Raw genomic sequence first — 115,343 nt, 5'->3', positions numbered from 1 at the left:
GTCGTCGGCGTCTCGGTGGTGCAGGCGTGGACGCCCGTCCTCGACCTGCCGACGGCCTTCGGCTCCGCGCTGCTCGGCGGGCTCATCGGGCTCGTCGCCGGCGCGTACCCGGCGGTCAAGGCCGCCACGGTCGAGCCGATCACCGCGCTGCGCGGCGGGGTCTGAGCACGGGGCGAGCCTCAGCCGGGTGGTCTCAGCCGGCGCCGCCCGTCACCGCCCGGCGGATGTCCTCGACCGGCGCCTTGGGCCGCCGCTGCGCGTCGAGCAGGCCGTTGGTCTCCTGCTCGGTGTCCGTCAGCTGCGTGTAGCAGGAGCCCGCGAGGAAGGAGCTGGCGCGGACGGCGTCGTAGAGCGCGGCGATGCGGGCCGTCCAGTCCCCGGCGTCCTCGGCGGCGGTGTACCCCCAGGAGCCCTCGCGCTCGCCGCCCGGCTGGAAGGAGATCCCGCCGAACTCGGTGAGCATCACCGGTTGCCCGGCGTCGACCGCGCCCCCGACGAGCATCGGCCGGCCCGCCGGCCCGAGCCCCGCCAGCAGCCGGTCCCGGGCGGCGGCGTCGGCGTACCGGGGGGCGAGGACGGCGCCGTCGCCCTCGTAGTCGTGGACGGTGGCGATGTCGGTGCCCGGCTGCTCCCACCCGTCGTTGCCGACGACGGGCCGGCTCGGGTCGAGCGCCCGGGTGAGGTCGACGAGGCCGCGGACGTACGCCTGCTGCGCGGGGTCGACCCGCACCTGCTGGACGCCCCAGGACTCGTTGAAGGGGACCCAGGTGACGACGCACGGGTGCGAGGCGTCGCGGTCGACGACCTCGACCCACTCCGCGACGAGGAGCCGGACGGCGCGGGCGGAGAACGCGTAGGCCCCGGGCGCCTCCCCCCAGACGAGCAGCCCGAGCCGGTCGGCCCAGAAGAGGAAGCGCGGGTCCTCGACCTTCTGGTGCACCCGGCAGGCGGTGAACCCCAGCTCGCGGATGAGCTCGACCTCCCGTCGCAGTGCCTGCGGGGACGGCGCCGCGAGGTGCGACTCGGGCCAGTACCCCTGGTTGAGCACGCTGCGGACGTCGTACGGGTGCCCGTTGAGCAGGAACGCGCCGTGCGCGACCTCGGCGGTGCGCAGGCCGACGTAGCTCGAGACGGCGTCGACCGGCCGCGAGGCGTCGCCGTCGCCCGCGACCTCGAGCGCCACGACGGCGTCGAGCAGGCGCGGCGTCTCCGGGGACCAGGTCAGCTCGTGCTCCGCCTGCCCGTTGTGCTGCCCCGCGACGGGCACGCGCAGGTCCACCTCGCGGGCGCCGGGCCGCACGGCCTGCGTCGTCTCGGCGAGGACCTCGTCGTCGTGCCGCAGCACCACGCGCACCCGGGAGCCCGCCGGGGCGCGACCGCGCAGCCGCACCGTGAGGTCGAGCGCGGAGCGCCCGAGCGCGCCGGGCGCCGGCAGCCACCGCAGGTGCTCGACGCTCGTGGCCGGGACGGCCTCGAGCCAGACCGTCTGCCAGATGCCGGTCGTGCGGTGGTACCAGATGCCGTGGGGCTCCTCGTGCCAGTCCTGCTTGCCGCGCGGCTGCGCCGCGTCGTGCGGGTCGTCCTCCGCGCGGACGACGACGAGGGGCTCCCCGTCGCCCGCGGCGCGCACCGCGCTCGTCACGTCGACGGTGAAGGGCGTGTGCCCGCCGACGTGCTCGCCGACGAGGGCGCCGTCCACCCACACGCGCGCGCTGTGGTCGACGGCGCCGAGGTGCAGCAGCACCCTCTCCGAGGGGTCGCCGGCGCCCGCGCGGGCGAGGTCCTCGGCGGAGAGCCGGCGGGCGTACCAGACCACCGGGTGGAAGCCGTGGGCCTCGACGCCGGAGGCCGACGACTCGGGCGGGAACGGGACCCGGATCTCGCCGGCGTCCGGCAGCCCGGCGGGCCAGCCCTCGGCGAGGCCGACGTCGGCGTCGTCGTGGCGGAAGGCCCACGGGCCGTCGAGGCTGGCCCACGCGGCGCGCAGCATCTGCGGGCGGGGGTGCGTGCCGTCCTGAGCGCTGGCCCGCGGCGGGGCCGCGGGGCCGCGGACCTCGCCGGGCGACGTGGGGGCGGTCTGCTCGAGGAGGCTCATGCCGGGGGACGTTATAGCGCTACAAACGCCCGTGGGAAGAGCCGCGGCTAGCCTCTCGACCGTGCCGAGGGTCACGCTGCGGGACGTCGCGGAGCACGCGGGCGTGTCCGTCATGACCGTCTCGAACGTCGTGAACGGCCACCAGCACGTCAGCCCGGCGATGCGCCAGCGCGTCCGCGCCGCCCTGGCCGAGCTCGGGTACCGGCCCGACGCGCGCGGTCGCAGCCTCGCCACCGGGCGGTCGGGCATGGTCGCCCTCGCGTTCCCCGACCTGCGGCGCCCCTACTTCGCCGAGCTCGCGCACGTCCTCGCCCGCGCCTGCGCCGGGCGCGGCCTGCGGCTGCTCCTCGAGGAGACCGGCGGCACCGAGGAGGGCGAGCGGGCCGTGCTGCGCGACCGCGACGCCGGCCTCGTCGACGGGGCGCTCATCCACCCCTCCGCGCTGACCGCGGCCGAGCTCGACGAGGTGCGCGGGGGCACGCCGGTGGTCGTCCTCGGGGAGGACCCGGCGCCGCGCGCCGACCAGGTGGCCGTCGACAACGTCGCCGCGGCCCGCGACGCGGTCGCGCACCTCGTGGCGCTGGGACGCCGCCGGGTCGCCTTCCTCGGCGTGGAGGCCGGCGGGGCGTCACCGACGTCGCGGCTGCGCCTCGAGGGCTACCGCGACGGCCTGGCCCGCGCCGGGCTGGCCGCCGACCCGGCGCTCGTCGTCGCGCGCGCCTCGGGGGACGCCCGCGCCGCGGAGGCCGCGCTCGGCGCCGCCCTCGACGACGGGATGCGCCTCGACGCCCTCCTGTGCCGCGACGACCTGGCCGCCGTCGGCGCCCTGCGCGCGCTGCACCGGCGGGGCCTGGACGTGCCGGGCGACGTGGCCGTCGTCGGCTGGGACGCCGTCGAGCTCGGCGAGAGCCTCGTCACCACGCTCACCTCCGTGGCTCCCGACACGACGGCGCTCGCGGAGCGGGCGCTCGACCTGCTGCTGGAGCGCGTCGCCGGGCTCGACGCCCCGGGGCGGCACGTCGTCGTCGGCCACCGGCTGCGGGTCGGCGAGAGCGCGCCGCTGCCGTCCTGAGCCCGGACGACGTCCGGCGCGCGCGAGGGGCCGGACGTGCGCTGGACCGGGCGCGGGGGTTGGGTGGAGACCATGCGCATCTTCTTCACCGGCGGCAGCGGCAAGGCCGGTCACCACGTGGCGCCCTACCTCGCGTCGCAGGGCCACCAGGTCACCAACGCCGACCTCACCCCGCTCGGCCACCCCGACGTCACCGACCTGCGCGTCGACCTCACCGACGCCGGGCAGGTGTACTCGGCGATGGCCGGCATGCCGACGATGGCCGACCTCGAGGCGCCCGAGCTCGTCCAGGGCGGCAGCGGGTCGGCCTACGACGCCGTCGTCCACTTCGCCGCCGTGCCCGCCATCGGCATCGCGCCCGACTCCGCCACCTTCGAGACCAACATCCTGGCGCACTACCACGTGCTCGAGGCCGCGACCCGGCTCGGGATCCGCAAGGTCGTCTTCGCCTCCTCGGAGACGACGTACGGCGTCTGCTTCGCCCAGGGCGAGCGCACGCCGCTGTACGTGCCGGTCGACGAGGAGCACCCCGTCGTCCCGGAGGACTCCTACGCGATGTCGAAGGTCGCGGGCGAGGTCGTCTCCCGCTCCTTCCACGCCCGCACCGGGGCCGACGTCTACGGCTTCCGCATCAACAACGTCATCGAGCCGCACGAGTACGAGGAGAAGTTCCCCGCCTTCCTCGAGGACCCGGCGCTGCGGCGGCGGAACCTCTTCGCCTACATCGACACCCGCGACCTCGGGCAGGCGACGCTGAAGGCGCTGGAGACCGACGGGCTCGGCTTCGAGGTCTTCAACATCGCCAACGCCGACATGTCGGTGGCGGCGACGACGCAGGAGGTCGTCGAGCGCTTCTACGACGGCGTCGAGGTCCGTCGGGAGATGGGCCGGGACGAGACCTTCTACTCGATCGAGAAGGCCCGCCGGCTGCTCGGGTACGAGCCGCAGCACTCGTGGCGGGACGTGCTGGCGGACCCGCGCGCGGACGCCTGACCGGTCGCTCAGCGCCGCAGCAGCGCCCGGACGTCGGCGACGACCTCGTCGGGCGCCGTCTCCGCCAGGAAGTGCCCGGCGTCCGTGAGACGGCGCTCGAGGTCGTCGGCCCAGGGGCGCCACACCGCCGCGGCGTCGTAGCCGAGAGCCGCGCCCCAGTCCTGCTGGACGACGCTGACCGGCATGGCCAGGCGCCGACCGGCGTCCCGGTCGGCCTGCTCGTGCTCGACGTCGACGCCCGCGGTGGCGCGGAAGTCCGCGACGATCGAGGGCACCGCCGCCGCGCTGGCGGCGAGGTACGCGGCGCGGACGTCGTCCGGCACCGCCGCGGGGTCGGTGGTCCACGCGTCGAGGAAGTGGCCGAAGAAGGCGTCCGGGTTCGCGCCGATGAGGGCCTCGGGCAGCCCGGGCGGCTGGGCCATGAGGTAGAGGTGGAAGGCCGCGGCCGCCGAGCGGCCCTGCAGCACGGCCCACGTGTCGAGCGTCGGGACGGCGTCGAGCAGCCCGAGGTGCGTGACGGCGTCCGGGTGGTCCAGCCCGGCCCGCAGCGCCACGAGGAGCCCCCGGTCGTGGCCGACGAGCGCGAACCGCTCGTGCCCGAGCGCTCGGGCGAGGGCGACGACGTCGGCCGCCATCGTCCGCTTGCTGTAGGTGTCGGGGCTCGTCGCCGCGGGCTTGCTGCTGGCGCCGTAGCCGCGCAGGTCGGGGCAGACGACGGTGTGGTCGGCGGCGAGGCGAGTGGTGACGTGCCGCCACATGAGGTGGGTCTGCGGGAAGCCGTGGAGCAGCACCACGGGGGTGCCCGAGTCGCCGACCGCGGCGTGCAGGGTGACGCCGTCCGCGACGGGGACGTCGACGACGTCGAAGCCCGGGATGCTGGGGTCCGTGGGAGCCGGGACCGTGCTGCGCGCGAGCGGGTCGGTCGTCGTGTCCGTCATGCCTCGAGCCTCCGGCCGGCGGATGAGCGGCGGATGAGCGCGCTCCTGCGCCTCGGCGTCCTGGGCCCCACCACCGCCTGGGACGCGGGCGGCCGTGAGCTGCGGCTGCCCGGGCCGCGCCACCGCGAGCTGCTCGTGCGCCTGGCCGTCGCCCGCGGCGCCGTCGTCCCGGTCGCTGTCCTCGTCGAGGACCTCTGGGAGGCAGCGGCTCCGGACGACGAGCGCGGGCGCACGGCGGCCGTGCGCACCTTCGTCGCGGCCCTGCGCCGCGCCCTCGAGCCGGATCGCACCCCCCGGGCCCCGGCCCGCGTCCTGCGCACCCAGGGCCCCGGGTACGCCCTGCACCTGCCCGGTCGCGCGCTGGACGCCACCGCCTTCGAGGAGGACGTCGCCGCGGCGCGCGGCCTGCCGCCGGCCGGGGCGCAGGAGCGGCTGGCCGCGGCCCTGGCGACGTGGCGCGGCCCGGCGCTCGCCGACGTCGCCGGGCGGCCCTGGGCCGCGGGTGAGGCCGCGCGGCTCGAGGAGGTCCGCCGGGGCGCCGTCGAGCAGCTCGCCGCGGCCCGCGTGGACGCCGGCGCCCCCGGGACGGCGGTGCCCGACCTCGAGGCCCACGTCCGCGCGCACCCGCACCGCGAGGAGGGCTGGCGCCTGCTGGCGCTGGCGCTCTACCGCGACGGCCGGCAGGGCGACGCGCTCGCCGCCCTCCGGCGGGCCCGGTCCGTGCTCGCGGACGACCTCGGCGTGGACCCCTCCCCCGCCCTCGCGCGCCTCGAGCGCGACGTCCTGCACCACGCCGCCGGCGGCCCGACGCCGGCGGACGGCGCCGCGGCGTGGGACCGGACGGCGACGGCGTACGGGCTGGCCGTCGGCCGGGCGTCCCGGGCGCACCTGCGCGCGACGGGCGAGCTCCTGCGCGTGCTGGCGACGACGGGCGGGCCCGGGCTGGTCGCGGCGCGCCGGGAGCGCTCCGCCCTGGTGGACGCCGCCGAGGCCACCGGGAACGCCCTACTCCTCGCGCGGCTCGTGGGCGAGCACGACGTCCCGGCCCTGTGGACGCGCCCCGACGACGCGGGCCAGGCGCAGCGCCTCGTCGTCCTCGCCGAGCGGACGCTGGCCGACCTCGGCCCGGGCGCGCCGCCGGCGCTGCGAGGGCGGCTGCTGGCGACGGTCGCGGTCGAGACGCGCGGCGCCGGCGGCGTCGTCGCGGCCCGCGGCGCGGAGGCCGCCCGCGAGGCCGAGGCCCTGGCGCGGGGCCTCGGCGACCCGGGCCTGCTCGTGCACGCCCTCACCGGCGCTCACCTGCACACCTTCGACCGGGCCGGTCTCGCGCGCCGCCGCGCGGAGGTCGGGGCCGAGCTGGTCCGTGTCTCCGCGCGGCACGACCTCGTCGCCCACGAGGTGCTCGGCCACCTCGTCCTCCTGCAGGCGCGCTGCGCGCTGGGGGATGTCGCGGGCGCCGACGCCGCCGCGGCGTCCGCCGACGACCTCGGTGCTCGATCCGAGGCGCCCCTCGTCGGCGTCTTCACCCGCTGGTACCGCGCCGTCCGCGCGTCGCTCGTCGGCGGGCCGGCCGACGTCGTCGAGGCGCTCGCGTGCGAGGCCTCCTCCGCGACACCGGGCGACGCGATGCCCGGCGTCGTCGCGGGCCTCCTGCCGATGGCCGTCCTCGCCGCGCGGGTGCGCGGCGGCGACCACGACCTCGCCCCGGGCGGCTGGGCCGACCTCGACCCCGGGCCCTACGGCCCCTGGCTGCGGCCGTGGGCGCTGCTCGCGACCGGGCGGCGGCGCGACGCGGCGCGGGCGCTCGCCCGCACGCCAGACCCGCTGCCGGGCCACCTGCTCGAGGCGCAGTGGGGGCTGGCCGGTGAGGCGGCGCTCGTCCTCGGCGACGCCCGCACGGCCGCACGGGCCTGCGAGGCCCTGGCCCCCGCCGCCGGCGAGGTCGCCGGGGCGGGCAGCGGGATGCTCGCCGTCGGCCCGGTCGACGACCTCCTGCGGCGGCTCGACGCCGCGCGGTGACGCCGGGCGCGGACTTCGAGGGCCAGCGCGCGGCTCCTGGACGACGGGCGCGGACATCGAGGGCCGACGCGCCGCTCTCCGATCACGAGGGCGGACTTCGGGGGCCAGCACACGGCGTGGCGCCCCGCGAAGTCCGCACCGCTCCGAGGCCGACGGCGCGCCGCCCCTCGAAGTCCGCACTCGCGATCCGCGCGCCAGGAGTCTGCACACGACCGGCTCCGCCGGCGCGTCAGGCCTGCTGCTCGGCGGTGCACCACCACGTCGTGCGCCCGCCGACCTGGCCCGTCGCCATGTCGGCGCCGCACCGCGGGCAGTGCTGCCCCTTCTTCCGGGCGCCGATGACCTCGCCCGTGTGGACGCCGCCGTGACGGATCGCCGCGCGGGTCGCGGCGCGCAGCGCCCGGTGCAGGTCGGTGAGCTCCTCGTCCGACAGATCGCCGGCCGGGCGGTGCGGGTCCTGCCGCGCCTGCCACAGCGTCTCGTCGGCGAGGAGGTTGCCGACGCCGGCGAGCGCCGACTGGTCGAGCAGGCGCGCCTTGAGCGGCGCCGTCCCCCGCCCGACGCGCTCCTGGAACTCGGCGACACCGATCTCGCCGGCGTCGGGCCCGAGGTCGTCGAGCGACGGGTCCAGCCGCACCCGGCCGAGCCGCCGCTTGTCGAAGAGCCGCAGCGAGCCGCCGTCCTCGAAGACGAGCGTGAAGCGGTACCACTCGGGCTTGGCCACGGCCTCGTCGGTGCCGTCGACGCCGCGGACGGGGTCGCCGCCGTGGACGGTGCCGCCGTCGCCGGTCCGGACGATGATCCGCCCGCTCATGCCCAGGTGGAGGCCGAGCCGCGGGCCGTCCTCGCCGCGGCCGTCGTCGCCGGACGTGTCGCACCACATCGTCTTGCCCCGCCGGTGCGCCGCCGTCAGGCGCCGCCCGACGAGGGCGTCGCGGACCTCCCCCGGCACGTGGGGCCGGCAGACCCAGTCGTCGGCGTCGTCGACGTCGACGATCGTCCGACCGAGGGCCGCCTCCGCGATGGTGGAGCGGGCCAGCTCGACCTCGGGCAGCTCGGGCACCGGCTCAGGCTAGGTCGGCGGCCTCGCGCCGGCGCGGCGGTCCTACCGCCCGCGCCGGAGCCGCCCGTTGGTGACGACCGCCCACGTCAGCCCGCTCGCGAAGACCACCGCACAGGCGAGGACCGCCCACGAGGCGGCCGACCGCACGCCCTCGCCCACCGGCAGCACCATCAGCACGAGCAGCGCGAGGCCCGCGTGGAGGGCCGCCCGTCGCACGACGGCGACCGGGTGGCGGCGCGGCAGCACCGGGTCCCAGCTGCCGGGGCCGCGGTCCTCGTGGTCGGCGGGCACCGCTCGAGGGTAGGAGCCGACCGGACGCTCCCGGCCGTCCCGCCCCGGGGCGGCGGGTCGGCCCGCCCGAACGCCCTCCAGGAGCTCCCGTCCCGCGCCACACTCCGCGCGGGGCCGGTGGAGGCACCGGCGCGACGGAGGGTGGTGGCCCGTGGGACCGAGTGAGACGGCGACGACGCCGGTGCTGACGTTCGACGAGGGGGCGACGGGCCGGGGGCGCCGGAGGCCGCGGGGCGTCGTGCTCGGCATCGCCGGGCTGCTCGTCGCCGTCGGCGCGGCGGGCGGCGTCGTCCTGGCGCAGGACGCGGTCGTCTCGCGCGACGGGGCGAGCATGGTCGTCGTCCGCGACGCGCCGCCCGACGACCCGGGCGACTTCGACGACGCGGCCCTCGTCGACGGGGCTGTCACCGAGATGACGAACACCTACGGCACGGAGTACCACGTCGCTCCCTCGGACGGCCGGTGGCTGGACCTCGTCGTCTCGGTGACGAACGAGGGCCTGCTCCCGGTGCGCCTCACCGACGTCGTCCCGGCGCTCGCCGCGGACGAGCCCGTGCGCGTCCTCGAGGACGTCCGGGTCTCCGTGCCCGTCGACGCCACCGAGACGGCCTGGCGCGCCGTCGGCGAGGGCGTCGTCCTCGAGCCCGGGCGGTCGCTGCCGATCCGCATGACGGGCCGCCTGTCGACGGCGTGCGGGAGCCCGGCCCCGCCCGTCGAGGCCGGCGGCTGGACCGGGACGGACCGCCTCGTCCACCTGCGCTACGACCTGCTCGGCCTCCCCCGCCGCGCCGACCCCGCCACCTGGTTCACCGTGGCCCTCGACGGACCCCTGGGCTGCCCGGCGCCGTGACCGCTGGCCCGGCTGCCGCTCACCAGGGCACGACGCCCGCGTCCTCGAAGAAGCCGCCGGTCGGGCCGCCGTCCGGGAGCGTGGCGAGCCGGACCGGTGTCCGCGCGCCCTCCTGCGGCGTCCCCGTCCCGCGGAAGCCGTTGAGGTCGGTGGCCACGAAGCCCGGGCAGGCGGCGTTCATGAGGATCCCCGTGCCCTCGAGCTCGTGCACGTACTGGAGCATCACGGCGTTGAGGAAGGTCTTCGACGGCGCGTACGCCACCGCGACCGGCCCCTGGGCCGCCGCGTCCGCGGGGGCCGCCTGCCGGGTCAGCGACCCGACGCCGCTGGAGACGTGGACGACGCGCGGCGACGGCGCCCGGCGCAGCAGCGGCAGCACCGCGTTCGTGACGCGGATGACGCCGTAGACGTTCGTCTCCACCACCGTCCGGACGACGTCGAGGTCGACGGCCGAGGGCTGCTGCGGCAGGGACCCGGTGATGCCGGCGTTGTTGACCAGGACGTCGAGCCGACCCTCCTGCCGCTCGAGGAGCTCCGCCGCCGCTCGGACGCTCGCGTCGTCCGTGACGTCGAGCGGCACGCCGAAGGCGTCCACCCCGCTCGCGCGCAGCCGCGCGACGGCGTCCTCGCGCCGCGCGTCGTCCCGCGCCCCGACGCCCACGCGGAGCCCGAGGGCGCCGAGGCCGGCCGCGATCTCGTAGCCGATGCCCTTGTTCGCCCCGGTGACCAGGGCCGTCGTCGTCTCGCTCATGCCCGTGAGCGTGCGCGCGGGGCGGGACGGCCGTCCAAGACCGCCCGGGGCCCAGCGATACCGCACGGGTATGGGCGCGCGTAACGTGCCGACCGTGGAGTCGCGGGAGCTGCGGTACTTCGTCGCCGTCGCCGAGGAGCTCCACTTCTCGCGCGCCGCCGAGCGCCTGGGCATGGCGCAGCCGCCGCTGTCGCGGGCGGTCGCCCAGCTCGAGCGCCGGCTCGGGACGCCGCTGCTCGAGCGCAGCAGCCGTTCGGTGGCGCTCACGGAGGCCGGCGCGGTGCTGCTGCGCGAGGGCCGGGCGGCCCTCGACGCCCTCGAGGCGGCCGAGCACCGCACGCGGCGCGCGGCCCCTGCTCCGACCGGGACGCCGGGCATCGCCATCGCGACCAAAGCCGGTGCGTCCGACGAGCTCCTGGCGAAACTGCTCGACGCGCACGCCGCCGAGCCCGGCGCCGTCCCCGTCGAGGTCGTCCTGTGCGGGCCGGGCCAGCAGGCGCGGCTGCTGCGGACCGGCCGGGTCGACGTCGCGCTGCTGCACCCGCCCATCGACGACGTCGAGGGCTTCGACGTCGAGGCGCTGCGCACGGAGGGGCAGGTGGCGCTGCTGCCCGCCGGCCACCCGCTGAGCACCCGCACGAGCCTGCACCTCGCCGACCTGGAGGACCTGCCCGGCCTGCCCCCGCCGCGCTACCCGCGCGTGGACGGCACCTACCCCGAGGGCCCGGGGCCGGAGGTCCACGACCACGCCCAGCTCGTCCAGCTGGTCTCCCTGGGGCGGACGGCGGTCGTCGTGCCCGAGGTCGCCCGCGCGCACCTGCGCGGGGGCGTCACCGCCGTGCCGGTCGTCGACGCGCCCGAGGTGACGACCGTCATCGCCTGGCCGCCGCACAGCCGGTCCCTCGCCGTCGCCCGGCTCGTGGAGACGGCGACGCGGCTCTGAGGGTCAGACCGCTCACGGCGACGGTGAGGTCGCCGAGACCGACGAAGGGCGTCGTCCGGCGGTGGTGAGGACGCGCTTCGTCGGTCTCGGCGCCGGGCAGGCCCGTGACGGCCGAGGAGGGCGGCCTCAGCCGACCAGCACGACGACCTTGCCCGCGACCCGCCCCGCCGCGCCCTCGGCGTGGAGGGCGGGCAGCTCGTCGAGGCGAATGCGCCGGTCGACCTGGACGCGCAGCTCGCCGGCGTCGACCAGCCGCACGAGCTCGGCCAGGCGGTCGCGGTCGGGCAGGACGAAGACGGTGGCGGCCGTGACGCCGCGCGCCTCGTCGCCCGGGGTGGCCATGAAGGCGGTCGTGCTGACGACCTTCCCGCCGTCGCGGACGAGCGCCACGAGCGCGGCGAAGCGCTCGGGCTCGACCGGGGCGAGGTTGAGCAGGACGTCGACGGGCTCGGCCACCGCGTCGAGCAGGTCGGTCGTCGTGCGGTCGACCACCTCGTCGGCCCCGGCGGCGAGCACGGCGTCCCGGCTGCGCGGGCTGACGGTCGCGACGACGTGCACGCCGGCGCGCTTCGCCAGCGCCACGGCGTAGGTGCCGACGACGCCGCCCGCGCCGTTGACGAGCACCCGCTGCCCGGCCGTCAGCTCGCCGTCGTCGAAGAGCGCCTGCCACGCCGTCAGGGCCACCGACGGCAGGGCCGCGGCGTCGGCGAGCCCGACGGTCGTCGGCGCGGCGACGAGCGCGTCGACGGGGGCGAGGACGAACTCGGCGGCCCCGCCGTCGCGCTCCATGGGCAGGAAGCCGACGACGGCGTCGCCGACCTGCCAGCCGCTGTCGCCGCCGTCGTCGGACGGACCGACGGCGTCGACCGTGCCGGAGACGTCGTAGCCCGGCACGTGCGGCAGCTCGACGGGGATGGGCAGGAAGCCGCCGCGCATGCCGCCGTCCGCGGCGTTGTACGCCGAGGCCGCCACCCGCACGCGGATCTGGCCGGTACCGGGCTCCGGCGTCTCGACCTCCTCGGCCCGCAGGACATCGGGGCCGCCCGTCTCGTGGAAGCGCATCGCCTTCATCTCATCGCCCGCTCTCGCGTCGTGGTGGGGTGCCGACCCGATCGTCGGCGTGCGCCCACCGTGGCCCTCCTCGCGACGACGTACCTGGGCCAGGTCGGCCCACCCTCACGACACCGACGAGGTCCTGGTCCGCCCCCTCACGGCGCGTCGTCGACACAGGGCCGACCGAGGCGCCCCTCCCCCGCACGTCGTCGTCACTTCGCCGCCGGGAGCTCGTCCCCGGGGGCACTTCGACGACGAAGTGACTCAGGAGGGCCGACCCGCACAGCTCGTCGACGACGACGTGCCGCGGAAGGGCCGCGAGCCTGAGGCCCTCCCGCCCGAGCAGCGCGCGGGGGCACACTCCCGCCGTGACGGGACGCGAGTTCGGCACCGCGGTGCGCCAGCTGCGGGAGGCCGCCGACCCGACCGCCGCCGGGGTGACCGCCGGCCTCGGCGGCCGGCGGGTCCGCGGGCTGCGGCGCGAGGAGCTCGGCGAGCTGGCCGGCATGTCGGCCGACTACGTGCGCCGGCTCGAGCAGGGCCGCAGCCACCCCTCCGCCGCCGTCGTCGACGCCCTGGCCCGGGCGCTGGGAGCCAGCCGGGCGGACTACGAGCGCCTGTGCGTCCTCGCCGGGTACGCCGCCGCGGACGGGCAGGTGCCGGCCGACCTCGGCGTCGGGGCGACCCGCCTGCTGGAGCGCTTCTCGGACACCCCGATGTTCGTCGCCGACGCCGCGATGAACCTGCTCGCCGTCACGAGCCCCTTCCTGGCGCTCGAGCACTGGGAGCCCACCGGCGACCGCTGGGAGTGGAACATCGCCTGGCGGCAGTTCTGCAGTCCCTTCGCCACCTTCCAGCAGTCGGCCGCCGACGCGACCGACCACGAGGCGATCCTCGCCGCGCGCCTCAAGGACGCGGCGCTGCGCTACCCGCGTGACGCCGGGCTCGCCGCGCTCGTCGACGACATCCGCTCCCGCAGCGCGCTCTTCGACGGGCTCTGGCGCGACTCGCGACCGGTGACGGCGTACGGCAGCAGCGCGACCTTCCTGCGCTCCGACGGCGAGCCCGTGACGCTCGTCGGCGACCTCCTCGCGATCCCGGGCGACGACCTCGGTGCGCTGATGCTCACCGCCGCGCCCGGGTCGCGCGACGAGGCGCGGCTGGCCGAGGTGGTCGTCGCGGCCGGGGAGCCGTCGGTCGTGCGGGTCGACGGCCCTCCCGCGGGCTGAGCGCGGCCCTGACGACGGTGCGCACCCGCGGCTCTCAGCGCCGGGCGCGCCGCCGCGGCCCCGCGTGCTCGCGCACCGGCGCCACCTCGGCGACGCGGACGTGCTCGTAGACGACGGACGTGCGCACGTCGACGATCTCGGGCCGCTCGGTGAGGCGGTCGATGACGAAGGCGTACAGGTGGTCGTTGTCGGGCACCGCGACGTGGACGAGGAAGTCCTCGGTGCCGCTGGTGACGAAGACGCCCACGACCTCCGGCAGGGCGGCCACCCAGCTGCGGAAGCCCTCGATGCGCACCCGCGACGGCGGCCGGACGCGGACGGCGATGAGCGCCTGGACCGGGCGCCCGATGCGCGCCAGGTCGACGTCGAGGCTCGCGCCGCGGATGACCCCGCGCTCGCGCAGCGACCGGGTCCGCTCGAGCGCCGTGGTCGGCGAGACGCCCACGGCCGCGGCGACGTCGCGGTTCGTGCGCCGTGCGTCTGACTGCAGGACCCGCAGGATCGCCGCATCGACGTCGTCCATGCCCACCATGGCGGCAGGTTAGGCGGACGACGTACGGATCGGCCGCTCGATGAAGTGACACCGGCTTAGCGTCCTGACCATGAGCAGCATGAACGACGCCGCTGCGGCGTCCGAGGCGTCCGTCGTCCCGACCGTCGGCTTCGCGCCCGACGAGGTCCGCACCGGGGAGCCGACCCGCTCCGCCCGGCTGAAGTGGGTGGTCGTCGTGGCGGAGGGCCTCGAACCCGGGCGCGCCGTCAACGCGGCGGTGTGCGTCGCGAGCGCCACCGCCACGGCCGTCACGGGACTGCTGGGGCCGGACGCCGTCGACGCGTCGGGCTCGCCCCACCCCGGCCTGCCGTGGGCGGGGTGCAGCGTGCTCGTGGCCCCCCGCGAGCACCTCGCCGCCGTCCGCGCGAAGGCGGCGCTGTCCGAGGGCGTCCACGTGAGCGACATGCCCGCGTCGGCGCAGTCGACGCGGGTGTACGACGAGTACCTGGCGGCGGTGGGCGCCGCGGAGGGCGAGGAGCTCGACTACCTGGCCGTCAGCGTCGTCGGGCCGCGCAACCGCGTCGACAAGATCGTCGGGCGGCTGCCGCTGATGGCGTAGGCCGCGCCGGCGCCACGGGCGTCCGCCTCGCCCGGACCGTGCGCGATGCTCCTCCCGTGGTCGACGTGCGCCGGGTCCGCGTGCTCGGACCCCTTGCGGTGGACGACCGGGAGGTCCCCGGCGCGCGCCTGCGGGACCTGGTCGTGCCCCTGCTGCTGGCCCGCGGCCGCGCGCTGCCCGCGGCGGTGCTGCGCGACGCCGTCTGGGGCCTCTACCCGCCGGCCGACGCCCACGGGGCCCTCCAGGCGCTCGTCTCCCGGGCGCGGCGCACGACCGGCCTGCCGCTGGAGGCCGTCGAGCGCGGCTACCGGGTGCCCGCCGCCGCGGTCGACGTCGACGCCCTGCGCGTCGAGGACGACCTCCGAGCGGCGCGCGAGGCGCTGCGGACGGGGGACGTCGCACGAGCGGCCGCAGCGGCCCGGCGCGGGTGGGCCCCGCTGGCGGACGCCGTCGCGCTCGAGGCGCTGCCGGCCGACGCCGCCGCTCGGCTGCGCGGGGTGCGGCGCGACCTGCTGCTCGTGCGGGCCGACGCCCTGGTGGGCACCGGGTCCGGCCCCGTGCCGGCCGGCGGAGCGGCGGAGGAGAGGCCCGAGCTCCTCGCCGACCTGGAGGCGGGTGTGGCCGGGGCCCCGCTGGACGAGCCGCTGGCGGCGGCGCTGCTGCGCGCGCTCGTGGCCGTCGACCGGCCCGGTGAGGCGCTGGCCCGGTACGAGGAGGTGCGCCGCGCGGTCGACGCGTACGGCGCGGCGCCGTCCGGCGCGCTGCGCGCCGCGCACGCCGCCGCCCTCGCCGCGACGGCGGACCCGCCGAGCGGGCGGCCCGCGCCCGGCGCCGCCGAGGCTCCGGGCGCGGCGTCCGCCCGGCCGTCGGAGACGGCGCGGGCGCTCCCCGGTGCGGCCGGCCCACGCGTCGCGGAGGCGCTGCTCGGGCGCGATGCCGACCTCGCAGCCCTCGACGAGCAGGTCCGCCTCCACGCGCTGGTGACGCTCGTGGGTCCCGGCGGTGTGGGCAAGACCACGCTCGTCGGCTCCCTGCTCGCGCGGCGGCGGGCCGCGGGCGAGCCGGTCCGCGAGGTGCCGCTGGCGGGGCTGCGCTCCGGCGCCGACGTCCTGCCCGCCGTCCTGCGCGCGCTGGGCGGGGCGCGCACCGACCTCGCCGGCCCCGACGGGACGTCGCGCGCGAGCGCCGAGGAGCAGCTCCACCGAGCGGCGACCCGCGCCACCGGGCTGCTCGTCCTCGACAACTGCGAGCACCTGCTCGACGCCGTCGCCGACGTCGCGCTGCGGGTCTGCGCGGCCGCCCCCGCCTCCCTGCACGTCCTCGCGACGAGTCGCGCGCCGCTCGACGTCCTCGGCGAGCACGTCCGGCTCCTGCCGCCGCTGGACCCGGACGCCGCCGCCGAGCTGCTGACGCGGAGGGCCGCTGCCGTCCGCCCCGGCCTCGACCTGCCCGCCGACGAGGTCCTCCGGCTCGGCCGGCGCCTCGACCACCTCCCGCTCGCCCTCGAGCTGGCGGCGGCGCGCCTGCGCACCACCGGGCTGGCGGACCTCCTCAGCGCCCTCGACCAGCGGGCCGACCTCTCCCCCGGTCCGCGCGGGCTGCCGGAGCGCCACCGCTCGCTGCAGGCCCTGGTCGGCTGGAGCTGGGACCTGCTGCGCGACGACGAGCGGACGCTGCTCGCGCGCATGGCGGTCTTCCCCGCCGGCGCCTCCGCGGCGACGGTCGTGGCGGTGTGCGCCGACCCGTGGCCGTCGGCGGAGCGGCCGGCCGGCGCGGTGGGCGGGCTGCCCGCGGCGGCCGTGCCGGCGGCCCTCGCCGGGCTGGTCGATGCGTCCCTCGTGGTCTGGGAGCCGGCGGCCGACGAGGGGCGCGGGCGGTACCGGCTGCTGGAGACGGTGCGCGAGCACGCCGACGCCCGCTGCTCGCCGGACGAGCGCCGGACGGCGCAGCGACGGCTGGCGGTGTGGGCCGCCGAGCTGGCCGGAGCGCTGGCGGAGGACCTGCGCGGACGCGGGCAGCTCGAGGCGCTGCGCCGAGCCGACTCCGAGCACGACGCCCTCGTGGCAGCGCTGCGCCGGGCGACCGACGACGGCGACGGGGTGCTCGCCGCCCCGACGGGCCTCCTGCTCGTCGAGGCCGCCACGCTGCGGGGCGCCCACGCGGAGGTCCTCGAGCGGCTCGCGGCGCTGGCCGCCTGCCCGAGCGTCCTCGACGCCGGGGCGCGCGGCGAGCGGGTGCGAGCCAGCCTCGACGGGGCCGGGCTGGCCCGGGCCTGGCGGCAGGCGGCCGAGGTCTGCGCCGTCGGAGTGCCGAGCGCCGTCGGCGGCGGGGGGCCCGGAGCCGCGTCCCGGTCGCTCGCCGTGCTCGCGAGCCGCCTGCGGCGGGCGGCTCGGCGGCCGGACCTCCTCGGCGCCGGGCCGGCCGCGGCCACCGACCTCCTCGTCGACCTCCTCACCGACCCGGGCGGTGACCCGCGCGCCGCTCTCGACCGGCTGGCCGCCGTCGACGACCCCCGGTGGCGGGGCTGGGGCCTGTTCACCCGCGCGTGGTGGCTGGAGAACGGCGGGCTGGAGGATCTCGGGCTCGCCGACGCGCGCGCGGCGCACGCCGTCGCAGACGGCTCCGGGGACGTCGGCGCGCGGGCCGTCGCCGCCGCCTTCGTCGCCGAGCGGCTCGAGAGCAGCGGTGACGTCGCCGCGGGCCTCGTGTGGTGGGACCGGGCCGAGCGGGACTACGCGGCCGTCGGCGCGGCGGGCGACGCCGGGCAGGCGCGGCTGTCGCGGCTGCGGGTGCTGGCCGAGCTCGGGGACCCGGACGCCGACCGGGTGCTGCGCGAGCACGTCGACCGGCTCGCCCAGGACCACCCCGACGACGGGTTCGTCGCGCTGGTCGTCCTCGCCGACCGCGTGGCCCGGGCCCGGGCGCGGGGCGACCTCGAGGACGCCCGCGCGCTGGTGGCGTCCGCGGTGGCGGACCTGTCCGCGGACGGGCGCCAGCCCATCCCCCAGCTGGTGGCCTCGCTCGAGGCCGCCGCCGCGCTGCTCGCCCTGGACGCCGAGGACGTCGACGCGGCGAGCGGCCACCTCGGTCGGGCGGTGGCGGCCGCGCTCGCCTCGGGCGACGTCCCGGCCCAGGCGGCCGTCGGCGAGGCCGTCGCCCGCTGGGAGGCGCTGCGCGGGGACGACGCGGCGGCGGGCCAGCTCCTCGCCCTCGCCACCCGCTTCGGCTCACGCCTGCAGGTCCTCCTCGGGTGGCGGGCCCGGGGCGAGGCGGCGCCCGGGCCGGGCGAGACGGCCGCCCGGGCCGTCGAGGAGCTCGACGGCCCGGCGGCGGTCGCCCGGCTGCGCGAGCTGCTCGGCCGGGTCGGGACTTCCCCGGCGGCGGGCGCCTGACCCGCCCGGTCCTCAGGCCTTGCGGCGGTAGGCGGTCAGCGCGAGCGGCACGAAGACGACGAGCAGCACCGCCATCGACAGCAGCGTCCACCACAGGTGGGCCCCGACGGGGGTGCCGCCGAAGAGCGCCCGCATCGTGTCGACGAGCTGGGTCAGGGGGTTGACCTTGACGAAGCCCTGCAGCCAGCCCGGCAGCGTGGCGGGGTCGGTGAAGACGCTGGAGCCGAAGCTCAGCGGGAACATCACGGGCAGCGTGATGCCCTGCACCGCACCGCTGGTGCGCACGAGCATGCCGATCGTCACCGAGACCCATGACAGGCAGAGGGCGAAGGCGATGGCCAGCAGGCACCCGGCGACGGCCGCCGGGGCCGACCCCCCGAAGCGGAAGCCGATGGCCGAGCCGAAGGCGACGGTGACCACGGCCACGACGGCGTAGCGCACGACGTCGGCCAGCACGGCCCCGACGAGCGGCGCCGCCCGGGGGATGGGCAGCGAGCGGAAGCGGTCGAAGACGCCCTTCTCGATGTCGGTGTTGAGGTTGGCCCCGATGGCGGCCGACCCGAAGGCGATGGTCTGCGCGAGGATGCCGGGCAGGAGGAACTGCAGGTAGGCGTGCCGGTCGCCCCCCGCGATGGCGCCGCCGAAGACGTAGACGAAGACCGTCATGAAGAGCACGGGCTGCAGCGTCACGTCGAGGAGCGCCTCGGGCGTCCGGCGGGTCTTGACGAGGCCCCGGTGGGCCAGGGCGAGGCTGTGGCGCACGAGCGCGAAGGGGCGCGGGGCGGACGCGGTGGTGCCGGCGTCGAGGGCGAGGGCGCTCACTGGGAGACCTCCAGGAGGGGCTGGGAGCGGTCGGCGGACGGCTCGGCCTTCTCGCCCGCCCCCTGCGTGCGCGCCGAGGTGAGGGTGAAGAAGACCTCGTCGAGCGAGGGCAGGTGCAGGGACAGCTCGGTGACGGCGAGGCCGCGCCCCGCGAGCTCGGAGACGGTGCGCGCCAGGGCGTCGTCGGCGGAGACGGGCACGGACAGCACGCCCCGCTGCGGTGACGCGACCTCGCCCCCGCTCGCGGCGACGCCCCGCAGGACGGCGTCGACGTCCGCCAGGTCGGCCTGGTCGGCGGTCCTGACCGTGAGGCGCTGCCCGCCGACGACGCGCTTGAGCCCGGTGGGGGTGTCGTGGGCGATGACGCGCCCGTGGTCGACGACGCTGACCTCGTCGGCGAGGGCGTCCGCCTCCTCCAGGTACTGGGTCGTCAGCAGCACGGTGGCGCCGTCGGTGACGAGCCGACGGACGACGTCCCACATCTCCTCCCGCTTGGCCGGGTCGAGGCCCGTCGTCGGCTCGTCGAGGAAGATCACCGACGGGCGCCCGACGAGGCTGGCCGCCAGGTCGAGGCGCCGGCGCATGCCGCCGGAGTAGGTCTTCGCGGGCCGGGACGCGGCGTCGGAGAGGTCGAACCACTCGAGCAGCTCGGCGGCGCGCCTCCGCGCCTCGCGCCGGGACAGGTCGAGCAGCGCGCCGATGAGGACGAGGTTCTGCGTGCCGGTGAGGTCCTCGTCGACCGAGGCGTACTGACCGGTGAGGCCGATGGTCCGGCGGACGGCGGCCGCGTCGGCGACGACGTCGAGGCCCCCGACGCGCGCGGTGCCGGCGTCGGGGCGCAGGAGGGTGGAGAGGATGCGGACGGCGGTCGTCTTGCCGGCCCCGTTGGGGCCGAGGACGCCGAGGACGGTGCCCGGCTCCGCGACGAGGTCGACGCCGTCCAGGGCGGTGGTGGCGCCGTAGCGCTTGGCGAGGCCCGTGGCCTCGATGGCTGGTGTCGTCATGCCGCCGAGGCTCGGCGCCCGCGCGGACAGGACGCTGACGCCGGCCGCGCCGCGCTGACACGGCGCTGACACGGAGGCAGAGGCAGGGGGTGGCGAGCAGCCGGTGCGCGCGGCAGCCGGACGGCGTCCCCCCGCGCGCGATCTATCGTCGTCACCATGGTCGACAGCCCCGCCCCCGCCGCACCCCCCGCCGCTGTGACCACCCCGCCGGGCACCTACCGGACGGCCGACGGCTCGGCCGTCCCCTTCCCCGAGGCCCTCGACGCGTGGACGAGCGCGGCCCTCGCCGTCCTCACCGCCCGCGCCCGCACCTACGGCGCCACCGTCACCTACGGCGACCTCGCCCGCGCCCTCTTCGCGCGCTCCGGCGTCGCCACGAGGTCGTTGCTGCAGAACTGGATCGGCGACGTCCTCGCCCGCGTCGCCGACGCCTGCGCCGACCCGTCGAACGACCACCCGCCGCTGGACGCCCTGGTCATCCGGGGGACGGACGGCGCCGTCGGCGGCGGGTACGCCGACGCGGTCGAGCGGAACACCGGCACCCGACCCCGCGACGTCGAGCAGCACGCCGCCGAGGCGCGCCTCGCCTGCTACCGCGCGCTCTCCCGCGACCTCCCCGAGGACGGCGGCCACCCCGTCCTCACGGCCCGCACCACGGCGCAGCCCCGACGGCGCACCGCGGCGGCGAAGCCCGCCAAGCCGGCTCCCGCGCCGGAGCCGCTGCCCGCCGTGTGCCCCAGCTGCTTCACGCAGCTGCCGCGCAGCGGGCAGTGCGACACCTGCGACTGACCTGGACAGCGCCGGTCCCCCGACAGGACCGCGCGCCCGCCGAGGCGGCCGTGCCCACCCGCTACCGTCACGCGCCGTGAGCGCCTCCGTGCCGACCTCCGACGGCTCGACGGCGGGCGCTCGACGCCCCTGGGTCGCCGTCGTGACGGGAGCGCCCGGAGCCGGCAAGTCCTCGACCGCGGCGGAGGTCGCCCGGCTCGCGGGGGCCGCTCTCCTGGACCAGGACTCGATGACGAACCCCCTCGTCGACGTCGTGGCTCGGCTCCTCGACGCCGTCGACTACGACGACCCGCGCCTCGCAGCGCTCGTGCGCGCACCGCGGTACGCCGTCCTGGTGCGCGTCGCCGCCGACTGCCTGGCCGCCGGTCGGCCCGTCGTCCTCGTCGCCCCCTTCACCACCGAGCGCAGGGACGCCGAGGCCTGGGAGCGCTTCGCCGCCGAGGTCGCGGCCGTCGGCGGCGAGGCACGGCTGGTCTGGCTGCGCGTCGAGGCCGACGTCCTCGCCGAGCGGCTCATGGCTCGCGGGGCCGAGCGGGACCTGGTGCGGCTCCGCGACGTCGCCGGCTACGTCGCCGGGCTCGACCTCGGGGCACCGGTCGCTCCGCACCTCGAGGTGGACGCGGCCCTCGCCCCCGGCGAGCAGGCGGCCCGGGTCGTCACCGCGCTGGACGCCGCTCGCCCCGCCTGACCGGCCCGCTCGACCGACCCCTGGTCGATCTGCCCCACCCGCCCCACCTCGGACCCCGGCGAGACCGGAAAGTGATGTCACTCCGCCATTGACACCGGTGTCATCGGCAGGGCAGGGTTCCCCGCGTCAGCCGATGACACCGGTGTCATCGCGAGAGGAGGTGAGAGCCGTGAGCGCGCCCACGACCAGTGGTCCGACCCTGCGGGACGTCGCGGCCCACGCCGCGGTGAGCCTGAAGACGGCCTCCCGCGTCCTCAACGAGGACCCCAAGGTGGCGACGGCGACGCGCGAGCTCGTCATGCGGGCGATGCGCGAGCTCGACTACTCCCCCGACCCCGCCGCCCGGTCGCTCAAGGCCGGCCGGGACCGGGTGGTGGGCGTCGTCGTCGACAGCGTCGGCGACGTCTTCTTCGCCCAGCTCGTCGCCGAGGTCGAGTCCGTCCTCGACGCGGCGGGCTACCGGGTGCTCATCGCCTCGAGCAACCGCGACGCGCAGCGCGAGCGCGACACGGTCCGGGACTTCGTGCAGCGCCGCTGCGCGGGGCTCATCGTGGCGCCGCTCGCGCGCACGTCGCTCTCCGACGTGCGCACCCGCGACGTCCCCGTCGTCTTCGTCGACCGCGTCGGCGACCTCCCCGGCTCGCGCTCGGTCGTGGTGGACGACGCGGCCCTGGCGCACGAGGCGACGGCGCACCTGCTGGCGCACGGGCACCGCCGTGTGGCGCTCCTGTCCGACCGGCCGGTCATGGACACGACCCGCCAGCGCCACGAGGGCTTCCGCGCGGCGATGGCGCAGGCGGGCCTGGAGGTCGACGAGCGCCTCGTGCGCTCCGACGTCCCCGGGCCCGAGGACGTCATGCGGGTGCTCGTCGAGCTGCTCGCGCTCGACGAGCCGCCAACGGCGCTCATCTCCACCAACACCCGCCTGACGCTCGGCGTCGTCCCCGCGCTGCACCAGCACGGGCGCACGGACGTCGCTCTCGTGGCCTTCGGCGACTTCCCGCTCGCGGAGAGCCTCACGCCGGCCGTCACGGTGGTGGAGCACTCGCCGGAGGTCGTGGGCGCCGCCGCCGCACGGGCCCTCCTCGAGCAGATGCAGGGGCCACCGGGCGAGGGGGCGCCGCCGGAGGTCGCCACCGACCGGACGCCGCCGGCAGTGCTCCACGTGCCCGCCCGTCTCGTGCCGCGCGGCTCGGGAGAGCTCTCCCCCTAGGCACGGGAGCACGACGGCGGTCCTCCGCCGCCGAGCACCGCCGCTGGCCCTCGCCCGCTGGAGGGGCGACCAGCGCCGCCCGTCCGACCCGCTCCACCCCGGCGCACCGGCCACGGCCGTCCGCGCCCGGGCCCCGACCACCGCAGACCGACACGAGCAGTCCCGCCACGAGCAGGAGGAAGCATGAGCACCGCGACGACGGGGTGCGCCGGCGCCGGGCACCGTCCCGGACCGGTGGCCGCCCACGAGGGCGCCCGCGCCCGACGCACGGAGGTGCCGCGATGAGCGACACCCCCGTCTACGAGGCGCGTGGCATCACCCGCGCCTACGGCTCGGTCCAGGCGCTGCAGGGGGCCGACTTCGACGTCCGCCCCGGCGAGGTCGTCTCGCTCGTCGGCGACAACGGCGCCGGCAAGTCGACGCTCGTGCGGATCCTCTCCGGGGCCGAGCAGCCCGACGGCGGCGAGATCCTCTTCGAGGGCCGCCCCATCACGCTGACCACGCCGACCGACGCCCGCGTGCGCGGCATCGAGACGGTCTTCCAGGACCTGGCGCTCGCCAACCACCTCGACCCCATCCAGAACATGTACCTGGGTCGCGAGCTCATGCGGCCGGGGCTGCTCGGGAAGCTCGGCTTCATGCAGCGGACCCCGATGCGGGACGCGGGCAAGAAGGCCTTCGAGGACCTCGGCGCGACCGTGCGGGACTTCAACGGCCCGGTCGGCGGCATGTCGGGAGGCCAGCGGCAGGCCATCGCGGTGGCGCGCGCCGCGGCGTGGGCGAGCCGGGTCATCTTCCTCGACGAGCCCACGGCCGCCCTCGGCGTCGTCCAGACCAAGGGCGTCCTCGACCTCATCAAGCGCGTGCGCGACACCGGCCTCGCCGTCGTCCTCATCAGCCACTCGATGCCCCACGTGCTCCAGGTGTCCGACCGGGTGCACGTCCTGCGCCAGGGCCGGAGGGTCACCGTCCTCGAGGCGGCGCGCACGGACGTGGAGGAGCTGGTGGGCGCCATGACGGGCGCCCTCGACGAGAGGAGCGCGGCATGAGCATCCAGGTGGAGGACCGCGTGGCGCCCGCGCCCGAGTCCGTCGGCGGCAAGCCGCCGGTCCAGCAGCGGCTGCGCGCCGCGGTGCGCGCGCAGGCGCTCCAGATCGTCCTCGTGTGGCTGGGGATCGTCGCGCTCTTCGGCGTCCTGGCGCCGGGGGCCTTCCTCGACCCGGCCAACTTCCGCAACATCGCCATCAGCGTCTCGATCCTCGCCGTCCTCGGCGTCGGGACGACGTTCATCATCGTCACCGGCGGCATCGACCTGTCCATGGGCTCGGTCCTCGTCTTCAGCGGCGTCGTCGCGTCCATGGCGATGGAGCGCACCGGGGACGGGCAGGGCTGGGGCGTCGCCGCCGTGGGGGCCGTGGTCGCCCTCGGCTCGGGACTCGGCTGGGGGCTGCTCAACGGCGTCATCGTCGCCAAGCTCAAGGTCCCACCGATGATCACGACGCTGGGCACCTTCGGCGCGGCCCTCGGCCTCGCGCAGGTGCTCACCGGGGGCATCGACCTGCGCGCCGCCCCCGACGTCCTCGTGGACACGCTCGGCTTCGGCGCCCTCGCCGGCATCCCCAGCCTGGTGGTCGTGGCCGCGGTCGTCGTGGTCGGCGGCATCGTCCTGCTCCACCACACCCGCTTCGGCCTGCACACCTCGGCCGTCGGGTCCAACCCCGAGGCGTGCCGGCGCGTGGGCATCCGCGTGGACCGCCAGCTCATCAAGGTCTACGCGATGGCCGGCCTGCTCGCCGGCCTCGCGGGCCTGCTCAACCTCACCTTCTTCCGCTCGACGACCATCGCCGGTCACGCCCTCACGAACCTCGACGTCATCGCCGGCGTCGTCATCGGGGGCACCAGCCTCTTCGGTGGCGTCGGCACCGTCTTCGGGACCCTCGTCGGCCTCCTCATCCCGGCGACCCTGCGCAACGGCTTCGTGATCATCGGGGTCGAGCCGTACTGGCAGCAGGTGGTCGTCGGCGCCTTCCTCGTGATCGCGGTCTACGCCGACCAGGTCCGACGCACCGCCGCCGCCCGCGGCGGCACCCGCCCCTCCCTCCCCGCCCGCCTGCTCCGCTCCCGGAAGGACGTCCGATGAAGAACACCTCCCGCCGCACGACCCGCGCCCTGCTCGCCGCCGGCTCCGCCGCGCTGCTCGTCACGGCCGCCGCCGCCTGCACCACCGGCGAGAGCGCCCCCGTCGCCGCCGACGCGACCTCCGGCCAGGACGGGGGCGGCGACATCAGCCTCTCGTTCATCCAGGGCGTCATCGGCGACAACTTCTACATCTCCATGGAGTGCGGCGTCCGCGCCGCCGCGGCCGACCTCGGCGGCGTCGACGTCGACGTCCAGGGCGGCCAGCGCTGGGACCCGGCGCTGCAGCAGCCGATCGTCCAGTCGGTCGAGGCCACCTCCCCCGACGCCCTCCTCATCGCCCCGAACGACGTGAGCGCCCTGCAGCGCCCGCTCGAGCAGGTCGCCGAGAACAGCGACGTCGTCCTCGTCGACACGACGGTCGAGGACCCCTCCTTCGCCGTCTCCCAGATCTCCTCCGACAACGTCGGCGGCGGCGCCGCGGCCTTCGAGGCCATCCAGGGCCTCGTCCCGGACGGCGGCAAGGTGCTCGTCATCGACAACCAGCCCGGCATCTCGACCTCCGACGCCCGCGTCCAGGGCTTCGAGGAGGCCATCGCGGAGGACCCGTCCTTCGAGTACGTCGGCGTCCAGTACGCCCAGAACCAGCCGGCCCGGGCCGCGCAGATCCTCACGTCGACGCTGCAGCGCTACCCCGACCTCGTGGCCGTCTTCGCCACGAACATCTACAGCGCCGAGGGTGCCGCCACCGGCATCGAGCAGGCGGGCGTGGCCGGCCAGGTGCAGGTCGTCGGCTTCGACGCCGGCCCCGCGCAGGTCGAGGCCCTGGAGGACGGGACCGTCCAGGCGATCATCGCCCAGCAGCCGTACCAGATCGGCTACCAGGGCGTGGAGCAGGCGGTCGCCGCCATCAAGGGCGAGCCGACCGAGGAGGTCATCCAGACCGGCTTCACGATCATCACGCCGGAGACGCTCGACACCCCCGAGGGCCAGGACGCCCTCTACGCCTCCGAGTGCTGACCCCCGCTCCGGGGCGCGGCCGCCGCGCCCCGGAGCGGCTGGACGCCGACGCAGCCGGGCTCCGGGGCAGCTGGCCCCCGAACAGCTGGCCCCCGAACAGCCGGCCCCGAACAGCTCGGCCCCGCCGGAGCGACCGGCTCGGCCCCCACCACCCGCACCCGCCGTCGCCCGCGCGACGGGTCTCCCACCCTCGGAAGGACACCCCCGTGACCAGGCTCGTGGCAGGGCTCGACCTCGGCAGCACCGGCCTCAAGGTGCTCGTGGTCGACGCCGACACCACCGCGCCGTCCGGCCCGGGCCGCGAGCTGCTCGTGCGGCAGCGGCCGACGCCGTGGCGCGCCGGCCCCGGCGGCACCACCGACCTGAGCGCCGAGGACCTCCTCGCGGCGCTGGCGGACCTCCTCGCCGAGGTCGCCGACCTGCTCCCCGACCTGCCGGGCGTCGAGCCGGGCTCCCGCGTGGAGGCGCTGGCCGTCTCGGGCATGGGCGAGACGGGCTTCCTCCTCGACGCCGAGGACCGCGTCGTCGCGCCGGGGTGCGCCTGGTTCGACCCGCGCGGCGCAGAGCAGGTCGCGGCGCTGCCCGAGGACCTGCGCCGCGGGTTCGCCGGCCGCACCGGGCTGCCCTGGGGCGTGCAGGTCTCGGTCGCGAAGGTGCTGCACCTGCGGGACGGTGGCCTCGACCTCACCGGGCTGCAGTGGCTCTCGGTGCCCGAGCTCGTCGTCGCCGCGGCGGGCGGCCGACGCGCGGCCGAGCTGTCGCTCGCCTCGCGCACGGGGCTGCTCGACCAGGACACCGGCCTGGCGTGGCCGGAGATGCTCGCGCACGTCGGCGTCGACGAGACCTTCCTGCCGCCGCTCGTCCCGGCGGGGACGCCGCTCGGGACGGCTGACGCGGACTGGCTGCCGGCGTCCTTCGCCGGCGCCTCCCTCACGGTCGCCGGGCACGACCACCTCGTGTCGGCCGTCTCCGGCGGCGCCATCCCCGGCGACCGGTACCACGTCTCCACGGGCACCGCCGAGGTGCTCCTCCGCGTCGTCGACGAGCCGCCGTCGGCGGCGGCGCGCGAGAGGCTCGGCCAGGCCCTCGTGAACTGCGTCCGCCACGTCGTCCCGGGCCAGCACGTCCTCGTGGCCGGGGTGAAGACGGGCCTGCTCATGCGGCGCGTCCTCCAGATGGCCGGCATCTCCGACCGCGCTGGTCGCGACCGCCTCGACGAGGCCGTCCTCGCGCTCGGCGGGCGGTCCGCGCTGCCCGAGGGCGGCGTCGAGGTCCACGGGGCCCGCAACGACGACGGGGTCCTGCGCCTCGTCGTCCGTACCGACGGCCTCTCCCCCGCCGAGCTCTTCGCCGCGGTGCTCGAGCACGGCAACGACGAGGTCGCGCTGCTCGTCGAGGCGATGGACCGCGAGGTGCCGCCGGCCGCGTCGAGCCTGCTCACCGGCGGCTGGGCGGGCATGCGCTCGGTGGCCGAGGCCCGCGCGCGCGTCCTGCCCGACGTCACCGTCTCGGCCCGCGCCGAGGACACCGCCCACGGCGCGGCGCTCTTCGCCGCCCGCCTGCTGCCGGACGCCCGCCTGGCGCCGGCCACCGCCGGCTGACCCCGCGTCCGGCTCCCGACCCCCACCCCACAGGAGATGTGATGAACCCGCTCACCACCCTCGAGCGCCGCGCGATGGCGTCGATCACCACGGCCTCGGGCGCCATGCTCATCGTGGCCGCCGACCAGCGGAACGGCATGAAGGCCGTCATGGGCAGCCCCGACGGGCCCGGCGCCATCAGCAAGGCCGAGCTGGCCGACGCGAAGGGCGACCTCGTCCGCCACCTCGCCAACCACGCCCCCGCCGTCCTCCTCGACCCGGAGGTCGCGCTGCCGGCCCTCGTCGACGAGGACGTGCTCGCGCGGGGCACCGCCCTCGTCGTCGGCATGGACGCCTCGGGCTTCGAGACCGTCGACGGCCTGCGCCACACGCAGTTCGTGCCCGGCGTCACGCCGCGCACCGTGCGCGACCTCGGTGGCGACGTCGCCAAGATGCTCTGGTATGTGCGCCCCGACCGACAGGGCGCGGACTCGCGCGTGGCCGAGGAGATGCGGGACCTCGTGAAGGCCTGCGAGGCCGAGGGGCTGCTCCTCATCGTCGAGCTCCTCACCTACCGCCTCGAGGACGAGACCCCCGAGGAGTACGCCGAGGCCTTCCCGCGCCTCGTCGCCGACGGCGCGGCGCTCGCCGTCGCCTGCGGCGCCAAGGTGCTCAAGCTGGCCTACCCCGGTTCCGCGGAGGCCTGCGACGCCGTGACGGCCGCCGCGGACGGCGTCCCGTGGGCCGTCCTGTCGGCGGGCGTCGACCACGCCACCTTCGTCGAGCAGGTGCGCACGGCCGTCGCGCACGGCGCCTCCGGCGCCATGGCCGGCCGCGCCCTGTGGAAGGACAGCCTCGCGATGACGAGCGCCGAGCGCGAGCAGCTCCTCACCGGCCGCGCCCTCCCCCGCCTGCGCGAGCTCGCCACGGCGGTCGACGGCGCCCCCGCCTGACGCCTGCCGTCCCGCCGGGCGCACGCCCGGCCCCCTGCCCCGCACCGGTCGTCGTGCCTCCCGCCGCGACCGGTGCGGGCACCACCACCCCGGCCGCCCAGGGCGGCAGCACGAGCACCGGCACCCGGACAAGGAGAGACGACGTGGACGGCTTCGACGGCAGGACGGTGCTCGTGACGGGAGCGGCCGGCGGCATCGGCGGGACCATCGTGCGCCGGCTCGTCGCCGCCGGCGCCGACGTGGTGGCGAGCGCCCGGAAGGCCGCGGACCTCGAGGCGCTCGTCGCGGAGACGGGCTGCCGCACAGCGCCCTGCGACCTCACCTCGGAGGAGGAGGTGCAGGCGGCCCTCGAGGGCCTCGACCTCGACGGGGTCGTCTCCTGCGCCGGCTTCGGTGGCGAGATCGCCACCCCCATGGAGACGGACATGGCCGTCTTCGACGCCGTCATGGCCGCCAACGCCCGCAGCGTCATGCTCGTCACGAAGCACGCCTCGCGCGGGATGGTGGCGCGCGGGCGGGGCGGCGCGATCGTCAACGTCTCGAGCCAGGCCGCCCTCGTGGCGCTCGACAACCACGTCTCCTACGCCGCCTCGAAGGCGGCGGTCGACAGCATCACGCGGGTCAGCGCCCTCGAGCTCGGCAGGCACGGCATCCGCGTGAACGGCGTGCACCCGACCGTCGTCATGACGGAGATGTCGGCGTTCTACTGGGGCCGACCGGAGGTCGGCGGCCCCTTCCTCGAGCAGATGCCGCTGGGCCGCTGGGCCACGGAGGACGACGTCGCGGGCCCCGTCCTCTTCCTCCTCAGCGACGCCGCGGCGATGGTCACGGGCATCGCCCTGCCCGTCGACGGCGGCTACACCTGCCGCTGAGGCGCTCCCGCCCTCAGGCCCCGCCGCAGCGCGGTCGCGAAGGACGGCGTCGTCGGCACCTCGGGCACCAGCGCCGCCTGGTAGGCGTGATACGCGTCGGGCTTGCCGGCCCAGGTCTGCGACGTCGGCACGTTGTCCGGGTCCAGCTCGTGGTGCCACGAGCCCCGCTCGTGGTCGACGAGGCAGCGGTCGGCGTACGCCCACCACGCGGCCGCCTCGGCGGGGTAGCGCTCGTCGCCGGTCGCGCGCCCCAGCACGGTCGCCGCCGCCACGGCCTCCGTGAGCACCCAGTGCAGGCGGTTCCGGACGACGGGTCGCCCCGACCAGTCCGTCGTGTAGACGAAGCCGTCCGCGCCGTCGACCGCCCAGCCGTCGGCGACGGCGCGGTCGTGCAGGGCCACGGCGGCGTCCACGAGCCCGGCCGGGGCGCGCTCGCCGAGCGTGGCGTCGACCGCCACGAGCAGCCGCGCCCACTCCAGCCCGTGGCCGACCGTCGCGCCGTACGGGCGGAACTTGTCGGCCGGGCGGTCGCGGTTGTGCTCGAGGAGGGGCGACCAGTCGGCGTCGAAGTGCTCGGGGATGCGCCAGCCGTTGGCGCTCGCCCACCCGACGACGCGGGCCGCCATCCGCCCGGCGCGCAGGGCCCAGCGCTCGTCCCCGGTGACGTCCGCGGCGGCCAGGTACGCCTCCACGGTGTGCATCACGGCGTTGACCCCGCGGTAGGGGTCGGCGCGCGTCCACGCCCGGTCCCACCGCTCGACGACGAGGCCGGCCGCCTCGTCCCAGAAGCGGCGGTCCTGGACCTCGAGCGCCTCGGCGAGCAGCTCCTCGGCCCCCTCGACCCCGGCCGCGACGGCGGAGGACGCGGCGAGGACGACGAAGGAGTGCGCGTAGGCCTGCTTGGAGTCGTCGACGGGCCCGCCCGGGGCGACGACGGCGAACCAGCCGCCGTGCTCGGCGTCCCGCAGCGGGCCGAGCAGCGACCGCACCCCGTGGGCCACGAGGTCGAGCATCTCCGCACGGCCGGGGCCGCCGGGCGCGGGCGGCTCGTCGGCGAGGGCCCCGAGGGCGAAGACGTGCGTCATGCGGCAGGTGACGTACAGCTCGACCGGGGACGCGGGGTCGACGCCCCCGACGTCGTCGAGGTTCCCGAAGCCCAGGTCGTGCCGCGAGCCCGCCGCGAAGCGCAGCAGCTCCGCTCGCTGGTCGGCGAGGTGGTCGGCGCTGCCCGGGGAGATCACCGGTCCAACGTAGGCCCGAGCGCTCTCGCTCTCGGGAGGCCGGTGGGGTGGGACGGCGCCCGCAGGTCCGCGCGACGAGCGTGGTGGCCTCTCGACGCCGTGACGTCACCGGGTGGCAGCGCCTCGTCGTGCTCTACGGCGTCCACGTGCTGCCACCTCCCCTTGCCCGCTGCCGGAAGCCGCCTCCTCAGAGGGCGCGGCGCGCGTACCACCGCACCGAGAGCGCGGCGGAGGCGGTGAGGAGCAGCACCGCGACGACGGCGGAGGCGGCGGCCACGGCGCCGCCGTGGCCGTCCACGAGGCTCGCCACGTTGTCCGAGGCCCCAACGAGCGAGAAGACGCCGTAGACGACGAGGGCGATGGCGAGGACGGGGACGACCGGCATCGACCGCGCGTGGGTGGAGCCGCGGCGGAACACGACGGCCGGCCCGGCGAGGCGCCCGTCCTCCGCCGTCGCTACGGCGACCTGCCCCCCGCTCGGCGGCAGGTGCATCGCCGACCTGAGCCGTCTGGCGTGGTCGACGCCCCGGAGGCCGGCACGTGGACGGCGCAGCTGTACGGCGCGGACGTGGACCCGGAGGGCGGGCCGGTGGCGCTGTCGGTGTACGCGGCCCCGCCGGTCAACGCCCGACCGGTCGCCGCCGTGGACGTCCGTGTCGTGGGCGACCAGCTCGTCCTGGACGCCTCGAGGTCCAGCGACCCGGACGGCACGGTGGTCAGCGTCGACTGGTACGTCTCCACCGCCGAGGAGGACACCGTCCTCCAGGGCCGGCGGGTGTCCGTGCCGCGCACCGGGGCGCCCGCGCGGTCCATCACGCTGGTGGTCACCGACGACCGCGGCCTCACGGCCTTCACCTCGGTCAGGGTCCTGCCGATCGACGTCATGCCGGGCAGCGACGTCAACCCGGTGAACCGGACGTCGAAGGGGGTCACGGAAATGGCTCTGCTCTCGTCCGCGACCTTCGACGCCACCACCGTCGACCCGAGGTCGGTCGTGGTGGGCCCGGGGTCCGCCGAGCCCGTCGAGACGAAGGTCACGCGGGAGCACGTCAACCGCGACGGGGTCGTCGACCAGATCCTCCACGTGCCGACGCAGCAGCTCGGGCTCACGGCCTCGTCGACCCAGCTCTGCGCGACCGGTGCCCTGCCGGGTGGGCAGTCCTCCACCTCCTGCGACACGGTGCGGGTCAAGTGACGGCTGCGCACCGCCCCTCCGAGGTCCACCCGACGGGAGCAGCCTGATGGGCGCGGCGGCCAGGATCGCGCTCGTCGCGGGCCTGGCCGCGGCGGGGCTGCTCGCGGTGGTGGGCTGCGGTCTCGCGCTGCTGTTCGAGGTGCAGGGCTTCGGCGTCCCGCGGGACACCCCGCCTCGGGCGGGGCACGTCCTCGGGTACGGGACCGGCGCTCTCGCCGGGGTTGTCGTGCCCGCCGCGGTCGCCTGGCTCCTCCTGCCGCGCGGTCGACGGTGGGTGGCGGGCGTGGCCGCGGCGCTGGCGGCTCTCGTCGTCGTCGCCGTGCTCGGTGCGACGGCCTGAGCCGCCGACGAGCGCCGCACATGGACTGCCGCGCTGACCGCACCCGCGTCCACCTGCGGAAGCTCGGTGCCCACGGGAAGCGCAGGTGCGCCGAAGCGGCTGACGGCGTCCCCGGGCAGGGGCGCCGCCGTCAGTGGCAGCCGGTGCGCGGGCGCCCGCCGGGCTTGCCGTCGATCATCGACCTCGTCCGGGCGCGACGACCGACACGTCGTACGGCCGGTCCTGCACCCCGGTGCCGTAGGGGCGCAACTCGGCGAGGAGCTCGGTGTCCTCGACGAGCGGCGTCACACGCGAGCGCCAGCCGCGCAGGCGCTGCCGCGGGCCGGCGGCGCCGAAGAGGACGACGCCGAGGGCGCGCGCCGTCGGGTCGTGGCGGACGGGAGCGACCAGACCGGGGGCGCCCGCCGCGCGCACGGCTCGTGCCCAGCGCTGCGGCAATGCGTAGTCGTCGCCCGCCACGAGGTCGAGGGTCGCGCCGAGGGCCCGCGCGCCCGAGGCGTGGAGGTCCGCCGCGAGCAGCAGCGGTCCCCCGGTGCGCTCGGCGGTGACGATCCGGCGCTGCTCGACGTCGACCCGGTCGACGAGGCCCGTGCCGCGGAAGACCTCCAGCCACGCCCCCGCCCGGCGGTCGCTGAGGTAGCACGAGCCCGCGGGCGCGGTCAGGTCGAAGCGGCCCGGCCCGACGGCGCCCGCCGTGGCGCTGGAGAAGAAGAACGGCTCGCGCGGGCGCCCCACGTCGTCGCGCGCCCGGACGACGCGGTGGACGGCGTCACCGGTGCGCACCTCGTGCCGCGGGACGTCCTCGAGCGACGCCGGCGGGGCGGTCGCCGGCATCAGGCGGCCAGCGCCCGCGCCCATTCGCGGGCCGCGGCGACCACCACGTCCTCGGCCCCCTCGCGCAGCAGCTGCACCGGCGTCGTGCCCCCCAGGTCCGGCTGCGGGGAGACGAGCCAGGACGCCAGGGTCCACCGCGACACCAGGGGCTCGGGGACCTCCCGCAGCACGGCGTCCAGCCCGGGCAGCGGCGAGCCGCCGGAGAACTGGAAGGTCGGGTAGACGACCCGCCCCGACCCCGTGGTGAGCGCCAGCAGGCCCCGGCGCTTGCTCACCGCCTGCTTGGAGACGAGCCGACCGGAGCGCGACAGCAGTCGTCGCACCCCGTCGACGTCGTAGAACCCCCCGAGGTGGTCGGTCCACCGCTCGGCCGCGTCGAGCACGTGGTCGACCGCGGCCCGTGCGGCCGAGGCGGCGTCCACCCGGGCGAGCGCGGCGCCGTCGGGGTCGCGGAGCACGAGCTCGCGGAGCACCTGCTCGACGAAGGACCGCTGGGCGCCCGTGGTGCGCGCCGGCGTCGAGGACGGGAGGACGTCCGGCACTGTGGCTGCGTCCGTCATGAGCACCCCTGTCGTCGTCAACGCCGTCAATCCAGTCTCGGTGCGACGGTCAACGCCGTCAACCCTGCACGCCGGCTCGTCGGCCCGGGCCGCACCCGCTCGACGACGGAGATCACCCGGTCGAGAGCGAGCACCCCACAGGCTCGGGAGTCGCGAGGCGGAGGTGCCGAGGAGCAGCCTCTAGTCGGGCTCCGCGCGGCGCGAGGCCCTCTCCGACGGCGGTACTTCCGCACGCCCGGCCAGTAGCGTCACGGGATGAGCGCACAGCTGTGGGTCGTGCGGGCCGGTCGGGCGGCCGCCTACGTCGACGAGTGGCGCCAGGACAGCGTCGTCGCCGTCAACTTCGCCACCTTCGAGGACGGCGACCTCACTGCCGTCGGAGACGCCGGGCTGCTCGACAAGGTCACCAGCCAGGCCGAGCGGACGTACGCGAGCCAGCTCATCGCCTTCGCCTTCAAGATGGACGTCGGTGACCTCGTCGTGGTCCCGCAGCTTCCGCTGCGGCGGTCGTACCTGGTCGGCGAAGTCATCGGCGGGTACACCCACGTGGCCTCCTTCCCGCCCTCCGGCCCGCACCGGCGGCCCGTCCGGTGGCTCGGGGAGTTCGACCGGGACGCCCTGAGCCCCGAGGGCGTCAACACGCTGGGCGCCATCCAGACCGTCTTCCGGCCGACCAAGGTCGAGGCCGAGCTGCGGAACCTGCTCACCGACCTCGCGCCGTGGGACGGCACCGCGACGACGTCGCTCGAGGGCGACGGCTCCGGCGCGGCCACGAAACTCGCTGCGCCCACGACGACACCGGTGACGACGTCGCGGGCGACGCCGCCGCCGGCCGCACCCGCCAGGGTCGCGCCGACGCCCGCGGACGTCCCGCTCCAGGTCGACGTCCGCCTCAGCGGCCGCGGGCGGGCGACCATCACCTGCGACCATCCGGCGCTCGTGATGCAGCAGGTCCCGCGGCACGTCGACCCGGAGGACGACTGGCGCGCCGTCCCGGGCGTGTACGTCCTGACCGGCACCGAGCTGCACCAGACGACGACGCGGACCGGGCCCGAGCGGACCCTGACGATGACGTCGATCGTCCGCCCGTGGGCCTACGTCGGCCTGAGCGAGAAGTTCTTCGACCGCATGAGCAGCCATCGGCAGTCCAAGGAGGAGTGGCGCCGAGCGCTGCTGGTCCGATCCGGCGCGACCCCGTTCAGCAGCGACGACATCAAGTACCTGGAGGCGCGCGTCCACGCCGTCCTCACGGAGACGCAGGAGGTGACCCTCGCGCAGGCCGTCCCCAACGGCAACGCCTCCGCCCAGCCCCGCAACCCCGCCTTCCTCGACCAGTGCGCCGACGCCGTCGTCGCGGTCCTCCGGCTCACGGGCACGCTCATCTGAAGCGACGGCGCCCCGAGCCCGAGAAGAGAGAAGGGACGCACGAGAGCCCCGGACCCGTGGTCCGGGGCTCTCGTGCGTCCCTGCAGGTCACGCGGGGAGCGGGGAGCTCACCGACGACGCCGGCCCGCCACCTGCGGACTCGCGAGGTCGACCAGCGAGCCCAGCTCGACAGACACTCGTGCTCCTACTGCAGCTGGACGGTGACACCACCGGAGAAGGCGGAGTCGTGGAGCTCGATGGCGGTCGGCGTCATGTCGGACGGGACGTCGAAGACCACCTGGCCGTCCAAGGTGTTGCCCGGGTTGATCTCCGAGAGCAGGGAGTCGGCGTCACCGAGGTAGATGCCCGCCTCGGTGTCGGCGGAGAACTGCTGCCCGGCCTCGTTGAGGAGGTAGGTGTTGTCGCCGAAGAAGGTGCCCGCCGAGTCGCCGATGTTCGTGATGCTCATGGCGACGATGCAGAACTGCCCCTGGGCCTCGGTCGAGAGGAACTCGTCACCGATGCTCGTCTCACCGCACTCGACGCCGTTGACGACGAACTCGAAGTCACCATCGCGCGCCGGCGCGCCGAGGCCGACACCGACCTCCGGCTCGGGCTCGGGCGCCTGCTCGACCGGCTCGGGCTCAGGCTCCGGTGCAGGAGCAGCAGCACTCGGAGTCTCCTCGGGAGCCGCCTGCTCTGCGGCCTCGGCTGCCTGGTCGAGCTCCTCGACGGCCGCTCGGACGTCCGGATCCTCGGACGCGCTGTTGACAGCGGCGCCGAAGAGCGCGTTGCTGAGGATGAAGCCGAGGATCGCGAGCACGGACAGGACGACGCCCGCGATGGCCTGGCCGCGACCGCCGAAGCGGGCGGAGTCCTTCGCGACCCTCCGGATGGCGATGATGCCGAGGACGAGCCCCACGAGCGCCAGCAGCAGGCTGAAGACGTTGAGGAGCGGTATGAGACACCCGAGGATGGCGACGATGCCGAGGACGAGGGCGGCGATAGCCATCCCCTTGGCCGGCGGCTGGTGGTGAGCCGCCGCGGGCGGCTGGTACTGGGTCGGGCTGGACATGCAGGTTCCCCCGTGGGTCGTGTGAAGATTGAAGCGTCAGCACGCTAACGAGCCCGCGGCCTCGTCGAGGACGAACCGGACCAGAAGGGATGACGACCACCCGTCCGGGTGTCTCGGACCATCGCCCTTCTCCAGGGCCGGTGGCGGAACCGTTCGAGTGACCAGCACGACCTCGGGGCCGTCACGGACCCTTCACGCCAGCGTCGCGTTGTGCTCCCCCAGCACCGCCATGACGTGCGCGAGCGAGGCGACCGTCTCCAGCGACAGCGTGCTCCCCGGCACCACCTGCAGAGCGCCACGAGCACGAGGCGTGGCGGCGTTCGGGCCGTCGTGGAAGAGCACATGCGCGAGCAGGTCCTCGTCGTGCCGGCAGCGGTAGCGGAACCCGGCGACGTCGGGCAGCCAGAGGCGCAGGGCCCTCGCCCACGCCCCGGTCGTCAGGTACTCCCCCGCGCTGCTCTTCGTCAGCTCCAACGGCGCGCCGACCTGGGTCAGCGCGGCGCGAAGGCGTCACGGACGGAGTCGTGGATGGCGCGCGGCCCGCCGACGAGGCCGGTGAGCCGGGCGTCGACGCCCCGCTCAGCCGGCACGCCGCACCGCCTCGTCGAGGACGCGCCGCACCCACTCCGAACGCGAGGCGCCGGCTCTCTCGGCGGCGGCTCGCACCGCCTCGTCCAGCTCACGCGGCACGCGCACCCGCAGCAGCGGCGACTCTCCCGCGGCCGACAGCGACGGACGGCCACGTCCGCGCACCTGCGCGAGGGCGTCCTCCACCGCCGCATCGACGTACGCGTCGTCGACCACACGCCCGTGGTCGTCGCGCAGCTCCTCGACGTCCGGGACGTCGACGGATGCGCTGCTGTCCCCGAGCTCACTCATGGCGCCTCCTGCGCAGCGAGGTGGGCATCACGTCAATCACCACCACGGCTTCACGGAGGTCGAGGGCCACGATCTCCAGCTCGACGCCTCGGTCGTCCGGACCGATCCAGACGAAGCGGGCGTCCGCCTCGTCCGACGCGGGCACCCGTTGCGGCTCGACTGAGGCGATGACCCGGAGGGCGTGGGCCTTGCCGATGCGGTGACGCCGTGCGGAGCGGAACCATCTCAGCCCCCGCTCCACCGCCATACTGTGGCACAGAAGCAGGAGGGTGTCAGCGATGCCCGCGCCCCCACCCGGCAGCGTCCGTCCGCACCCGTCGTCGCCTGTCTCGGCGGGGCGTGACGGCAGGAGTCGATGTCGCTCACGCCGGCGCTACCGTCGCCCATGCGCTCGATCAGCTGGCGCGACCTGCGGAGGTCCGGCAGCCAGGTGCTGCGTGATCTGGCTGCGGGCGAGGAGCTCATGGTCACGAGCAACGGCGAGCCGATCGGTGTTTTGCGCATGCATCCACCCCCCACGGAGCGCCAGCGCTTCGTCAGTCCGGAGCAGTACGCCGCCGGCATGGGCGACTCACCGGCCCTGACGGTGGACCAGCAGCAGGCATGGCTCGAAGACTCCCGGACGGACGACGAGAGCCGCGACCTCTGGGCGTCGGCGTGACGGATCTGCTCGTTGCCAGCGCACTCGTCAGCGACGACGCCGCCACCGCCCTGGCACACGACCTGCGCCTGCTGGCCCGCAACCCCGCTGGCGTCGTCGAGTCGGAGCACCTGACCGAGGTCGTCACTCCCTGAGAGGTCCGCGGCGCTCACCGGGAGCACGCGTAGGCGGCGGGGCGACGACGGCGGCGGACTTCGAGGGCCAGGCGACGGCGCGTCGCCCCACGAAGTCCGCGCTCGCGCGGGCGGCATCGGCGTGTCGCCCCACGAAGTCCGCACTCGAGCACCTGCGCCAGCCTCTGCCAACGTTGACAGGCCAGCCGTGCAGTCGACACCCTCAGCCCGTTCCCCCGGGGACGACGACGAGGTCACGACCCAGGAGGAGCACTGCCATGACGGGCACCGACGCCGTCACGAGGTCCGACGCCGAGATCTGCACCACCGCCGGCATGGACCCCGCCACCCACCACGGCGCCGTCGCCCCGCCGATCTACCAGACGAGCCTCTTCGCGCAGCCGTCGATGGCGGTCTTCGCCGAGCACCAGGCCTCCGAGCACGAGGACTTCGTCTACAGCCGCGGCGCCAACCCCACGGTCGCCGTCCTCGCCCGCGCCCTGGCCGAGCTCGAGCGCGGCGAGGCCGCCCAGTGCTTCGGCTCCGGCATGGGCGCCATCAGCGCGGTGTGGACGACGCTCCTGCGCGCCGGCGACCACGTCCTCCTCCTCAACGACGTCTACGGCCCCACGCTGCAGCTGGCCCAGCACCTCGAGCGCCTCGGCGTCGAGCACACCCTCGTCCGCTCGCCGGGCGAGGACTGGGAGCAGCACCTGCGCCCGAGCACGCGGCTCATCCACCTCGAGAGCCCGGGCACGTACCGGATGAAGGTCCTCGACCTGCGGGCCGTCGCCGACGTCGCCCGCGCCCGCGGCATCACCACGGTCATCGACGGCACGTGGGCGACGCCGCTGTTCCAGAAGCCGCTCGAGCACGGCATCGACGTCGTCGTGCACTCCCTCACCAAGTACGTCGGCGGTCACAGCGACGTCCTCGGCGGCGCCGTCGTCGGCTCGGCCGCGTTCGTCCGCGACCTCTTCTACGCCGGCTTCCAGCTGCAGGGCGCGGTGATGTCGGCTCTCGAGGCCTCGCTCGTCCTCCGCGGCCTGCGGACCCTGCCGGTGCGGATGGCGGAGCACCAGCGCAACGCCATCCGCGTCGTCGAGTTCCTGCAGACCCGCCCCGAGGTCGCGGCCGTCCACCACCCCCACGCCGACCTGCCCGCAGACCACCAGCTGCGCCGCGAGCAGCTGACCGGCGTCACCGGCCTGCTCAGCCTCGACCTCACCGAGGACACCCCGCAGGCCGTCGCGCGGTTCGTCGACGCCCTGCGCCTGTTCCGCATCGGCCCCAGCTGGGGCGGCTACGAGAGCCTCGTCACCTCACCCAGCAAGCCCGGCGGCGAGGCCGCCATGACCGCCCAGGGCTTCTCGGCCGGCATGGTCCGCGTGTCGGTCGGCCTCGAGGGCGCCGACGCCCAGATCGCCGATCTCGCCCAGGCCCTCGACTCCCTCGCCCGCTGACCCGACCTCCATCCCCGATCGGCAGGAGCCCCGATGACGCAGGCCCTCGACACCACTCACGACGACCGCGGCGACGAGCCGCCCGGCCCCGAGGAGGCGCGCAGCGACGCCCGCCGCCCCAGCGCCAAGGTCGCCGCCGTCCCCGCGCTGATCGCGCTGGCGATCTTCGTCGGCGGCATCGGCGTACTCGGCTACCCGGCCGAGCTCATGCTCGTCCTCGCCGGCGTCCTGTTCGCCGGCTTCGCCGTCGCCCGCGGCGCCCGCTTCGAGCAGGTCGTCACCGGCATGGGCGAGAAGATCAAGCAGGCCCTGCCCGCCATCCTCATCCTCTTCATGATCGGCGTGATCATCGGCTCGTGGATGGCGGCCGGGACCATCCCGCTGCTCGTCTCCTACGGCCTGCGGGTCATCGACCCGTCGTTCCTCTACGTCCTGGCCTTCGCGACGACGGCCGTCGTCTCCACCTTCACGGGGACCTCGTGGGGCTCGGCCGGGACCATCGGCGTCGCGCTCATGGGCGTGGCCGCCGCGATGGACGTGTCCCTCGCGGTCACCGCTGGCGCCGTCGTCTCCGGCGCGTACTTCGGCGACAAGATGTCGCCGCTGTCGGACACCACCAACATGAGCGCTATCGCCGCCGGGGCCAACCTCTACGAGCACATCCGGCACATGCTCTACACCACGATCCCCGCCTCGGTCCTCGCCGTGGTCGTCTACCTGCTCGTCGGCCGCTCTCTCGGCGGCTCGGACGCCCAGCTCGGCGACGTGGAGGCGATCCTCACCGAGCTCGACACCTCCTTCGTCCTCACCCCGTGGTTGCTGCTGCCGCCGCTCGTGGTGCTCGCCGGGTCGATCCTGCGCAAGCCGCCGCTCGTCGTGCTCTTCGCGTCCTCGACGGTCGCCGTCGTCCTCGCGCTCATCGTGCAGGGCTCATCGCTGGGCACCGTGCTCGCCGCGACGACGTCCGGCTTCACCACCGACATGCTCCCCACCGGCGGCGAGGCCAGCGACGCGCTGACGACGCTCGTCGAGCGCGGCGGCCTCTACTCGATGTACACGGCGACGTTCTTCGTCTTCGCGGCCTTCTTCTTCGCCTCCGGCCTCGAAGCCTCCAAGGTGCTGCGAAGCCTGCTCGAGCCCGTCGTCAGCCGCCTGCGCTCCACCGGCGGCGTCGTCGTGACGACGCTCGTCTCCGGCTTTGCCATCGTCAGCGCGACGTCGAACGCGCTCATCACCTACTTCCTCGTGCGCGATCTGTTCGGCGGCGCCTTCGCCCGCCGACGCCTGCACCCGGTCAACCTCTCCCGCAGCATGGAGGACTCCGCGACCCTCACCGAGGTCCTCATGCCCTGGACCGTCTCCGGCGTCTTCATCGCCACCACCCTCGGCGTCGGCAACTTCGAGTTCCTGCCCTGGGCCGTCACCAACTGGGCCGGCTTCCTCTTCTCCGCATTCATCGCCGTCCTCGCGCCGGTCACGGGCGGCTTCGGCATCCGACGGCTCGGCGACGCCGACGCGCACGCCCACCGACAGACGACGGAGGACGCGCGCGCCTGAGCGACCGCACAGCAGAGCCGCCGCGCGAAGGGGGACCTGTCGGGCTAGAGCTCGGCGCCGCGCCGCGTGAGGTCGACGCACGTAGGTCGACGTCGGCAAGTCGCCCCTACCGACCACGCGGCCGTCACCACGACGCGTCTCCGCGGGCGCTGATACGGACTGTGCTCTGCTCGTGCAGCACTCCTAATCGTCGAGGTCGCTCCGCGCGAGCCCTTCCGCCGGGGTCGACTGGCTGCTGCCCGTCCGGACCGAGCCTCGGCGATGACCACCACGGTCGCGCGGCTGCGCCTGCGGGCCGCCGCCCGCCGAGGCGAGTTGTTTCAGCGGCGCGGCCGGCTGTTGCTGCTGAGGACGACGGCCCCGGCTAGCGGCGGAGGGACATCGGCGTCCACACAGGCGACGACTCCCTCGCCAGTTCCAGTGATGTGCTGGCGAGGGAGTCGACCCGAAGGTGTGGCGTGAGCCCTTGCTCAGCGCCTCACGCAGACGGTCACCTTGCTGGCGTCATAGTCACCAGAGGAGAAGATGCGGCCCTCGCGCTGACGCCGCTTGTTGAGGCCGCAGCTGAACTTCCCGCTCACCGTCGAGAAGTTGAGCATCCGATCGGGGATCGTCGGATAGGCGCGGGGGCCAGAGCGCAGAGCGGTGACGAACTCCGTCGGCCGCCCCCTGTATCGCAGCAATGCCCCCGGACCCATGTTGTAGACCATGCTCGCAATGGCGTCGTACTCGTGCTGGTTGACGGGGACACCGCTGAGGACCTGCCCGGTCTGGTCGCGGTAGCGGCCCATCAGCTCGGAGCGGAGCAGCCCTAGGGCCACCGCCCTGCTGATAGCGGGCTTGCCCAGCTCGCGGCGGGTGCAGGGGCCGCGGTGCACAAGGTGCCCGTAGCCGACAGTGCAATTGGGGGGACTCGAGGGGTCGTTGTAGTGCCTGCCCGCGTGCCCGAAACCCTCCTCGCCGGCGACGAAGGCGACGCCCTTGTCACTGATGGTCCAGGTACGTCCGTCACGGCGGGCGCTGGGCTTCGAGCCGCCACCGGCGGCCTTGCGCGCTCCCTCCTTGTCGCACCGCGGCAGCGCAGCCGCCATTCCATCCCTGGCGAGCTTCAGGTCCAGGTAGCGGGCGGGGACCCAGTTCCTGTCCGCGGTCCGGGCCCAGGTGTGGAGGCCGGGTCCCGTCGGGCCACCGAGCGCGGTGCACACGACGGGGACAGCCTGGGACTTGCGGTAGCGGTCCACGACGTCGACGTCACCCATGCTCTTCGACCTTCTCGAGTTGAGGTCGTCGAGAGCGCGAGCCTTGAGGGGGATGGTGCATGTGGGGACGGAGGGTGCGACGCCGCGCTGACCGCCCGCGTGAGCGAGGTACTGGCCAGCCACCCAGAGATGATCAGTCGTGAGCGCCCAAGTCGGGTCCCGGTAGCCCGTCGTCCCGACGCTCTTGCACACGACGGCGACCGGCGTGGTCGCGGCGTACCGATCCCTGTAGGCGTGGTCATCTGGGTTCCGGGTAAGCCTGCCGTCCAGCGCCGTGACGGCGGTGTGGACTGTCGGCCCAGCCGCGGTCACGGCAGCTGGAACGGCGGCGACCTCGACAGCGGAAGCGGCGGGGGTGGCGAAAGTGGCGGTGAGCGCGAAGGTTAGGCCGGCGAGCACGCCGACACGCAACGCGCGGTTGGTCGTCATCATGATTGTTCTTTCCTCTCGGTGTCGACCCTGACGACGCCCCTAAGCGAGCTTGCTCGATCAGGCAGCGAGGGCATGGGTCTAGTGGTGTAGGCGGGTGCCCGCGGATGCACCCGGACCTCCGCGGAGCGGCTCCTACAAGCTGGCGTGCTCCGACAAGGAGCAGATCGGTCTTCTTGAAGGCGCCGCGCAGGTACCTTCTCGAGGGCGCCTTCCGGCGCACTGAAACCCGACTGAAGTCCCATCTATCTCGTTGCCGCGGGTGGGTGGCAGGCGCCTGGTCTCCATCGCCCGTGGGGCTCCAAGGGCCTCTGCAAGACTGGAGTGACTCATGACGGCCCGAGGAGGGCGCACGAGCTATGAGCCACGGGCAGCAGGCCCCCACCGAGCACAGCGCGAGACTGCGCGTGCGGCTCCTCGGGGCTGTCCATGTCGAGGGGGACGACGGGCTCCAGCCTCTTCAAGGTGCTCGAAAGCTGGCCCTTGTGGCCCTCTTGTCGCTACGGGCGCCGCAGGTTCTCAGCAGCTCGGAGATCATCCACGCGCTCTGGGGTGGACGGCCGCCGGAGTCGGCCCACAACACCTTGCAGGTTCACGTGTCCGGAGTGCGCAAGCTCCTCGGGCGCCACGTCATCCAGACCTCAGGCGCTGGCTACCGGCTCGGGGCCGGCGTCGAGGTCGACGTGCATGACTTCGAGGCGCTCGCAGCTCGCGGCAGGACGATGCTCACCCGCGGTGACGCCGGTGCCGCGTCCTCTGCCCTACGAGAAGCCTTGTCCTTCTGGGCTGGGCCAGCGCTCCACGGCCTCGGGTCCGCCGCCTTCGCCGACGCGGAGAGCGACCGCCTCGAGACGGCGAGGCTGCTGGCGCTGCAGCACCGCATCGAAGCCGACCTCCAGCTCGGTCGAGACCGCGACGTACTCCCAGAGCTGCAGGGGCTCGTGGCGACTCACCCTCTCCTCGAGGATCTGCGCGCGCTGTTGATGGACGCCCTCTACCAGTGTGGGCGTCAGGCCGAGGCGCTGCGGGTCTTCGACGCGGGGCGCAGGCTGCTCCGGGAGGAATTGGGTGTAGATCCTTCGCCGAGGCTCAAGCGGGCGCAGCACCGCGTCCTAGCGCAGCCGGAGGCAGAGGGGGCGGTACAGCGAGAGGCGGGCACACGCCCTCGACTCTGGCGCCCCACCCCAGCGCCGATGCCACCCAACCGGACGATCGGTCGCGATGAGGACGTCGCTGCCGTCGCACATCTCCTCGAGGGCCCCCGAGCCCGTCTCGTGTCGCTCGTCGGCCCAGGCGGGGTCGGCAAGACGCGTCTCGCCCTCGAAGTCGCGCAAGTGGTGCAGCACCGCTTCAGGGACGGTGTCGCCTTCATCCCGGCGGCGCAGGCGGAGAGGAGTCAGGACGTCGCCACGGTCGCCTGCCAGGCACTAGGCGTGAGCGCCGGGGAGGACGCGCGATCGTCATTGGCCACCGCCCTCGCCGGACGAGACGTACTCCTCGTCTGGGACAACTTCGAGCACGTGCTCGACGCGGCGGACCTGCTGTCACAGCTTCTCGCGGAGACGCTGGGTGCACGATTCCTGGTCACGAGCCGACAGGCCCTCCATCTCCAGGCGGAGACGAGGTTCCCTGTCCTTCCCCTTCCCACGGAAGTCGCGTCAGGACGTGCAGGCGCGGTCGAACTGTTCATCGAGAGAGCGCGCGCAACCGACCCGCGGCTCAGACTGACCGCCGAGGAGATCTCTAGCGTCTCCGTGATCTGCGCCCGGTGCGATGGCTTGCCGTTGGCAGTCGAACTCGCCGCCGCCCACGCGGGCAGCATGACGGCCGCTGAGCTCGCGGACGAGCTAGCGCTGTCGGACGGACTCCTGTCGGGTGCGGGTCGCGACTACCCGGACAGGCAGCGCAGCCTCCGCGCCAACATCGCCTGGAGCGTCGACCTCCTCCCGGCCGCGGAGGTCGACTTCCTCGCCAGGATGACGGTGTTTCGGGGCGGCTTCACCCTTGCCCGGGCGGCGTCCGTGACCGGCATGGACACCGCGACAGCGCTCGCCCACATCGAGAAGCTGAACGTCTGCAGCCTCGTCCAGCAGCAACGGTCGCCCGGCGCGCCTCCGCGCTTCTTGCTCCTGGAGAGCGTCCGCGAGTACGCAGCAAGGCTTCTCGACGCCGCGACCACGGATGAGGTCAGCATGCGGCACGCTCTCGCTTTGCGCGCCTTCCTGGATCCCCCGCAGCATCCCGCCCGATTGCCCCGGCTGATGCATGACTACCCGCACTGGCTGCTCGAGCGTTCCAATGTCCGCCGAGCTGTCAGATGGGCTCGGTCGGCGGGCGAGGCGTCTCTGCACGCTGATCTCGTCGTCGGCGCCTTCGGACTCTGGTTTTCCAACGGCCCTCGCGGCGAGGTGGAGGAGTGGTTGGAGCACGTCCTCACTACTCCTGGTGTCCCCGACGGCCGCCGCTGCGACGCCTACTACGACATGGCCAGGTTGCGGTCGCGGCGTAGCGGCACGGCGTCTGCCCAGGAGATGCTGCGCGCCGGCCTCGAGATCGCTGAGGCAACGAGAGACCGTCGCCGCCTCATGTCGTGCCTGTGCTTCTCCGCCGTCCTCCGTGGCTGGCAGAAGCACCACTCGCAGGCCTGTGTCGACCTGGAACGTGCCCGGACCATCGCGCACGAGCTTGGTGACGTCGATTGCTTGGTCGAGCTGTACGAAGCAGAGGGTGCAGTCCTCTACCTCGCGGGCGATCTGGACCGCGCGGCCGTCGCGTACGGGGCAGCAGTCGAGCTGGCGAGCCCCCTCGGGCTGGCCCGACAAGCCTCCTTTCTCAACCAGTACAGCGAGTCGGTCATGCACACATCACCTCTCCGTGCACTCGAGGCGGCTGAAGAGGGTTACGCGCTGGCCCTGGCTGTCGGCGAGCGAGATGACCTCGCCTCCTTGTTGTCGAGCCGCGGCTTCGCCCGTCTGCTCCTCGGTGAGCACTCCCTCGCCGTCGCCGACTTGAGCGCCTCGGTCGGCGACGACTTGGCGCAAGGCGGCCTGATGGACGGCCTCGACACCCTTCCTCGACTCGCAGCCGCCTTGGTCCCCGGTGACCCGGTTCGCGCGACCGCAATGCTCGGCGCCTACGAGGTGGCGGTGGAGGGGGCGACGGAGGGTGAATCCGCGGCCCTCGTCCGCCGTGAGTGGCTGGGCGGACTCGCGGACCGACTCGGCGAGAGGTACGAGCCCAGCCTCGAGAGTGGGCGTCGACTAGTCCACCGCCTGGGGCCGGTCGAAGCCCTCCGTGAGCTCTGCACGCCGCCGGGGCCCGCTGGCGACGGGCCGTGACGTCTGCCGGCGCCCTCGCCAGTCGATACACACCGCGAAGACGCGCTGCGGCGACTCGTCGGCGGTCATGGTTCCCGCGCTGACAGTCCCTTTGGAAAGTCCGTCTGATCGGGACTCCAGTGACGCACGCTTTCCTGCGGGGATAGCGGTCGATCTTGACGGTGATGAAGATTCAGCGGGCGCGGCGAAGCCGCTCCGCTCGAGGGTCACCTGGACGGGTGGGGCAGTCGCTGAGAAAGGCCTTCGTCGTCCTGGAAGTAGCCGGCGGCGGCGACGGCGGTCTCGGCGCTAGCGACGTCCTTGCGGGCTACTCAGGCCGTCGGCGGCACCTCACCGACCGACATCAGACTGCCGGCCCGACGACGAGCCCGAGCACCACGCTCGCGGCTCCTCCCGCCACCGCAGCCCTCGTGGCCCACGCTCGCTTCGTGGAGGGCTTAGCGGCCACCTCCCCACCGCGGAACACCAGCGCGGCCCACCGCAGGTAGTACACGAGGCTGGCCACGGTGTTGACCACCAGCACCACCGCCAGCCACCCCGCCCCGCCGTCCCACGCCGCGGTCGCGACGAGCAGCTTGCCCACGAACACCGACGTCGGCGGCGTCCCCAGCAGCCCGAGCAAACTGACCAGCAGAGCCCCCGCCAGCCACGGGTGCGCACGCGCCAGCCCGCGGTAGTCCTCCAACGACTCCCGCCCTGGCAGCGCCGCCACCACCGCGAACGCCGTCAGGTTCGTCACCGCGTACGCCGCCAGGTAGAACAGCAGCGCCGGCTCGGCGAGCTCCGTGCGCCCCACCACGGCCACCGGCAGCAGCAGGTACCCGACCTGGCTGACCGTCGACCACCCCAGCAGCCGCCGCACCGCCGTCTGCCCCAGCGCAGCCAGGTTGCCCAGCGTCATGCTCGCCACCGCGAGCACCGCGACGACGAGCTGGACGTCCACCGCCGCCGGCATCGCCTCCACCAGTCGGAAGACCGCGACCAGCGCGCCGACCTTCGGCACCGTCGTCAGGAACGCCGCCGCCGTCACCGACGCGCCCTGCGCGGCGTCCGGCACCCAGAAGTGCCCCGGCACGCCCCCGGCCTTGAACATCAGCCCGACCAGCACGGCCACCGCGCCCGCCGCGACCGCCCCGGCCGGCGCCCCCGCCAGTGCGTCGGTCAGCTCCGCGTACCCGGCCTCGCCCCCGCCGACGCCGAGCAGCACCGTCACCCCCGCCATCAGCACGATGCCGAGCAGAGCCCCCAGCAGGTACGTCTTCATCGCGCCCTCGACCGCCGGGCCCGTCCGCGCCTGCCCCACCAGCGCGTACAGCGGGATGCTCCCCAGCAGGAACGCCACCACGAGCACCAGCAGGTCCGCCGCCCCGCCGAGCACCACCGCGCCCGTCGCCGACAGCAGCAGCAGCGCGTACATCTCGCTCTCCTGCCGGTGCCCCGCCACCTCCTCGACGCCCAGCCCGATCACCAGCAGCGTCGACGCCGCCACCACCAGGCGCACCACGCCCGTCGCCGTGTCGACGTCGTACGTCCCCGAGAACACGGGCCCCGCCGGCGACGCCAGCCCGACACCCGCCGCCACCGCCGAGGCGAGCAGCGCCGCGACGGCCACCAGCCGCACCCGCCACTGCTGCTCGCGCGGGGTGAACGACCCACCGACGAGCGCCACCAGCGCCCCGACGAGCAGCAGCACCTCGGGCAGGACGGCGACGACGTCCGCGCCCATGCTCATCGAGCCGCTCATGTCCACAGCCGGTCAGCGCCCCACCAGCGCGACGACCATCTGCGCCGCCGGCTCGACGACCTCGAGCAGCGGCCGCGGCAGCACCCCGATGAGCGTCGCGAGCACGAGCAGCGGCGCGACCGCCAGGAGCTCGGACGCCCGCACGTCGCCGACCGACGCCGTCAGCTCGCCCGGCTCCCCCGTCAGCAGCCGCTGCACCGCCCGCAGGAAGAGCGCCGCCGTCAGCAGGATCCCGACGAGCGCGACCGCCGTCCACGGCACCGCCGCGATGGACCCGGCGAAGACCTGCACCTCCGCGACGAACCCCGACAAGCCCGGCAGCCCCAGCGAGGCGAACGCCGCGACGGCGAACATCGCCGAGTACCGCGGCGCCCGGCCGGCGAGCCCGCCGAAGCGGCTCATCTCGTAGGTGCCGGCGCGGCGGTGCAGCATCCCGGCGAGGAGGAACAGCGCGCCGGTGATGAGGCCGTGGCTGACCATCTGCGTGACCGCACCCGTCACGGCGAGCGCCCGCGCCTGCTCGGCGCTGCCCCCGACGACGCCCGCGGCGCCGACCGCCACGACGACGTAGCCCATGTGGTTCACCGACGTGTAGGCGACCATCCGCTTGAGGTCGGTCTGCGCCAAGGCGACGAGCGCGCCCCACACCACCGACACGACGCCGACGGTGATGACCACCCACGCGAAGGACCGCCATGCGTCGGGGAGCATCGGCATCGCGATCCGCACGAAGCCGTACGTGCCCATCTTCAACAGCACCCCGGCGAGCACCGCCGACCCGACGGCGGGCGCGTCGGTGTGCGCGGGCGGCAGCCAGGTGTGGAAGGGGACGGTCGGCGTCTTCACCGCCAGCCCCACGAGCACCGCCGCGAGCACGAGCCCGCTGGTGATGCCCGTGCCCACGAGCGGCGGGTCGGCCGCGAGCTCGACCATGTCGAAGGTGCCCGACGCGACGTACAGGCCGATGAAGCCCAGCAGCAGCGCCAGCGAGCCGAGGAACGTGTAGAGGAAGAACTGCAGGGCCGACTTCTGCGCGTTGCCATGGCCCCAGCCCGCGATGGCGAAGTACATGCCGACGATCGACAGGTCGAAGAAGAGGAAGAAGACGATGAGGTCGGCCGCGGCGAACAGGCCGAGGCACGTCGTCTGCAGGAAGCAGAACAGCGCCGCCTGGCTGCGCGGGCGCGTGCTCTCCCGCAGCGCGTAGACGGCGCACGCCGCGAACACCACGGCCGTCAGCGCCATGAGCGGCAGCGAGAGCCCGTCGAGGCCCACGTGGTAGCTCGCCCCCAGGCCGGGGATCCACTCCACCTGCTCGTCGAAGGCCAGAGCGCCCGCCCCTGATGCACTGAGCGCGGGGGTCTCGTACCGCGCCCACAGGACGCCGACGAGCAGCACCTCGACAAGCGTGACGCCGACCCACGCCCACGGGGCGACGGCGTCGGGCAGCCCGCGCGCCACGGCGAGGACCACCGCGGCCACGAGGGGCAGGAAGATCATCAGGCTGAGCACGCTCACCTCAGGGAGACGTAGAGGACGAGACCGACCGCCGCGGCGCCGAGCACCACGACGAGCTGGGCGTAGTAGTCGTGCAGCTGCCCCGTCTGCGCGCGGCGCGCGAAGCCGCCGAGGCGCTTGGTGCCGGCGGCGACGCCGTGGACGGCGCGGTCGACGCCGTCGTCAGCCCGCGTGACGACGGCCGCGACGCTCGTGGTGCTGCGGGCGGTGGCGCGGACGCCGTCACCGAGGCGGTCGTCGGCGGAGCCCGCCGCACCGGCGGTCCCGACGACCCCGCGCGCCAGGCCGACGGCGCCGCGGCCGAGGGCGTCGTCCGCGCGGGCGGCCTGCTCGGCGAGGGCGAGCACCCAGCGGACGACGGCGTTCGTCGCCGCCCCCAGCCCCAGCCACGCGCGTACCCACGCCGGCTCGGGCAGCCGCTCGGCGCGGACGAGGAGGACGACGGCCGCGAGCGCCGCGACCGCGACCACCCCCGAGACGACGAGCTCGAGCCCCCCGGCGCCCGCCGCGGCCGGGTCCTGCCCGAGCACTCCCGCCAGGAGCCGCACCTCGGGGGGCAGGCCGAGCACCGCCAGCCCCAGCGCCGCGAGCGCGAGGACGACGAGCGGCGCCTGCGCGAGCCGCGGCACCTCGCGGGTGCCCTCCTCCTCGCCGTCCCAGTGCTCGACGACGTCCTCGACCTCCTCGCCGCCCCGCGCCCGGCGGAAGACCACGACGAGGACCTTGCCCGCGTACGCCGCCGACAGCGCCGCCCCGAGCAGCCCGACGGCGTAGAGCGCCGGCGAGGTCTCGAGGGCGACGGCCAGGACGGCGTCCTTCGTCGTCCACAGCGCGAACGGCGGAACGCCCGCCAGCGCGAGCGCGCCCATCGCGGCGGCGCCGCCGACCACCGGCCAGATGCCCGCGGCGCCGCGCAGCCCGGCGAGCTGCTTGGTGCCGAGCGCCGTCAGCCACGCGCCGGCGACGAGGAAGAGCAGGGCTTTGACCGCCGCGTGCGCGACGAGCTGCGCCGTCCCGCCCGTCACCGCCCCGACCCCGGCGGCGAGGACGACGAAGCCGAGCTGCGCGGACGTCGACGCGGCGAGCAGCTGCTTGAGGTCGCGCTGCGCGAGCGCGACGACGCCGAGCGCCACCGCCGTCACCGCGCCGACCCAGGCGGCCGCCGTCGCCGCCCACCCGGTCGCGGCGAGCAGCGGCTCGACGCGCAGCAGCAGGTACCCGCCCATCGCGACCATCGCCGCGGAGTGCAGCAGCGCGCTCACCGGGCTCGGGCCCTCCATCGCGCGCGAGAGCCACCACGAGAACGGCAGCTGCGCGGCCTTGCCGAGCGCGGCGACGAGGACCCCGGCGGCGACGACGTCGCGCCAGCCGGGCGGGAGGGCGGCGAGGTCGGCGAGCGCCAGGCCCATGCCGGTCGATGAGCCGCCGCCGAGGAGGCCGCCGCCGACGGCGCCCGCGAGCGCGACGTAAAGCCCGAGGTCGCCCGCGCGGGTGGTGACGAACGCCGTCGTGCCCGCGGAGACGCGCCGGTCCTCGCGCCACCAGAAGCCGACGAGGGCGTACGACGCCGCGCCCATGACCTCCCACGCGAGCAGCAGGGCGGGCAGCGTCGTCGCCGTCGCCGTCAGGGACACGGCCGCGGTGAAGAGGAGCATCAGGCCGGCGAAGCGCGCCCGGCCGTCCCGGACGTCGGCCCAGGCGAAGACGAGCACGAGCAGCACGACCGCCGCGACGGCGGGGACGACGACGGCCGACAAGCCGTCGACGCCCAGGCCCAGCGGCGCGCCGGCGAGGAAGGGCGCCTGCGCGCTCGGGCGCCCGGCGGCCACGAGCGCCGCCAGCCCGAGCGCGGCCGCCCCGGTGGCGACGGCGACGGGGAAGGCCGCGCGGTCGGCGACGGCGCGGCCGCGAGGGCCGGTCGTCGTCCCGGCGAGCGCCAGCACGACGCCGACGACCGCGGGCCCGAGGACCAGCAGCACGAGGGCTAGCTGCGGCGTCACTGCTTCAGCTCCGCGGCCATGTCGGTCATGTCCGCGCCCGACGTGCGGTGCAGCAGCAGCGCGACGGCGAAACCCATGGCCATCTCGACCGTCATCGCCGCGAGCACGACGACGAGCAGCACCTGCAGGCTCGGCTCGGGCGCGGTGAACCACCAGAAGCCCGCCGCGGCGAGGACGACGCCGTTGAGCATGAGCTCCAGGCCCATCATCACCATGACGACGACCTGCTGGGACAGCGCGCCGTACAGCCCCACGGAGAACAGGGCCGCGGCGAGGATGAGGACCACCTCGAGGGTCACCGGCGGGCCCCCTTGAGGTCGTCGCCGAGCCGCTCGTAGCGGCCCTGCGCCTGGGCGAGGACGACGCCGGCGACGATCGTCGCGAGCATCACCGGGCTCACGACCATCATGACGAGCATGTGGTCGCCCATGAGGGCGTCGCCGAGGGAGTACGTCGTCTCCCCCGGGGTCCTGGGGGGCGCCGACGACCGCTGCGGCCAGTCGACGAGCAGGATCCCCACGGTCAGGACGGCGAAGGACGCCCCCGCCGCGACCAGCGCCCGCCGGTTGCTGTGGACCATCGACATCGGCATGAGCGCCGGGTTCATCCCCATGAGCATGACCATGAAGACGCCCATGACCGCCATCTCCATGAGCATCATGAGGACGACGACCACCCCGATGTAGTCCAGGTGCAGCGCCACCACGGCCGCGCCGACGGCGACGAAGGACGCAGCGAGCAGGTACGTCGCGCGCGCCATCGAGTCCACCCGGAAGACCAGGGCTCCGGTGACGACGGCGACGACGCCGAGCGCCGTCACCGCCACGCCGCGCAGCACGCCGAGGTCGGGCAGCGGCGTCTCGAGGACGGACCGCAGCAGGCTCACGACCGCACCACCACCACGACACTGACGACGAGCAGCTGCAGCAGCGCCGCGGGCAGCAGCACCGTCCAGCCGAGGGTGAGGAAGCGCTCGGGGCGCACGTCGGGCAGGCGGCGCCGGACGACGACGAGCGCCGCGGTGAGCAGCGCCGTCTTCACGAGCACCCACAGCCACCCGGGCAGGAGCGGCCCGGACCCGCCGCCGAGGAAGAGCGGGACGGCGAACGCCGCCCCGGCGACGAGCAGGCCCGCGCGCCCGGCGAGCACGAGGAGCCGGTCGACGCCGGACAGCTCGGCGAGCACGCCACCGCTGATGGCCGGCCCGCCCGCCGGGGAGAGCGGCCCGCGCACCGAGAAGGCGAGGACGCCGACGCAGTAGACGAGGAAGGCGACGGGCATCCAGACGACGTAGGGCAGGTCGTGTTGGCCGCCGGCCACGTCGCCGACCCGCAGGCTCCCCGCGGCGACGGCCGGCGCGGTGAGGGCGAACATCAGCGGCAGCTCGTACGCCGTCGCCTGAGCGAGGAAGCGGTACCCGCCGGTCAGCGACCACGCCGCGTTGGGCCCCCACCCGGCGAGCCAGACGAGCACCCACACGAGCACGTCGACGGCGTTGAACCAGACGACGCCGACGCTCGCGTCCGCGAGCACCCACTCGCCCAGCGGCACGACGGCGACCATGAGCAGCGGCGCGACGGCGAACCCGCCCACCGCGACGTGCCGCAGCAGCGTGTCGGCCGCGACCGTGGTCCGGCGGCGCTGGCGCAGGAGGCGCGCGGTCTCGACGAGGGGGTGCTGCGCACCCATCGACGCCGGGCGGCCGGCGGCCCGTGCGGCGAGCGCGCCGTCGAGCGCGGTGACGCCGAGCGCCGCCGCCCCGAGCAGCACCGCGGCGAGGAGCACCCACGGCGCGGCGACCTGCACGACGTCACCCATGGGCGTGCCCGTGGTGCGCGTGCTCGTCGGTGCCCTTGTCCTCATCGCTGCCGTCGTCGTCGCTGTCGTCGTCCTCGTCGTCGCGGGGGGCGAGGGCGGCGAGGTCGTCGGCGTCGAGGGCGTCGGTCCGCAGGTCGAGCGCCGCGACGAGCAGCCGGGCGCTCACGACGTCGACGCCGACCAGCCGCTCGGGCAGTGCCTCGAGCGCCGCGCGGGTGCGCCGTCGGGGGTCGTCGTCGGGCGCGTCGGGGTCGAGGAGGCCGAGCAGGAGCGTCCGGACGTCGTCGCGAGTCCGACGCTGCGCGTCGAGTCCGAGGTCGCGCCGGTCTCCTGGCGCTGAGGCCTGCGCGGCGTCGGACTCGGCACCGGACGTCGGACTCGACGTCGCGACGTCCGCCTCCCGCAGCGCCCAGGCCAGCACCCGCGAGCGCTCCATCCGCCCCCGCAGACGCGCCGCTCCACCTCGGACTTCGTGCGCTTCTTCCGTCCCCGGAGCCCCTGAGGACGTCAAAAGGCTACGAAGTCCGCTGGGAGAGGGGGCGGAGCGCGGCGAAAGGCTACGAAGTCCGGCAGGGAGGGCGGCGTCGCGGAGGCGGACGGCGCGGGCGGCGAGGTCGTCGGCGCCGGCGAGCCGCAGCACCTGCGCGGCGGCGTGGAGACGACGGGCGACGTCGTCCGCCATGTCTCGGTGCGCAGGGGCACCCGGCAACACCTCCACCCGCGCGCGGACGACGACGTCACCCGACAGCACCGTCCGCAGCACGAGCCCGGCGGGCCAGTCCGGCAGCACCGGGCCGAGGGGCACGCGGAGGACGTCCATCTCCAGGCCGTCGCGGAGGTCGTCCTCCCCGCCAGCGAGGTCAAGGCCCGCGGGGTGCATGTCGTCACCCGGCTCGACGCCGTCGGCGACGAGGTCGCGCGAGGCCGCGTCGGCGCGCTGGGCGTCGTCGTCGAGCAGCGACGCCGCCAGCCCGTCGAGCACCCCCGCCACCTCGGACGGCGCGGCCACCGACGCCCGCGCCCGCGGCCCCGGCAGCTGCGCCCACGTCCGCTCGAGCACCTCGCCCCAGCCCTCGCCCGGCGTCCCGCAGACGACGAGCGCGTCGGCGTCCGCGGGCGACGACGCCGCGCGCCACCCGCGCTCCGCCATCGCCCGCTCGACGGCGACCCGCGCCGCCCAGCCCCCGGGCACCTCGACGAGCAGCACGGCCGTCCCGCGCACGGCCCACCGGGCGAGGACGTCTCTCACTGCCACGAGAAGGCCCCCTCGCGCCGCGCCCACAGCACGCCGAGCAGCAGCACGCCGAGGAAGACGAACATCTCCACGACGGCCGAGATCCCGACGTCTGCGACGACGAGCACCCACGGGTACATGAAGAGCATCTCGACGTCGAAGGCGAGGAAGACGACCGTCACCGGGTACCAGCGCGCGTGGTACCGCGAGAGCGCGTGCTCCGGCGGGTGCCAGCCCGACAGCCACGGCCACGCCGTCAGCCCGCGCGGCGCGACGGCGGTGAGCCGGTGCACGGCGAAGGCGCCCGTGACGCCGACGGCGCCGAGCACGAGGACGGCGAGCAGCCCCGCCCACCCCGACGTCGCCGCGTCAGCCACGCCGCGCCCCTCCCTCGAGGCCGACGGCGGGGCGGTCACCCGCCGACGGGGAGGACGAAGCACCCCGCTCACCGGTGGCCGAGCCGCTGACCTGCGACGACGCACAGCGACGTGAGTTTCGTCCTCCCCGGCGGCGGAGCTCGGCGGCAGAGCGGCCCGTCGTGAGGGCGCCGAGACCCGGGAACACGACGGTGATGGGCAGCGTCAGGGCGCCCGCACGCCCGGTCGTCACCTGCTCAGCCCGCACGCGCCACCTCCTGGGACCATCACCAGCGCCGGCCGGACGCTACACCCGGACGATCGCACGGGTATCAGTGAGCGCCCACCGCACAGAGCACCGGAGGAGATGTGGCCGACCACGCCCACCCTGTCGACGCCGACCGCGTCGCGCGTGCCAAGACGCGAGTGCCCTCGCGCGAGGACGCCGTCGCCATGGCGGAGGTGCTCACCGTGCTCGCCGACCCCACGCGCGCCCGGGTGCTGCACGCGCTCGACGCCGTCGAGGAGCTCTGCGTCGGCGACCTGGCGCTGGCCCTCGACGCGAGCGAGGACGCCGTCGGGTACGCGCTGCGCGTGCTGCGCGGCGCCGGCCTCGTGACGAACCGGAAGGTCGGCCGCGTCGTCTTCTACCGGCTCGTCGCCGGCTTCCCCGCGCCGCTGCGCGAGCACTGCCTGAGGGCGCTCGTCGACCTCACCCGCGGGGAGTCCGCACCGTGAGCAGGGTCGACGTCGCGCCCGTCGACGTCCGGGACCCCGCCGTGCTCGCGCTCGTCGACGCCCTCACCACCGAGCTCGCCACCGGCGGCTACACCGAGGACGAGACCTTCGGGTACACGCCCGAGCAGCTCGCGACGTCCGCCGTGCACCTCCTCGGTGCCCGGGTCGACGGCGACCTCGCCGGCATCGCGGGCGTCGAGCTCGACGACGCGGGCGACGGCGAGCTGAAGCGCTTCTACGTCGTCCCCGCGCACCGCGACTCCGGTGTCGCCGACGCGCTGCTCGAGGCGCTCGTCGCCCACGCGCGCGAGCGCGGCGCCACGGCCCTGCGCCTCGAGACCGGCGACGCGCAGGTCGCTGCGCTGCGCTTCTACGCCCGCCACGGCTTCCGGCCCATCCCCCGGTTCGGGCCGTACGTCGACTCCGCGACGTCGGTGTGCCTGGAGCGGCGCCTCGACGGGCCGGCGCAGCCCGACGTCGCCCCGGGCTGACACGACCGGCCGACGACGCCACCCCCGCGGGGCGACGCCGTCGGACGAGCCGTCTCAGCCCTGTCGGATCAGCACCGTCTCATCAGCCCTGGGCCAGCAGGCCCTCCATGGTCGAGATCTCGGCCTCCTGCGCGGTGATGATCCGCTGGGCGAGCTCCCGGACCTGCGGGTCCTGCGCGTCGGCGAGGGCGGTCTCCGACATGGCCACGGCGCCCTCGTGGTGCTCGACCATCATCGACAGCCACATCCGGTCGAACTCGGCGCCGGACGCGGCTTCGAGGGAGGCCATGTCCTCGGGGCTCATCATCCCTTCCATGCCGGACGCGCCGCCGTGGTCCGTGCCCTCGTGGTCCATGCCCTCGTGGTCCATGCCGTCCATGGACATGCCCTCACCCGACATCGCTTCCGGCACCGGCTCGCCGTAGGACTGGAGCAGGGCGCTCATCTCGTCGATCTCGGGCTGCTGCTCCCCCTTGATCTGCTCGGCCAGGGCGATGACCTCGGCGTTCTCGGTCCGCCCGTCGACGAGCTGGGCCATCTCCGTCGCCTGGCGGTGGTGCGGCACCATCCCGGTGAGGAAGGCGACGTCCGCCGCGGACGCCGTGGCCGAGGAGCCCGCCGAGGCGCTGGGCGCCGTCGAGGCCACCGGCGCGGGGCCGCCCGCCTCGACGTCGTCGCCGCAGCCGGCGAGCACGAGGCCGGCGGCGAGCGCGAGGGCGCCCGCGGCGCGGCGGGCGGTGGAGCGGGTGCAGGTGGTGCGCGTGCTGGTGCTGCTCTGGGTCGTCACAGCTGCGGTCCTCCGGTACGGGTGCGGAGCCGCGGCCCCGGGCGGGGTGCGGCGAGCGAGGTCGTCACCGACGGCGGTGCCACCGGTGACGACCTGTCACACCCGCCAGAGGCAGAGCTGGGCGCGGGAGGGATGCGCCCAGGAGGGCGCGGTGAGGTGCGGGACGACGGGGACGCGCGGCGCGACCCACCTCGCCCGACCAGCAGGGTGCCCGCGACACCGACCGCGGCGGACGACGACCGCGGCCAGCGCGGCGCCCGCGGTGACGACGGCGAGGCACAGGTGCAGCAGCACGTCCGCCGCTCCGCTCGCCGGGCTCGGCTCCGACGGGCGGACGTCGTCACCCGCGGCGTCGGCGCCGACCACCGCTGCGACGGCGTGGCCGTCGTGGCCCGCGATCGTCCCGGCCACCGCGACGTGGGCGCCGCGGTCGACGGACGCCGCCCCCTGGTGGCCGTGCCCGGAGGTGAGCCCGTGCATGCCCACGACGCCGAGGACGGCGATGAGCACGAGCAGCAGCCGCAGCAGGGCGGCGCCCGGTGCGCCGTCCGCACGACCGACGGGCCGCGGACGGCTCGTCGCTCGATCGCTCACGGGAGACCTCCGGGGTGGTGGACCTCCACGGTACGGCTACCCCCCGGGGGTAGGCCCGGAGGTAGGGGTGGGAGGGCTTCGTCCGCTGGTCCGCCCGGGCGTCACCCCGCCCAGGGGGCGACGACGTCGAGCACCCAGGTGACGCCGAAGCGGTCGGTGACCATGCCGTAGAGCGGCGAGAAGTCGGCCGGGGCCAGCTCGTCGCGCACGTGCCCGTCCTCGGCCAGCCCGTGGAAGTAGCGGGTGATCTCCTCGGCGTCGTCCCCCCGCACGGAGACGAAGAGCCGGTCGACCCCCGCGTCGAACGGCCGCGCGGGCTGGACGTCGTAGGCCATGACGGCGAAGCCGGCGGGCGTGACGACCTGCCCCCACTTCACCTGCTCGGGCACCGCGCCCTCGTCCTCGTCCCGCTGGCGCGGCAGGTCGGCGTAGGTCACGACGACGGGCTCGCCGCCGAAGACGGCGGCGTAGTGCTCGAGGGCCTCGCGCGCCTGGCCGCGGAAGTTGAGGTGGGTCGTGGTGGTGACGCTCATGGGTCTCTCCTCCGTCTCGACCGGAGCCGTCCGCCCCGGTGACGAGGAGCACCCTGCCGAGCGTTGCGGTCAGCTCCTGGCCTCGACGTCGGCCATCCTCGCCGTCATGAGCGGCACCCCCGGACGGCTCCTCACGCTGCTGTCCCTGCTGCAGGCGCGCCGCGACTGGCCCGGCAGCCAGCTCGCCGAGCGCCTCGAGGTGAGCCCGCGCACCGTCCGCCGCGACGTCGACCGGCTGCGCGATCTCGGCTACCCGGTGCGGTCCACCACCGGCCCGGACGGCGGGTACCGACTCGGCGCCGGCGCGGACCTGCCGCCGCTGCTCTTCGACGACGAGCAGGCGGTGGCCCTCGCGGTGGCCCTGCAGCTGGCCTCCGCGAGCGGCGTCGGCGCGGGCGACGCCGCGGAGCGGGCCCTCGCGACCGTGCGACAGGTGCTGCCCGCGCGGCTGCGGGCACGCGTGGACGCCGTCGAGGTCGCCCCGCTGCCGACGAGCGCCGCGCCGGTCGACGCCGGCGTGCTGCTCGCCGTCACGGCCGCCGTCCGCGCCCGCGAGGTGCTCCGCTTCGACTACGCCTCCCCCACGGCCTCCGAGGACGACGACCGCCCGCCCCGCCAGGTCGAGCCGCACGCCGTCGTGTCCCGCGGCGGGCGCTGGTACCTCCTGGGCTGGGACCCCGCCGCGCCGGCCCGGGACGGCGCGGGGAGCGGCGACTGGCGCACCCACCGCCTCGACCGCATGACGCCGCGCACCCCGACCGGGCCGCGCTTCACCCCGCGCGAGGTCCCCGGCGGCGACCCCGCCGCCTTCGTCGCCGCGCTCTTCCGCGGCTCGCGCGACCCCGGCGGGTCCGGCGCGTGGCCGTGCGAGGGCCGCGTCGTCGTGCACGCCCCCGCGACCGAGGTCGCCCCGTACCTGGCCGACGGCGCGGTCGAGGCGCTCGACGACGACCGCTGCCGCGTCACCGCGGGCGCCTGGTCGTGGACGGGCCTCGCCGCGTCGCTGCTGCGCCTCGGCGCCGACGTCGAGGTCGAGCGGCCGCCCGAGCTGGCCCGCGCCTTCGCCGAACTGGCCGAGCGGTGCGCCGCAGCGGGCCGACAGCTGCCGACGGGGAGGACGAACCGGCGACCTCGGAAGCAGCCGGACCCCTGACCTGCGACGACGCTCTGGCGTCGCCCCTTCGTCCTCCCCGGCGGCAGGTGCTCAGCGGTCGAGCGCCGTGCACACGCAGGCGCGGTTGCCCTCCGGGTCCTCGAGCACGACGAACGACGGCGCCGCGGACTCGTCGACGACCCGCGCGCCCGCCGCGACCGCCGCGTCGACGCGCGCCTGGGCGACGTCGTGCGGCACCCACACGTCGAGGTGGAAGCGCTGGCGCGGGACCTCGTGCGCGTCGGTGCCCTGGAACCACAGCAGCGGGGTGCGCCCGCTCCGGTCGACCACGTCGTTCCCATCCAGCGCGCCGGCGTCGCCCGTGAGCAGCGCGGCCCACACCGGGCCGACCGCGGCGAGATCCGCGGTGTCGAGGGCGACCTCCACCTGCGCGAGCGCGTGCGGTTCGGCGGCGAAGCCCTCGTCCGCGGCGATGTCGCTGATGCGCCGGGCCAGCCGGAGGTCGCGGCGGGTGACGCGGCCGACGTCATGGCTCACCGACCGCACGTCGACGTGGGTCATCCGCAGGTCGACGTCAGGGTGGTGGTCGAGCTCCTCGGCCGCCGCGACGACGGCCGCGACGAGCGCCAGACCCGCCGGCATGCCGCCCGTCCGGAACCGGGCGTGCAGCCCGTTCGCGAGCAGGCGCCAGTCGCCGAGCCCGGCGTCGGCGACGTCGTGCACGGTGATCCGCTGCCCCGCGTCACTGGCCACCCGCGCGAGCATGGCCCGCAGGGACGGCGTCCGCACGGCCGCCGCCGAGGAGGAGGACGCGTGGACGACCGACGGGTGCTGTGGGTGACCGGAGGCGGCTCGGGCATGGGCGCCGCGGCAGCGCGCTCGGCGGCCGCGGCGGGCTGGCGCGTCGTCGTCAGCGGTCGCCGGCCCGATGTCCTCGAGGAGACCGCCGCCGCGATCGGCCCCGCCGCGTCGGCGCTCCCCGTCGACGTCCGCGACGTCGGCGCCGTGGCCGCCGCGCGAGCCGAGGTGCTCGAGCGGCACGGCCGCCTCGACGGGCTCGTCCTCGCCGCGGGCGCCAACACGCCGCGCCGCCGCTGGGCCGACCAGGACGTCGCCACCTTCCACGACGTCGTCGCGACGAACCTCGGCGCCGTCGCCACCGTCCTCGACGCCGCGCTGCCCGACCTGCGCCGCAGCGCCGGCGTCGTCGTCGTGGTCTCGTCGGTGGCCGGCTGGGCGCACCGCGACGGCGCGGGCGTGGCCTACTCGGCGAGCAAGACGGCGCTCGGCGCGCTCGTGCGCACCCTCAACGCCGAGGAGGCGCGCCACGGCGTCCGCGCGTGCCACCTGTGCCCCGGCGACGTCGCCACCGACTTCCTCGACCTGCGCCCCGAGGTCCCCGACGCCGCGGCGCGGGCGCGGATGCTCACGCCGGACGACGTCGCCGCGACCATCCAGCACGTGCTCGACGCCCCGGCGCACGTGCGGGTGGACGAGCTCGTCATCACGCCGGTGGTCTAGGCCGCCAGCCCCGCGCCCACGGTCGCGAGCACGCGGGCGAGCGCGACCTCCCGCTCGGCCGGGCCGAGACCGGCGAGCGGTCCGATGAGCAGGACGGCCAGCCCGTGCACCCCCGCCCACGCCGTCGTGTCCGCACCGTCGCGCCCGCGGGGCCCGAGTCCGCGGGCGGCGTCCAGCTCGGCGAGCCGCTCCTGGAGCATCGACCACGGGTCGGGGCCCCCGACGCAGCCGGGCGGCCCGTCGACCTTGGCCGCCTCGGGCGGGGCGCCGAAGGCGACGCCGAACAGCCCCGGCTCCGCGACCGCCCACTCGACGTACCCCCGGCCCACGGCGGCGAGCCGGGCCCGGGCGAGGGCCAGCGCTTCGTCGTCCGGCGGCACCGCCGCGAGCCGCTCGGCCATCGCGGCGCCCATGGCCCCGCGGGCGTGCTCGGCGACCGTCGCGAGCAGGTCGGCGCGACCGGCGAAGTGCCGGTAGGCGGCGTTGGGGCTGACACCGACCTCGCGCGCCACCTCCCGCAGGGCCAGCCCGTCCGGCCCGCCCGCGCGGACGGCCGTCGTCGCGGCGCCGACGAGCGCGTTGCGCAGGTCGCCGTGGTGGTACGTCGCGCGCTCCAGGACCTGCTCCCTCCGTCGGCGCGCCCGCAGGTGTGGACGCCGTCCACATCCTGCCCTATGTTGACGCCGTCCACACTGGCGCCGGGCCCCCGGCCGCTCGAGGAGATCGCCATGGCCAGCACGCAGATCCACGCAGGACGACGCACCGCCGACCTGGGCGGGCAGGACGTCGTCGTCTTCGTCATCGGCATGCGCTTCAACCGGCTGCGCGACGTGCGCGCCTGGCTGCCGGTCTTCGGCGCCATGCCGCGGATGCTGCGCGAGCTGGCGCAGCAGCCCGAGCGCGGGCTCCTGCACGCACGGACGTACTGGTCCGGGCGCACCCTCATGGTCCTGCAGTACTGGCGCTCGTGGGAGCTGCTGCAGCAGTACGCGTCCGCCTCCGACGCCGAGCACCTGCCCGCCTGGCGCGCCTTCAACCAGCGGGCGCGGCGCGGCGGCGCGGCGGTCGGCATCTTCCACGAGACCTACCTCGTGGGACCCGGCCGCGCAGAGTCCGTGTACGTGCAGATGCCCGATCACGGCCTCGCGGCGGCGACCCGCTCGGTGCCCGTGCCGCCGCGCGGCGAGCGGGCCGCCGACCGGATGCGGGGCTGACCGGGCACGGGGTCGGTCGACGGCCGAGGACTCGCCAGCACCTCCCCCACCGGGGAGTCCGAGCGCCGTCCCCGTCGGCCCGACCAGCCCTGTCCGGTATCGCCGCAGTGGTGCTTGTGGTCCCTTTCGCCCGGGCCTAGCGTCACGGCGTCGAGCCGACGGACACGCTGCCGGCGCTCAGGACGAGAGGCCGCTCCCCATGCCCTTCCCCCGCTGGACCGCCCCCTGGACCGCTCGCCGCAGCGGCTCGCTCGTCGCCGGCGTCGCGACCGTGGCGGCCGCCGTCGTCGCGGCCTCGACCGTCGCGGCCGCGCCACCTCCCGGCACCGCCGCGCCCGAACGCCCGCGCGGCGCGGACTGCTACGCCGAGGGCGGCCCCCTGACCGTCGAGGAGCAGCGCCTCGGGCTGCCGCTGCCCGGCGAGGACACCGAGGCGGCCTCGCGGCGCTTCATCGAGGCCGCGGGCTTCGACCGCCTCGTCGACCGGTTCCAGCGGCGGCTGTGCCTCACGCGCCGCCTCGACATCGCGACCGGGATCGTCGACCAGTACGGCGCCGACCTGTGGCGGACGGCCGTCGACCGCGCCCAGGGGCGCACGCAGATCGGCACCATCGACCGCTACGACGACCGGCCCCTCTACTGGGCGCGCACCACGATGGCGCGGGCTCTGCGCGAGTGGCAGCCCCCCTTCGAGCTGAGCAGCCTGCAGCGGCAGGCGCTGATCCGCGGGCTGTCCTACTCCTCGCGCGGCATCGACTCCGTGTCCTTCCCCGAGGGCGACGACGTGACCCGCGTCCTCGTCAGCGGCTTCGACACCTACAGCCTCGACGCGAGCCTGCGGAACTCCAACCCGTCCGGCGCCTCGGCGCTGCAGCTCGACGGGCGGACCGTCGAGACCGAGGACGGCCCCGTCGTCGTCCAGGCCGTCGTGCTGCCGGTGAACTGGAGCGACTTCGACCAGGGCATCGTCGAGGACGCCTTCGGCCCCTGGCTCGTCGGCGGGACGCCGGACGGCGGCCCCGAGGACCCGGCGGGCCCGCCGCCGGACCAGCGCGCCGACATGATCATGACCATCAGCCAGACCGGGCGCGGCCGGATGGACGTGGAGCAGTGGGCCGGCGGCTTCCGCGGCGGCTTCCCCGACAACAACCGCGCCATCCAGTACGGGCCCATCTCGGCCGCCGCCCTGTGGCCGCAGCCGCAGCCGTCGCCGCAGTGGATCGAGACGACCCTGCCGTACCAGGCGATGGTCGACGCCGGCACGGGCCCGTGGCCGGTGGTGCTCCACGACGGCATCACCGAGTGGCCGGCGGGCACCTTCCCCGACCCGGGCTCGCTGCGGTCCGCCGCCGACCCCTCGCCCGGCTCGCGCGCGGCGAGCGCGCCCGGCGGCAACTACCTGTCCAACGAGAGCATGTACCGCACGAACCGGCTGCGGCTCGGGGCCGGCCTGGACGAGCTGCCGGGCGGGCACCTGCACATCTCCTCGCTGGTCTACCCGGACGACCCGGGCGTGCTGACGAGCCCCGCCTTCGAGGCCGACCGACAGGCCGTCGTCGACCAGACGGTGGCCCTCGTCGAGGCCGCCGGCACGGCCGTCGCCGGCAGCGGCTCGTGACCGAGCGCCCCGCCCCCGGCGGCCCGGCGACGGCCCCCGAGGGCGGGCGCCCGTCGTCGTCGATGCGGGCGAGCACCCGCTCGACGCTGCTCGGCGCCATGTTCCTCATGGCGACGTCGTCCATCGGCCCGGGCTTCATCACCCAGACGACGACCTTCACCGCGCAGCTCGGCGCGGCGTTCGCCTTCGCGATCGTCGTGTCGATCGTCGTCGACATCGCGCTGCAGCTGAACGTCTGGCGCGTCATCGGCGTCTCGGGGCGCCGGGCGCAGGAGCTGGGCAACCTCACCCTGCCGGGCCTGGGCTGGGTCATGGCCGGGTTCGTGCTCGTCGGCGGCCTTGTCTTCAACGTGGGCAACGTCAGCGGCGCCGGGCTCGGCACGGACGCGATGCTCGGCCTCGACCCGCGGGTCGGCGGGGCGATCTCCGCCGTCATCGCCATCGCCATCTTCCTGTCGAAGCGCGCGGGCGTGGCGATGGACCGCATCGTCGTCGTGCTCGGGCTCGTGATGATCGTGCTGACGGTCGGCATCGCGGTGACGTCCTCCCCGCCGGTGGGCGAGGCCCTGCGCAACGTCGTCCTGCCCGAGGAGGTGCGCTTCCTCGCCATCACCACGCTCATCGGCGGCACCATCGGCGGGTACATCACCTTCGCCGGCGCGCACCGCCTCCTGGACTCCGGGGTGTCCGGCCCGGAGCGGGTCGGCGACATCACCCGGAGCTCGGTGACGGGCATCGTCATCACCGGCGTCATGCGGGTCGTGCTCTTCCTCGCCGTGCTCGGCGTCGTCGCGGGCGGCGCCACGCTCGCGGCCGACAACCCGCCGGCGTCCGCCTTCGAGCAGGCCGCGGGCGAGGTGGGGCTGCGCGTCTTCGGCGTCGTCTTCTGGGCCGCCGCCATCACCTCGGTGATCGGTGCCTCGTACACGTCGGTGAGCTTCATCACCTCGCGCACGCGGACCTCGGAGCGAGCCCGCACCCTGCTCGTCGTCGCCTTCATCGTCGTCACGACGACGGCCTTCGTCGTCGTCGGCGCCGCGCCCGCGACCCTGCTCGTCTTCGCCGGCGCCTTCAACGGCCTCCTGCTGCCGCTCGCCATCGGCGTGATGCTGTGGGTGGCGTGGCGCCGCCCCGACCTGCTGCAGGGCTACCGCTACCCGCGGGGGCTGCTCGTCGTCGGCGGGCTCGCCTGGCTGCTGACGATCTTCCTGGCGGTGCGCTCCTTCGACGGCGTCGTCGGGCTCTTCACGGGCTGACCCGCGCGCACCCGGCCCCCGGACGGAAAGGTGCTCCCATGACGACGCTCGACCTCAACTCCGACCTCGGCGAGGGCTTCGGCCGCTGGACCCTCGGCGACGACGACGCCCTGCTCGAGGTCGTCACCAGCGCCAACGTCGCCTGCGGCTTCCACGCGAGCGACGCCTCGATCATGCGGCGCGTCTGCGACGCCGCCGTGCCGCGGGGCGTCGCGATCGGCGCGCAGGTCGGCTACCGGGACCTGCCGGGCTTCGGGCGCCGCTTCATCGACGTCGAGCCGCAGGCCCTGACCGACGACGTGATCTACCAGGTGGGGGCGCTCGACGCCTTCGCCCGCGTCGCCGGCAGCCGGGTGCGCTACGTCAAGCCGCACGGCGCGCTCTACAACGCGATCGTCCACCACGAGGAGCAGGCGGCGGCCGTCGTCGAGGCCGTCGTCGCCTACGACGCCTCCCTGCCCGTGCTCGGGCTCCCCGGCTCCGCGTGGCTGCGGCTCGCGGAAGAGGCCGGGCTCACGGTCGTCGAGGAGGCCTTCGCCGACCGCGCCTACACGCCCGAGGGCACGCTCGTGAGCCGGCGCCTGCCCGGGGCGGTCCTCCACGACGCCGACGCCGTAGCCCGGCGGTGCGTCGACATGGCGACGACGGGGCGGATCACCGACGTCGACGGCGGCCCGCTCGCCGTCAGCCCGGCGTCGATCTGCGTGCACGGCGACACCCCCGGCGCCGTCGACCTCGCCCGCCGCGTGCGCGGCGCCCTCGAGGAGGCCGGCGTCGAGCTCGCGCCCTTCGCCGCCGAGCCCGGAGGGCCCCGGACGTGAGCCCGGCCGTGAGCCCCGCTGTGGACCGAGCCGTCGCCCCAGCCGTGCGCCCGGCGCCGAGGGCCTCGTGAGGGTCCTGCCCTGCGGGACCGCGGGGCTGCTCGTGGAGCTCGACGCGCTCGACGACGTCCTCGCGCTCTACGCCGCGCTCGAGGACGACCGGCCCGCCGGGGTGCTCGACCTCGTGCCTGCCGCCCGCACGCTGCTGCTGCACCTCGACCCCGAGACCAGTGACGCCGCCGCGGTCGAGGCGGCGGTGCGGGCCGCGCGGCCGCGGCGAGGCGTCCGGGGCGCCCGAGCGGGCGGCGACCTCGTCGAGGTGCCCGTCGTCTACGACGGCGAGGACCTCGAGGAGATCGGCGAGCTCACCGGCTGGGGCGCCGACGGCGTCGTCGAGCGGCACACCGCGCAGGAGTGGACGGTCGCCTTCTGCGGGTTCGCGCCGGGGTTCGGGTACCTCGTCGCGGACGGCGACGGGGGGCGGGACGAGTGGCGGGTGCCGCGCCGGTCGTCGCCGCGCATCCGGGTGCCCGCCGGGTCGGTGGCGCTGGCCGGGGAGTTCACGGGCGTATACCCGCGGGAGTCGCCCGGCGGGTGGCAGCTCCTGGGGCGCACCGACCTCCCCGTCTTCGACCTCGACCGTGACCCGCCCGCTCTGCTCGTGCCCGGTGCGCGCGTCCGCTTCTCGGCTGTCCGGGCGGGCTCGTGACGACGGCGCTGACCGTCCTCGCTCCCGGGCCGCTGACGACGGTGCAGGACGCCGGACGCCCCGGGCTCGCCGCCCTCGGCGTCGGGCGCTCGGGCGCGTGCGACCGCGCGTCGTACGCCCTGGCCAACCGGCTCGTCGGCAACGACGTCGGCGCCGCCGCGCTCGAGGTGACGCTCGGCGGGCTGGTGCTGCGGGCCGAGCGCGACGTCGTCGTCGCCCTCGCCGGCGCGCTGTGCCCGGGGACGCCGCACGACGCGGTCGTGGCGCTGCGCGCCGGGGAGGAGCTGCGGCTCGGCGCGCCGGAGGCGGGGCTGCGCACGTACGTCGCCGTCCGCGGCGGCGTGGACGTGCCCGCGGTGCTGGGCTCGCGGTCGACCGACGTGCTCTCCGGCCTCGGACCGGCACCGCTGCGGGCCGGGGACGCGCTGGCCGCGGGGCCGGCGCCGTCGCGCTTCCCCGACGTCGACGTCGCGCCGGTGCCGGAGCCCGCGGCCGGCGACGTCGTCGTGGGCGTGCGCCCCGGGCCGCGCCGCGACTGGTTCTCGGGCGCCGCGTGGGCGGCGCTCACCACCGGCGCGTACGCGGTGACGACCGAGAGCAACCGGGTCGGCGTCCGGCTCGAGGGCGCCGTGCTCGAGCGCGCCCGCGACGGCGAGCTGCCGAGCGAGGGGATGGTGCGCGGCGCTCTGCAGGTGCCGCCGTCCGGGGAGCCCGTGCTCTTCCTCGCCGACCACCCGGTGACCGGCGGCTACCCCGTCATCGGGTGCGTCGTCGACGCCGACGTCGACCGCTGCGCCCAGCTGCGTCCCGGCCAGCGGCTGCTCCTGCGTCCCGCGCGCTGAGCTCTCACGTCGCCCCGCCCGCCGGCGTCGGCGCGGTGGGACCGGCTGCGCCGCAGGTCGGCTCGAGGTCCAGGGCCTCTCACTCGGCACGCGCGGAGCGAGCGGCCTAGCGTGGCGGTCGCACCCGGCCCGTGGCCCCGGGCACCCGTCATCGAGACGCGCCCCGCGCTGCGGACCTCCGACTCCGGAGAGGACCACCCGTGGAGCACCGCACCCTCGGACGCACCGGCGTCCAGGTCAGCCCCCTGTGCCTCGGCGCCATGATGTTCGGCGCCTGGGGCAACCCCGACCACGACGACTCGATCGCGATCATCCACCGCGCGCTGGACGCGGGGATCAACTTCGTGGACACCGCCGACATCTACGCGAACGGCGAGTCCGAGGAGATCGTCGGCAAGGCCCTCCAGGGCCGCCGCGACGACGTCGTCCTCGCGACCAAGCTGCACAACCCGATGGGCGACGACGTCAACGCCCGCGGCAACTCGCGCCGCTGGATCCGCCGCGCCGTCGAGGACAGCCTGCGCCGTCTGCAGACCGACCACATCGACCTGTACCAGGTGCACCGGCCCGAGCCGCAGACCGAGCTCGACGAGACGCTCGGCGCGCTCACCGACCTCGTCCGCGAGGGGAAGATCCTCTACGCCGGCTCGTCGACCTTCCCCGCGCACCAGGTCGTCGAGGCGCAGTGGGTGGCCGAGCGCCGCGGCCGCGAGCGCTTCGTCACCGAGCAGCCGCCGTACTCGATCCTCGCCCGCGGCGTCGAGGCCGACGTCCTGCCCGTCGCCGAGCAGTTCGGCATGGGCGTCCTGCCGTGGAGCCCGCTGGCCGGCGGCTGGCTGACCGGCAAGTACCGCAAGGGCCAGGACGCGCCCGAGAGCAGCCGCGCCGCGCGGATGCCGGCGCGCTACGACCTGTCCTCCCCCGAGAACCAGGCGAAGCTCGACGCCGCCGACGCCCTCGCGCAGCTGGCCGACGAGGCCGGGATGTCGCTCATCCACCTCGCGCTGGGCTTCACCCTCGCCCACCCGGCGGTGACGTCGCCGATCATCGGCCCGCGGACCATGGAGCAGCTCGAGAGCCAGCTCGGCGCCGCCGACGTGCGCCTCTCGGACGACGTCCTCGACCGCATCGACGAGATCGTCCTGCCCGGGCGCACGATCGCCGCGGCCGACGCCGGGTACGTGCCGCCGGCGATCGCGGACGCCGCGCGGCGTCGTCGTCCGCACCGCGGCTGACCCGTCCGGAAACCCCCGCACGTCGTCGTCACTTCGCCCCTCGAGGGCAGTCCCAAGGGCACTTCGTCGACAGTTCGCCCTTCGGAAGCGCTGTCCTGGGCACTTCGTCGACACATCGCCCCTCGAGGGCACCCTCCGGGGGCACTTCGTCGACACATCGCCCGGGAGAACCGCTGGGCAGGGGGCGCCGCCGAGCGCGGCGCCCCTCAGCCCGCGGCCGCCCGACGGGCGCGGACGGCGGCGCGGTGGGCGAGCGGGTCGGTGACGCGCGGCGCCAGCGGCCCGAGCACGGCCATGACGAGCACGTAGGCGGCGACGGTCGGCGCGAAGAGCGGGTCGACGGCGCTGCCGACGAGCCCGGCGATGACGATGGAGAACTCCCCGCGCGGGACGAGCGCCGCGCCGGCGCGGATCCGACCACCGGGGCCGATGCCGGCGCGGCGGGCCGCGAGCCATCCCGTCGCCATCTTCGTGGCGACCCCCGCGACGACGAGCACCGCGACGGGCGCGAGCGCCTGGGGCAGCACGCGCGGGTCCGTCGTCAGCCCGAAGAAGACGAAGAAGACGGCGGCGAAGAGGTCGCGCAGCGGCTCGAGCAGCGGGCGCGCCGACGTCGCCACCTCCCCGGAGATGGCGATGCCGAGCAGGAAGGCGCCGACGGCGGCCGAGACGTGCACGCCCTCGGCCGCCCCCGCGACGAGCAGCGCGAGCCCGAGGACGAGCAACAGGAGGGTCTCGCTGCTGTCGGAGGCGAGGAGGCGGCTCAGCAGGTGGCCGTGCCGGCGGGCCACCACGAGCACGACCACGAGCACCGACGCCGCCACCGCGACCGACACGAGCATCGGCCCGGCGCCCGAGGCCGCGAGCAGCGCGGTGAGCAGCGGCAGGTAGACGGCCATCGCGAGGTCCTCGAGGACGAGGACGCCGAGGACGACGGGCGTCTCGCGGTTGCCCAGGCGGCCGAGGTCGGTGAGGACCTTGGCGACGATCCCCGACGAGCTGACGGCGGTGACCCCCGCCATCGCGAGGGCGCCGAGCGGTCCCCACCCGAGCACGAGCGCGACGACGGCCCCGGGTGCGCCGTTGAGGACGACGTCGACGACGCCGACCGGCGCCTGCCGGCGCAGCTGGCCGAAGAGCTCGTCGGCGGTGTACTCGAGGCCGAGCATGAGGAGCAGCAGCACGACGCCGATCTCCGAGCCGACCTCGAAGAAGCCGTCGGGGGCGGCGAGCGGGAGCAGCCCGCCCGTGCCGAAGGCCAGCCCGGCGAGGAGGTACAGCGGGACGGGCGAGAGGCCCGCGCGGCTCGCGAGGCGCCCGACGAGCCCGAGCCCGAACAGGACGGCGCCCAGCTCGAGCAGGAGCTGGGCGGTGCCCACGGGCCCTCAGCCCCCGAGGCGGCGCCGCACCGCCGCCACGCCGTCGTCGGTGCCGACGACGACGACCTTGTCGCCCGCGGCGAAGCGGAAGTCGGGCGTCGGGGACGGCGTCACCTCGCCGTCGCGCACGACGGCGACGACGGACGCGCCCGTGCGGGTGCGGATCTCGGTGTCGCCGAGGGTGCCGCTCGCGAAGGGCGAGCCCTCGGGCAGGACGACGCCCGCCGTCGTCAGCCCCTGCACCTGCTCGCGCAGCCGCGCGAGGCGCTCGACGACGCGGGGCGCCCCGAGCAGGTCGGCGAGCGCCGCGCCCTCCTCGGACGTGAGGCGGACCGACGTGCGCACGAGGTCGGGGTCGTCGTCGTCGAAGACCACGAGCTCCCGGTCCCCGTTGACCTGCGAGACCACCCCGACCCGCCGGCCCGAGCGGGTGCTGAGGTCGTGCCGCAGCCCCACCCCGGGCAGCCGGGTCTCCTCGACCTCCACGCCGACCTCCTCGTCGTCGCGCCCGCGCGGCCGCGACCCGACCAGGCTAGGACGTCGCCGCGGCGGGGCGGGAGGAGCGCGACGGTGACGCGTCCTCCACACCCCGGGCGCCCCCGAAGACGGAGGTGACGCCTCCTTCACGCTCCGGGCGCCTTCGGGGGTGGAGGTGACGCCGCCTCCACCGAGCGGCGGGCCTCAGCCGACGACGGCGGTCCGCTGGCCGCGGCGACCGGGCAGGCAGGCGACGATCGCGAGCGCGACGGCGACGCCGTCCTCGACGAGCGCGGCCTGCCAGTCCTCCGAGAAGGGCGAGCCCTTGCGACCGGCCCACATCCGCCACGCGAGGCCCGCGTGGGAGCCGGCGAAGGCGCCGAGGGCGCCGGCCGCCGCGGGCGCCGTCGGGGTGCTGCCGTCGCGGGCGGCCAGCGCCGCGCCCGCGAGCCCGCCGGCCGCCACGCGACCGCCGAGGGGTCCCGGCTCCGTGCGCGACGGCGTCGAGGGCTGCTTGTCCATGACGACCTCGGTCACCAGGGCCCCGAGCGCACCCAGGCGCGCGAGCACCCCGGGGCCCTCGGGACGGGCGTCGGTGAGGACGGGGCCGGCGACGCCGAGCGACGTCCGCCCGCCCGTCGCGACGCCGAGGAGGAAGGAGCGGAAGGTCAGGCCCGTGGACGCCGGGGAGCGCACCGCGTCGCCGGGCTGGGGCGAGAGGGCCTGCACCGTCGCGTGCGTCGCGAGGCCGTAGGCGAGGTGCGGGACGGCGTCCGCCACCCAGTCGGAGGTCTCCCAGTCGCGCGGGTCGCTGACGCCGAGGGCCGCCATGGTGCCGTCGGTGGCCGCCATCGCCAGGGCGCCGGTCGCCGCGCCGCCGAGCACGCCCGGCACGGCGTAGCCCTTCTTGTGCGCGTAGCTCGTGACGACGCCGACGAGGAGACCGGTGGCCGTGCCGGAGAGCGCGCCGAGCGCCGTCCGACGGTTCTCCCGCTCGTCGCCCGAGCCGCTCACCTCGGTGCCGAGGCGCTCGGCGAGCGCGTCGACGGTGCGCTCGGGGGTGTCGCTGGCCGAGCGGCCGCGCAGCGCCATGTCGGCGTAGGTGACGGCGTTGAGGACGGTCGTGCCGACGGCTCCGGCGGTCAGGCCCCGGGTGAGTGCGCTCATGGGCTCACGCTGGTGCGCCGCGGAGGGCCCGGCAACCCGGGGAGCGCCCCCCACGGTCGTCGACGAGCGGCGCCCCCTCCCGGTGACGGGCCCCCGCGTCGGGGGGACGGACAGCTCATCGTGGGAGGACCCGGACCGCATGTCGCCGCCGATCCCACGTGTTGCCCGAAAAGGCTGCGGCGCGGCGGCGGGGCGGAGTAGACCCCGCGCTGCGGGGACGCAGGAGCCCCCGCGCCACCCCGCACCGAGAGCCGGGGCGGGGGCCTCCCAGGAGGTCTGCCATGGACGAACCCGTGTCGGCGGGACCCGTCACCACGTCGACCAGCAGCACCCGGAGATCCACTGCCCGCCCCGGGGGCCGCCGCGCCCTCGCGGGCGGCGCCGTCATCGCCGCCGCCGCGGCGCTGGCGCTCATCGGCGCACCGGCTGCGAGCGCCCACAGCTCCCCGCGCTCGACCGTCCTCGCCGACGGGCTCGTCGGGCCGCTCACCCTGGCCGTCACGCCCCGCGGAGACGTCGTCGTCGGCCAGGCCTTCGCCGGCGTGGTCACGCGGATCGACCGCCACGGACGACGCACCGACCTCGTCTCCTACCCGGGTGAGGAGGTCGAGGGCGTCTCGGCCTCCGGGTCCGGCGTCGTCTACACGCACTCGCGCGGCGTCCCGAGCCCCGACGCCGTCGGCCTGCTCGAGCGCGTCGACCGGCGGGGGCGCGTGCACGTCCTCGCCGACCTGGCCGCCCACGAGCGGTCGGTCAACCCGGACGGCGACGTCGTCTACGGGCTGCGGGACGCGTCCGCGGAGTGCCTGGCCCAGCTCCCGGCCGAGTTCCCGGGCCGCTACACCGGTGAGGTGGACCCGCACCCGTACGCGACGGCGTCGTGGCGCGGACGCACGGTCGTCGCCGACGCCGGCGCGAACGCGCTGCTGTCGGTCGACCGCCGCGGTCGGGTCGGCGTCCTGGCCGTCCTCCCGGCGCAGCCCTCGCCTCTCCCGGCGGAGGTCGCCGCGGCGAGCGGCCTGCCGGACTGCGTCGTCGGCCAGGACTACTGGTTCGAGCCCGTCCCGACCGACGTGGAGACCGGGCCCGACGGCGCCCTCTACGCCAGCCTCCTGCCGGGCGGGCCGGAGGACCCGAGCTTCGGGGCGCGCGGCTCCGTCGTGCGCGTCGACCCGAGGACGGGCGCGATGACGACCGTCCTCGACGGACTGCTGGGGGCCACCGACGTGGCCGTGGGCGACGACGGCACGCTCTACGCCGCCGAGCTCTTCGGCGGTCGCGTCGTGGCCCTCGCCCCGGGCGCGGACGAGCCGACCACCGTGCTCGAGGCGGAGCAGCCCGCCGCGGTCGAGGTGTCGCACGGCGACCTCTACGTGACGACGCAGGCGCTCGGGCCGGCGGGGCAGGTGGTGCGCGTCGACCTCTGAGGCTCGTCGTCGCGACGGCCCCTGCGGGCGCTCCTCGAGTGTGCCCGCAGGGGCCGTCGTGCGTCACCGAGAGGGCCGAGGGCGTCGACGCAGAGCGTCTCCGGCGTCACGACGAGTGACTGTCGGGGCGGTGCCCAGGGGTGGCGACCGGGGAGCCCGTCGACGTCGCGCCGGGCGAATGACAGCCGTGTGCTTCGACAGGTGCTGCGCCTCAGCCTCTCTCGTCGACCCGCGCGATGACGCCGATCCGCGCACTCGGGTTGTCATCGTCCCGTGATGTCACCTAGCGTCGCGCGCGTCCTGGCACCGGAGGCGGCGACGCCGTCCCGGCGCCCCGGTGCGCACCCGCGCCCGGCGGACGCGCCGCCCTGCTGCGGCGCACCGAACCAGCGCGGCCGCTCGCGCCCTCTCCGCCCGGCGGTCGTCCCCCACACGCAGCGCGGGGCGGAGACGGCTGTGCCGACGGCGTGCGCGCGAGAGGTCTCGATCATCCGCAGCTCGCGACAGACCACGACGACGAACACCCGCCGCGTCGGCCGCCCCGTGGGGCTCGGAGCGGTGGCCGCCCTGGTCGCCGCGCCCCTCGTCGGCCTGACGACGGCGTCCTCCGCCTCGGCCGCGACCGACGCCGTCTGGGACCGCCTGGCCCAGTGCGAGAGCAGCGGCCGGTGGGACATCAACACCGGCAACGGCTACTACGGCGGCGTGCAGTTCTACCAGCCGACCTGGGTCGGCTTCGGCGGCCAGCAGTACGCCCCGCGGGCCGACCTGGCCACGCGCGAGGAGCAGCTCGCCATCGCCGAGAAGGTCCTCGACGTGCAGGGCTGGGGCGCCTGGCCCGCGTGCACCGCCAAGCTCGGCTACGGCGAGGCCGAGAAGGCCGGCTCGCCGACGCCCCCCGGCGGCTCGACGGCCCCCACGCCCCCGCCGCCGTCCGACCCGGCGCCGTCGGGCTCGACGTACACCGTCCGCAGCGGTGACACGCTCGGCGCCATCGCCGCCCGCTTCGGCACCTCGTGGCGGGCGCTGTACGACGCCAACCGCGACCGCGTCTCCAACCCCAACGCCATCTACGTGGGCCAGGTGCTCCGCGTGCCCGGCGGCGGTGGTGGCGGTGGCGGCGAGACGCCGGCGCCGTCCGGCGGTTCGTACACGGTGCGCAGCGGCGACACGCTGTCGCGCATCGCGGCGGCCAACGGCACCACGTGGCAGGCGATCTACGCCGCGAACCGCTCGACCGTCTCCGACCCGAACGCCATCTACGTCGGGCAGGTGCTGCAGCTCCCCTGAGCCGCAGCCCGCAGGGACACCGCCGGGGGCGGGACGGACGCACGTCCGTCCCGCCCCCGCGTGCGTCCGGACGGGGCCCGCGACACCGTCGGCCGCGCCGCTGCAGGTCGACGTGTGGCCATGTCGCCCCCGGCGCGGCTCCCCCAGGGGCGANCCCCCCCCCCCCCCCCCCCCCCCCCCCCCCCGCGTGCGTCCGGACGGGGCCCGCGACACCGTCGGCCGCGCCGCTGCAGGTCGACGTGTGGCCATGTCGCCCCCGGCGCGGCTCCCCCAGGGGCGACGTGTGGCCATGTCGCCCTCGGCCCGGTGGCGGAGACGCCTCGCGCGACGCTCCCTCCTTCCAGGACCCGCCCTCAGCGGTGGCGTGTCGGGCCGGCGGTGAGGCGCACGCGCTTGCTGAAGGCCCGCGCCTGCTCGCGGCGCAGCCGCTCGTCGTGGCGGACGGCGAGCGCGGCCGCCTCCCGCTGCAGCTTCTGGTGGCTGCGCCAGCGCCGCTCGGGCAGCTCGCCGCTCTCGAGCGCCGCGGTGACGGCACAGCCCGGCTCCACCGAGTGCGAGCAGTCGGCGAAGCGGCACCGGGCCGCGAGCGCCGCGACGTCCTCGAAGGCGCGGTCGACGCCGTCCGCCGTCTCCCACAGGCCGAGGCCCCGGACGCCCGGGGTGTCGAGCAGGACGCCGCCGCCGGGCAGCGGCACGAGCTCGCGCGCCGTCGTCGTGTGGCGCCCGCGGCCGTCCCCGCCGCGGACGGCGCCGACCGCCTGCACCTCCTCGCCCACGAGCGCGTTGACGAGCGAGGACTTCCCCGCGCCGGACGGCCCGAGCAGCGCCAGCGTCCCCGCGCCGACGGCGGCGCGCAGCTTCTCCAGACCCGCACCCGTCGCCGTCGACGTCAGCAGCACCTCGGCCCCCGCCGCGGACCGCTCGAGCAGCTCGCGCTCGGCGCCGGTGTCGGCGACGACGTCCGCCTTCGTCGCGACGACGAGCGGCCGCGCGCCCGACTCCCACGCCACGGCCAGCGTCCGCTCGAGCCGGCCGGCCGAGACGGGGACGTCGAGGGGCACGACGACGGCGACGACGTCCACCCACGTCGCCAGCTCCTGCTGCTGCGACAGGTCGTCCTGGGCCACGCGCCGTACGAGCGCCGTCGCCGGCGCGAGCCGCGCGACGACGGCGGGCCCCTCGTCGGCGTCGCGCGCCCACACCACCCAGTCGCCGGTGACGAGCGCGCCCTCGACCCCGGCCCGGCGCCCCGCGAGGGTCCGCGTCGCGGCGGCGACGGCCCCGTCCGCCGTCGCGAGGTGCGCACGGCCCCGGTCGACCCGGACGACGCGGGCGGCCCTCCGGTCGGCGCCGCCCGCGGCTCGTGCGGGGACGCCGTCCGCCGCCGCCCGCAGCAGCGCCGCCACCTGCGGGCCCAGGCCGAGGGCGGCGAGCGCGGGGGCGGTGAGGTCACCGTCGCGCAGGGCGGCGGGCTGCTCGGGCGAGGTGCTCATGGCGGGCGATGGTGCGCGGCGCCCGCGCTCGCCGTCACCCGCATTTCCACCGCACGTCGCTGCGGCCTTCCCACGACGGGCCTGCCCCCTGTGGGCGATGTGTGGCCATGTCGCCGTTGGCGACGCCCCACCAGGGGCGACATGGCCACACATCGCCCGACCTCCACGCCCGCAGGGCGACATGGCCACACATCGCCCCACCCGCGCGGTCTGGAGGGCGACATGGCCACACATCGCCCCACCGGCGCGGTCGCCAGGGACGACATGGCCACACGTCGCCCCTCCCCTGGAGGGGCGAGGCGCGGGGCTCAGGCGCCCTTGGCCGCGGTGAAGCCCTGGTCGAGGTCGGCGAGGATGTCGTCGAGGTGCTCGAGTCCCACCGACAGCCGCACGAGGCCCGGCGTCACGCCCGCCCTCTCCTGGTCGGCCGGGGACAGCTGGCTGTGCGTCGTCGACGCCGGGTGGATGACGAGGCTGCGCACGTCGCCGATGTTCGCCACGTGGCTGTGCAGCACGAGCCCCTCGACGAACCGCTTGCCCGCCTCGATCCCACCGGCGATCTCGAAGGACAGCACGCCGCCGGCTCCGCGCGGCGCGTACTTCTGCTGCCGTGCGTGCCACGGGCTGGACGGCAGGCCCGCGTACTGGACGCGCTCGACCTCGTCGCGCGCCTCGAGCCACTCGGCGACCGCCTGGGCGTTGGCGACGTGGCGCTCCACCCGCAGGCTGAGCGTCTCGATGCCCTGCCCGAGGAGGAAGGCGTTGAACGGCGAGATGGCCGGGCCGAGGTCGCGGAGCAGCTGCACGCGCGCCTTGAGGACGTAGGCGAGGTTGGCGCCGAGCGCGCCGCCGACGCCGAGGTCCCGCGCGTAGACGAGCCCGTGGTAGCTCTCGTCGGGTGAGTTGAAGCCCGGGAACCGGTCGGGGTGCTGGGCGTAGTCGAAGGTGCCGCCGTCGACGACCACGCCGCCGATGGCCGTCCCGTGCCCGCCGAGGTACTTCGTCGCCGAGTGCACGACGACGTCCGCGCCCCACTCCAGCGGCCGCAGCAGGTACGGCGTCGCCACCGTCGCGTCGACGACGAGCGGCACGCCCACCTCGTGCGCGACGCCGGCCACGCCCTCGACGTCGAGGACGTCGCCGCGCGGGTTGGGGATGGCCTCGCCGTAGAAGACCTTGGTGTTCGGCCGCACCGCGGCGCGCCAGGAGTCGAGGTCGTCGGGGTCCTCGACGAAGGTCGTCGTCACGCCGAGCTTGGGCAGCGTGTACCTGAGGAGGTTCACCGTGCCGCCGTAGAGGCTGGGGCTCGCGACGACGTGGTCGCCCGCCTCCGCGACGTTGAGGATCGCGAGGGTCTCCGCCGACTGGCCCGACGCCACGAGCAGCGCGCCGACGCCGCCCTCGAGGTCGGCGATGCGGCGCTCGACGGCGTCCGTCGTCGGGTTGGTGATGCGCGTGTAGATGTTGCCGAGCTCGGACAGCGCGAAGAGGTTCGCCGCCTGCTCGGTGTCGCGGAAGGCGAACGACGTCGTCTGGTGGATCGGCAGCGCCCGTGAACCGGTGCTCGGGTCGGGCGCCGAGCCCGCGTGAATCTGGCGGGTCTCGAAGGACCAGCCGCCCGGGGCGGGCTCGGCGACGCCGTGCGTCACCGGCTCCGCCGCGTCGGCGCCGTCGACGGGCGTCGACGGCGTGGGGCGGTCGGCAGGAGGGGTCTGCGAGGAGGACATGCTGCTCCCAGGGCCGGGGGCTCGCTCGAGCCCGCGCTTGCCGGCGCCCGGACGGGCGGCGGCCCGGTCATCACCCGGGGCACCCCGCCGCAGGAGGAGGGTTGCCGGCCAGCGAGCCGGGGCTTCGCGCTGGCGCTCATGACCTGCGACGAGGGTAGGACGCGCCCGCCGCGCCGCGGGACGTGCGTCTCGCTCCTCGGACGACCCCCGTGCCGATCGGGTGGCGGCACCCCGCCCGTGCGCGGAGCCCGACATCTGCGTGCGCCTGGGCGTGCGCTTTGACGCCGCCTTGACGGCCCCCCGCGACGCTGCGCCCGGCGCCGCAGGTGCGCCCGCGCCCGCCGCCGGCCACCCGCCGACGACGGCCGCCCGCGACGCAGGGGGTGCACGTGGCTCGGCAGGAGACGCTGGTCCGGCGGGAGACGCCGGTCGGACGCGACGCGCTGCTCTGGGCGGGGCGCCTGGTGGTGCTCGCGCTGGCGTGCGCGGCGCTGCCGCGCATGCTCGGCGAGGGCACGGCCACGGCCGCCCCCGCGGTGCCGCTCGTCGTCGCCGCCGCGCTCGCCGCGGCGGCGCTCGTGCGCCCCACCGGCGCCCGCGTCCTCGACGCGACCGCGCGCGGCCTCGCCGCCGCAGCCGGCTCCTCGGCCGTCGCCGTCGCCCTCCGGCTCGCGACCGCCGCCTCCGCGGCGGAGGTCACCCCCGGCCTCGCCGGGCTGCCGGTGCAGGCCGCCCTCCTCCTGCTGCTCACCCCGCTCGTCCTGGCCGCCGGCCCCTCCCCGCGCTCTGGCCGGCAGCGGGGCGGCCGCCCGGCAGCCGCAGACCCCGCCGGCACCCCCCTCGCCGGCCCTCGACGTCGCGCGGCCCGCCGGGCGGTCGCCGTCACCGCCGCCGTCGTCGCCGCGAGCGGCCTGCTCGTCGCCCCGGCGTGGTCGGCCGCGCGGACGGCGCCCGACGTCGCCACCTGCGGCCCGGGCGAGCAGCAGCGCACGTACGAGGTCGCCGCGGCGACCGTCGACATCCCCTTCAACCGCTGGGGCACCACGCTGCGCAGCGGCCGCGTCTTCGTCCTCGAGCAGGACCGGGCCGCCGTGGAGAACTGGTGGCGCCCGCTCGCGGACGACCCGGCCGACGACCCGGCCGCCAACCGGCGCCTGCGCCCGCGGCCCCTCGTCCTGCGCGCCAACGAGGGCGAGTGCGTCGAGGTCGTCCTCACCAACCGGATGCAGCGCGAGGCCTCCCACGGGCTGCCCGCGGACCCGCGCGTCGGCATCTCGGCGACGGGCGTCGTCGTGGACGCCCGCCGCGACGGCGGCGCCCGCGTGGGCTGGGGCGAGGACCCGACCGTCGGCGTCGGCGAGACGAGCACCTCCTACTGGCGCGTGCCGGCGCAGGAGGGCCTCTACCTCTTCTCCGACCTGGCCCTCCCCGCGGGCGGGGAGGCCGACGGCGGGTCGGCGTCCGTCGGCCTCTACGGCGCGCTCGCCGTCGAGCCCGCCGGCTCGACGTGGACCGACCCCGTCTCGGGCGCGCTGCTGTCGGGCACCCCCGGCGACCCCCGGTCCACGTACGCCGCCGTCCGGCAGCAGAGCGGCGAGCTCTACGTCGACGCCGACATCCACCCGCCGAACGGCCCGTCCTTCCGCGAGAGCGTCCAGATCGCCCAGGACGAGATCGGCGGCATCGGCATGGGCTTCAACTACGGGGTGGAGGCGCTGCACGACCGGGAGGTCAACCGCTGCCCCGACTGCGTGGGGGAGGAGACGTGGCTGTCGTCGTGGCCCTACGGCGACCCGGCGCTCGTCAAGCTCGCCAGCGGGCCCGGCCCCTGGCTGCCGGAGGGGGGCGCGGGCGCGGCGCGCCAGGAGCGCGAGGACTGCGGCCTGCCCGTCTCCTGCTACACCTCCAACGTCACGCACGCCTACACCGGCGACCCGACGAAGCTGCGCTTCGGGCTGGCGGGCGTCAAGGAGACGCACGTCTTCCACCTGCACGCCCACCAGTGGCTGGCCGACCCGCGCAGCGACGCGCGGACGGGCGACGTCGCGGGCGAGCGCCCGGAGTCGGCGACCATCGACTCGCAGAGCTTCGGGCCCGGCGAGGCCTACACCGCCGACCTGCTGGGCGGCGCCGGATCCGTCAACGGCACGTTCGGCGACTCGATCTTCCACTGCCACCTCTACCCCCACTTCGCCGAGGGCTTCTGGGCGCTGCTGCGGGTGCACGACGTGCTCCTCGACGGCGCCACGCGCACGCCCGACGGCGTCGGCGTCCGGCCCCTCGTGCCCCTGCCCGACCGCGCGGCGCTGCCGGCGCCGACGGCGGAGAACCCCGGCTACCCGGGCATGGTCCCGGGCACCTACGGCTGGCGGGCCCCGCAGCCGCCCGGCTCGGTGACCGAGGGCGGCGCCGACGGCACCCCCGAGCGCCCGGCGCCCCGGCTGGTGGCCGGCGCGCCCATCGACCCGGCGAAGACCGCGCTCGAGCAGGCCGTCTCGCGGCGGGCCAACGGCGGCGCCCCCGCCGAGCGCGGCGCGCCCTACGCCGACCCCTGCCCCGACGGCGCCCGCGTCGTCGAGTACGACGTCACGGTCCTGCAGCGCGACCTCGTCTACAACAGCGCCGGCGACCACGACCCGCAGGGCCGCCTCATGGTCCTCACCGACCAGGTGGCCGACGTCCTCGCCGGACGCCGCAAGCCCGAGCCGCTCTTCCTGCGCGTCAACGCGGGCGACTGCATCGACGTCTCGCTGACGATGATGGTGCCGAGCTGGACGGGCGGCGACGCCTTCACCGAGCTCGCCCAGACCAACATGGCGGGCGCGCACATCCACCTCGTGAAGTTCGACGTCACCGCCTCCGACGGCGGCTCGAACGGCTGGAACTACCAGCAGGCCGCCTTCAGCGCCGACCAGGCCGAGCTCGTGCGGCGCCAGGCCGCCGGCGACGTCACGTGCCGGCCGTCGGCCGACTTCTACGGCGGGGAGAGCACCGGCTGCCGCCTGGAGGACCCCGACCCGGCGACGTGGTCGCCGCCCGCGGACTCGGCGGGGATGTGGGGGCAGACCATCCACGAGCGCTGGTACGCCGACTACGAGCTGCGCACCGTCTTCACGCACGACCACCACTTCCCGGCGATCGTCCAGCAGCACGGGCACTTCGGCGCCCTCGTCGTCGAGCCGCCGGGCGCCGACGTGCGCGACCGCAGCGGCCGGTGGCTGCAGCCGGTCGACGACCCGGCGCACGGCCCGGTGTGCGGCGACCGGTGCCGCGGCGGCGCGGTCGGGGCGTCCGTCGACGTCGTCGGCGCGGGCTCGGCCGACGACTTCCGCGAGCACGCCCTCGCCGTGCAGGACTTCGTGCCGCTCGTGAAGAAGGGTGGTGACCCGAGGGACCCGCGCGACGTCGTCAACCCGCCGCCCGCGCCGGAGCACTTCCCGCAGCACGACCCGGGCACCGTCGGCGTCAACTACCGCAACGAGCCGCTGGCCCGGCGCACGACGAGGAGCGGGAAGCGGGTCGACCCCGCCCACCGCTTCAGCTCCTGGGTCTACGGCGACCCCAGCACGCCGCTGCTCGAGGGCTACGCGAAGGACGCCGTCCGGATGCGCCTGGTGCAGGGGTCGCAGGAGGAGCAGCACGTCTTCTCCGTGCACGGCCTGCGCTGGCGCGAGGAGCCCGACGACCCGGGGTCGCCGCTCGTGGCCTCGCAGACGATCGGCATCTCCGAGGCCTTCACCGCCGAGATGCCGGGCCTGGACTGCGCCGGCACGGACGTGCCCTGTCGGGGCGACTACCTCTACGGCGGCTCCTCGATCGACGACCTGTGGAACGGCATGTGGGGGATCCTCCGCGTCCACGGCCGCCAGACCGCCGGGCTCCTCCCCCTGCCCGACAACCGGCCCGCCGCGGCGAACGGCACGACGGCGCCGGTGCCCGCCTCCCGCCAGGCGCCCCCGCTCGCGAAGCGCACCGGCACGGCCTGCCCGAAGGGCGCGCCCGTGCGCAGCTACGCCGTCACGGCCATCGCCCGCGACCTCGTCTACGACCGGTGGGGCGACCACGACCCCGAGGGCCTGATGTACGTCCTCGACGAGGACCGGGCCGACGTCGAGGCCGGCCGGAAGGCCGCCGAGCCCCTCGTGCTGCGCGCGAACGCCGGTGACTGCGTGCGCGTGCGCCTGACGAACGCGCTGCCCGCCTCCTACGCGCAGCTGCGCAACGGCGTCGACGGCGACCCGGGCATGCCGCTCGAGCCCCGCACCGGCACGCCCATGGGCACCCGCGTGTCCCTGCACCCCCAGCTGGTGCGCGCCGACGTGCGCCTGTCGGACGGCGCCGCCGTCGGGTTCAACGCCGACTCCACGGCCGGCATCGGCCAGACCGCCTCCTACGAGTGGTACGCCGACACCGAGCTCGGGCCCGTGAACCTCCTCGACCACGGCGACGTGCGCGGCCACCGCCAGCACGGGCTCGCGGGCGCGCTCGTCGTCGAGCCGGCCGGGGCGACCTACCACGACCCGATGACCGGCCGGCAGGTCCGCAGCGGGACGACCGTCGACGTCCGGGTGCCGGGGCAGGAGGACTTCCGCGAGCAGGTGCTCGTCCACGCCGACGGCCTCGACCTGCGGCAGCCCGACGGCAGCCAGGTGCCCGACCGGGTCGACGTCGAGGTGGGCGCCGACGGCGTCGCCGACGGGGGCGAGCGCGACAGCGGCGACGTCCAGGCCGGCAGCGACGAGGACGCCGGCGAGAAGGGCGTCAACTACCGCAGCGAGCCGCTGCACCGCCGCCTGGGCGCCGCGGCCGGCGAGGAGGCCGACGCGACGAGCCGGGAGTGGGCGCAGGTCTTCTCCTCCGCCGAGCTGGGCGACCCGCTGACCCCGGTGGTCCGCGGGCACGCGGGCGACGCCGTCCGGGTGCGCGTCCTCGGCGGCAACCGCCCGCGGCAGACCGGCTTCACGCTCGAGGGCGCCACCTGGTGGAAGGAGCCGTTCGACGCCGAGACGGAGCTCGTCGGCGTCGTCGGGGGCGTGGCCACGGGGCGCACGGTGGACGCGCACGTGCGCCTGACCACGCCCGGCGACCGGCTCTGGCGCTCCCCCGGGACGTACGGAGCGGCGGCCGGCGTCTGGGGGCTCTCGCGCACCTACCCGCGCCCGGTCGACGCCGCGGACCGGGTGCCCGCGCCCCTCGCCGCGCCGGACTCGCCGTACGCGGCCGGCGCCTCCTCGCCGCTGCAGGTGCTCGAGCGGACGTCCCTGTCCGTCACCGCCTACGACGACGCCGACGGCGACGACGTCCGCGACCCGGGCGAGGGCCCGCTGGCGGGCGCGCGGGTGCGGCTGCTCACCACCGCGGGCTCCCCGCTGCTCACCGCCACCACGGGAGCCGACGGCACGGCGGCGCTGTCGCCGCGGCGGGGCGCCTACGACGTCGAGGTGACCGCCCCGGACGGCGCGACGGCCTCGACCGCGGCGCCGCGCACGCGCGTCGACCTGCGCGCCGACGCCGCCGTCGTCGACCTCGCCCTCGGCCTGGCCGACCGCGGCGGGGCCCGCGCGGTCGTCTTCGCCGACCGCGACGGCGACGGCGTCCGCGACGCCGACGAGCCCGGGGCGCCCGGCTGGGAGGTCACGGGCACGAGCGGCACCGCCCGGGTGAGCGCCACCACGGGCGCCGACGGCACCGCCGCGCTCCCGGGCCTGCCCACCGCCGGGACGTCCGTCGTCGTCGCCCCCCGCGCCGGGTGGCGGACGACGACGCCGCAGCCGGCGCCGCTGGCCTCCGGGACGGCCCTGATCGGCGTCGCCCGCACCCCCGGCCTGCTCGTGCGGCCGGTGGAGGACCTCGACGGGGACGGCGCCGAGGGGCCGGGCGACGTCGTGGCGAGCGGCGTGCTCGTCGAGGCCGTCACCCCCGGCGGGCTGCCGGTGCGGGCCCGCGCCGACGACGGCGGCGCCGTCGTCGACCTCGGCGCCACCGCGCCGGCGGGCAGCACCGTGCGCGCCCTCTCCCCCGGCTCCGGCCTGGCCCGGCCCTGCGCCGGCGCCGTCGTCACGACGGCCGACGGGGCCGCGGTCCCGCTGGCCTGCGCCGACGGCGAGGTCGTCCTGCCCGCCGGCGCCGTGGAGGTGGCGCTCGTGGGCGCCAGCGGCGAGGGGGTCCTCTCGGCCCGCCTCGTCGACGACCTCGACCGCGACGGCGCCGCGGACGCGGGCGAGCCCCCGCTCGTCGGGTGGGACGTCGACGTCCTCGCCGAGGACGGCGCGGCCGTCGCCGTCGCCACGAGCGACGAGACGGGCGTCGCCTCGACGGCCCTGCCGCCCGGGCGCTACCGCGCCGTCCCGCGCCTGCCGCAGGTGGACGGCGCGACGGCGTGGGTGCGGACGGGCGCCGACCCGGCGGCCGAGCTCGTCGCCGTCCGCGCCGGGGAGGAGACGCCGGCGACCCGCGGGGCGACCGAGCCCGCGACCGTCGCCGTCAGCGCCTTCTCCGACCTCGACGGCGACGGCGTCCGCGACGTCGGCGACGACCCCCTGGCCGACCGGACCGCCACGCTCCTCGACGGCTCCGGCGTCGTCCTCGCGACGGGCGTCACCGACGCCGGCGGCCGCGCGGTCTTCCCGGCGCGCGCCGGGGCGTCCTACCGCGTGCGCGTCGCCGTCCCGACGGGCTGGGCCGCCACCGCGCCCCGCAGCGGCGGCACCGTGCTGACGACGGCGCCCGTCACCGCCCCCGCGGACGGGCGGGCCGTCGTCGTCGAGGTGGGCCAGCGCGCCCTCGCCGACCGCACGCCCCCGCCCCCGCCGACGGCGACCCCCGGGTCGCCGGACGCCGTGACCCCCTTCGCCGTCGCGACGGACGTCGTCCTCGCCGGGGAGACCGGCGCGGTGCTCCGGTACACCCTCGACGGCAGCGCGCCGTCGGCCACCCGCGGCATGGTGGCGACGGGCCCGGTGCGCGTGGGCCGCGACCGCCTCCTGCGGGCCGTCGCCGTCGACGCCGCGGGCAACGCCTCGGTCGACCTCGCGGCCCGCTACGACCTGCCGTGGACGGGGGCCGTCGTCCCGGCGACGACGGCCGCCTGGTCCGCGACCACCGCCGCGGGCGTGCGCGGCGGCGTCGCCGAGACGGCCGCGCCGGGCGGCGGGGTGCTGTCCGCCGCCTCGGCGCCGGTGGCGCGGCGGGCGACCGTCGACGTGACGGCGACGACGCGGCTGCCCGCGCCCGCCGCGGCGCCGGCGTCGGTCGACGTCACGCTCGTCGCCCGCTCCTCGGCGCGCAGCACGCGGCTGCTCGTGCGCTGGTACGACGTCCGCGCCGCGGCGTGGAAGACGGTGCGCACGACGACGGCCGGGCCGGACTGGGGCACGACGACGGTCGAGCTGCCCGTCCCGGCGCGAGCCGTCGCGGCGGACGGCACCGTGCGCGTGCGGCTCGTCGCCGACGCCGGGACGCCGTTCGACCTGGCGGTCGACCACCTCGCCGTCACCGCGCAGGCCACCCGGTGAGCGGCCTGCGCAGCTCCCGCCCGTCGAGGCCGCACCCACCGAGACCTCGCGCCGCGTCGGAGCCGCGCTCGGCGTGGCGGCCCGGCGAGGCGCGGCGTGCCGGGCCGCCGGTGCAGGAGGGGGCGCCGGCCCCGGTCCCGCGTCCGGTGCGGCTGCTCGCCCGCGCCATGGCGCTCGTCCTGGCCGTCGCCGTCCTCGCGGGTGCCGCGTGGTCGCTGGTCGCGGGCCCGCCGCGCCGCGCCGCCTCCCTCGCCGCCGACGAGCTGCCGGTCGGCGACGGCGTCGCGCGCGTCGACGCCGTCATCGCCGCCGCCGCGCCCATGGGCGCGATGCCCGGCATGGGCACCGACCCCGACCCGGTGCCCGAGGGGCTGCGGCGCGTGTCCGTCGAGCTGACCGTCCGCGCGCCCGAGGGCGAGGCGCTGCCGCTGGGCGCGGACGGCTTCGCCCTCGCCGCGGACGGCGTCGAGCCCGTGGCGGCCCACCGCGCGGTGCTGCCGTCGGACGACCTGCCCCCCGGAGCCCAGGTGTCCGGGGTGCTCGTCTTCGAGGTGCCCGAGGGCGCCGCCGCCGGCGACCTGGCCTACGACGGCGGCGCGCCCCTGCCGCTCGAGCTGCCCGCCGAGGACGGCCGGACGGCGCCGCACGGGGGCGGGACCGGGGCCGGCGGCGGGCACCCGACGTCGACCGCGGCGTCGCCCGCCCCGGCTGCCGGACCCGGCGGCGGGTGACCACGAGCGCTGTTGACGGCGCCTTGACGGGCACCGCCGACCGTGGCGTCGACGGCGCCGGGGGTGCGCCGCGCCAGGAGGCGGTCGACCGTGCTGGACACCACCGCGCGCACCGCGGGCGCACCGCGCCGGACTGCCCGCCGCCCCGACGAGCGGGGCACCGCCGTCGCGCCCGACGTCGTCGAGGGACGCGTCGCGGGCAGGCGCACCGCGCTCGTCGTCGGCGGGGTGCTCGCCGCCCTCGCGGTCGCCGCGGGCGTCGCCGTCGCCGCGGCGCTCGGGGGCAGCGCCGCCCCGCGGGCCCTCGCCGACCCCGGCGCCGCGGTGCGGTGGGGCGCCCCGCTCGCGCGGGCGGCGAGCGACGTCGCCGCGCTGGGCGCGGTGGGCTCGCTCGTCCTCGCGGTGCTGCTGCTGCCGTCGCGGACGGGCGTCCCGGGCGGCGCGACGCCCGAGGACCGGCGCCGCGTCGTCGTCGGGGCCTCCCGGTGGGCGCTCGCGTGGTGCGCCGCGTCCCTGGCCTCGGCGGCGCTCCTCCTCGCCGACGTCGCCGGCCTGCCGCTGCACGAGGCGCTGGCCCCCGACGTCCTGCCGCTCGCCCTGGACCTCCAGCAGTGCCGGGCGCTGCTGGCCTCGGCGTGGCTCGCCGCGCTCGTCGCCGTCGCCGCGCGCCGGGGCGCCAGCACCGCGGCGCAGGCGCTGGCGCTCGTCCTGGCCGTCGCGGCGCTGGTGCCTCCCGTCGTCGCCGGCCACGCCGGGCACGGCGAGGGGCGCGCGCTCGCGCTGACGGCGCTGCTCCTCCACGTCGGAGCCGCCGCCGCGTGGGTCGGCGGCCTCGCGGCCCTCCTGCTGCACCTGCGACGGCGGACCGGAGCGCTGGCCGCCGCCCTGCCGCGCTACAGCGCCCTGGCGCTCGTCTGCTGCGCCGCCGTCACCGCCTCCGGGGTGCTCGCCGCGACGACCCGGCTGCCGTCCTGGGGCGACCTGCAGGGCTCGGGCTACGGCCTCGTCGTCATGGCCAAGGCCCTGGCGCTGGCGCTCCTCGTGGGCCTCGGGGCCGCCCACCGGCGCCGGAGCCTGCCCGCCCTGGCGGCGGGACGACCCCGGGCGCTCCTGCGCCTGGCCGCCGTCGAGCTGATTGTGGTGGCGGTGACCGCGGGCCTGGCCGCGGGGCTCGCCCGCACGGAGCCGCCCCCTGCGCCGGCGACCCACGCCGCGGCAGCGTCGGCTGCGTCCGGCCTGACCTGACAGCGGGCTGAGCACCGCCTTGACGTCCGCTTGACGCCCCCGGACCACGCTCGTCCCGGGCGCGCAGCAGACGCGGCGGGGCCGACGACGAGGTCGGGCCGGGCCGCAGCCCCAGCAGCGACGACCTCCCGGGGGGCCCGGGGGTCTCGACGACAGGAGCGCAGGATGAGAGCACGCAGCACCCGGGCCGCCGTGGCGGCCGGCGCGACGACGGCCCTGGTGGCCGGCGCCGTCGTCGCGGCAGACGCAGCCGTCGTCACGCCGCCGACGCCCCGGCAGGGCAGCCTCGTGCAGGTGGGCCCCTCGGCCGACAACGGCTTCCCCACCTGGTACCGCGACAGCCGCGGCGTCCGCCTCGAGGGCTGCTGGCAGAACGACGACCAGCTGTGCGGCCCGCTCCCCGACGAGGTGCCGGACCCGGACTCCCCGACGTCCTTCCCGGACAACTTCCCCGGCGAGCACTTCTACCAGCTGGCCGGCGCTGCCGTCGTGGCCGGCGCGGCCGGTGAGGTGTCCATCGGGATGGACCTCGAGGGCGCGTGGGCCAACGAGGAGGTCGTCGACGGCGACCAGATGGTCTTCGGCCGCATCCGCATCCGCGCCAAGGACGCCGCTCCCGGCGAGTACCGCATCACGCACCCGTACGGCGTCGACGAGTTCTCGGTGGCGGCCGGGGACGGCGGGATCAACATGACCGAGGACGTCGGGACGACGCCCGGGGCCTTCGGCCAGGCGCTGCAGGGCCGGGTCGGCCCCTTCCTCACGTGGGACACCTTCGTGCCGAACGACCCGACCCCAGGTGGCCCGGGAGAGCCTCCCGCCGGCTACGTCGGCGACCCGACGGTCGAGCACGCCGTCACCGGCAGCCCCTACGGCACGAACGTCCTCCGCGTCGAGCACCGGGCGGCGGACGGCTCCTGGGAGGTCCTCGGGCAGACCGACCTCTTCACCGTCCAGGGCCGGCTCGCGCGCAACAGCGGCGTGGACGGCCAGGTGGCCACCTACCGGCGCCTGCCGGACGGGCGCACGCTCGTCGACGTCTTCGCCACGTCCGAGACCGGCGAGGCGATCTCCGTCCGGGCGCCGGGGCTCGGCCAGCGCCGCCTGCCCATGGCCGAGGACCTCGTCGAGACGGTCGTCGGCGGGGCGACGACCACCGCGGGGCGCTACTTCGCCCGCTTCGCCGTGCCGGCCGGGACGGCGGTCACCGGCGGGGCGGATGCCACCACGCTGCAGGTGCAGAACACCGGCGACGTGCCCGTGGCGAGCGAGACCCTGCGGCTCCAGGACGTCGTCGCCGTGGGCACGGCGTCCCACGACGGGGAGAGGCTCGTCGTGGAGGCCTCCTCCAGCGACCCGACCGCCGTCCTCACCGCGACCGGTCTGGGGCAGCTCGTGGACGGGCGCCTGGAGCTGGCCGAGGTCGACGCGCCGCCGCCGGTCGTCACCGTGACCTCGAGCGAGGGCGGCAGCGCCACCGTGCCCCTCGTCGCGGGCGGGCCCGCCTCCGAGGCCGACCCGCCGCTCGCCGTCGTCACGGTCACGCCCTCGCTGCCCGTGGTCGGCCGGCCCGTCACGCTGGACGCGAGCGGCTCCCTCGACGCCACGGCCTTCGAGTGGACGACGCTCAGCACCCCCGAGGGCGCGGTGCTGGAGCTCGACGACGTCGTGGCCCCCACCTTCACCCCCGAGGTCGCCGGGACCTACGACGTCGAGGTCGTCGCCGTGGGCGACGGCGGGCGCCGCAGCGTCCCGCTGCCGGTGAGCGTCACGGTCGACGCGGCGGCCGCCCCGGTGGTCGCGGCGGTCGGCCCGGACCAGAGCGCCCGGCGCGGCGCCCGCGTGGTGCTCGACGGCACCGCGTCCACCGGGGCGGTGGCCTACGCGTGGCAGCAGGTGCCGCCCTCCCCGCTCGAGCCGCTGTCCCCCGCGACGACGGCGACCCTCTCGGGGGCCACGACGGCGCAGCCGAGCTTCACCGTCCCGCTCCTGCCGCTGCCGGCGGCCCCCGGGCCGAACCCGGGCTACGTGGCGCAGAGCACCACCCCGCTGCTCTTCGAGCTGACGGCCACGGGCGCCGACGGCGCGACGAGCACGGCGACGGCGCGGGTGACGACGACGACGGACGCGCTGACCGGCATCACGGCCCGGTACCGGACCCGCGGCGAGTGGCGCATCAGCGGCACGTCGAGCGTCCTCGCCGGCCAGCGGGTCGCGCTGGTCCTCGGCAGCGCGACCGACGCGACGGGGCAGCCGTCGCCGACCTCGGCGCGGGGCCGCGTCGTGGGCGTCGCCACCGTGGACGCCACCGGCGCCTTCACCTACCGCGGCGGCGGCCCGGACCCGCGGACCGCCCCGGCGGCCACGACCCTCACCGCCGTCTCCGCGCTGGGGGGCCAGGCCATCGCCCCCGTCACCGTCACGAGCTGACGACCCCGCCGCGCCCCGCCCGAGGCCCGGGCGGGGCGCGGCGGACCGACGCCCCCGGGCGCCCCCGCACCACCGACCGACCGCAGAGCAGCGCAGGAGAACGCCATGGAGACCACCCGCCGCGAGGTCCTCGGCCTCGGAGCCCTCGGTGCGCTCGGCGCCGCCGGCCTCGCCGTCCCCCTCCGCCGCCCGGTGGAGGCGAAGAGCGCCAGCACGCTGGCCCCCCGCAACTTCCCGAAGCCGTACACGGCCGCCTTCACGCGCCCCCCGGTGCTGCCCCACACCGTCCACGAGGACGCCGAGGGGCCCTACCGCCTCTACACGGTGACCGAGCGGGTGGCGAGCGCCTCGATCCTGCCGGGCCTGTCGACACCGGTCGCCGGCTACGACGGCACGGTCCCCGGCCCCACGATCCGCGTGCCCCAGGGCGTGCGGGCCAAGCTGCGCGTGCGCAACCAGCTGCCCGCCGTCCACCCCGGCTTCGGCCACCCCTTCGCGACCTCGACCCACCTGCACGGCTCGGCGTCGCTGCCCCAGTACGACGGGTACGCCGACGACGTCACCCCGCCCGGCTCCTACAAGGACTACTGGTACCCCAACTGGCAGCCCGCGCGGACGCTCTGGTACCACGACCACCAGGTGCACACGACGTCGAACAACGCCTACTGGGGGCTGTACGCGCAGTACCAGATGACCGACCCGGCGGAGCAGGCCCTGCTCCCCCAGGGCGACTACGACGTGCCGCTCGTCGTCGCCGACGCGATGTTCGCCGCCGACGGCCGCCTCGCGTGGGACGACAACGGCCACTCGGGCCTGTGGGGCGACGTCGTCCTCGTCAACGGCAGGCCGTGGCCGGTGATGAAGGTCAGGCGGAGGATCTACCGCTTCCGCGTCCTCGTGAGCTCCATCAGCCGCTCCTACCGGTTCAAGCTCAGCAACGGCGCGCCCCTCGTCGTCGTCGCGACCGACGGCGGCCTCGTCCCGAAGGCCCAGCCCGTCACCTCCTACCGGCACGCCGGCGCGGAGCGGTACGAGGTGCTCGTCGACTTCTCGAGGTACGCGCCGGGGACGTCGATCGACCTCGTCAACCTCAGCAACAAGAACAACGTCGACTACGACCACACGGGCAAGGTCATGCGCTTCACCGTGGTCGCCGACGGCGACCTGCCCCCGGACAGCCCCGGCAGCCGGACCCTCGCGGCGATGCCCGACCTCCTCGTCCCCAGCGAGCCCATGCTGCTGCGGCCCGAGGACGCGACCAACAAGCTGCGGATGAGGCTCGAGCGCGACGACACGACGAACCTCTTCGAGATCAACGGCCGCAGCTGGGAGGAGGTGCAGGACAGCGACTACCGCAGGGTCCTCACCGCCGCGGAGATCGGCGAGGTCGGCCTGTGGGAGGTCGAGAACCGCACCGGCGGCGGGTGGTTCCACCCGCTGCACGTCCACCTCGTCGACTTCCGGGTGCTCAGCCGCAACGGGAAGGCGCCCTTCGCCCATGAGCAGGGACCCAAGGACGTCGTCTACGTCGGGGAGGCCGAGACCGTGCAGCTGCTCATGCGCTTCTCGACCCGCCCCGCCGGCGAGACCACCGCCGGGACGGGCGGGCGCTACATGGTGCACTGCCACAACCTCGCCCACGAGGACCACGACATGATGCACCAGTTCTCGGTGGGGGACCCCGAGCTCAACGACCCGCTGACGAGCGCGCCCCCGCGCGTCGACGACGGCGTCTACGACGACGGCGAGCCGGTCGGGTGAGCCGCACCGCCCGGGCGGGGCGGGCGCTCGTCGCGGTCCTCCTGGTGGCCGCGGCGGTGCTCGCCCTGCGGGCGTTCGTCGTCGAGGTCCGGCACGTCGAGGGCGCGAGCATGGCGCCGTCGCTGCGCGGCGGCGGGCTCGTCCTGCTCGACAAGCTCGCGCCGCGGCTCGCCGGCGTCGACCCCGGCGACGTCGTGGTGCTGCGGGCCCCGGGCGGGGAGGACGTCGTCAAGCGCGTCGTGGCCGTCGGCGGCCAGGAGGTCTCGATCTCCGAGGCCGTGCTGCACGTCGACGGGCGCGCCGTCGACGAGCCGCAGGTGGACCACGAGGCCATGGACGGCGTCCTGCTCGGCCCGCTCCTCGTGCCCGAGGGGAGCGTCTACGTGCTGGGGGACGAGCGCGGCGCCTCCGTCGACAGCCGCGACTTCGGGCCGGTGGACGCCGGTGCCGTGGTCGGGCGGGTCGTCTGGCCGCGGACCGGGGCCTGGTCGGTCGGCGCGGACGCCGCGGCGGAGCGGGTCGACCCGGCCTGAGGAGCCCGGCCCAGACGCTCAGCGGGTCTCAGCCCCGGAGGTCCCGGTGCCCGTAGCGCCGACCGCCGGCGACCGCGAGGACGAGGGCCACGGCCACCAGCCCGGCCGCCCCGACGGCGTCCCACGGCTCGACGGGCACCGCCGCGAGGTGCGCCGACGGCGCGAGCCCGCGGACGGCGGCGGGCCAGCCGAGGGAGTCGGCCAGGGCCAGCAGGAGGAAGCCGCCGGCGGCGGGCAGCACGCCGACCGCCACCACGGCCGACGGCGCCCACCCCAGCGCCGCGAGGGCCGCGCCCAGGCACACCAGGGCCACGGGGAGGACGCTCGTCGTCCCGGCCACGGCGGCGCCCAGGGGCAGGCCCGCGCCGGCGAGGAGGGCGCCGAGCCAGAGGGCCAGGCCGGCGACCACCGCGAGGAGGGCCGTCGCGACGGCCACGACGACGGCCTCGGTCGCCGCCCAGCGGGTCCGCGAGAGGGGCAGCGCGTGCACCAGCGCCAGGCGGCCCGCGGCCTCGTCGGCCGCCGTGGCGGCCACCCTGGCCGCCGCGAACGCGCCCAGCGGCACGACGAGGACCGAGCACAGGGCCGCCACGAAGCCCTCGACCGTCCCCAGGCCGGGGAAGCCCGCCTCGGCCGCCGCCCGGGCGAGGACGGGCTGGTCCTGCAGCAGGCCCGTCGCCGACCGGGTGGTCGACCCCACGACGACGCAGTAGGCGCCGAGACCGACGCCCCAGACGAGCAGCGGCCGCCGGGTCCGGTGGACGAGGACGCCCGGGAGGCTGCGGAGCAGCCGCGAGCGCGGGGACCGGTGGGAGCGCCCGGCCACGAGCGCGCCGCCGAGGTCGCGGCGCCCGGAGAGCCGGACGGCCGCCACCCCCGGCGCCGCCGCCAGCGCGGCCAGCACGAGCAGCGCGGCCGTCCGCCCGGCGTCGGAGGCGGTGGCGTCGAAGGGGGCGGCGCGGTGCAGCAGGCCGAAGGGGGTCGCCCACGCGAGCGACGAGAGGGCCTCCACGCCGTCGGCGACCATCCGCAGGAGCACCCCGCCGAGCAGGGCGCCGACGGCGAGCCCGGACGCCGAGCGCCGCTCGCCCACGACCTGGGCCGCCAGCGCCCCGACCGCCGCGCCGACCGCCCCGGTGCCGGCGAGGACCGCGCCGAAGAGCAGCGACCCCCCGGGCGAGGCGCCCGCCGCCACGAGGGCCGCCGCCGTCACCGCGCCCGCGCCGGCCCCGCCCGCGGCGACGACCGCGAGGACGCGGACCACGAGGGACGGCGCGCGCAGGAGGCCGCCGCGCAGGAGGTCCCAGCGGCCCGCCTCCTCCTCGCCGCGCGTCAGCCGGGTCGCCACCAGGGCGGCCCAGAGCGCCACGAGCACCTGGAGGAAGGAGCCCACGCGCCAGACGGTGAACCCGCCGGGGTCGTCCAGGGCGACCGGCGGGCCGAAGAGCGTCCGCACGGCCGGGTCCTCGGCCAGCACGTCGAGGGCGCCCGCGGAGCCGGCGAGCCCCAGGCTGTCGTACTGGACGACCACGAGGGCGCAGGCGCCCGCGCTGACGGCCGCGACGACGAGGGCGCCGCGCCGGGCCTGCCGCGCGAGGAGCGCCGTCACCGCCCGTCCGGGCCGAGGGACCCGACCGGACGACGACTCCCCGGGCCGCCCCGACGCCGCCGACCGCGGGCGGTCGCCGACGGCCGTCATCGCCGGTCCTCCCCGTAGTAGTCGAAGAACATCTCCTCGAGCGACAGCTCGCGGACCCCCAGGCGGGCCACGTCCGCGTCCGCGAGCGCCCGCAGCACCGGCCCCGGCGGACCGCTCAGCGACATCTCGACCCGCAGCGGGCCGGGGCGCCGCAGCCTGCTCACCCCCGGGAGGTCGGCGAGCCGGTCGAGCCCGGGCGCCGGGGACGCCAGGTCGACGACGACCTCCGTGCGCCGCAGCCGGCGCATGTCCTCGAGCCCGGCGACCTCGACGAGGCGGCCGGCGCGCAGGATGGCGACCCGCGAGCACACCGCCTCGACCTCGGCGAGCAGGTGCGAGCTCAGCAGCACCGTCCGCCCCTGCTCCGCGGCCTCGGCGATGCAGCGGCGGAACTCCCCCTCCATCAGCGGGTCGAGGCCGCTGGTGGGCTCGTCGAGGACGAGCAGCGGCGCCCGCGTCGCGAAGGCCGCCACGAGCGCCACCTTCTGCCGGTTGCCGGTCGAGTACGTGCCGGCGCGGCGGGACGGGTCGAGGGCGAAGCGCTCGACCAGCGCGTCCCGGCGGGCGACGTCGGTGCCGGGGCCCACCGCGGCCAGGAGGTCGAGGCACTCCTGGCCCGTCAGCTGCGGCCACAGCGCCACGTCGGCGGGCACCGACGCCAGGTGCCGGTGCGCCCGCTCGACGTCGGCCGCGGGGACGCCGAAGACCTCGGCCGTCCCGGACGTCGGGCGCAGCAGGCCCAGCAGCATCCGGGTCGTCGTCGACTTGCCGGCGCCGTTGGGCCCCAGGAAGCCCAGCACCTCACCCGGGCGGACCTCCAGCGACAGGTCCGCCACGGCGGTCGTGCGGCCGAAGCGCTTGGTGAGGTGGGCGGCGCGCAGCGCGGGGACGCCGTCCGGGACCGCCGGTGCGGAGCCGTCCGACGTCCCTCGGGTCCGTCGGCCGCGTGTCGTCAGCGCCACGTCGCCCCCTCTCACGCCGGGCTCGCCCGGGGCGGGGGCCCCGCGCCCGGCGCCTGCAGGGTCGCCCGGCACGACCGCTCCCGCCAGGGTCCCGGGTCCCGCCCCGTGCGGGATGCCGCCGACCCGGCGCCGACGGGGCCCACCGCGCCGCGCCCCGGGCCCCGGGGCGTCACCAGCGGGGCCCGCCCGCGTCACCCCCGGCGGGCGGACGCCGTCCCGCAGCGGCCCCCCCGGGGACGCCCCAGGCGGTGACCGCACGGGCCCGCGCCGCGAGGACGTGGAGCCCGTTCGCGCTCGCCAGGTGGGCCGCCTGGCGGTGCACCCTCGCCGCGCCGTCGACGTCGCCGCGCACCGCGCGGACCGCTCCGCGGGCCATGAGGCGCCAGAAGCTCTCGCGCTCGCTCCACACCGGACCGGCGAGCGCGTCCGCGAGGTCGAAGTGCCGCAGCGCCTCGTCGAGGTCCTCGGGCGCGACGAGGACGGCGAGGCGGGTGGCGGCCTCGGGCACGAGGAGCAGGCACCCCGTGGCCCGGCCCTCCTCGACGACGGACAGCAGGCCGTCGACGGCGCGACGGTGGTCGCCCGTCGCCTCGGCGAGACCCGCCTCCGCGACGGCGGCGAGCTGCTCGAGCAGCGGGGGGCGCGGCGGGGCCGACGGCGAGCGCAGGTACCGGCTCAGGACCTCCGCGCGGGACAGCTCGCCTCGCTCCACGAGGACGCGGACGGCCGTGGCCGCCGCCTCCACCGAGAGCTCCCCGAGGGCGCCCGTCGTCGCCGTCTCCTCGACGCGGTCGAGGAGGTCGTCGGCCTCGGGCGCGTCCACGTCGTGGGCGGCGAGGGCCCGCAGCGCCGTGGTCCGCGCCCTCAGCGCCGGGTCCCCGGCCTCCGCGACGGCCCGGGCGACCGACGCGAGGTCGCCCGCCACCCGGTGGCCCCCGCCCAGGAGCACCTGGCCGGTGCACCGCAGGAGCCCGGCGCGCAGCTGGTCGTGCGGCGAGGCCCCGGCGGCGAGGGCCGCCTCGACGTCCTCGTGCAGGGCCCGGAACCGGCGACGGGGCAGGTCGACCGCCCCGGCGCGCAGCAGGAGGGCTCGGGCGAGCCCCCGGCCGTCCTGCGCGCGCCGCGCCCGGTCCACGGCGTCGTCGACGACGTCGACGAGGTCGAGGGGAGCCCCCGTCCGGAGGCCGTCGAGCCCGGCCAGGACCGTGAGGGGCGCCTCCGCGGCGCCCACGTTGCCGCTGCCCAGGGCGAGCGGGTCGCCGGCCCCGTGCGCCTTGCGCCGCAGCCGGTCCACCGAGGGCAGCAGGTGGCGTCGGGCGACCGCGAGGGCGCTGCCGTAGGCCTCCTGGGCCTGCTCGAGGTGGCGCAGGCCGGTGCAGACGTCGCCCATGAGCTCGAGCAGCTCCGCGGCGTCGCGGCCCTGCTCCTCGAGGGGGCTGACGAGGGTGCGCACCGCGAGCAGGTGGCGCAGGGCCGCGGGCAGGTCGCCGGACGCCGCGCTGTCCTGGGCGGCGACGAGCGCGGCGGAGCACGCCAGGCGCGGCTCGCCGGCCCCGAGCCAGTGCCGCACGCGCTCGGTGCCCGAGACGGCCGCCTGGCCGGCCACACGTCGGTGCAGGCGCGCCCGCGCCGTCGGGCGCACCCAGGCGTAGACCGCGTCGCGCAGCAGCGGGTGGCGCCAGGCCACCCCCGCGGGCGTGGGCTCCAGGAGGTTGCGCTCGACGAGGTGCCCGAGGGCCGCGGCCGCCCGGTCGACCGCCGTCCGCGGCGAGCGCTGGTCGTCGGTCCCGCCCAGGAGGGGGGCGAGCAGCTCCGGCGTCACCGTCCGGTCGAGGACGGCGGCGAGCAGCAGCGCCTCGAGCGGGTCGCCGTCGAGGACGGCCAGAGCGGCCGCCGCGGTGCGGCGGGCGTCGTCGTCCTCCGCGGACGAGGCGGGCGCGAGGGCGAGGCCCGAGCGCGTGAGCACGAGGCGCCCGGACGCCGTGAGCTGCCGCACCTGCGCGACGACGCGCCCCGGCGCGCCGCCCGTGCGGCGCACGAGCTCCTCGACGAGGGCGGGGCCGGCCTCCGCCCCCACCAGGTCGGCGACGAGCCGGGCGACCTCGTCCTCGAGGAGGGGCGCGAGGTCGAGGGCCTGCACGTCCGCCCCGAAGGCCAGCCCCCGCCAGAGCTCCCGTCCCGCCACCGCGTCGGCGCCGCCGTCCGGCTCGCCACCGGGCGCCGGGGCCAGGAGGACGAGCGCCGCCCGCGGGCGCGACGGGGACCGGGCGGCGGCGGGCTCCCCCTCGGGGAGGGGCTGGGCGTGGTCGGGAGGGGGCTGTCCCCGCGGCGGCCGGCCGGCCCCGTCGGCGGCGTCGTCGGCCCCTCCGCCCACGAGGAGCCGCTCGAGCACCGGGCGGTCGCGCCCGCTCCGCGGCTCCCACAGCACGACGTCCTCCCGCCCCGCCGCGGTGGCGCGGGCCGCGGCGGCCCCGTCCTCGACCTCGACCACGGAGATCCCGTCGGCGGCGCACGCCGCGCGGACCACGGCCCGGCGCCCGCTGCCCTCGACGCCGGCGAGGACCGCGCGCACCGTCGCGCCGGTCGTCGCCGCGCCGCGGCGGCCCTCGAGCACGGCCCGCAGCCAGGCGACGGCGTCGGCGCGGCCCACGAGCGCCGTGCCGGGGACGCGGGACGGCGGCGCCCCGAGCACCTGCTGGTGGACGGCGCGGGTCTGCGGCGAGGGGACGGCGCCCAGCTCGTCGTCCAGCGCCCGGCGGCACCGCTCGTACTCCCGGAGGGCCAGGGCCGCCTCCCCGAGCCCCCACCAGCCGAGCATGAGCGAGCGCGACGCGCGCTCGGAGAGGGGGTCCAGGTCGCGCGCCTGGCGCGCCAGCTGGACGGCGTCGCGCACCCAGCCGGCCTGGACGGCCGCCTCCGCCGCGTCCTCCAGGCACTCCCTGCGCTGGTCGGCGAGCGCGCGGGCCGCCTCGGCGAGGGCGGGCGACCCCGAGGAGGGCACGAGGTCACCGAGGTACAGGGCGAGCGCCTCGCGCGCCGCGACGACGGCGTCGACGGGTCGCCCCGCCCGCAGGTGCCGTGACACCTCGGCGGCGAGGACGCGGAAGGAGGAGGCGTCGACCCAGGCGGTCGTGAGCGCCATCCCGGTCGGTGTGCGCACGAGGACGTCGGGCCCCAGCAGCTTGCGCAGCGAGGAGGTCGCCGTGCGCAGGCTGGCCCGCGCGCGGCTCTCGTCGGCCCCCGGCCACAGCTCCTCGAGCAGGACCTCGTCCGGGACCGACCGGCCCTCGGCCAGCGCGACGAGGCGCAGGAGGTCGGCGTTCTTGGCGGTCCCCCAGGCCCGCTCGCCCAGCACCTCGCCCCTCCCGCGCCACGACCAGGCCCGCAGGGGCCCGAGGACGCGCACCTCGGACCAGACGTCGTCCGGCTCCAGCTCGTCGACCACGCCCACCGCTCCCCCCGCCCCCCGGCGGGTGGCTCGGCGAGCAGCCATCCCGCGCACCCAGCACAGGTGTCACGCAGAGTAGGGCGAGAGGCGTCGGCGTGGGAGTCGATCGCCGGACGAGACCGGATCGGTGCCGCTGCGTCACCTCCCGAGGCCGCCGAGCGCCCGCTCCGTCACGCTCCGGGTCCCGACGTGGCCGCCCGACGCGACCGCTCAGGAGGACCTCGTCCCCGACGTCAGCCGTCGGCGCGGGCCTCCTCGGCGACCTGCGAGCGACGACGCAGCAGGACGACGCCCGCGGCGCCGACCGCCGCGAGCCCGGCGCCCGCGGCGACGACCGCCGTCGTCGAGCCCTCCGCCACGCCACCGGCGCCCGTGTCCGCGCCACCGACCGGCACCTGCACGAGCTGGCCGCGCACGGCGCCCGGCACGTAGGTGGACGTGTGCGTGTCGCCGAAGAAGGCGGCCGGGTCGGCCTCGAGCTCGGTGAGGGAGAAGCCGGCGCCGGTGTCCTGGCCGTCGTCGCCCGTGATGCCGGTCTCCATGGGCACCGAGAGGCAGCCCGAGCTCGTGCGGACGTCGCCGTCGCCCTCGGGGTTCGGGAAGGCGAGGCGCGGCGGGCCGGGCTGGCCGGCCGGCGCCTCGTGGACGTGCGTCGCCGTCACGGCGGGGCTCTCGTAGGGCGGCTCGACGCCGCGCGTCGTGATGTCGTAGCAGACGACGCCCTCGTCGCTGTTGACGCGCAGGTCCATCGTGCCGCTGCCGTCCGGGTCGCCGCCCGTGGCCCGGCCCTCGCTGTCGACGACCGTGTCGGGCGTCATCTGCACGGTGAAGGCGCTGGTGAAGGAGTCGGGCTCGCTCGCCGAGGCGGCGGACGCCGGCAGAGCGCCGACGGCGACGAGGCCGGCGCCGGCGAGGACGGCGGTCGTCGTGGCCAGTCGCGCCCGGGTGGTGCGGGTGGTCGTGCGCATGGGGTGCCTCCCTGCTCGGTGGTGCGGACCCGGCGGGTCCGCGGCTGCCGGCAGGGGGTACGACGCCCGGTGCCGGGGCGTTCACGGCCCGGCCCACCTCCTTCGCGCGGGCCCCGTCGACCCCGGCACGTGGACCCTCCCCGTGCGGGTGACGCGGGGACCCGGCGCCGGCGCCCGTGAACGGACGGGCGCGCCCGGGCGTACTCCCACCCGACCGGTACGGTCCGCGGGACCTCCTCGCGGCCGCGTCGGAGGAGGCGGTGGTGGTGCTGCAGGCGGTGGAGGGGGCGCGTCCGGTGGTCCGGTGGCCCGCGCGCGAGCGGCACCTGCGCGCCGTCGACCCGCCCGCCGAGCGCTCCGCCTTCGACGTCGACGCCGCCTACGCCGAGCACGCCGGCCCCCTGCTCGCCTTCGCGGTCAACAGCCTCGGCGACCGCGGGGCGGCCGAGGACGCGCTGCAGGAGGTCTTCGTGCGCGCCTGGCGCGCGCGGGAGCGGTACGGCGGCGAGCGCGGGTCGGTGCGCACGTGGCTGTTCGCCATCGCCCGCAACGTCGTCGTCGACGCGCACCGCTCGCGCGCGCGGCGGCCCCGGCCCGTCGACGTCGTCGCGGAGACGGAGGTCGAGGCGGTCCCCGACGCCCAGGGCGCGACCGTGGACCGGCTCGTCGTCGTCGAGGCCCTGGCCCGGCTGAGCGCGGAGCACCGCGAGGTGGTGGCGCACGTGCACCTGGCGGGCGGCACGTACGCCGAGCTGGCGGAGCGCACGGGCGTGCCCGTGGCGACGCTGCGGACGCGGATGTACTACGGGCTGCGCGCGCTGCGCGCGACCCTCGAGGAGCAGGACGACCAGCACCAGGACGAGCGGGGCGGAGGAGGTGGCCGGCGTGGCTGAGCGGGAGCACGAGGACCGCCGGGCCGAGCTGCTCGGCGGCGCGGCGACAGGCGACCTCGACGCCGCCGAGCAGGCGGAGCTCGAGGCGCTGCTCGCCGAGGACCCCTCGGCGGCCGCGGAGCTCGAGGACCTGCGCGCCGTCGTCGCCGCCCTGCCGCCCCGGGGGTCGGGGTGGCAGGAGCCGGTCCCGTCCCCACGCCGACCCGACCCGACCGGCGCGGACGCCACCGGCGCCCGCGCCGCCGTGGACGAGCCGGCGACGGACGACCTCGCGCGACGCCGTCGCTCCCCGTGGGCCGTCGCGGCGGCCGCGGCCGCGCTCGTCGTCGTCGGCGCGGGGCTGGGCGCCGGTCTCGCGTCGGGCGGCGAGGGCCCGCCGGAGGGGCCGCCCGGGACGCTCGGTGCGCTCGAGCAGGTGGCCGTCGTCGGCGAGCCCGCCGGCGTCGACGCCGACCTCGCCGTCGTCGCGCACACCTGGGGCACCGAGACGGTGCTCGACGTCGCGGGCCTGCCCGTCGGCGGCGCCTACCGCGTGGTGCTCGTGGGCGAGGACGGCGCCGAGGCCGGCTCGGGCTCCTTCCTCGGCAGCGAGGAGCCCGTCGAGTGCCGGCTCAACGCGGCGCTGCTGCGCGAGGACGTCGACCGCCTCGTCGTGCTCGACGCCGCCGACGCCGTCGTCATGACGGCCGACCTGCCCCCGGTCTGAGCGACCCCGCGCGGAGGTGACGCCTCCTCCACCTGCGGGAGGCGTCCCCGCGTGAAGGAGGCGCCACCTTCGCCTCGGGGTGGGCGCGTGACGACGCCGGCCGCCGGACCGGGCCGGCGTCAGTCCCCGGCGGCGGTGCGCACGACGAGGTCGGCGACCGCGCGGCCGCGCGCGGCGAGGGCCGCGTCGGGGTCGTCGACGGAGGCCATCCAGGCCTGCGCCGCCTCCGGCGTCTTGCCGAACTCGACGTGGCGGGCGAGCAGGCGCGCCGAGCGCTCCTCCTCGTCGGCCTCGGCGAACCACACCTCGTCGAGCAGGGGGCGGACGGCGTCCCACGGCGCCTCGTCGAGGAGCAGGTAGTTGCCCTCCGTGACGACGAGGCGCGCCTCCCGCGGCACGGCGATCGCCCCGGCGAGGGCCTGCTCGAGGTCGCGCTCGAAGGCGGGCGCGTAGACGACGTCCTCGTCGGCGGCGCGCAGCCGGCGCAGGAGGGAGACGTAGCCGCCCGCGTCGAAGCTCGCCGGCACGCCCTTGCGGTCCGCGAGGCCCAGGCGCTCGAGCTGGACGTCGGCGAGGTGGAAGCCGTCCATCGGCACCTGCACCGCCGCGGGCGGACCGCCGGGCGCGCGCTCCCCGCGGTCGGTGAGGACGAGGTCCACCCCGGCCGCCACGGCGCGGGCCAGCGTCGTCTTGCCGGCGGCGGGGGCGCCGGCCACGCCGAGCAGGACGCGGTCGCGCCCCTCGAGCAGCGAGACGGCGCGGTCGACGAGCTCCTCCAGGCGCATGGGGCGCAGGTTGCCACGGGCGCGAGGACGCGTCCCACCCGCCGACGGGGAGGACGAAGCCCGCGCGCCGCCGAGCCGTGGGCCCCCGACCTGCGGTGACGCCGCGCGATCAGGACTTCTTCCTCCCCGTCAGCACCGCCTCTTCCTCCTCGGGGCACGATGCGCCCCATGGGGAACCTCGATCAGGCGGGCACGACGGCGCTGGTGACAGGCGGCGCCCGGGGCATCGGCTACGCGTGCGCCGCCGAGCTGGCGGCCCGGGGCGCCGACGTGGCGCTGCTCGACGTGCTCGACGAGGCGCCGACCAGCGCCGAGCGCATCGCCGCGGAGCACGGCGTCCGCGCGATCGCCGTCCGCGCCGACGTCACCGACCCGGCCTCCGTCGCCGCGGCTCTGGCGGAGGTCGCCGAGCGGCTCGCCCCGCCGTCGGTGCTCGTCCACGCGGCGGGGACGGCGCTGGTCTCCGACGCGCTGGAGACGACGCCGGAGCAGTGGGACCGGGTGCTGCGCGTGAACCTCACCGGCACCTTCGTCGTGTGCCAGGCCTTCGCCCGCGCCCGCGTCGCCGCCGGGGAGGGCGGCACGGTGGTCGCCATCGCGTCGATGTCGGCGCGCGTCGTCAACGTGCCCCAGCGCCAGAGCGCCTACAACGCGAGCAAGGCGGGCGTCGAGGGGCTCGTGCGCTCCCTCGCCGTCGAGTGGGCGCCGCTGGGCGTCCGGGTCAACGCCGTCTCCCCCGGCTACGTGGCCACGGACCAGACCCGCGGCGTCCTCGAGGGCGACCCCGAGACCGCTGCGGCCTGGCGCTCGCGCATCCCGGCGGGCGACGTCGGGCAGCCGGAGGACGTGGCGCACGCCGTCGCGCACCTGGCCTCGCCGCGCTCGCGCTACGTCGTCGGCCAGTGCGTCACGGTCGACGGCGGCTACACGGCCCTCTGAGGGCCCGGTCGCCCGCACCCAGACGACGACGTCCCACCCCTCCCCGCACTTCGTCGTCATGACGCCGCGCCGGAGCCCTTCTCACGACGTCATGACGACGAAGTGCGGTGAGAGAGGACTCCCGGGCGGCACCCCGACGACGACGTGCGGGGAAGGGGGCGGGCGGGTCAGTGCAGCGTGTACCCGCCGTCGGTGACGAGCACGGTGCCGGTGCAGAAGGACGACGCGTCGCTCGCGAGGTAGACGACGCTCGCGGCGACCTCCTCGGGCGTCGCGTACCGCTGCATGGGGGCGTCCTCGATCCACATGCGCCGGAAGCGCGGCTCGTCGACGGGCGCCATCTCCGTCTTGACGTAGCCCGGGGCCAGCGCGTTGACGCGCACGCCCATCGGCGCCCACTCGGCCGCGAGCGACTTCGTCAGCTGGTGCACCGCCGCCTTGCTCGCGTTGTAGACGGGCTGCATCTGCGGGCGGTTGACGATCATCGCGCTGATCGACCCGATGTTGACGATCGAGCCGCGCACGCCGTCCGCGCCCTGCTGCGCCAGGTGCGGGGCGGCGACCTGCGAGGGCAGCCAGACGCCGCGGACGTTGGTCTGCAGCACGTCCTGGAAGTGGTCGTCGCTCACCTCGAGCGCCGGCTCGTGGATGCACGTCCCCGCGTTGTTGACGAGGACCTGCAGCCCGCCCAGCTCGCTGGCGACGCGCGCGACGCCCGCCTCGACCTCCGCGCGGTCGGTGACGTCCATCCGCAGGCCCAGCGTGCGCCGACCCGTGGACTCGGCGATCTCCGCGGCCGCCTCGACGCTCCGGGCCTCGTCGCGCGCGGCGACGGCGACGTCGGCCCCCGCCTCCGCGAGCGCCTGGGCGAAGGCGCGGCCGAGCCCGCGGTAGCCGCCGGTGACGAGCGCGACGCGCCCGTCGAGGCGGAAGCGGTCGAGGACGCCGCTCGCCGCGCGCTCGCCGCCGCCCGCACCGTCGCCCACAGGACGACCCCCCGGCTGGGTCACCTGGTCGCTCACGCCGGCCCCCCCGCGACGTCGACGACGGCCTTCATGCTCATCGGGTCGGAGTCGGCCTCGAGCGCCTCGCCGACGGAGTCGAGGTCGTAGCGCGCCGTCACCATGGCGTCGAGGTCTACGGCGCCGGTGCGGGCCAGCTCGATGGCGCGCGGCCAGGTGTCGACGTAGCGGAACGTGCCCGTCAGGGTGATCTCGCGGGTGGCGATGAGCTGCACCGGCAGCTCGATCTCCTCGGCGCCGAGGCCGACGAGGACGACGGCGCCGCCGCCGCGCACCGAGCGGATGCCGGACTGGACGGCCGGGGTGGCGCCCGTGCAGTCGACGAAGGCGTCGGCCTCGAGGTCGGCGAGCTCGGCGGCCGCCTCGCGGGGGTCGAGGGCGCGGGTGGCGCCGAACTGCAGGATCCGCTCGCGGCGGGACTCGACGAGGTCGGTGACGACGACCTCCGTGGCCCCGCGGGCGCGGGCCGCCTGGGCGACCATCGCGCCGATCGGCCCCGCGCCGGCGACGAGCACCCGGTCGCCGACGCCCACCTGCGCCTTGTGCGCGGCCCAGATGCCCACCGACAGCGGCTCGAGGAGACCGGCCGCGGCGTCGGACAGCGAGTCCGGCACGGGGTGGGCGAAGTCGGCGGGCGCCGTCACGTACTCGCAGAACGCCCCGTCGACCGGCGGCGTCGCGTAGAAGACCATGTTGGGGCAGAGGTTCATCCGGCCCGCGTGGCACTGCCGGCAGCGGCGGCAGGGGCGCTGCGGCTCCACGGCCACGCGCTGCCCGAGGCGCTCCTCCGGCACGTCGCGGCCGACGGCGACGACGGTGCCGCCGACCTCGTGCCCGAGCACGAGCGGGCCCGTGACGACCATGTCGCCGATGCGGCCGTCGGTGTAGTAGTGCACGTCCGACCCGCAGACGCCGACGGAGCCGACGCGCACCAGCACCTCGTCGTCCGCCACGGCGGGCACGGGGCGCTCCTGCACCTCGACCTGCCGCACGCCGGTCATGACGCTGGCCCGCATGGTGCGGGGCACCTCCGTGGTGCTGCTCACCCTCGATCGCCTCCTCGTCGACGCGCGGGGCACCGCAGCCCCGGCTGCGGGCGATCATGCCGCCCCGCGCCGGGCGCCCGCACCCACGGACCCCTCCGCGGGACGGCCTCAGCCCCGGGGCGCCTCGGCGCGCCGGACGTCGCCTCCCACGTCGGCGGACGGCACCCCGGCGCGCGGGCGTCCGGCGTCCCCGAGCGGCAGCCGCGGCGCGGGCACGTCCGGCGGCGGCTCGGGCGCGGCACCCGGGCCGAGCACGCGGTCGGCGTACTCGGCGGCGGGCAGCGCCGGCGAGAAGAGCCACCCCTGGCCGTAGCGGACCCCCTGCTCGACGAGCCGGGAGCGCTGCTCCTGCGTCTCGACACCCTCGGCGAGCAGGTCGAGCCGCAGGGTGCGCGCCATGGCGACGAGGCCGGCGACGAGGCGCGCGCCGCCCGCGCCCGCGCCCGCCACGAGGGACCGGTCGATCTTCAGCACCTGCACGGGGAAGCGCTGCAGGTAGTCGAGCGAGGTGTAGCCCCGCCCGTAGTCGTCGAGGTGGACGCCGGCGCCGAGCGCGCGCAGGTCGCGCAGCACCTCCAGCAGCCGTTCGTCGTCGGGCAGGGGCTCGTGCTCGGTGATCTCCAGGTGCAGCTGCGAGCCCGGCACGCCGGCGCGGGCGAGCGCCTCGCGGACCCGCCCGGGCAGGCCGGGGTCCAGCAGGCTCGTGCGGGTGAGGTTGACGCTCACCGGCAGGGTGCGGCGCCGCTGGTCGCGCCAGCGGCCCAGCTGCTCGAGGACGTCGACGAGCACGGCCGCGTCGAGCTCGGCGTCGAGCCCGCTCGTCGCGACGTGGCCGAGGAAGGCGTCCGGCGCGAGCAGGCCGTGCTCGGGGTGGCGCCAGCGCACGAGGGCCTCGGCGCCGACGACCTCGCCCGTCGCCAGCTCGACGAGCGGCTGGTAGTGCACCTCCAGGCGCCCCACGGACGGCGAGCGGCCGGCGAGCAGCGCCCGCACCTGGCTGCTGAGGGCGTACCGGTGCTGCACCTCGGCCCGCTGGTCCGGGTGGTAGGTGCGGACGACGTCGCGCCCGGCCGCCTTGGCGGCGTAGAGGGCGACGTCGGCGCGGGTCAGCTGCTCCGCGAGCGACGTCCCCGGCGCGGGCGGGGCGAGACCCACGCTGGCGCTGGTGCGCAGGACGAGGTCGCCGACGTCGAGCGGGCGGCGCAGCGCGGTGACGACGGCCTCGGCGACGTCGTCCTGCGCCCCCGGCCGCACGAGCACGGCGAACTCGTCGCCGCCGAAGCGGGCGACGACGCCGCGCTCGCCCACCGCGGCGAGCAGCCGGTCGCGCACCCCGAGGAGCAGGAGGTCGCCGACGTCGTGGCCGTGGGCGTCGTTGACGTCCTTGAAGTCGTCGAGGTCCACGAGGAGCAGAGCCCACCCGTCGCCGCCGGGGCTCTCGGCGTGCGCCCGGGCGAGGGCGCGGCGGTTCGGCAGGTCGGTGAGCGGGTCGTGGTCGGCCAGGTGCTCGGAGGAGCGCAGCGCCGCCCACGAGCGCAGGACGCCGGCGGCGGCCGCGCCCGTGCCCACCACCAGGTGCGCCCACGTCGGCAGCCCGGTGCCGCCGAAGGCGAGGTCGACGAGCCGCAGCCCGACCGGCACGAGGACGAGCGGCAGGAGCCCGAGGACGACGGTCGAGCGCCGGCGGGCGGGGGCCATGTGCTCGGCGTCGAGGAGGCGGCGGGCGCTGGGGTGCAGCTGCGCCGCGCCCAGCAGCCCGAGGCCGACGACGAGCGCGGCGGCCCCGGCACCGCCCCCGGCCACGTCGCCCTCCGCACCCGGCCCGCCGCCCACCAGGCGCAGGACGTCGTGCAGGAGCAGGGCGCTGGCCGCGGCGACGCAGCACCACGACGCCACCGACCGCGCGTCGCGGCGGGTGAGCGCCATCCGCAGCACGGACGCGAGGAGGACGACGTCGGTGCTCGCCATGAGGGCCGCCCGCGCGGTCGGCGACCACGTCGCGAGCAGCACGGCCGCCTGGGCGGCGGCGAGGCCGAGGACGCCGACGATGACGCCGACCTCGAGGGCGTCCGCCCGACCGGCGCGCCGGCCGGTGCGCACGGCGAGGAGGACGACGACGGCCGCGGCGACGGCGTGCGTCACGCCGTCGGAGGCGGCGCGCAGGGCGAGCAGGGCGCCGGCGTCGAGCACCTGCCCGACGGACAGGGCCGCGAGCACGCCCGCCTGGACGAGCCAGACCCGCGCGCCGGCCGGGCGGTGCAGGGCGACGCCCGCCAGCACGAGCGCGGCCGCCACCGCCGGCGCGAGCACGACGCCCGGGCCCCGCGCCGCGGGCTGCAGCGCGACGACGGCCCCGCCGAGCGCGACGAGCCCGAGGACCGCCCACGCGGTCCACGGGCCCCGCAGCACCTCGGCAGCCCTCACCCCCTCCTCCTCGGCCGGTGGGGCCCGCCGGCCCAGGACTCCGGCGCACGAGCGGCCCCGCGGGGCGGGGGACCACGCGGACGGCCCACCGGGCGGCCCCCTGGTAGACACGTCACGGGGGCGCAGCGCCCCCGGTCGCCTCCCCCGCCCCGCCGCCTCGCCCGCCCACCCGCGACCTCCCCCGCCCCCGCCGCCCCACCCGAGGAGCACCCGTGCCCGAGCGCCTGCGCGTGGCCGTCGCCGCGACCGTCGACGACGAGAGCCGCCGGATCGTCACCGAGCGGGAGCCGCGGGTGGACCTCGTCGTCGGCCCCGAGCTGCTCGCGCCGCAGCGGTACGAGGGCGACCAGGGCGGCGACCCGGCCTTCCGCCGCACGCCCGAGCAGCAGCGCGCCTACGAGGAGCTCCTCGACGGCGCCGACGCCCTCTTCGGCGTCCCGGACGACGACCCGGCCGCCCTCGCCCGCGCCGTGCGCGCCAACCCGCGCCTGCGCTGGGTGCACACGATGGCCGCCGGCGGCGGGCAGTCGGTGCGCGCCGCCCGTCTCACCGACGAGGAGCTGCAGCGCGTGGCCTTCACGACGTCCGCCGGCGTCCACGGCACGCCGCTGGCGGAGTTCGCCCTCCTGGGCCTGCTCGCCGGCGCCAAGCGCCTCCCCCGGCTGCAGGCGGACTCGGCCGCGCGCACGTGGGCCGAGAAGTGGCTCATGGGCCAGCTCGCCGAGCAGACCGTGCTCGTCGTCGGGCTCGGCGGGATCGGCGCGGAGGTCGCCCGCCTGCTGCACGCCCTCGGGACGACGGTGCTCGGCGCGAGCCGCCACGGGCGTCCCGTCGACGGCGTCGACGAGGTCGTCACCACCGACGGGCTCGTGCGCGCCGCGGCCCGCGCGGACGCCGTCGTCGTCACCCTCCCCGGCACGCCGGGCACCAAGGGCCTGCTGGGCGCGGACTTCTTCGCCGCCCTGCGCCCGGGCGCGACCTTCGTCAACGTCGGCCGCGGCACCGTCGTCGACGAGGACGCCCTCGTCGCCGCGCTCGACGACGGGACGGTCGGCTTCGCGGCCCTCGACGTCGTCGCCCGCGAGCCGCTCGAGCCCGGCAGCCCGCTGTGGGACCGGCCCGACGTGCTCGTCAGCCCGCACACGGCGGCCGGCAGCCCGAGCCTCGACCACCGCATCGCCGAGCTCTTCGCCGACAACGCCACCCGGCTCCTCGACGGCCGCGAGCTGCGCAACCGGGTGGACGTCGTCGAGTTCTACTGACGCCGGGGCGCCGCTGACGTCGGGGTGCTACGGACGTCGGGGCGCCGGGGCGCCGGCCGGCTCCCCCCGGCGCGGCGCGGGCACCTGCCGGGCGAGCCACGTCGCCAGCTCCTCGGCGGGCATGGGGCGCCCGAGGTGGTAGCCCTGGACGGCGTCGCAGCCGAGGTCGGCGAGCGCGGCGAGCGTGCCGGCGTCCTCGACGCCCTCGGCGACGACCGACAGCCCGAGGACGTGGCCGAGGTCGACGGCCGTGCGCACGACCGCCGCGTCGGGGGCGCTGGCGGCCATGGCCGCGACGAAGGACCGGTCGATCTTCATCTCGTCCACGGGCAGCCGCGTGAGGTAGGCGAGCGAGGACTGGCCCGTGCCGAAGTCGTCGACCGACAGGTGGGCGCCCAGGCGCCGCAGCGCGTGAAGGACGCGCAGGGCCCGGTCGAGGTCGGTCATCACCGCCGTCTCGGTGATCTCCAGCACGAGGGCCCCGCCCGGCAGGCCGGCCTCCGCCAGCGCCGCCGCGACCTGGTCGGGCAGCCCCGGGTCGAGCAGGCTGCGCGCCGAGACGTTGACGGCGACGGTGAGGTCCGGACGGCACCGCCGCCAGCGCGCGCAGTCCCGCAGGGCGGTGCGCAGCACGAGGGTCGTCAGCGGGGCGATGAGACCGCTCTGCTCCGCCAGGGGGATGAACTCGTCCGGGCCCACGCGGCCGTGGTCGGGGTGGTGCCAGCGCACGAGCGCCTCGACGCCGGTGGCCCGGCCCGTGCACGGGTCGACCTTGGGCTGGTAGTGCACGGCCAGCTCGTCGGCGGCGATGCTGCGGCGCAGGTCGCCGAGCAGCGCCAGCCGCCGGGTGCTGCCGACGGCGTCGACGGCGTCCCACACCCGCAGGCCGGTGCGCTCGCGCTTGGCCGCGTACAGCGCCGTGTCCGCCCGCTGCAGGAGGGTCGGCGCGTCGACGCCGGCCTCGACGGCGACGGCGAGGCCGGCGCACACGCGGACGTCGAGGGTCATGTGCTCGCGGCGGAACGGCCCGGGCACCCGCTCGAGGACCTCCCGGGCGAGCAGCAGCGCGTGCTCGGTGCTCGTGGCGCCCGGCAGGAGGACGGCGAGCTCGTCGTTGCCGAGGCGGGCCACGTGGTCGGCCCGGCCGACGGCGGCGACGAGCCGGCGCGCCACCTCGCGCAGCAGGGCGTCGCCCGTGTCGTGGCCCAGGGCGTCGTTGACGTCGGTGAAGCCCTCGACGTCGACCATGAGCACCGCGGCGCACGGGCGCTCGGCGAGGCGGGCCTCGACGGCGCGCAGCGCGCCCCGCCGGTTGGCGAGCCCGGTGAGGGGGTCGTGCAGCGCGAGGTGCTCGGCGGCGTCGGCCTCGGCGCGCACGGCGTCGAGGAGGTGCACGTTGTGCAGCCGTACGGCCGCGTGCCCCGCGAGCGAGCGCATGAGGCCGCGGTCGTCGTCGGTCCAGGCGCCGAGGTGGTGCGGCCGCCCCTCGAGGACGAGCGCACCCACCACGCGGCCCTCGGCGCGCAGCGGCGCCGCCAGGCCGTCGACCCCGCCGTCGACCCCGCCGCCCGCGACGACGTCGCGCCCCGCGAGCGCGGGCGCCCACCAGGCGGCCGGGCCGGGCTCGGCGCGGCGGACGGCGCCGTCGTCGTCCAGCACGAGGCGGCCGGCCTCGGCGCCGTCCGGCCCCGCGGTGACGAGGAGGGCGCGGTCGGCCCCCAGGGCGTCGCGCGCCTCGCGCAGCGCGGCGGCGGAGACGGGGTCGACGCCGCTCTCGGCCTCGACGGCGCGGGCGAAGCGGTGCAGGAGCTCGAGGCGGGCGGTGCCGCGGCTGAGGGAGGTGACGGCCCGCGAGGCGAGCGCGAGGACGACGAGGACGACGACGAGCGGCAGCAGCCCCAGGGGCTCGGTGCGCACGAGGAGCACGACGAGCAGGCCGACGCTCGCCGTCGCGAGCGCCGCGGCGAGCCCCGTGGTGACGGCCTCGCGGAGCACCTCGCCGTCGAGCTCGCCGACGCGGACGCCGATGACGGCCGTGAGGAGCGCGGCGCTCACGAGGTCCGTCGCGACGACCGTCACGAGGGCCGCGACGGCGCCCCGGGCGCTCACGGGGTCCGCCCCGCCGGCGAGCGCGTGGTAGACGGTCGCGGCCAGCGCCGCCTCGAGGGCGAACAGGCCCAGGTTGAGCAGGAGCTTGAGGCCGAGCTGGCGGCGGTGCAGCAGCCCGACGAGCGAGCCGAGCAGGCTGGCGACGACGAGCTCGTGCGGCGCGGCGAAGGCGAGCCCGAGGACGAGCGGCACCTCGGCCATGGAGATCGACAGCGACTCGCGCCGCACCTGGACGTGGACGACGACGAGCTCGGCCGCGGCGAAGAGGGGCACGAGCACCCACCAGGGCATCTCCTGGCCGGGGGCGCGCACGTCCCGCAGCGGCCCGAGGAGCAGGGCGACGGCGACGGCCGCCATGCCCACGCCCATGACGGCGATGCAGGCGCTGCGCGCGCGGTCGCTCACGTCGCCCACCTCCGCCTCGCCGACGAGGGCGCGGCTGCGGCCCTCGCCCCGGTCGTCGGCACCGCCCGGCGGCGGCTGAGGGGTCGGGTGCCGGGGGCACCGGCCGGGTACCCCGGTCGGCCCTGCTCCGACCGGGTGGCGGGGTGCGGAGCCCCGGACGGGGGTCGCTGCGCCGGAGGGGTCGGGGCGCTGCGCCGTCGGGGTGGCGGGCCCGCCGCGGCCCCCTCCGGGGCCCGCGCCCCTCCGTAGCGTCCGCCGCCGGACCCGCGCCCACGACGGGCGCCGGCCCCCGACGAGAGGGACCCGCGCATGACGCCCACCGACCCGACCCGCGACCGACCCGCCCGACGCCCCGTCGGCCGCGCGGTCCCCACGGCGCTCGCCGCCTGCCTGCTGGCCTCCGTCGCGGCGGCCCCGGCGGCCTCCGCGGCCGTCGAGCTGCCCGCCGCGGAGCGGGCGCCCGCCGCGGGCGCCGGCTGGTCGGAGGACCAGTGGGGCGACGACGACACCCGCGAGGACGAGGACGCGAGCCGCACCGGCGCGTGGGTCGCCGGCGCCGACCTCGGGTCGATGGTGTCCATCACCCGCCGCACGGGCGCCCAGCAGGTGTGGGCGCAGGCCGACCCCCGCGACCCGTCCGCGCACCTCACGGGCGCCGGCGTCGGCGTGGCGCTGCTCGACACCGGCGTCGCGCCCGTCGAGGGCATGAGCGCGCCGGGCAAGCTCGTCCACGGCCCCGACCTGTCCTTCGAGTCCCAGGCCGAGGGCACGCGCCACGTCGACGGCTACGGCCACGGGACGCACATGGCCGGGATCATCGCCGGCCGCGACAGCGCCGTCGTCCCCGGCGGCGAGGCCGACCCGCGGCGCTTCGTCGGCATGGCGCCCGGCGCGACGCTCGTCTCCCTCAAGGTCGGCGCGGCCGACGGCGGGGCCGACGTCACGCAGGTCATCGCGGCGATCGACTGGGTCGTCGCCCACCGCGCCGACCACGACGTCCGCGTCCTCAACCTCTCCTACGGGCTCGACTCGGTGCAGCCCTCGACCCTCGACCCGCTGGCGCACGCCGTCGAGAACGCCTGGCGCGCGGGCATCGTCGTCGTGGCGGCGGCCGGGAACGACGGCGAGGACGGCGCCACCCGGCTGACCATGCCCGCCGTCGACCCCTTCGTCCTCGCCGTCGGGTCCAGCGACCACCACGGCTCGAGCGACCCCGCGGCCACCACCGTGGGCTCGTGGACGAACGACGGCACCGACGAGCGCCGGCCCGACCTCCTGGCGCCGGGCAAGTCCGTCGTCAGCCTGCGGGTGCCGGGGTCTCTGGCCGACGTCCAGCACCCCGAGGGCCTCGTCACCGGCGACGCGAGCGGGCGGCTCTTCCGCGGGACGGGCACGTCGCAGTCGGCGGCCGTCGTCTCGGGGGCGGCCGCGCTCCTCCTGCAGGCGGACCCGACGCTGACCCCCGACCAGGTCAAGAACGCGCTCGTGCGCAGCGCCGACCGGCTCCCGGGCAGCGACGACCCGACGCAGGGCGCGGGCGAGCTCGACGTCGACGGCGCCTACGCGCTCGTCGCCGCCGGCGACGTCGGCCCGGCGGTGCAGCAGTCCTTCGCGCCGTCCACCGGCCTCGGGAGCCTCGACGCCGCCCGCGCGGGCAGCCACGTCGTCGACCCCGACGACGGCGTCGTCCTCACCGGCGAGCAGGACGTCTTCGGCGAGCCGTGGGACGCCGCGGCCTGGGCGCAGGCCTCCTCGGCGGGCACCGCGTGGGACGGCGGCACCTGGCGCGGCTCCACGTGGACCGGCGACGGCTGGGAGGGCACCTCCTGGCTCGGCACCACGTGGGCGTCGGCCGACTGGACGCGCCGCAGCTGGTCGGGCGCCGACTGGTCGCGCCGGTCGTGGTCGACGGACGACTTCTCGCGGCGCTCGTGGTCCAGCGACGACTTCTCGCGCCGCTCCTGGTCCGCGGACAGCTTCTCCCGCCGCTCGTGGTCGACCGGCACCTGGGAGCCCCAGCCCTCCTGGTGACCCAGCTCCTCTGATGACCCAGCCCTCGCGGTGACGACCGGCCACCGCGGCACCCGCCGCACCCGCGCCCGCGGTCCCTCCCCGGAGGGGCCGCGGGCGCGGTGCGTCGCGCACCGGGGGCTCTGAGGACTCGGCGGAGCCGGATCAGCCCATGCGGTGCACGCGGTCGGCCTCGACCACGAGCACGATGCGCTGCTGGTCGCGCCCGCCGTACCAGGCGTACGGGCCACCCGTGTACTTCTGCGACAGCGCCTCGATGTGCTCCGCGGCGCCGTCGGTCGTCGTCCGCACGACGCGGCCGCGCACGGCGACGTACCGGAAAGGGTTCTCCGGGTCGGCCACCGCGACGCTGACCCGCGGGTCGCGCTCGACGTTCCGCGTCTTCTGGTACCCGACGACGGTGTTGACGAGGACGTGCTCGCCGTCGGTGTCCACCCAGGTCTGCGTCGTCTGCGGGGAGCCGTCGGGCATGAGCGTCGTCACGTAGCAGGGGCTGGGGCGGCGGAGCAGGTCCAGCAGGTCGTCGGGAAGGTCCACGGGGGCGTCTCCTCGGGTGGGGCCAGCGGCGCGTCGCCGGGCGCTGCCGACCACCCTGCCGCGCGCCGCCCCCGCGCGCCGCCGGGCCGTCGTCGGTGCCGCCGGGCAGACTCCCGCCCGTGAGCACGGAGGCGGCGGGGACGGACGCGGCGGGCGCCGCGGGGACGACGGGCGTCGAGGGGTGCGTGTACATCGGGCTGTCGGTCGACGGCTTCATCGCGCGCCTCGACGGCGACCTCGAGTGGCTCACGAGCCGCGGGGAGGCCGCCGGGGACGCGGGCTTCCGCGACTTCGTGGCCAGCGTCGACGCCGTCCTCATGGGCCGCAGCACCTACGAGGTCATCGCCGGCTTCGACAGCTGGCCCTACCAGGACAGGCCCGTCCACGTGCTCAGCTCGTCGATGGCCCGTGGGGAGGACGAGCGCGTCACCGTCCACGGCGACCTCGAGGACGCCCTGGCCGCCCTGGCCCGCGACGGCCACCGGCGCGTCTACGTCGACGGCGGCCGCGCCGTCCAGTCGTGCCTCGCGGCCGGCGTCGTCCGGGAGATGACCCTCTCGACGGTGCCCGTCCTCATCGGCACCGGCGAGACGCTCTTCGGCCCGCTGCCGGGCGACGTCGACCTCGAGCACCTGCGCACCGCGGTCCTCGGCGGCGGCATGGTGCAGACGACGTACCGGGTGCACCCGCCCGCGGACCGCGACGAGGACTGAGCCCCACCCGTCCCGGCCGCACTCGAGGGGCGCCGCCGGCGAGGTGGCAGCACGAGGACGGCCTCTACGCCGTCGTCGTGCAGCCGGCCGCCCGGTCGGCGTCGTCGTCCGCGACGAGGCGCAGCAGGCGCGCCAGCTCGGCGCGGTCCGCGGCGTCCAGCCGCGCGACGAGCGCCTCGGCGTCCTCCGCCCGCGCCCGCTCGACCCCGGCGGCGAGGTCGCGCCCGGCGTCCGTGGCGCGCAGGACGACGGCGCGCCGGTCGGCGGGGTCGGCGGCCCGGACGACGAGGCCCGCCGCCTGCAGCCCGTCGGCCACCTCGGTGGCCGAGCGGGGGGCGATGCGCAGGGCCGCGGCGAGGTCGGACACCCGCAGGCCCTCGGCCGCGGCGACGACGGCGCGCAGCGCCCGCGCCTGGTGCGGCGAGAGGCCGTGCGGCTCGAGGACGGCGACCCAGTGGCGCCGCAGGGTCCGCGCCGCCCGCATGAGCAGCTCGGGGACCTCGGGTAGCTCGGTCTGCTCGGGCGGGGCGGGCCGCGCGGCGTCGTCCGTCACGGCGGGAATGCTAGAGCCGCTCGGTGCCTTCACCTCATCGTGAGGCAACCTCCGCATCACCGGGGAAGGCGATGTGTGGCCATGTCGCCCTCCTCCACCCCGCCGCGAGGGCGACGTGTGGCCATGTCGCCCTCGACCCGCTCTCCGGCGGGGCGACATGGCCACACATCGCCCCGCCGGGGCGACATGGCCACACATCGCCCTGCCGAGCTCGTCCCCCGGGGCGACATGGCCACACGTCGCCCTGCCGAGCTCGTCCCCCGGGGCGACATGGCCACACATCGCCCCCCTCCGGGGGCGCACCGACGACCGAGAGGACGTGCCACCACGTCGATCCCCTCCCCCCGCACCCGCTCCGACGGCGCTGGGCGTCCCGACGGCGGGGGCCGCAGCGGCCGCCGCGTCGACCCGGCCGACCGCGCCCAGCTCGAGCGCTCCCCCGTCTCCCTGCGCCGGGTCGCCGGCCTGTTCGCCGCGCACCGGTGGCAGGTCGCCGTCGTCGTCGCGCTCATCGTCACCTCCTCCGCGGTGGCGCTCGCGACGCCGTTCCTCGTGCGGACCGTCATCGACGACGCGCTCCCGCAGCAGGACCTCGGGCTGCTCGGGTGGGCGGTCGCGGGCATGGTCGGCGTCGCCGTCGTCACCGCGCTCCTCGGCGTCGGGCAGACGTGGCTCTCGACGACCGTCGGCCAGGCGGTCATGCACGAGCTGCGCACCGGCGTCTTCGCGCACCTGCAGCGGCAGTCGCTCGGCTTCTTCACCCGCACCCGCGGCGGGGAGGTGCAGTCGCGGCTCACCAACGACATCGGCGGCATGCAGTCGGTCGTCACGTCGACGGCGACGTCGCTCGCCGCCAACGTCACGGCGGTCGTCGGCACCGCCGTCGCCATGGCCGTGCTCTCGTGGCGCCTGTCGCTGCTGTCCCTCGTCGTCGTCCCGCCGTCGGTCTGGCTCACCCGCCAGGTGGCCCTCATGCGCCGGTCGGTGACCGCCGCCCGGCAGCGACGCCTCGCCGACCTGCAGACCCAGGTGGAGGAGGGGCTGTCCGTCAGCGGCGCCACCCTCGGCCGCACGCTCGGCACGGGCGAGGGCCAGAGCGCGCTCTTCCGGGCGACGTCGGAGGACCTCGTCGGCCTCGAGGTGCGCAGCCAGCTCGCCGGGCGGTGGCGCTGGGCCACGATGTCCGTCGTCTTCGCCGCGGTGCCCGCCGCCGTCTACCTCGCGGCGGGCCTGCCGGCGACGTCGGGCGGCATGACGATCGGCACGCTCGTCGCCTTCACCGGCCTGCAGGGCGCGCTCTTCCGCCCGATGCTCGGGCTCCTCGACGTCGGCGTCCAGGTCACCTCCTCGATGGCGCTGTTCAGCCGGATCTTCGAGTACCTCGACCTCCCCGTCGACGTCGACGACCCCGAGCGCCCCGTCGAGCTCGACCCGGCGACCGTCCGCGGCGAGGTGCGCCTCGAGGGCGTCGGCCTCACCTACCCCGCCGCCGACGGGAGCCCCGGCGTCACCCCGGCCCTGCACGGCGTCGACCTCGTCGTGCCCGCGGGCGGCTCGCTCGCGCTGGTGGGCGCCACCGGGTCGGGCAAGTCGACGCTCGCCTCCCTCGTGCCGCGCCTGCAGGACCCGACCGAGGGCCGCGTGCTGCTCGACGGCGTCGACGTCCGCGACCTGCGCCTCGCCACCCTCTCGGAGGTCGTCGGCGTCGTCTCGCAGGAGACGTACCTGCTCCACACGACCGTCCGGGAGAACCTGCGCCGCGCCCGCCCCGGCGCCAGCGACGCCGAGGTCGAGGACGCCGCGCGGCGCGCCCAGGTGCACGACCTGCTCGCCGGTCTGCCGGACGGCTACGACACCCTCGTCGGCGCCCGCGGGCACCGGTTCTCCGGCGGCGAGCGCCAGCGCCTCGCCATCGCCCGCACCCTCCTGCGGGACCCGCGCGTGCTCGTGCTCGACGAGGCGACGAGCGCGCTCGACGTGCGCACGGAGCGCGCCGTGCAGGCGGCGCTCGACGAGGCGAGCCGGGGCCGCACGACCATCACCATCGCCCACCGCCTCTCGACGGTCCGCGGCGCCGACGTCGTCGCCGTCCTCGACGGCGGGCGCGTCGTCGAGCAGGGGCCGCCGGCGCAGCTGCTCGCCGCGGGCGGCGCCTACGCGCGGCTCGTCGCGGCGGCCGAGGGCGTCGAGGAGGACGCGGCCCTGCCGGCCTGACGGCGAGCGGGCCGGCGGGCGAGCGGGACCGGCGGCGCGCCGACGGCGGGGAGCGGGACCCCGCGGAGCGGCCCGTCCGGGGGGCCTCCGGTCCGGGGTCCGTCCGGGCGGGGCGCGCACGCG

The 115,343-nt window shown here is 76.7% G+C and carries 99 protein-coding genes and 1 riboswitch (1 of these 100 cut by a window edge); of the genes, 52 read left to right on the top strand and 47 right to left on the bottom strand.

Features of this window, described 5'->3' with window-relative positions; genetic code table 11:
* Positions 1–165, top strand: the 3' portion of a protein-coding gene (locus WDV85_RS05360; RefSeq protein ID WP_445263232.1) for an ABC transporter permease. Its footprint begins 1,038 nt before the window's first position; 165 of the gene's 1,203 nt are visible here — the last part of the coding sequence; the start codon falls outside the window, past its left edge; it ends in the stop codon at positions 163–165.
* A 28-nt stretch (positions 166–193) separates the two neighbouring features.
* Here the strand turns inward: WDV85_RS05360 and WDV85_RS05355 are convergent, their stop codons facing one another.
* Complete coding sequence (locus tag WDV85_RS05355; protein ID WP_339569652.1) at positions 194–2,095, bottom strand: glycoside hydrolase family 2 protein; 1,902 nt, start codon at positions 2,093–2,095, stop codon at positions 194–196.
* Positions 2,096–2,156: 61 nt separating this feature from the next.
* Between WDV85_RS05355 and WDV85_RS05350 the strand changes: the two genes are divergently transcribed.
* Together WDV85_RS05350 and WDV85_RS05345 are read left to right on the top strand one after the other, a co-directional pair.
* Complete coding sequence (locus WDV85_RS05350) at positions 2,157–3,167, top strand: LacI family DNA-binding transcriptional regulator (RefSeq protein WP_339569651.1); 1,011 nt, start codon at positions 2,157–2,159, stop codon at positions 3,165–3,167.
* A gap of 72 nt (positions 3,168–3,239) precedes the next feature.
* Entirely contained in the window at positions 3,240–4,160 is a 921-nt protein-coding gene (locus WDV85_RS05345) for an NAD-dependent epimerase/dehydratase family protein (RefSeq protein ID WP_339569650.1), read from the top strand.
* A gap of 8 nt (positions 4,161–4,168) precedes the next feature.
* Here the strand turns inward: WDV85_RS05345 and WDV85_RS05340 are convergent, their stop codons facing one another.
* Positions 4,169–5,098, bottom strand: coding sequence for an alpha/beta fold hydrolase (locus WDV85_RS05340; RefSeq protein WP_339569649.1), 930 nt, complete (start codon positions 5,096–5,098; stop codon positions 4,169–4,171).
* Positions 5,099–5,131: 33 nt separating this feature from the next.
* Here WDV85_RS05340 and WDV85_RS05335 point away from each other — a divergent pair, with 33 nt between their 5' ends.
* On the top strand, positions 5,132–7,117 hold the full coding sequence (locus WDV85_RS05335) for an AfsR/SARP family transcriptional regulator (RefSeq protein ID WP_339569648.1): 1,986 nt from the start codon (positions 5,132–5,134) through the stop codon (positions 7,115–7,117).
* Positions 7,118–7,346: 229 nt separating this feature from the next.
* Here the strand turns inward: WDV85_RS05335 and WDV85_RS05330 are convergent, their stop codons facing one another.
* Both WDV85_RS05330 and WDV85_RS05325 read right to left on the bottom strand, forming a co-directional pair.
* Positions 7,347–8,180, bottom strand: a complete 834-nt coding sequence (locus WDV85_RS05330; protein ID WP_339569647.1) for a DNA-formamidopyrimidine glycosylase family protein — start codon at positions 8,178–8,180, stop codon at positions 7,347–7,349.
* A gap of 42 nt (positions 8,181–8,222) precedes the next feature.
* Positions 8,223–8,471, bottom strand: coding sequence for a hypothetical protein (locus tag WDV85_RS05325; protein ID WP_339569646.1), 249 nt, complete (start codon positions 8,469–8,471; stop codon positions 8,223–8,225).
* A 151-nt stretch (positions 8,472–8,622) separates the two neighbouring features.
* Here WDV85_RS05325 and WDV85_RS05320 point away from each other — a divergent pair, with 151 nt between their 5' ends.
* The gene (locus tag WDV85_RS05320; protein WP_339569645.1) at positions 8,623–9,321 is read left to right on the top strand and encodes a hypothetical protein; all 699 of its coding nucleotides are present in this window, start codon (positions 8,623–8,625) and stop codon (positions 9,319–9,321) included.
* A gap of 19 nt (positions 9,322–9,340) precedes the next feature.
* On the opposite strand, the gene WDV85_RS05315 is transcribed toward WDV85_RS05320, so the two are convergent.
* Entirely contained in the window at positions 9,341–10,072 is a 732-nt protein-coding gene (locus WDV85_RS05315; protein ID WP_339569644.1) for an SDR family oxidoreductase, read from the bottom strand.
* A 94-nt stretch (positions 10,073–10,166) separates the two neighbouring features.
* Between WDV85_RS05315 and WDV85_RS05310 the strand changes: the two genes are divergently transcribed.
* Positions 10,167–11,015: a LysR family transcriptional regulator gene (locus WDV85_RS05310; RefSeq protein ID WP_339569643.1), complete on the top strand. Its 849-nt coding sequence runs from the start codon at positions 10,167–10,169 to the stop codon at positions 11,013–11,015.
* Positions 11,016–11,141: 126 nt separating this feature from the next.
* Here the strand turns inward: WDV85_RS05310 and WDV85_RS05305 are convergent, their stop codons facing one another.
* Positions 11,142–12,086 carry an NADP-dependent oxidoreductase gene (locus tag WDV85_RS05305; protein ID WP_339569642.1) on the bottom strand — a complete coding sequence of 315 codons (945 nt, stop codon included), beginning with the start codon at positions 12,084–12,086 and terminating at the stop codon, positions 11,142–11,144.
* 350 nt (positions 12,087–12,436) lie between these two features.
* Between WDV85_RS05305 and WDV85_RS05300 the strand changes: the two genes are divergently transcribed.
* Positions 12,437–13,297, top strand: a complete 861-nt coding sequence (locus WDV85_RS05300) for a helix-turn-helix domain-containing protein (RefSeq protein ID WP_339569641.1) — start codon at positions 12,437–12,439, stop codon at positions 13,295–13,297.
* A 34-nt stretch (positions 13,298–13,331) separates the two neighbouring features.
* Here the strand turns inward: WDV85_RS05300 and WDV85_RS05295 are convergent, their stop codons facing one another.
* On the bottom strand, positions 13,332–13,820 hold the full coding sequence (locus WDV85_RS05295) for an Lrp/AsnC family transcriptional regulator (protein ID WP_445263231.1): 489 nt from the start codon (positions 13,818–13,820) through the stop codon (positions 13,332–13,334).
* 88 nt (positions 13,821–13,908) lie between these two features.
* Between WDV85_RS05295 and WDV85_RS05290 the strand changes: the two genes are divergently transcribed.
* Together WDV85_RS05290 and WDV85_RS05285 are read left to right on the top strand one after the other, a co-directional pair.
* Entirely contained in the window at positions 13,909–14,409 is a 501-nt protein-coding gene (locus tag WDV85_RS05290) for a DUF2000 domain-containing protein (protein ID WP_445263230.1), read from the top strand.
* 56 nt (positions 14,410–14,465) lie between these two features.
* The gene (locus WDV85_RS05285) at positions 14,466–17,801 is read left to right on the top strand and encodes an AfsR/SARP family transcriptional regulator (protein WP_339569638.1); all 3,336 of its coding nucleotides are present in this window, start codon (positions 14,466–14,468) and stop codon (positions 17,799–17,801) included.
* Between the two features lie 12 nt (positions 17,802–17,813).
* On the opposite strand, the gene WDV85_RS05280 is transcribed toward WDV85_RS05285, so the two are convergent.
* Together WDV85_RS05280 and WDV85_RS05275 are read right to left on the bottom strand one after the other, a co-directional pair.
* Positions 17,814–18,623 (bottom strand): ABC transporter permease, encoded by an 810-nt coding sequence (locus WDV85_RS05280; RefSeq protein ID WP_339569637.1) that lies wholly within the window; start codon positions 18,621–18,623, stop codon positions 17,814–17,816.
* A complete protein-coding gene (locus WDV85_RS05275; protein ID WP_339569636.1) occupies positions 18,620–19,627 on the bottom strand; it encodes an ATP-binding cassette domain-containing protein in 1,008 nt (335 codons plus the stop codon). The genes WDV85_RS05280 and WDV85_RS05275 overlap by 4 nt, the downstream gene beginning before the upstream one ends.
* A 156-nt stretch (positions 19,628–19,783) precedes the next feature.
* Between WDV85_RS05275 and WDV85_RS05270 the strand changes: the two genes are divergently transcribed.
* The 9 genes from WDV85_RS05270 (at position 19,784) to WDV85_RS05230 (ending at position 28,878) form a co-directional block, all read left to right on the top strand.
* The gene (locus tag WDV85_RS05270; protein WP_339569635.1) at positions 19,784–20,416 is read left to right on the top strand and encodes a hypothetical protein; all 633 of its coding nucleotides are present in this window, start codon (positions 19,784–19,786) and stop codon (positions 20,414–20,416) included.
* A 76-nt stretch (positions 20,417–20,492) separates the two neighbouring features.
* Positions 20,493–21,104 (top strand): AAA family ATPase, encoded by a 612-nt coding sequence (locus tag WDV85_RS05265; protein ID WP_339569634.1) that lies wholly within the window; start codon positions 20,493–20,495, stop codon positions 21,102–21,104.
* Positions 21,105–21,273: 169 nt separating this feature from the next.
* The gene (locus WDV85_RS05260) at positions 21,274–22,317 is read left to right on the top strand and encodes a LacI family DNA-binding transcriptional regulator (protein WP_339569633.1); all 1,044 of its coding nucleotides are present in this window, start codon (positions 21,274–21,276) and stop codon (positions 22,315–22,317) included.
* 281 nt (positions 22,318–22,598) lie between these two features.
* Positions 22,599–23,366, top strand: coding sequence for an ATP-binding cassette domain-containing protein (locus WDV85_RS05255; protein WP_339569632.1), 768 nt, complete (start codon positions 22,599–22,601; stop codon positions 23,364–23,366).
* The gene (locus WDV85_RS05250; protein WP_339569631.1) at positions 23,363–24,457 is read left to right on the top strand and encodes an ABC transporter permease; all 1,095 of its coding nucleotides are present in this window, start codon (positions 23,363–23,365) and stop codon (positions 24,455–24,457) included. Before WDV85_RS05255 ends, WDV85_RS05250 begins: the two co-directional genes overlap by 4 nt.
* Positions 24,454–25,473 (top strand): ABC transporter substrate-binding protein, encoded by a 1,020-nt coding sequence (locus WDV85_RS05245; RefSeq protein ID WP_339569630.1) that lies wholly within the window; start codon positions 24,454–24,456, stop codon positions 25,471–25,473. Before WDV85_RS05250 ends, WDV85_RS05245 begins: the two co-directional genes overlap by 4 nt.
* Positions 25,474–25,679: 206 nt before the next feature.
* Positions 25,680–27,074: an FGGY family carbohydrate kinase gene (locus WDV85_RS05240; RefSeq protein ID WP_339569629.1), complete on the top strand. Its 1,395-nt coding sequence runs from the start codon at positions 25,680–25,682 to the stop codon at positions 27,072–27,074.
* 41 nt (positions 27,075–27,115) lie between these two features.
* Entirely contained in the window at positions 27,116–28,006 is an 891-nt protein-coding gene (locus WDV85_RS05235) for a hypothetical protein (protein ID WP_339569628.1), read from the top strand.
* A 143-nt stretch (positions 28,007–28,149) separates the two neighbouring features.
* Positions 28,150–28,878, top strand: a complete 729-nt coding sequence (locus WDV85_RS05230; RefSeq protein ID WP_339569627.1) for an SDR family oxidoreductase — start codon at positions 28,150–28,152, stop codon at positions 28,876–28,878.
* On the opposite strand, the gene WDV85_RS05225 is transcribed toward WDV85_RS05230, so the two are convergent.
* Both WDV85_RS05225 and WDV85_RS05220 read right to left on the bottom strand, forming a co-directional pair.
* Positions 28,863–30,116 carry an AGE family epimerase/isomerase gene (locus WDV85_RS05225; protein WP_445263229.1) on the bottom strand — a complete coding sequence of 418 codons (1,254 nt, stop codon included), beginning with the start codon at positions 30,114–30,116 and terminating at the stop codon, positions 28,863–28,865. The two genes, WDV85_RS05230 and WDV85_RS05225, sit on opposite strands and share 16 nt — an antisense overlap.
* 190 nt (positions 30,117–30,306) lie before the next feature.
* Positions 30,307–30,612 carry a hypothetical protein gene (locus WDV85_RS05220; protein ID WP_339569625.1) on the bottom strand — a complete coding sequence of 102 codons (306 nt, stop codon included), beginning with the start codon at positions 30,610–30,612 and terminating at the stop codon, positions 30,307–30,309.
* A gap of 21 nt (positions 30,613–30,633) precedes the next feature.
* Between WDV85_RS05220 and WDV85_RS05215 the strand changes: the two genes are divergently transcribed.
* Together WDV85_RS05215 and WDV85_RS05210 are read left to right on the top strand one after the other, a co-directional pair.
* Positions 30,634–31,314, top strand: a complete 681-nt coding sequence (locus WDV85_RS05215) for a hypothetical protein (protein WP_339569624.1) — start codon at positions 30,634–30,636, stop codon at positions 31,312–31,314.
* Positions 31,315–31,360: 46 nt separating this feature from the next.
* Positions 31,361–31,654: a hypothetical protein gene (locus WDV85_RS05210; protein WP_339569623.1), complete on the top strand. Its 294-nt coding sequence runs from the start codon at positions 31,361–31,363 to the stop codon at positions 31,652–31,654.
* 174 nt (positions 31,655–31,828) lie between these two features.
* On the opposite strand, the gene WDV85_RS05205 is transcribed toward WDV85_RS05210, so the two are convergent.
* Together WDV85_RS05205 and WDV85_RS05200 are read right to left on the bottom strand one after the other, a co-directional pair.
* Positions 31,829–32,488 (bottom strand): RES family NAD+ phosphorylase, encoded by a 660-nt coding sequence (locus WDV85_RS05205; protein ID WP_339569622.1) that lies wholly within the window; start codon positions 32,486–32,488, stop codon positions 31,829–31,831.
* Complete coding sequence (locus WDV85_RS05200; protein ID WP_339569621.1) at positions 32,488–33,048, bottom strand: hypothetical protein; 561 nt, start codon at positions 33,046–33,048, stop codon at positions 32,488–32,490. The genes WDV85_RS05205 and WDV85_RS05200 overlap by 1 nt, the downstream gene beginning before the upstream one ends.
* Before the next feature lie 255 nt (positions 33,049–33,303).
* Here WDV85_RS05200 and WDV85_RS05195 point away from each other — a divergent pair, with 255 nt between their 5' ends.
* On the top strand, positions 33,304–34,434 hold the full coding sequence (locus tag WDV85_RS05195) for a hypothetical protein (protein ID WP_339569620.1): 1,131 nt from the start codon (positions 33,304–33,306) through the stop codon (positions 34,432–34,434).
* Between the two features lie 184 nt (positions 34,435–34,618).
* On the opposite strand, the gene WDV85_RS05190 is transcribed toward WDV85_RS05195, so the two are convergent.
* The 4 genes from WDV85_RS05190 to WDV85_RS05175 form a co-directional block, all read right to left on the bottom strand.
* Complete coding sequence (locus WDV85_RS05190; RefSeq protein WP_339569619.1) at positions 34,619–35,488, bottom strand: DUF4352 domain-containing protein; 870 nt, start codon at positions 35,486–35,488, stop codon at positions 34,619–34,621.
* 192 nt (positions 35,489–35,680) lie between these two features.
* Positions 35,681–35,962: a hypothetical protein gene (locus WDV85_RS05185; protein ID WP_339569618.1), complete on the bottom strand. Its 282-nt coding sequence runs from the start codon at positions 35,960–35,962 to the stop codon at positions 35,681–35,683.
* Positions 35,963–36,067: 105 nt separating this feature from the next.
* Positions 36,068–36,367, bottom strand: a complete 300-nt coding sequence (locus tag WDV85_RS05180; RefSeq protein ID WP_339569617.1) for a ribbon-helix-helix protein, CopG family — start codon at positions 36,365–36,367, stop codon at positions 36,068–36,070.
* Complete coding sequence (locus tag WDV85_RS05175; protein WP_339569616.1) at positions 36,360–36,608, bottom strand: hypothetical protein; 249 nt, start codon at positions 36,606–36,608, stop codon at positions 36,360–36,362. Before WDV85_RS05175 ends, WDV85_RS05180 begins: the two co-directional genes overlap by 8 nt.
* A 144-nt stretch (positions 36,609–36,752) precedes the next feature.
* Here WDV85_RS05175 and WDV85_RS05170 point away from each other — a divergent pair, with 144 nt between their 5' ends.
* The 4 genes from WDV85_RS05170 to nhaC all read left to right on the top strand — a co-directional run bounded on the left by WDV85_RS05170 (position 36,753) and on the right by nhaC (position 40,161).
* Complete coding sequence (locus WDV85_RS05170) at positions 36,753–37,028, top strand: type II toxin-antitoxin system Phd/YefM family antitoxin (RefSeq protein ID WP_339569615.1); 276 nt, start codon at positions 36,753–36,755, stop codon at positions 37,026–37,028.
* Positions 37,025–37,162, top strand: a complete 138-nt coding sequence (locus tag WDV85_RS05165) for a hypothetical protein (RefSeq protein ID WP_339569614.1) — start codon at positions 37,025–37,027, stop codon at positions 37,160–37,162. The genes WDV85_RS05170 and WDV85_RS05165 overlap by 4 nt, the downstream gene beginning before the upstream one ends.
* Positions 37,163–37,419: 257 nt before the next feature.
* On the top strand, positions 37,420–38,604 hold the full coding sequence (locus WDV85_RS05160) for a trans-sulfuration enzyme family protein (RefSeq protein WP_339569613.1): 1,185 nt from the start codon (positions 37,420–37,422) through the stop codon (positions 38,602–38,604).
* Positions 38,605–38,637: 33 nt separating this feature from the next.
* Positions 38,638–40,161, top strand: a complete 1,524-nt coding sequence (nhaC, locus tag WDV85_RS05155; protein WP_339569612.1) for a Na+/H+ antiporter NhaC — start codon at positions 38,638–38,640, stop codon at positions 40,159–40,161.
* A gap of 470 nt (positions 40,162–40,631) precedes the next feature.
* On the opposite strand, the gene WDV85_RS05150 is transcribed toward nhaC, so the two are convergent.
* Positions 40,632–41,852 carry a glycoside hydrolase family protein gene (locus WDV85_RS05150; protein ID WP_339569611.1) on the bottom strand — a complete coding sequence of 407 codons (1,221 nt, stop codon included), beginning with the start codon at positions 41,850–41,852 and terminating at the stop codon, positions 40,632–40,634.
* Between the two features lie 356 nt (positions 41,853–42,208).
* Here WDV85_RS05150 and WDV85_RS05145 point away from each other — a divergent pair, with 356 nt between their 5' ends.
* Complete coding sequence (locus WDV85_RS05145; protein WP_339569610.1) at positions 42,209–45,187, top strand: BTAD domain-containing putative transcriptional regulator; 2,979 nt, start codon at positions 42,209–42,211, stop codon at positions 45,185–45,187.
* Positions 45,188–45,530: 343 nt separating this feature from the next.
* Here the strand turns inward: WDV85_RS05145 and WDV85_RS05140 are convergent, their stop codons facing one another.
* The 8 genes from WDV85_RS05140 to WDV85_RS05105 are packed head-to-tail and all read right to left on the bottom strand — an operon-like array spanning position 45,531 to position 53,878.
* Positions 45,531–46,931: an NADH-quinone oxidoreductase subunit N gene (locus WDV85_RS05140; RefSeq protein WP_339569609.1), complete on the bottom strand. Its 1,401-nt coding sequence runs from the start codon at positions 46,929–46,931 to the stop codon at positions 45,531–45,533.
* A 12-nt stretch (positions 46,932–46,943) separates the two neighbouring features.
* The gene (locus WDV85_RS05135; protein WP_445263228.1) at positions 46,944–48,431 is read right to left on the bottom strand and encodes a complex I subunit 4 family protein; all 1,488 of its coding nucleotides are present in this window, start codon (positions 48,429–48,431) and stop codon (positions 46,944–46,946) included.
* A gap of 14 nt (positions 48,432–48,445) precedes the next feature.
* Positions 48,446–50,449 (bottom strand): proton-conducting transporter transmembrane domain-containing protein, encoded by a 2,004-nt coding sequence (locus tag WDV85_RS05130; RefSeq protein WP_339569607.1) that lies wholly within the window; start codon positions 50,447–50,449, stop codon positions 48,446–48,448.
* The gene (locus WDV85_RS05125) at positions 50,446–50,748 is read right to left on the bottom strand and encodes an NADH-quinone oxidoreductase subunit NuoK (RefSeq protein WP_339569606.1); all 303 of its coding nucleotides are present in this window, start codon (positions 50,746–50,748) and stop codon (positions 50,446–50,448) included. The genes WDV85_RS05130 and WDV85_RS05125 overlap by 4 nt, the downstream gene beginning before the upstream one ends.
* A complete protein-coding gene (locus tag WDV85_RS05120) occupies positions 50,745–51,335 on the bottom strand; it encodes an NADH-quinone oxidoreductase subunit J (protein WP_339569605.1) in 591 nt (196 codons plus the stop codon). Before WDV85_RS05120 ends, WDV85_RS05125 begins: the two co-directional genes overlap by 4 nt.
* The gene (locus WDV85_RS05115) at positions 51,332–52,267 is read right to left on the bottom strand and encodes an NADH-quinone oxidoreductase subunit H (protein WP_339569604.1); all 936 of its coding nucleotides are present in this window, start codon (positions 52,265–52,267) and stop codon (positions 51,332–51,334) included. Before WDV85_RS05115 ends, WDV85_RS05120 begins: the two co-directional genes overlap by 4 nt.
* Positions 52,260–53,522 carry a hypothetical protein gene (locus WDV85_RS05110; RefSeq protein ID WP_339569603.1) on the bottom strand — a complete coding sequence of 421 codons (1,263 nt, stop codon included), beginning with the start codon at positions 53,520–53,522 and terminating at the stop codon, positions 52,260–52,262. Before WDV85_RS05110 ends, WDV85_RS05115 begins: the two co-directional genes overlap by 8 nt.
* Positions 53,513–53,878 (bottom strand): NADH-quinone oxidoreductase subunit A, encoded by a 366-nt coding sequence (locus tag WDV85_RS05105; protein ID WP_339569602.1) that lies wholly within the window; start codon positions 53,876–53,878, stop codon positions 53,513–53,515. The genes WDV85_RS05110 and WDV85_RS05105 overlap by 10 nt, the downstream gene beginning before the upstream one ends.
* 405 nt (positions 53,879–54,283) lie before the next feature.
* Here WDV85_RS05105 and WDV85_RS05100 point away from each other — a divergent pair, with 405 nt between their 5' ends.
* Positions 54,284–54,595 carry an ArsR/SmtB family transcription factor gene (locus tag WDV85_RS05100; protein WP_339569601.1) on the top strand — a complete coding sequence of 104 codons (312 nt, stop codon included), beginning with the start codon at positions 54,284–54,286 and terminating at the stop codon, positions 54,593–54,595.
* Positions 54,592–55,086: a GNAT family N-acetyltransferase gene (locus tag WDV85_RS05095; protein ID WP_339569600.1), complete on the top strand. Its 495-nt coding sequence runs from the start codon at positions 54,592–54,594 to the stop codon at positions 55,084–55,086. Before WDV85_RS05100 ends, WDV85_RS05095 begins: the two co-directional genes overlap by 4 nt.
* Before the next feature lie 82 nt (positions 55,087–55,168).
* On the opposite strand, the gene WDV85_RS05090 is transcribed toward WDV85_RS05095, so the two are convergent.
* The 3 genes from WDV85_RS05090 to WDV85_RS05080 form a co-directional block, all read right to left on the bottom strand.
* Positions 55,169–55,873, bottom strand: coding sequence for a DUF305 domain-containing protein (locus WDV85_RS05090; RefSeq protein ID WP_339569599.1), 705 nt, complete (start codon positions 55,871–55,873; stop codon positions 55,169–55,171).
* 96 nt (positions 55,874–55,969) lie between these two features.
* Positions 55,970–56,467: a hypothetical protein gene (locus WDV85_RS05085; protein ID WP_339569598.1), complete on the bottom strand. Its 498-nt coding sequence runs from the start codon at positions 56,465–56,467 to the stop codon at positions 55,970–55,972.
* Positions 56,468–56,568: 101 nt separating this feature from the next.
* The gene (locus WDV85_RS05080; RefSeq protein WP_339569597.1) at positions 56,569–57,000 is read right to left on the bottom strand and encodes a VOC family protein; all 432 of its coding nucleotides are present in this window, start codon (positions 56,998–57,000) and stop codon (positions 56,569–56,571) included.
* Between the two features lie 106 nt (positions 57,001–57,106).
* On the opposite strand from WDV85_RS05080, the gene WDV85_RS05075 reads away from it, so the two are divergent.
* Positions 57,107–58,153, top strand: a complete 1,047-nt coding sequence (locus WDV85_RS05075; protein ID WP_339569596.1) for a helix-turn-helix transcriptional regulator — start codon at positions 57,107–57,109, stop codon at positions 58,151–58,153.
* Between the two features lie 51 nt (positions 58,154–58,204).
* On the opposite strand, the gene WDV85_RS05070 is transcribed toward WDV85_RS05075, so the two are convergent.
* Entirely contained in the window at positions 58,205–58,867 is a 663-nt protein-coding gene (locus WDV85_RS05070; protein WP_339569595.1) for a VOC family protein, read from the bottom strand.
* Between the two features lie 60 nt (positions 58,868–58,927).
* Between WDV85_RS05070 and WDV85_RS05065 the strand changes: the two genes are divergently transcribed.
* Entirely contained in the window at positions 58,928–59,635 is a 708-nt protein-coding gene (locus tag WDV85_RS05065) for an SDR family oxidoreductase (RefSeq protein ID WP_339569594.1), read from the top strand.
* On the opposite strand, the gene WDV85_RS05060 is transcribed toward WDV85_RS05065, so the two are convergent.
* Positions 59,632–60,384, bottom strand: a complete 753-nt coding sequence (locus tag WDV85_RS05060; RefSeq protein ID WP_339569593.1) for a TetR/AcrR family transcriptional regulator — start codon at positions 60,382–60,384, stop codon at positions 59,632–59,634. The genes WDV85_RS05065 and WDV85_RS05060 overlap by 4 nt on opposite strands.
* Between WDV85_RS05060 and WDV85_RS05055 the strand changes: the two genes are divergently transcribed.
* The 7 genes from WDV85_RS05055 to WDV85_RS05025 all read left to right on the top strand — a co-directional run bounded on the left by WDV85_RS05055 (position 60,364) and on the right by WDV85_RS05025 (position 67,330).
* Entirely contained in the window at positions 60,364–60,849 is a 486-nt protein-coding gene (locus WDV85_RS05055; RefSeq protein ID WP_339569592.1) for a DUF4188 domain-containing protein, read from the top strand. The two genes, WDV85_RS05060 and WDV85_RS05055, sit on opposite strands and share 21 nt — an antisense overlap.
* A gap of 199 nt (positions 60,850–61,048) precedes the next feature.
* Complete coding sequence (locus tag WDV85_RS05050; protein ID WP_339569591.1) at positions 61,049–62,467, top strand: hypothetical protein; 1,419 nt, start codon at positions 61,049–61,051, stop codon at positions 62,465–62,467.
* A 62-nt stretch (positions 62,468–62,529) separates the two neighbouring features.
* On the top strand, positions 62,530–63,723 hold the full coding sequence (locus WDV85_RS05045) for an NRAMP family divalent metal transporter (protein ID WP_445263227.1): 1,194 nt from the start codon (positions 62,530–62,532) through the stop codon (positions 63,721–63,723).
* A 38-nt stretch (positions 63,724–63,761) separates the two neighbouring features.
* Positions 63,762–64,544, top strand: a complete 783-nt coding sequence (locus tag WDV85_RS05040; RefSeq protein WP_339569589.1) for a LamB/YcsF family protein — start codon at positions 63,762–63,764, stop codon at positions 64,542–64,544.
* A gap of 67 nt (positions 64,545–64,611) precedes the next feature.
* Positions 64,612–65,253: a 5-oxoprolinase subunit B family protein gene (locus tag WDV85_RS05035; RefSeq protein ID WP_339569588.1), complete on the top strand. Its 642-nt coding sequence runs from the start codon at positions 64,612–64,614 to the stop codon at positions 65,251–65,253.
* Positions 65,250–66,095, top strand: a complete 846-nt coding sequence (locus WDV85_RS05030; protein ID WP_339569587.1) for a 5-oxoprolinase subunit C family protein — start codon at positions 65,250–65,252, stop codon at positions 66,093–66,095. The genes WDV85_RS05035 and WDV85_RS05030 overlap by 4 nt, the downstream gene beginning before the upstream one ends.
* Before the next feature lie 200 nt (positions 66,096–66,295).
* Entirely contained in the window at positions 66,296–67,330 is a 1,035-nt protein-coding gene (locus WDV85_RS05025) for an aldo/keto reductase (protein WP_339569586.1), read from the top strand.
* 206 nt (positions 67,331–67,536) lie between these two features.
* On the opposite strand, the gene WDV85_RS05020 is transcribed toward WDV85_RS05025, so the two are convergent.
* From WDV85_RS05020 to WDV85_RS05010, 3 genes are all read right to left on the bottom strand, one after another.
* A complete protein-coding gene (locus tag WDV85_RS05020) occupies positions 67,537–68,709 on the bottom strand; it encodes a cation:proton antiporter (RefSeq protein WP_339569585.1) in 1,173 nt (390 codons plus the stop codon).
* Positions 68,710–68,715: 6 nt separating this feature from the next.
* Positions 68,716–69,195, bottom strand: a complete 480-nt coding sequence (locus WDV85_RS05015) for a cation:proton antiporter regulatory subunit (protein WP_339569584.1) — start codon at positions 69,193–69,195, stop codon at positions 68,716–68,718.
* Between the two features lie 195 nt (positions 69,196–69,390).
* The gene (locus WDV85_RS05010) at positions 69,391–70,353 is read right to left on the bottom strand and encodes a hypothetical protein (protein WP_339569583.1); all 963 of its coding nucleotides are present in this window, start codon (positions 70,351–70,353) and stop codon (positions 69,391–69,393) included.
* A gap of 281 nt (positions 70,354–70,634) precedes the next feature.
* Here WDV85_RS05010 and WDV85_RS05005 point away from each other — a divergent pair, with 281 nt between their 5' ends.
* Both WDV85_RS05005 and WDV85_RS05000 read left to right on the top strand, forming a co-directional pair.
* On the top strand, positions 70,635–71,780 hold the full coding sequence (locus tag WDV85_RS05005) for a ScyD/ScyE family protein (protein WP_339569582.1): 1,146 nt from the start codon (positions 70,635–70,637) through the stop codon (positions 71,778–71,780).
* A gap of 456 nt (positions 71,781–72,236) precedes the next feature.
* Positions 72,237–73,070, top strand: a complete 834-nt coding sequence (locus WDV85_RS05000) for a LysM peptidoglycan-binding domain-containing protein (RefSeq protein ID WP_339569581.1) — start codon at positions 72,237–72,239, stop codon at positions 73,068–73,070.
* A 353-nt stretch (positions 73,071–73,423) separates the two neighbouring features.
* Here WDV85_RS05000 and rsgA read toward each other — a convergent pair whose 3' ends face one another.
* Both rsgA and WDV85_RS04990 read right to left on the bottom strand, forming a co-directional pair.
* Complete coding sequence (gene rsgA / locus WDV85_RS04995; protein WP_339569580.1) at positions 73,424–74,563, bottom strand: ribosome small subunit-dependent GTPase A; 1,140 nt, start codon at positions 74,561–74,563, stop codon at positions 73,424–73,426.
* 308 nt (positions 74,564–74,871) lie between these two features.
* Complete coding sequence (locus WDV85_RS04990; RefSeq protein ID WP_339569579.1) at positions 74,872–76,290, bottom strand: bifunctional o-acetylhomoserine/o-acetylserine sulfhydrylase; 1,419 nt, start codon at positions 76,288–76,290, stop codon at positions 74,872–74,874.
* A 28-nt stretch (positions 76,291–76,318) separates the two neighbouring features.
* A riboswitch (SAM riboswitch) is annotated at positions 76,319–76,434 on the bottom strand.
* Between the two features lie 245 nt (positions 76,435–76,679).
* Here WDV85_RS04990 and WDV85_RS04985 point away from each other — a divergent pair.
* The 6 genes from WDV85_RS04985 (at position 76,680) to lepB (ending at position 90,504) form a co-directional block, all read left to right on the top strand.
* Positions 76,680–83,804, top strand: coding sequence for an SdrD B-like domain-containing protein (locus WDV85_RS04985; protein WP_339569578.1), 7,125 nt, complete (start codon positions 76,680–76,682; stop codon positions 83,802–83,804).
* Positions 83,805–83,950: 146 nt separating this feature from the next.
* The gene (locus WDV85_RS04980) at positions 83,951–84,535 is read left to right on the top strand and encodes a hypothetical protein (RefSeq protein ID WP_339569577.1); all 585 of its coding nucleotides are present in this window, start codon (positions 83,951–83,953) and stop codon (positions 84,533–84,535) included.
* 90 nt (positions 84,536–84,625) lie between these two features.
* On the top strand, positions 84,626–85,780 hold the full coding sequence (locus tag WDV85_RS04975) for a CopD family protein (RefSeq protein WP_339569576.1): 1,155 nt from the start codon (positions 84,626–84,628) through the stop codon (positions 85,778–85,780).
* A 165-nt stretch (positions 85,781–85,945) separates the two neighbouring features.
* Positions 85,946–88,210 carry a hypothetical protein gene (locus WDV85_RS04970; protein ID WP_339569575.1) on the top strand — a complete coding sequence of 755 codons (2,265 nt, stop codon included), beginning with the start codon at positions 85,946–85,948 and terminating at the stop codon, positions 88,208–88,210.
* A gap of 105 nt (positions 88,211–88,315) precedes the next feature.
* Positions 88,316–89,971: a multicopper oxidase family protein gene (locus tag WDV85_RS04965; RefSeq protein ID WP_339569574.1), complete on the top strand. Its 1,656-nt coding sequence runs from the start codon at positions 88,316–88,318 to the stop codon at positions 89,969–89,971.
* On the top strand, positions 89,968–90,504 hold the full coding sequence (lepB, locus tag WDV85_RS04960) for a signal peptidase I (RefSeq protein WP_339569573.1): 537 nt from the start codon (positions 89,968–89,970) through the stop codon (positions 90,502–90,504). The genes WDV85_RS04965 and lepB overlap by 4 nt, the downstream gene beginning before the upstream one ends.
* Before the next feature lie 28 nt (positions 90,505–90,532).
* On the opposite strand, the gene WDV85_RS04955 is transcribed toward lepB, so the two are convergent.
* From WDV85_RS04955 to WDV85_RS04940, 4 genes are all read right to left on the bottom strand, one after another.
* On the bottom strand, positions 90,533–92,113 hold the full coding sequence (locus tag WDV85_RS04955; protein ID WP_339569572.1) for a hypothetical protein: 1,581 nt from the start codon (positions 92,111–92,113) through the stop codon (positions 90,533–90,535).
* An 86-nt stretch (positions 92,114–92,199) separates the two neighbouring features.
* The gene (locus WDV85_RS04950) at positions 92,200–93,039 is read right to left on the bottom strand and encodes an ABC transporter ATP-binding protein (RefSeq protein WP_445263226.1); all 840 of its coding nucleotides are present in this window, start codon (positions 93,037–93,039) and stop codon (positions 92,200–92,202) included.
* Positions 93,040–93,334: 295 nt separating this feature from the next.
* On the bottom strand, positions 93,335–96,610 hold the full coding sequence (locus tag WDV85_RS04945) for a BTAD domain-containing putative transcriptional regulator (protein WP_339569570.1): 3,276 nt from the start codon (positions 96,608–96,610) through the stop codon (positions 93,335–93,337).
* A gap of 236 nt (positions 96,611–96,846) precedes the next feature.
* Complete coding sequence (locus WDV85_RS04940) at positions 96,847–97,581, bottom strand: CHRD domain-containing protein (protein ID WP_339569569.1); 735 nt, start codon at positions 97,579–97,581, stop codon at positions 96,847–96,849.
* 263 nt (positions 97,582–97,844) lie between these two features.
* Here WDV85_RS04940 and WDV85_RS04935 point away from each other — a divergent pair, with 263 nt between their 5' ends.
* Positions 97,845–98,474, top strand: coding sequence for a sigma-70 family RNA polymerase sigma factor (locus tag WDV85_RS04935; RefSeq protein WP_339569568.1), 630 nt, complete (start codon positions 97,845–97,847; stop codon positions 98,472–98,474).
* On the top strand, positions 98,467–99,180 hold the full coding sequence (locus tag WDV85_RS04930) for a hypothetical protein (RefSeq protein WP_339569567.1): 714 nt from the start codon (positions 98,467–98,469) through the stop codon (positions 99,178–99,180). Before WDV85_RS04935 ends, WDV85_RS04930 begins: the two co-directional genes overlap by 8 nt.
* A 119-nt stretch (positions 99,181–99,299) precedes the next feature.
* On the opposite strand, the gene WDV85_RS04925 is transcribed toward WDV85_RS04930, so the two are convergent.
* Positions 99,300–99,965: a nucleoside/nucleotide kinase family protein gene (locus WDV85_RS04925; protein ID WP_171203869.1), complete on the bottom strand. Its 666-nt coding sequence runs from the start codon at positions 99,963–99,965 to the stop codon at positions 99,300–99,302.
* A gap of 168 nt (positions 99,966–100,133) precedes the next feature.
* On the opposite strand from WDV85_RS04925, the gene WDV85_RS04920 reads away from it, so the two are divergent.
* The gene (locus WDV85_RS04920) at positions 100,134–100,904 is read left to right on the top strand and encodes an SDR family NAD(P)-dependent oxidoreductase (protein WP_339569566.1); all 771 of its coding nucleotides are present in this window, start codon (positions 100,134–100,136) and stop codon (positions 100,902–100,904) included.
* 167 nt (positions 100,905–101,071) lie between these two features.
* Here the strand turns inward: WDV85_RS04920 and WDV85_RS04915 are convergent, their stop codons facing one another.
* The 3 genes from WDV85_RS04915 to WDV85_RS04905 all read right to left on the bottom strand — a co-directional run bounded on the left by WDV85_RS04915 (position 101,072) and on the right by WDV85_RS04905 (position 105,396).
* Complete coding sequence (locus tag WDV85_RS04915; RefSeq protein ID WP_445263225.1) at positions 101,072–101,890, bottom strand: SDR family NAD(P)-dependent oxidoreductase; 819 nt, start codon at positions 101,888–101,890, stop codon at positions 101,072–101,074.
* Positions 101,891–101,922: 32 nt separating this feature from the next.
* Positions 101,923–102,942 (bottom strand): NAD(P)-dependent alcohol dehydrogenase, encoded by a 1,020-nt coding sequence (locus tag WDV85_RS04910; protein ID WP_445263224.1) that lies wholly within the window; start codon positions 102,940–102,942, stop codon positions 101,923–101,925.
* A 138-nt stretch (positions 102,943–103,080) separates the two neighbouring features.
* Positions 103,081–105,396 (bottom strand): putative bifunctional diguanylate cyclase/phosphodiesterase, encoded by a 2,316-nt coding sequence (locus tag WDV85_RS04905; protein ID WP_339569563.1) that lies wholly within the window; start codon positions 105,394–105,396, stop codon positions 103,081–103,083.
* Positions 105,397–105,608: 212 nt separating this feature from the next.
* Between WDV85_RS04905 and WDV85_RS04900 the strand changes: the two genes are divergently transcribed.
* A complete protein-coding gene (locus tag WDV85_RS04900; RefSeq protein ID WP_339569562.1) occupies positions 105,609–106,658 on the top strand; it encodes a D-2-hydroxyacid dehydrogenase in 1,050 nt (349 codons plus the stop codon).
* Between the two features lie 27 nt (positions 106,659–106,685).
* Here the strand turns inward: WDV85_RS04900 and WDV85_RS04895 are convergent, their stop codons facing one another.
* On the bottom strand, positions 106,686–109,172 hold the full coding sequence (locus WDV85_RS04895; RefSeq protein ID WP_339569561.1) for a putative bifunctional diguanylate cyclase/phosphodiesterase: 2,487 nt from the start codon (positions 109,170–109,172) through the stop codon (positions 106,686–106,688).
* Positions 109,173–109,481: 309 nt separating this feature from the next.
* Here WDV85_RS04895 and WDV85_RS04890 point away from each other — a divergent pair, with 309 nt between their 5' ends.
* On the top strand, positions 109,482–111,203 hold the full coding sequence (locus WDV85_RS04890) for a S8 family serine peptidase (protein WP_339569560.1): 1,722 nt from the start codon (positions 109,482–109,484) through the stop codon (positions 111,201–111,203).
* A gap of 144 nt (positions 111,204–111,347) precedes the next feature.
* On the opposite strand, the gene WDV85_RS04885 is transcribed toward WDV85_RS04890, so the two are convergent.
* On the bottom strand, positions 111,348–111,740 hold the full coding sequence (locus tag WDV85_RS04885) for a PPOX class F420-dependent oxidoreductase (protein WP_339569559.1): 393 nt from the start codon (positions 111,738–111,740) through the stop codon (positions 111,348–111,350).
* Between the two features lie 119 nt (positions 111,741–111,859).
* On the opposite strand from WDV85_RS04885, the gene WDV85_RS04880 reads away from it, so the two are divergent.
* Complete coding sequence (locus tag WDV85_RS04880; protein WP_339569558.1) at positions 111,860–112,453, top strand: dihydrofolate reductase family protein; 594 nt, start codon at positions 111,860–111,862, stop codon at positions 112,451–112,453.
* 64 nt (positions 112,454–112,517) lie between these two features.
* Here the strand turns inward: WDV85_RS04880 and WDV85_RS04875 are convergent, their stop codons facing one another.
* On the bottom strand, positions 112,518–113,006 hold the full coding sequence (locus WDV85_RS04875) for a MarR family winged helix-turn-helix transcriptional regulator (protein ID WP_339569557.1): 489 nt from the start codon (positions 113,004–113,006) through the stop codon (positions 112,518–112,520).
* Positions 113,007–113,276: 270 nt separating this feature from the next.
* Between WDV85_RS04875 and WDV85_RS04870 the strand changes: the two genes are divergently transcribed.
* Positions 113,277–115,220 (top strand): ABC transporter ATP-binding protein, encoded by a 1,944-nt coding sequence (locus tag WDV85_RS04870; RefSeq protein ID WP_339569556.1) that lies wholly within the window; start codon positions 113,277–113,279, stop codon positions 115,218–115,220.
* Positions 115,221–115,343: the final 123 nt, after the last annotated feature.

It is taken from the genome of Pseudokineococcus sp. 5B2Z-1 (assembly GCF_037482305.1).
GTDB lineage: Bacteria > Actinomycetota > Actinomycetes > Actinomycetales > Quadrisphaeraceae > Pseudokineococcus.
This window is presented reverse-complemented; position numbering and strand designations above follow the sequence as displayed.

Bases quoted from the DNA above. Each gene is read 5' to 3' on its own strand.
- WDV85_RS05355 (WP_339569652.1), bottom strand. From the start codon at position 2,095: ATGAGCCTCCTCGAGCAGACCGCCCCCACGTCGCCCGGCGAGGTCCGC.
- WDV85_RS05345 (WP_339569650.1), top strand. From the start codon at position 3,240: ATGCGCATCTTCTTCACCGGCGGCAGCGGCAAGGCCGGTCACCACGTG.
- WDV85_RS05340 (WP_339569649.1), bottom strand. From the start codon at position 5,098: ATGACGGACACGACGACCGACCCGCTCGCGCGCAGCACGGTCCCGGCT.
- WDV85_RS05335 (WP_339569648.1), top strand. From the start codon at position 5,132: ATGAGCGCGCTCCTGCGCCTCGGCGTCCTGGGCCCCACCACCGCCTGG.
- WDV85_RS05315 (WP_339569644.1), bottom strand. From the start codon at position 10,072: ATGAGCGAGACGACGACGGCCCTGGTCACCGGGGCGAACAAGGGCATC.
- WDV85_RS05305 (WP_339569642.1), bottom strand. From the start codon at position 12,086: ATGAAGGCGATGCGCTTCCACGAGACGGGCGGCCCCGATGTCCTGCGG.
- WDV85_RS05295 (WP_445263231.1), bottom strand. From the start codon at position 13,820: ATGGACGACGTCGATGCGGCGATCCTGCGGGTCCTGCAGTCAGACGCA.
- WDV85_RS05290 (WP_445263230.1), top strand. From the start codon at position 13,909: ATGAACGACGCCGCTGCGGCGTCCGAGGCGTCCGTCGTCCCGACCGTC.
- WDV85_RS05275 (WP_339569636.1), bottom strand. From the start codon at position 19,627: ATGACGACACCAGCCATCGAGGCCACGGGCCTCGCCAAGCGCTACGGC.
- WDV85_RS05270 (WP_339569635.1), top strand. From the start codon at position 19,784: ATGGTCGACAGCCCCGCCCCCGCCGCACCCCCCGCCGCTGTGACCACC.
- WDV85_RS05255 (WP_339569632.1), top strand. From the start codon at position 22,599: ATGAGCGACACCCCCGTCTACGAGGCGCGTGGCATCACCCGCGCCTAC.
- WDV85_RS05250 (WP_339569631.1), top strand. From the start codon at position 23,363: ATGAGCATCCAGGTGGAGGACCGCGTGGCGCCCGCGCCCGAGTCCGTC.
- WDV85_RS05245 (WP_339569630.1), top strand. From the start codon at position 24,454: ATGAAGAACACCTCCCGCCGCACGACCCGCGCCCTGCTCGCCGCCGGC.
- WDV85_RS05235 (WP_339569628.1), top strand. From the start codon at position 27,116: ATGAACCCGCTCACCACCCTCGAGCGCCGCGCGATGGCGTCGATCACC.
- WDV85_RS05220 (WP_339569625.1), bottom strand. From the start codon at position 30,612: ATGCACCTGCCGCCGAGCGGGGGGCAGGTCGCCGTAGCGACGGCGGAG.
- WDV85_RS05210 (WP_339569623.1), top strand. From the start codon at position 31,361: ATGGGCGCGGCGGCCAGGATCGCGCTCGTCGCGGGCCTGGCCGCGGCG.
- WDV85_RS05205 (WP_339569622.1), bottom strand. From the start codon at position 32,488: ATGCCGGCGACCGCCCCGCCGGCGTCGCTCGAGGACGTCCCGCGGCAC.
- WDV85_RS05200 (WP_339569621.1), bottom strand. From the start codon at position 33,048: ATGACGGACGCAGCCACAGTGCCGGACGTCCTCCCGTCCTCGACGCCG.
- WDV85_RS05195 (WP_339569620.1), top strand. From the start codon at position 33,304: ATGAGCGCACAGCTGTGGGTCGTGCGGGCCGGTCGGGCGGCCGCCTAC.
- WDV85_RS05190 (WP_339569619.1), bottom strand. From the start codon at position 35,488: ATGTCCAGCCCGACCCAGTACCAGCCGCCCGCGGCGGCTCACCACCAG.
- WDV85_RS05180 (WP_339569617.1), bottom strand. From the start codon at position 36,367: ATGAGTGAGCTCGGGGACAGCAGCGCATCCGTCGACGTCCCGGACGTC.
- WDV85_RS05170 (WP_339569615.1), top strand. From the start codon at position 36,753: ATGCGCTCGATCAGCTGGCGCGACCTGCGGAGGTCCGGCAGCCAGGTG.
- WDV85_RS05160 (WP_339569613.1), top strand. From the start codon at position 37,420: ATGACGGGCACCGACGCCGTCACGAGGTCCGACGCCGAGATCTGCACC.
- nhaC (WP_339569612.1), top strand. From the start codon at position 38,638: ATGACGCAGGCCCTCGACACCACTCACGACGACCGCGGCGACGAGCCG.
- WDV85_RS05150 (WP_339569611.1), bottom strand. From the start codon at position 41,852: ATGATGACGACCAACCGCGCGTTGCGTGTCGGCGTGCTCGCCGGCCTA.
- WDV85_RS05145 (WP_339569610.1), top strand. From the start codon at position 42,209: ATGAGCCACGGGCAGCAGGCCCCCACCGAGCACAGCGCGAGACTGCGC.
- WDV85_RS05140 (WP_339569609.1), bottom strand. From the start codon at position 46,931: ATGAGCGGCTCGATGAGCATGGGCGCGGACGTCGTCGCCGTCCTGCCC.
- WDV85_RS05135 (WP_445263228.1), bottom strand. From the start codon at position 48,431: ATGATCTTCCTGCCCCTCGTGGCCGCGGTGGTCCTCGCCGTGGCGCGC.
- WDV85_RS05115 (WP_339569604.1), bottom strand. From the start codon at position 52,267: ATGGGTGACGTCGTGCAGGTCGCCGCGCCGTGGGTGCTCCTCGCCGCG.
- WDV85_RS05080 (WP_339569597.1), bottom strand. From the start codon at position 57,000: ATGAGCGTCACCACCACGACCCACCTCAACTTCCGCGGCCAGGCGCGC.
- WDV85_RS05075 (WP_339569596.1), top strand. From the start codon at position 57,107: ATGAGCGGCACCCCCGGACGGCTCCTCACGCTGCTGTCCCTGCTGCAG.
- WDV85_RS05055 (WP_339569592.1), top strand. From the start codon at position 60,364: ATGGCCAGCACGCAGATCCACGCAGGACGACGCACCGCCGACCTGGGC.
- WDV85_RS05050 (WP_339569591.1), top strand. From the start codon at position 61,049: ATGCCCTTCCCCCGCTGGACCGCCCCCTGGACCGCTCGCCGCAGCGGC.
- WDV85_RS05045 (WP_445263227.1), top strand. From the start codon at position 62,530: ATGCGGGCGAGCACCCGCTCGACGCTGCTCGGCGCCATGTTCCTCATG.
- WDV85_RS05040 (WP_339569589.1), top strand. From the start codon at position 63,762: ATGACGACGCTCGACCTCAACTCCGACCTCGGCGAGGGCTTCGGCCGC.
- WDV85_RS05010 (WP_339569583.1), bottom strand. From the start codon at position 70,353: ATGAGCGCACTCACCCGGGGCCTGACCGCCGGAGCCGTCGGCACGACC.
- WDV85_RS05005 (WP_339569582.1), top strand. From the start codon at position 70,635: ATGGACGAACCCGTGTCGGCGGGACCCGTCACCACGTCGACCAGCAGC.
- rsgA (WP_339569580.1), bottom strand. From the start codon at position 74,563: ATGAGCACCTCGCCCGAGCAGCCCGCCGCCCTGCGCGACGGTGACCTC.
- WDV85_RS04990 (WP_339569579.1), bottom strand. From the start codon at position 76,290: ATGTCCTCCTCGCAGACCCCTCCTGCCGACCGCCCCACGCCGTCGACG.
- WDV85_RS04970 (WP_339569575.1), top strand. From the start codon at position 85,946: ATGAGAGCACGCAGCACCCGGGCCGCCGTGGCGGCCGGCGCGACGACG.
- WDV85_RS04965 (WP_339569574.1), top strand. From the start codon at position 88,316: ATGGAGACCACCCGCCGCGAGGTCCTCGGCCTCGGAGCCCTCGGTGCG.
- WDV85_RS04940 (WP_339569569.1), bottom strand. From the start codon at position 97,581: ATGCGCACGACCACCCGCACCACCCGGGCGCGACTGGCCACGACGACC.
- WDV85_RS04925 (WP_171203869.1), bottom strand. From the start codon at position 99,965: ATGCGCCTGGAGGAGCTCGTCGACCGCGCCGTCTCGCTGCTCGAGGGG.
- WDV85_RS04920 (WP_339569566.1), top strand. From the start codon at position 100,134: ATGGGGAACCTCGATCAGGCGGGCACGACGGCGCTGGTGACAGGCGGC.
- WDV85_RS04910 (WP_445263224.1), bottom strand. From the start codon at position 102,942: ATGCGGGCCAGCGTCATGACCGGCGTGCGGCAGGTCGAGGTGCAGGAG.
- WDV85_RS04890 (WP_339569560.1), top strand. From the start codon at position 109,482: ATGACGCCCACCGACCCGACCCGCGACCGACCCGCCCGACGCCCCGTC.
- WDV85_RS04870 (WP_339569556.1), top strand. From the start codon at position 113,277: ATGGCCACACATCGCCCCCCTCCGGGGGCGCACCGACGACCGAGAGGA.